Below are 115,343 nucleotides of genomic sequence, written 5' to 3' on the forward strand. Positions count from 1 at the left end.
TCGGATCTTGAGTTCGAAGTAGCTGCTGATGATTACTACGTAATGGTTTCACATCGTAATCATTTAGCAATTCTTTCTGCCAATACAGTAGCATTATCATCTACGGTTACTGCCTTAGATTTTAGTGCATCCACTACGGTAACGCAAGGAGGAGGAAACGCTGTAGTGGACTTAGGTACTGGAGTATTTGCAATGTTAGGTGGTGATTTTGATGAAAATGGTCAGATACAAAATTCGGATGTCAATGCAGTAGTGCTATTGCTTGGAGGGTCTGGATATTCCTTAGCGGATATGGATATGAATGGTCAAATTCAAAATACAGATATCAACAATGTAATGAATGCCAACCTTGGAAAAGGAGAGCAATTTTAGATACGTAACATAAATAATGGATTAGAAAATTTGAATCAGTCAAAGTATCTTCCTGAGGTAGATATGTAGAAGGCATTTCATTTTCTAATCCATTATTTGCTTTAAAGAGAATCACAAACTTCGCTGTAATGTAAATACAATCCCCTCAAATAGTAAATGTCTTTTTATTGCTTGTACCAATACCCTTTTTTAGCTTCAGTAAAAAGGCTTTCCCCCAAACAATAAACCTATGAAGAAAATAGCTTTACTTATCATGTTATTGAGCTGTACGATGGTGATGGCTCAATTCAATTCTGAAGCGCCTTGGATGAAGCAAATACTACAAAAGAAAAGCTCAGGAAAACCTACGTTTGCTGATGTACAACAGGCCTTCGAAACCTATTGGAAAACCAACGATAAAGATGCTAAAGGAAGTGGTTATAAACCATTTAAACGATGGGAGCAATTATGGAGAAGAAGAGTAAAATCTGACGGAAGTCTTCCCACAGGGAAGGAAATTTGGGAAGCCTGGGAAGCAAAAAAACTTTTTAGTAGTAACAAAAGTAAGGCGTCTGTTAGAGGTGCTTTGATGACAGATTTGAGTAATTGGCAACCTATTGGTCCTAATAATCATGTACAAGCCAATGCGCAACCTGCTGGACAAGGACGCCTAAATGCTGTAACCATAGATCCAAATAACCCTAATATCTGGTATGTAGGCTCACCTAATGGAGGACTTTGGAAATCAACAAACGATGGAGGTAATTGGAGTCCTATGACTGATGAATTACCTAGAGTAGGGGTTTCGGCAATTGCAGTTGATTATAACAATTCGAATATTATTTATATTGCTACAGGAGATGATGATGCTGATCAAACACCTACGATTGGAGTGATGAAATCAACAGATGGAGGTGTGACTTGGAATCCAACAGGATTAAATGTAAATACTCTCGGAAATGTTACCCAATTAAGCGAATTGTTTATAGACCCTAATAACTCCAATAAGTTAGTATGTGCTTCTAATCAAGGAGTTTTTACTTCTTCAGATGCGGGAGTTACCTGGTCTCAAACACTTAATGGTAATAATATTAGAGATTTGCGCCTAAAACCAGGAGATGCTAGCGTTATCTATTGTGTAAGTCCTACAGCTTTTTACCGCTCTGCAGATGGAGGTGTAAACTTTACACAAGTCACCAGCGGTGTTCCTACCAATGTTCGCAGAATGGTGATTGATGTTACACCAGCAGATTCAAATTATGTATATATTTTTAGTTCGGATGCCAATAATGAGAGATGGCATGGTATTTATCGTTCAACCGATAGTGGACAAACGTTCTCTACAAGGGAAGAGGGAGCTGGCAGTTTGATTGGTAACAGTCAGGTCTGGTACAATTTCGCAATGGGTGTTTCGGATACCAATCCAAATGAACTTTATACAGGGGTGATGGATGTTTGGAAATCTACTAATGGAGGCCAATCATGGGACAAATTAAACCGCTGGGATCAGTTAACGGAAGCCTATACACATGCGGATATTCATGGAATTCGAGTTGTAGGAGGCAAGGTATTTGTAGTTTCGGATGGAGGAATCTATTCCAGTTCAGATGGAGGAACAAACTTTACCCCACACTACCAAGATTTACAAATCGGTGAGTTTTTTAATGTAGCTGTGGCTCAAGGTAATCCAGGAAATATTGCAGGAGGATTACAAGATAATGGTGGTTTTGGAGTAGGTGTTAATGGAGAATACAGAGCCTATCATCCAGGAGATGGAGTAAATGCACTAATTACTCCTACCGATGATAATATGTATTATGGTCTTATACAAAACGGTGATATTTTATATGTTTCTAATCGTGGAGACGGTCAGTTGGCTCGTGTATATCGACCATCCAATGCAGGAGCTGGAGTTTGGGTGCCACCTTTATCTGCCGATGCTAATGGAGATGTATTTGCTGCTTGGAGTAATTTATTCAAACTAAACCGAACCAATTATTCATGGGAGCTCGTAGGTTCTTTAGGGGGATATACAGATGTTATGGAAATTGCACCTTCAGACCCTAACCGGATAGTATCCTCCAGTCATCAAAGTTTACGAGTGAGTAAGGATGGTGGTCAGACTATTGATTTTACGATCAATGCTGTTGGGAATGCTATTGCAGGGATCGCTATTCATCCTACAAATCCAGATGTGATGTGGATTACTACGGATGGTAATGGCCCTAATAAAGGAATTCATAAGACTACAGATGGAGGACGCACGTGGACAGATATTACGTATAATTTTCCAGTGGCAACAGAATACCCTGAAGAAATAGTACACCAGCCAGAACATTCTTTGAATCCTATATATGTGTCTACTGATTTAGGAGTATACCGATTGGATGATAGCAGTAACACTTGGGAACCCTTTATGAAAGGATTACCGAATACCAAAATAGAAGATTTAGAAATCAATATCGAAGACCAAACATTAACTGCCGGAACTTATGGACGAGGGATATGGCGTACTTCTATTCCTGTAGAATTGCTGCAAGAAGATGTTCGTTTGGCTAAAATTGTAAGTCCTCAAACTTCTGACTCGAATTGTGGAAGTATCAACCCTCAAATTAATGTTCGAAATAACGGAATCAATACGCTAAACGCTATTGATATTACATATACAGTGGATGGTGGTACTCCGGATGGAATGACTTGGACAGGTACGTTGCTTTCTAATCAGGAAATAGCAATTGATCTTCCAGAAATAAAATTGCCCTCAGGAACATATCAGTTAACGGTAAATGTCAATTCTGCCAACGATGAAAATGCAGCGAACAATCAACGCTCACAAACATTTACGATCAATGATACAGGAGTGTTAAATACGATAAATACTTTTGAAACGGCTTCAGATAATTTAATCGTTCAAGGAGGTGTTTGGCAGCGAGGAGTTCCTTCAGGAAATCGATTAAATGCTAGCAGTAGTGGTACTAGGGCCTATGGAACCAATTTATCAGGAAACTATCCTCTCAGCGCAAATGCATTTTTGGTAACTAATTGCTTTGATTTTACAACCATTCAAAATCCAGTGTTAAAATTTCAAATGGCATTTGATTTAGAAACCAATTATGATTGGGGAAATGTAGAATATACAATCAATGGAGGACAAACCTGGAATACTTTAGGTCGGAAAACAAGTCAACCGAATTGGTATAATAGTGATTTGGACGGAAGTAATTTCAATGGAGATTGTTATGGATGTCCAGGAGCACAATGGACCGGTCGAAATACTACACTTAGGCAGTATGCGTATGATTTTACTGCTAATGCGGCAAATGGAGAAACGGACCTGACAACTGCAAAACATATTTCTTTTCGATTTAGATTGTATGCTGATAGCTATTTAAATTGGGAAGGAATGGTGATCGATGATTTGGTGATAGAAGGTGTAGATATTACTTCCAGAATACGACCTGTTGTATTTTTAGAAGGAGCATCAATGAATCCTTTGAATGGAGAAGAGCATTTGATGCGAGATGATCTGAGAGTTGCAGGAATTATACCCAATACCTCTCCTTATGCAGATGGTTTGATTATACCTTCATCCATGCTTACTACTACTGGGCCTGATGCTATTGTAGATTGGGTTTGGTTAGAGTTTAGAGATGCCGCTAATCAAGCAACTATTGTAGCGAGTCGTTCTGCCTTGTTGCAACGTGATGGAGACATTGTAGAGGTTGACGGTAACCAGGACTTAAAACTAGATTTGGTGGCTGGAAACTATTATTTAGCTATAACCCATAGAAATCATTTAGGAATTATTTCAGAATCACCATACTCCTTAACATCAACTGCGACAACAGTCAATTTAAGTATAGATACTTCAACCATTACAGGAGGTGCTAATGCCGTAGTATTACTAAATAATGGAAAATATGCTATGATAGCTGGTGATTATGACAAAAATGGGCAAATACAAAATTCTGATATCAATCAGGTAATACAACTATTAGGTAATAGTGGATATCACAAGGCAGATATGGATATGAATGGCCAGATACAAAATACCGATGTAAATAATCTGATGAATCCTAATCTGGGAAAAGGAGAACAATAGACGACCATCTTTAAAATAAAAATAGGGTAAAGGAGAAGATGCCTGTATTACCTACATAAGGAAAACAAAAAGTAATTCTATAATGAACAAAAATACCCTTTTCGTCATATTGCTGCTTTGTAGCATGTTAGGCTTTTCACAATCTTTTAACTATCAAGCTGTTGTAAGAAATAGTACAGGAGAGCCTATCGTAAATCAATCGATTGGTGTTCAGGTACAGATTTTAGAAGGAGCTGCACCTGATACCGTAGTGTATACTGAAACTCATACGGTAACTTCCTCTGCTCAAGGAGTGATTTCATTACCTGTTGGAACGGGAACAACTTCAGATACTTTTAATACTGTTAATTGGAGTCAGCAAAACCAATGGATTGGTATTGCTGTTGATATTACGGGAGGTACTACATATACCAGTTTAGGAACTAGTAAATTACAGCAAGTACCTTATGCATTATATGCAGCTAGTTCAGGAAACCAAGTGTTTTCTAATACAGCGAATGTAACGAGTAATGCATCTGGTACAATTGCTACTGATGATTTCGTTTTTGGAGGAACCCAGTTAAATAATGATGCAACAACAAATGATGATGATAGTCGTTTTTTCTTTGATAAAAGTAAAGCGGCGTTTAGAGCAGGAATTACAATTGATGATATACAAGATGGAGGCATAGGAAATCAATGGGATGACGCAAATGTAGGTTTTGGTTCTGTAGCTATGGGGCTTTCTCCAGTAGCAACTACTGAGGGAGCGGTATCTATAGGAAGATTTAACCAAGTAACAGGAGAGACTGGGTTTGCCATGGGAAATGGTAATAATGTTGCTGGGGATTATGCAGGTTCTTTGGGAGTGGAAAACAAATCAAATGCATTATTTTCTATTGTTTTAGGAGCCAATAATGAAGCTAATAGTTATGGGCAGACTACGATAGGGTATTACAATGCAATTGCCAATGGAAACCTTACAACACCTATCGCTGCGGATAGACTTTTTGTGGTTGGTAATGGAACATTTTCAAATAAGAGTAATGCTTTAGTCATGCTCAAAAATGGAAATACGACTTTAAACGGATCCTTAACGATTGATGGTGACAATCAAGGTTCAGGAACCTCCTATACCTTACCTGCTCAAGATGGAGCAGCCAATCAGGTAATGACTACAGATGGTACTGGAAATGTCTCTTGGGCAGCAGTGGGTGAAGCCTTCTCAACAACTTCAAATGTTACCAGCAATATTGTAGGAGATATTGCTACCGATGACTTTGTATTCGGGAGTACACAATTAGCAAATGATACTAATACAAATGATGATAATAGGAGAATGTTTTTTGACAAAAGTAAAGGAGCTTTTAGAGTTGGTTCTACACTAAGTACAGAATGGGACGATATCAATGTAGGTGATTTATCTGTAGCGATTGGGCAACAAGGAATAGCTAGTGGTGCTTCTTCTGTTGCTATCGGACCATTCGCAAATGCTTTGGCTTTGGAATCTACAGCTATCGGTTTTAGTTCTTCTGCAAATGGTAGAATGTCTGTGGCTATTGGTCGTAGTACTATTGCAGAATCTAGGGAACAAATTACATTAGGAGCTTCTAATACAATCGTTACAGGAAATGAAAGCGATTGGGTAGCTACAGATCGTCTCTTTGTTATTGGTAATGGTAATAGTCTTGCTGGAACACGTAGTGATGCTTTAACAATATTGAAAAATGGGAATACAACTTTAAATGGTTCATTAACTATCGATGGAGACAATCAGGGAACAGGAACATCTTATACCTTACCTGCACAAGATGGAACAGCCAATCAGGTAATGACTACAGATGGAGCTGGAAATGTTAGTTGGATAGACTATGGGTTGGAAGCGGTTTCAAGTCCTACATTTAGTTCAGGATGGGAAAACTATAGTGTTGCACACGGTACTGGTTTTGAAGATGCCAGGTATTATGTGGATAATGGTCGTGTGTATTTAGGAGGTTTAATACGTAAAACCTCTGGAATTAATGCCGGAGAAATTATGTTGACCTTACCTTTAGGATATAGACCCTTGAAACAACGAATTTTTACAGTTTCTACGGAGGCAGGAATTGTGAGAATAGATGTAGCAGCTAATGGAACCGTTATTTATAATGCGCCTGCTTATAACGGTGGACAAAATTGGGTATCTCTTGACGGAATTTCCTTTAGAATAGATTAGAAAATAGAGGCCTTTAAAAAGAATTAATTCATACCCCTATGAATGTTTATAAAAGCCATCCTGGATCCATTGGGATGGTTTTTTTATAAAGAGTAAAAAAATAAATAGGGTATATCCAGACTTAGCTGTACTCTTAATAACGAATAAAAGTTTATCAAAATAATGTATAAATGAAATGCGCCATAACAATGAGGTGATATCACCAAAATTAGTATTGGCGAATTCTATTTGACATTTATAGAAAAATAAAATATATACAAATGAAAAAAACTACCCCTTTTTTAATCCTACTATTTTTTAGCCTACTAGGGTATTCGCAATCTTTTAATTATCAAGCAGTGGTGAGAGATGCTGCAGGAGATCCTATTGTAAATCAATCCATTGGAGTACAAGTACAAATCTTTGAAGGTGTGGCGCCGGATAATTTGGTGTATACCGAAACACATACAATTACCTCTAGTGCACAAGGAGTCATTTCTTTGGCTGTGGGTACCGGAACTACTGCTAATACGTTTAATACTATAAACTGGAGTCAGCAAAACCAATGGATTGGTATTGCTGTAGACGTAACTGGTGGAACTACGTATGTAAATTTAGGAACTACTAAACTACAACAAGTACCCTATGCTTTATATGCGGCAAACTCAGGAGATAAAACATTTGAGACTACGAATAATGTAACTAGTAATGCTTCTGGAGATATTGCTACCGATGATTTTGTATTTGGTAGTACCCAATTAGCGGATGATACCAATACAATGGATGATAATATTAGAATGTTTTTTGATAAGAGTAAAGGAGCTTTTAGAGCTGGATTTGCAGAAAACACCGAGTGGGATGATGCTAATGTTGGACCTCGATCTGTAGCTTTTGGAAATCAAAATACGGTAAGTGCTTTTCAATCGTTTGCTATGGGAGCACAAAACAATATTACTGGTCCTACTTCTGCAACCTTTGGTACTAACAATACCATTACGGGTATTGGAACTTTTAGCACAGGTGAGCGATTAACTGCTGAGGCAAGAAGCCAAGTCACTATTGGATATTTAAATACAGCTCAAGCTGGAAATGCATTAATAAAAGTCCCTACGGATCGTTTGTTCGTAATTGGTAATGGGTTTGATGAAACTAGTAGAAGTGATGCCTTGGTAATGCTAAAAAATGGAAATACAACCTTAAATGGTCAATTGACGATTGATGGTGATAACCAAGGTAGTGGTAATGCTTATACTTTACCGGCACAAGATGGAGCYGCTAATCAAATCATGAGTACAGATGGTTCAGGAAATGTATCTTGGATCAATCAACCTGTAATTCCTACTGCTGGATTTTCTACAACTGCAAATGTGACAAGTAATAGTAATGGAACGATTGCAACAGATGATTTTGTTTTTGGTAGTTCACAATTGGATGATATTGAAAACAACGCAGCTGATAATGTTAGAATGTATTTTGATAAAAGTAAAGGGGCATTTAGAGCAGGTAGTGCTGTAGCTTCCGATGGATTTACAGGCGATTGGAATACCGGAAATACAGGGTCATTTTCTGTAGCAATGGGACGAGGAAATTTAGTTCAAGGTATAGCAGCAACATCTTTCGGTACGTATAACAATGCGGGAGGAGAAAATGCTTTCGCTACAGGTTTTAACAATTTAGCATCTCGTCCTTCTACGGTTGCATTAGGAGCAAATAATAGTGTTTCTGGATTTTATGCAGTGGGTATTGGTCGAGGAACGCAGTCTACAAGTTATGGACAACATACTGTAGGATTATTTAGTGAATATGTAGATGGGAGTGATTCTGGATATGTAGCTACGGATCCTTTGTTTATTATCGGAAATGGGCCAAGTGATGGTGTGAGAAGTAATGCTTTAGTGATGCGTAAAAACGGAAACACACAATTAAACGGATCTTTAACGATTGATGGAGATAATGCAGGTGCTGGAGCAGCATATACTTTACCAGCACAAGATGGTACTGCCAATCAAATCATGAGTACGGATGGTTCAGGAAATGTGTCTTGGATTAATAATAGTGTGGCTAGTACCGGATTAGAACAGATAACAGAAGGTAGTAATACAGGATGGAGATTGGCAGGGAGAGATCCAGCGTTTTATGGCAATATTGGAGATAATGCAGTGGATTTAAGTATTTCAGAATTTGCAAGTACAGATAGTGGTGCCACTGGAACCTATGCTGTAGCAATAGGACAAAGAGTAGTGGCTTCAGCTGGCAATTCTATTGCAATAGGAGATGCCGTTCAAGCGACCAATAACTATGCAACTGCAATAGGATATGGTAATATAGCTTCAGGATATCGATCTTTTGCGGCTGGAGAAAGTAATACAGCTTCAGCAAGCAGCTCAACGGCACTTGGGTATAGCTCAACAGCCTCTGGACGAGCATCTATGGCATTGGGAAGAGGAACTACTGCTTCAGGAGTATATGCTACCACAACTGGTTTCTTTACCAATGCAGAAGCACAAAATTCTTTTGCTTTAGGACGTTTTAATGTGGGTGGTGGAACTGCAGATTCTTGGGTAACGACAGATCCATTATTTGAAATAGGAAACGGAAGCTCTTCAACAAGTAAATCAAATGCTTTAACGATCTTAAAAAATGGAAATGCTCAGTTAAATGGATCTTTAACGATTGATGGAGATAATGCAGGTTCTGGTGCGGCATATACCTTGCCAGCACAAGATGGAACTGCGAATCAAGTGATGAGTACGGATGGAGCAGGAAATGTTTCCTGGACAGCTTTTAGCCCAAATGATCCGGATGCAGATCCTACCAATGAAATTGAATTACCAGCAGGAGGAAGTAACGGACAAATCTTGCGTACCAATGGTAGCGGTGGCTATTCATGGGTGAATGATGCGGTAAACGATGCTGATAACGATCCTACAAATGAGATCGAACTACCCGCTGGAGGAACAAACGGACAAGTATTGATTAGTGATGGTTCTGGAGGATCTCAATGGACTTCTAATGTTTCTGCCGCTACCGTAACAACACCAGCATTAACAATTACAGGATTACCTGCTTTTGCTGCTGACTTAGATGGAACTAAAGTGCTATCAGGTGCAGGAAGTTTCAATAATTTATCTGGTTGGAGAACCAGTGATGCATCCTTACCAAAAAATTTATTTGATAATGGAAATCACTTTAATGAGACTACAGGAGAATTTACAGCACCAGTGGACGGATTTTATCAGTTTAATGCGCAAGTGCGATTTGATGGTGTGAGTACAGGATATATTCGTTTATTATTTGGTGTTAATGGTACTACAAGTTTAAACAATGGTTTACATGCTATTGAAGAAGCAGAAGGAGCTGCTGAAGGAATTGATTACCATACATTGAATGTAAGTGGGGTTATGAAGTTGAATGCTAATGATAAAGTAACGGTTATCATATATACAAGTTCTGATACTTCTTGGTCTATTAATGATGAAAGTGGATTTAATGGATACTTAATTAGTAGATTTTAAATAGTCGATACATTTAGTTAGCTTTTATATATTTTATTCTGAAGAAAAGTAGCTTGGAAACAAGCTACTTTTTTGTTTTAGGATATTTTTCTGAATAGCACGTATCATCAAAACTAATCTTTGGGAAGTTCGATTTTTATTTTGGTAATATTCTTCAAATCAATGGTAATGATAATACCAGAATCTCCATAACAGATTAAATGTTCCTCTTTTATTTCTGCCTTACAAATCGGATTTGAAAATGTAAAAAAGATAGCCCAATTCAAGATTCCTGATAGGGAAGTGGATGCAATAAATCCTTCATTACCCATACCTCCATCTCCAAAAACAAATTTTTGATTTTGATATTCAAACGCTCCATGAAAAATATCGCATTCAACCCAGATATCATCATTATATTTTTCAAGACTTTCTAAGGTAGTATCACATGTTGGAGACCAATAGCGTTTCGTTTCACCATTATTCGGGTTATAAGTACTGTAGGCATTTGCTATGATAATATCTCCTTCTCCCATAATGATGGCATCATATCCTGGCAAATATCCTTGTTTCCATTTTTCTTGTATTTTCGGGTGCATGGTATATTCTAATTCGTTGAAGTCTATTCGTTCTGTTTCTTTCAAAAAAGCTTCTGGTAAACCTTCTAAAAACTGTTTGAGTTCGGCCACTTTTTCAATTACAAAATTATCATTGTTTAACTTGTTAAGTTYAATTTTTTCTGTTTCCATAGGTGCTAATCCTTCATTAAAAGAACTGCACAACTGATATTTAAAATGGATAACTTCCTTGCCAATTTCAATACTAATCAGAGCTGTTAAAAAATGAGGTTTTATCGTACTATTAGACCATTGGTAATCATCAAAGTCTAATTCTAGTCGCCATTGTCTATTTGCTCCCCAAGCTGCATATTCAAAATAATGTTCAATAGGCAGTGGATGATGAAATTCATTTTCTTCTAAAATTTGTTCGTATGCAGGAGTAATAGCTTCTTTAATTAAAGGAAGTTGTTCTCGTATTAAGGAGTTGATTTCCTGATAAAACAAACTTTCTTTTACAAATGCTAATGCTGCCATGGTATATAGGTTTAATATCCTTGATGAGGTTTATAAAAGATAGTTTCCTTCATATCATATACACCTATATAATACTGAAGGACTTCATCGAAAGTGGCTAATTCGATTGGATCATTAAATCTAGGGAGAATCATAAAAGAGTGGTTTGTCAGATATACATGCTCACCATCAAATGTATGTGCTATCAACATACTATCTAGTATGGCATCTTTCTGCTGGCTGTTTTTCCATTCCCATAGATCAATATCGTTTATAAAATTATTCTCAAAAAAATCTTTATCAGGAGATATTACATTCAGGTATTCTACTTTTTCAGAAAGAACTCCATATCCATACTCTTTAATGAATTGTACATAAGATGTTGATACTTCAAAATCCATCACATTGCTTATGTTATCAATGTCTATGTTTATTTTTTCTCCTATAATCTCCAAATTCATAGTATATTCTAGTATTTAAATTGTTTTAGTCCAGCTTTTATATACCCAATCATTATCCCTTAAAAGCTGATGTTCTTCGCAATCAAAAGTTTCCTGAACTGAAAAAATATCACCTCGATCCATAGCCTCTTTTGTCCAGATGTTAAACAAATCTGTTTTGTCATGTAATGATATTAATTGTTCTTTTATCTTTTTAAAACAGTAGATACCACCAAACATACCATTGCCGTAAGGACTATAATTCGAATATTTACAACTTAAACAAGTATTGATATAAATATGTTCTGGTAATTGGTTCTGTAAGGCTATTAAGGCGTCTTCCATCCATTCTAACTTCTTTTCTACAGTAAATTTCCCAAATGATGTGTGTAATGTCAAACTATTCAATTCATGGTCTAGTCCGTCTATGGTAGTATCATCACCAACTACAATATATGCTTCTAGATTTTCCTCAAATAGTTCTTTTGAGCTAGTGTTGTAGAGTTTTATGGGCATAGAAATCAAGAATGAACAATTGGTGAGATCTCCGGAACCATCTGCAAACATCTGATAATCGAATTTTTCATGATCAATTTTATCAGCAGTTAATTGATCAAAATCAGGTCCATCAAAATTGATATCTCTTATGGTGGTTATCAATTCACTACCATCGGATTTTATAACGATCTGTTCTGTTCCTCTTTTATCTTGGTATGTAGTTTTGTAATGTCTCATAACTGTTATTTTTCAATCATAAAAGGAAAACCGATATCTTCTATGGTATGAGGTGTGTCTGCTGAAACAGCTTTACACTGAAATTCGAACGTAGCTTCCTCAATACCATCTTGTAATGTAAAACCTCCTAAAATAGTAATAGCATAGATGCCATTTGCTATTCGTATTTTTTGTCTAACTCCTAATTCGGTAGCTTCTTTTAAGCGATGTACACCACCATCTTTTGTCCAATTCTTTAAATAGGGTACTGTTACTACACAAATTTCATTATGAATAACTTCAAGGATGTATCCTGTTTTTTCGAATACTAACGAACTTGTATCTTTTGTAAATATAGAAGGTTCATTATCGATATTAAAAAAGATAGTATACGGTTGATTTATAATACCACCCATCGGAATCATAACTCCTTTTTGAACTGCTACTTCAGCACTTTCATTCGTAGTAAATTCGTTCATAAGATCGTCACCCAAATGATGCTCATGTTTAAAACGTACTAAATTGGCGGGATCTGTAAGAAAAAAATAGTCCCAAGTATCATTTAAACATTCCGTAAATTTTATCATAGTGCATCTTTAATTAAAACTCGGGTGTTATTTTACTATTTTTTCAAATGCGGTCAACATTTCCATAATATCCTTAAGAGTTTCCTTTCGTTCTTCGTCCAAACACATTTCAAATAGAACGTATGTATTAGGGTTGTTATAAATAGTTTGTAAGGCAGTGTAAATTGGTTTTACTTCTTCTATTTTGAATTCGGTCTGTATGGTTGTCGTTCCATAAGCTTTGGTTAGATCCACCAATCCGTTTGATTTGCCTTCAATAATTATAGCTGATAACCCGATAATTAGATCTTCGAAATGAATATACTGCTCGTACTTTGAATTGGTGAACATTACGTTATTATCTGTTCGATCTTCGAGTAAACTTGGTGTATCGATATATTTTTTAAGATCTGTATTCTTATAAATCAAATCTAAAGTTAGGATATCATCTTTGGATATCTGTTCTACTAACTCTAAAAAATCGCCTCCAAAGTCAGAACCAAAGGCGGTATCTTTCCATTTTTCAATCATATCTAATCGTTCTTTATTATGTGGGTTTTATTTATATCCATAAATGGTAAAAACATCTTTTTCTTGCTCAAAAGGGATATTCAATTTATGCAGCAATTGGTTTAATTCTTCTGTTTGATCTAAAATTTTTGGTGATACCAAACGACCTTGAAATATTTGATAGGTTGCTCTTATTTCTAACCATTCAATGGTGAAAAAAATAGGTAATCCTTCTTCCCAAAAACTAGACCAGTCACCTTGATACTTTGGAGGACTAGGAAAATCATTAAATGTAAACTTTGCCTTATCCCACTGAATTAGTTTTTCGTTATACGCAGGCGGAAAAGGTAACGTTGCTATATCTTGTTGTAATGCTAACCATTTGGTGTCATTCATTACAGAAGATAGGTTTTTACTAGCTACGATTGTTGCTACTTGTTCCTTTAGTTTTATAATATCTTTGTCGTTCGATGTGAAATACTTGTATTTTTCGAATACGGACATATGCAATACATCCTTGGATATGTATAAATTATGTTGATCTTGATTTATCATAGTTTTCTTTTACTAATCGATCAATATTCTTCCTTTATTGATGCTATTTCTTGGGAGTATTAATGTTCAAGGTTTGGTTATTGTTTTTACCTAATTCGGAGCAAAATTGTTTGGATCAATATCATTAAAAGCATCTTTTATCATTATGGTATATTGAAATTTATCATCAATATATAAGGTTTTTATATACTTCTCTACTGTAGGACGATTACTGGTTGAAGTGTCTGTTTTATGTAAATTATGTATTATATATAGATAATTATTATAGTCTGTAGTTTTATTTGTTAATAAGAACTTTTGATCATTAGTTATTTGTAATTGATAGTAAATTTTATTTATAGAATTTATCATAGACAATTCATTAAGTAATTTGATAGGTAAACTTGGTCTTGTTTGGTTATAGTAATTTAGATCTAAGAAGATGTCATTTTCACTATCTCCTGTCAATGAATCTAAAATTAAGGATCTATTCATTTCTAGAAATTCAAGAATTTCTACATATTTATTTAACTGTACTGAAGCCTTTATACTATTGTATTCTGTTAAAAGAATTTCTTTTCTTTTTTCCTCTGAGGCTGGTTTGGCGGGAAAAATGAAAATATAACTAATAATGCTGGCAACAATAACAGTTGAAGCCACTAATACGATTAAACAACCTTTTTTCATATACTACAGTTTCATATCTTGAGAGTATCTTTTCTTTCTCCAATCCCTATACTACCGCTGACTCCAATGATCAATACCTTTTTATTTTTAGGGTTTACAACTATATTCATTTCATCTTCGTACATAAATGGAATCCAGTATTTATATAAAGTCTTCCAACTTATTTCTGCTGCAGTATATCTTCCCCAAAAAAAGTAGATAATATCATGCTCTTCCCAATCAAGTCTATGTTTTACATGTTTTTCAAAAGCTGAATACTCATTTTGGTTCCAACTAGTTCCCCAATTCCATTCTTGTGCAAAAGACTTGACATTTGTAATGTTCCAATTTTCATCAGATTTTACCATCATTAAATGACGATGTTTTTCAGAAACATATGTATTCCACAGTTGCTTAGCATAGTTTTCAGATAGCGGTTTTATTTTATTTGGAATGGTATCATCTGTATTAAAGAACCGCTGTGAGCATTCTATAAAAAACTCTTTGATATAAAACCATTCACTAAAGTTGATATATTTTTTGTTTTTTTCGATTTCAATTAATTGAGCTTGCTGATCATTCCACTTTTCTATTGCGGATTCTACAGTTCCATGCGTTATAAGCAGTTGTTTTGCCTCGCTTAAACCAATATGAAGTGCATCTCGAATATGTTTTATTTTTTCTATACTCATACAATCTTTAATTGACTATTCTTGATAATCTAGTATTTCATAACTCACATTTTCAGACTCCATATATGTTCTTATATCTTCCAGGTTTTTCCAGATAAAACCTCCTTCATGCCTACAAATGTAAATTCCATCACTTTCAAAAGCGATACTAATATTGGGCATCTTTCCTGTGTTGCCAGGCTTTCTGAAATCCCAATACAGCTTATTGTCAAATTCATATTTTTTATCAAATATGTTGTTCTGTTCTAATAGTTGTTGGACTTCAGAAATTTGTTTCTGATGCAACTTTGCTATTATTTTATATTCGAACCCCATGAATTAATCTCCTAAAGCTTTTAGTGTTATTCCTTTATCCGAAAAATGTGCAATCTTCCTTCTAAACTCCTGAATGACTTTGGTCTTTTCTTTATCCATATTTGATTCAGTAGTAAGGTTAGTATCTATCATTTGAATGATCATTTTTAGATGTGTTACTTTTAATTGTGTATCTCCATATGGATCTATAAAAATTCCAGTTTGCTGCGTAAACTCTATAAATATAGATTCTAAGTAGGCATATTCAGTATCATTTACTCCAAATAGATATTCATTCGTATCTAATCTATGAAAATCCAATGCCATACCTATCGAGTAAAGACATTTCGAATTCCATCAAAAATTTTCCAACAGGTATCTTTGTCCAAACCTTTTGGGTGTTCCACTTTCCAATGTCCCATACTTGCTCTTAAGGTATTATACATACTGAATAATTGATATACCAATTCTTTTGAAATGGTTTTTTTATCCGCATAATAGTATTCTATAGCTTGTAGGGCTTCTATGAATTTTTCAATTCGTTTTTCTTCTACATCAGCACTCATTCTGAATAAGGTGTCTAATCCGTTTTGCGAATTATATTCTTTATGGATTAATTTTTTAGCTTCTTCTGCTGTCATGATTACTGATTTTTATTTTGATATTCTGTAATAGAAATATTTTGACAAATAATTTCTACTTGATTGTTGCTGTCTAATACTTTGTATTTTTCATTATCAAACTGAATTTCTATATCGGCATTGTCCCAATCAAAATAGCCATTCATTGTAATAGGTTCATGCATAGAAATTACCAAATAGGGGATATCATCTATGTATCGATTTTCACTAATTTTTAATTGTAGTTTTCTATGGTTTACTGTCAAATTAAATAATCTTGCTTCTTTGCCTTTCCATTTATCCAGTAAAGAAGTAGCATGTCTCAATATTGGATGCGCTTGTAATGATGGAGTTATCTGTTTTGTACTAATCATTTTTTGATCAATTTATATAGAAGTATGCTAGTTATGAGTAACCCAATAATGGATAGCAACCCGTAAACTTCTTTTGCTTGTTCATGATATACGATACCTTCTTCTGAAAAATAAGTGCCGTTTGCATCGTATGGAAGCTTAGCTTTTTCGATATACATCCAAATGCAGAACGCTGTAATACATCCTATGATGCATATGAATATGTAACCTATAGTCTTTTTATTCATTTTTATCTGATTTGAAATTCATTCATCCAACAAGCGATCGCTTCATTCAGCTTTATATAATCAGTATCATATTGTACTGCCATTGGTAACAACCCTAATTCTTTGACTTTATCTGTTTTATAATGGTCTTCTAATTCAATTTTTTTATACTCAAGATACCCTACTAGGCATTTTAATTGCCCATTAGTAAATAAAGAAAATCGCTCTTTGTGAAATCTTCTATATTCGATATCCGTAGTTTCTTTACAAATGGTTGTAAAGGATAGTAAAAAATCATCTATATCTGGTGTGTCGCTCATTGATATAATCTCTTGATTCATCAAATCATCTTCTTCATTTTTGTAAACACCTAATGCTAATAATAGATATTTTGGGATATGAAATCGCAATCCTTTGGCATCAAAAAAAGATAAAGAGCTACTACATTCATATAGGCTTTTTATCGAGATAGTATTCCAATCTGATAGTTCATCTTTAGCTCTCAACGTTTGGCATTCCATAGCACTTAATCGATCATCATGACCTTGTGCTTCCCAGAGACCAATACCATCTTCGAGCTTTACATTCTTAAAAGCATGTTTTATTTTATGTATTAGTTCATTTTTTTTAACCATACTACTAATTGCTGAGATCTTAAAAACTGATTTGACCTAACTATTCATATTTTACAGCTATCTTATTTTCTCCCCATCTTTTGTTTCGTTCAATAGAAATTAGTTTTCCCTTACTATCATACCGATAGCTTTCTAAGATTTTTTCATTCAATGTTTCTTGTATCAAATTACCAGTATCATCATAAGTAAAGCCTAGATCTTGATCAGAGTAACTAGATCGATGATTAATTTCAATCTTTTTAATTCTATTGTTGGTATTATAATCATAGGTTAGATAGGTATGTTTGCGCTCTTTATCACTCCATTTTTTTACTTCACTTACTTTATGGATTTGATTATGTTCGTTGTACTCTAAAATGATTTTACTCCGCTTACTTTGTATAATTTCTGATAGTAATCCTTTGTCGTTATACTGATATGCTAGCACTTTGGTTTTATTATAAGCTTTATTAGAGTTGATCTTCTGGATAATACACTTTACTAACTTATGCTCATTATATTCATATGTAGAGATCCGATACACTTTTTTAGTACCATAGTTTCGATTCTTTTTTTCAATTAATTGTCCGTTATCGTTGTATACATATACAGTATCATCTGTTTCTATTAAGAACCCATGTTTGTTGTATTTATAGAGATTTTTGTCTCCAAAATGATACTCATCTTCATTGGCAATATCATTAGGGCATACTTCTTTATATCCTGTTTTCAACCCTAATTCATTGTAGTAAACGTTCAAGGAACAAAGTACGATTCCGGCATCTACATATCTTTGCGTATATAAATAAGTAGGGAAGGTCTCTGCCGAAATTTCAATTCTTCCAATAATCTCACCACTATAGATAATTTCTTCTACTTCTTTGGGTAGTCCATAAGGTGTAGACTTTTTATTTTGTAGGCTAATGATTTTCCGTAATGCTCCCTGATGATTGTAAAAGTAAATAGAGTCGTTTTGCTTTTTTATAGCAATACTATCGTTTTCAAAACGTACAATATCATTTTGAGCTGTACTATTAATAGCGAGCAATAGCACAAGAATCAAACTTATTTTATGTAATACATTTCTTGTCATAATGATATCAGGGTTTATACATCTGTACCGTTTTGAATTCTTTTTGATCATCAAGGATTAATTCTAGGCCCATAAAATCCCATATTCCTGTAGAATTTACTTTGTGATCCTTTGGAAATAATGCATAATAATATTCTTTACTAAAGTCATTGTATCCTATTTCATCATCGATCTTAAACTCTAGTTGTAGTTCTTTTTTTAATCGATCTACCGAAATAGTACCACTTCTTCCCATAGCGTTGATCACTTTTTGATAATTAGTGATGGTCAATTCTCTATCCTGAACTACTTTAGCATGAGCATTCAAGTCTAGATAAAACCAACCAGCCAAGAGTCCCAATAGTATGGTTGAAATTCCGAATATGATCGTAAGTAGTTTAAACTTCATTATTTTCTTTTTTGCTAGTTAACCAATCTGTTATTTTTTGAAATTCTATAGAGGAAAGTTGCGTACCATACACTTCTCTTATGGTTTCTCCGGCTTGTACTTTTTGATACTGARTGGCAAACTGATGATCTGTTGAATTATAGTAAATATATACCATTGGCAAACGGCATCTTTCGTCATAATTTTTACCTAATGAAAGCCCTAACGCATAATGCGATTGACTTGGGTAATACATATTCCAAAACCCTAAGGTTTTAAACGTATATATCAGATCTAATAAAGGTTGAAGCTTTTTATTTTCAACTTTAATCCATAGCGAACACCATTTTACCATGGTTTCCCATTGTACTAATTGATCTTCGGATTTCATTCCGTTGATGATCTCTTTATAGCGTTCTCTGATATTCATAATTACTTTTGTTTTTGCTTTCTCCAGCGATATGGATTTTCGGCTACCAAGCTAAATGATGTCAAATGAAAATCATTAGTATCTAAATCTTCTATATCATCTACATTATCAAAAGTCAATTCTATACCACTATCTAATCGTAACAATACTCCCAGTACATCTGTTTTCTTTTTAAAGTCAATATTGTGACGATTTAGTTCGCTAATCATATACATAAGATTTAGTTTATCGATATCTTCAAAAACCCATTTGTTAAGTTGTATTTGATGACTACTTTCTAATTTACCTTCATACCAATGGTCAGAAAATATGAGATACAATTCTTTGTTTTTAAAATGTAGCTCGATACCTCCATACGTCCAAATGTTTACTTTTTCCGTTAGGAAGTCTAAGTCATAATCATCGGGATCTGGAAAATTATGGATAATCCATTCTTTGGTTTGTCCTAATTGTAAACAATCGAATTTTCCAGTTTTAAAAAACTCTAACAGATCTATGTCTATGGGTGTTGGTAATTGCATGTTTCTTAAAGCATCAGTATTATTCTTTTGTACTAAGTTAACAATAGGATAGGTATAGATGAAATAGTCAATCCATATTCGCTGAGTATGAATTGATATCTGCAGATTGAGATCCTATTATAATTCAGGATAATGATTCTGCTGAATTAAAAAATAGTAGGTAATCTATTTCTAAAAAAGTAGCATTCACTGTGCATACTAATGGTAACTTTCAGCTGATGTTGTTTTTTCGCAGTATTCAGCAGGTACTGTTCTATACTTAGGATTGCCGAGATCATTTTTCTCCCCATACCATATACCTAAATGGTCAATAGGGATATTATTTTCACCTTCAATAGCAACAATTACTCCAATATCGTTTCCTACTTTGACAAAATCACCTTTATGTAATTGCTTCATTTGTTTTTTGATTTAGTGTTTTCTGGAAAAATAGTATTTACTATTAGTCTTACTTATAATTAAAAATATTGATCTTCCCATACCCGAAAAGGAATATAAGGTAACCCATAAAAAATAGCTATTTCTGGTTTTTTTAGTTGTAATAGGTATTCTTTTTTTTCCAAACCGTTACCTGCTAAATTGACTTCTTTTAAATCAGGGAGTGTGTTTAATATACTTATATCTGAAATTTTATTGCTATATAAATTAAGCTGTTCTAATTTTTTAAGGTCTTTTAAGCCCTCTATATTTTCTATGCTACCATTTTCTGAAAGGTCCAATACTTTTAGGTTTGTCAGCTTTTCGAGATTTTGTAAATGAGTCATATTGCAACAACTTAAGTCAAGCTTTTCAAGATTAGGTATACCGTCAAAAAATGCTGTGTCTGCTACATTTAAATCACATTGTACTACTAAAACTTTGRGTGTATTTAGTTTGCCTAAATTGATTTTAGAAATTCCGCTAATCTTTACATTCTCCACATTAGGAAATTGCTCTAAAGTAATAATCTCAGTGTCATCTGATCCTTCTAGCACTAATGTTTTTAAAGATTTTATAGGACCCACTTGATTGATGTGCGTATCTTCATCTAATCGTAAATACGTTAGATTATGCAAGATGTCTAATCTCGTATTTTTTAAATTACCGTAAAGCGTAAAGTTTTTTAATTGTTGGAGATGTTCTATACCTTTAAATTCAATAGAAAAATAACACCAAAATTCTAATGTCTCTAAGTTTGTTAATGCGCTAATATCTAGTGTTATAGTATCTTTGGGTTCAGGTTCAATATCTATGAATAATCGTAATCTTTTAAGGGTTTTAAATGCTAGAATATTTTTTGCTTGTTCAATAGAGGTTACTGTGATATCTAAAGATTCTAATGCTGTGAATTCTTTGATACATGAAATGTTTTTCACTTCATCTTCATCTATCTTTAGTTTTTTTAGTTGATGTTTTAAGGGTAAAAGTTTTTTTAAATCAATCAATCCTTTTTCATGTGGATTCGTGAAAAATGTTATTGTTTCTAATCCCGTAAACGCTTTTAAATGTTCCGACTCTTTTAATTCTGATTGATTAAAATACAGTTCATTTATTTGAGGTGCTATGGGTATAAAATTACCAATGTTAACAGTACTATATTCGAAATCCAATTTTTCGAGCTTGGTAAAGTGTTGTAAAAACACCATATTATTAGGTACGTATTGCTGAAATTCTAGACTCTTGATATAATGTGCTACCGATGCTAAATTTTGTAAGTTAACTTTTGCTTTTGTACGAGATCTTTCCTCACCAATTGTACAATAATTTATAGTAAATGTGTTTGAGTTATCTTGGGAAAGTTGTTGGTCTTTTATCATAGTCCCAGCATCGATATCTAAACGCTCTAGCTTAGAAAATTGAGATATATTTTTAATTGAATTAATGGTACAATTATTTAAACCAATATGTTGTACATTTTCTGATATGGGTAAAAATAAATCTATGATATCAAAGGTCATATTGCTTAGTATAATCCTGATAAAATTTCGATCTGGTTTTGACGTATGAATGATATCATGTTCCGATTGTTCAATAGTTACTCCAGTTAATCGTAAATCGTATAGCTTTGGAAAAAGATTGATTTCATAAAAATTACGGATGATACAATTCGTTATAAAAATATGATCAATCTTTTTTGCCATGGGTTGTAGTACAGCAAGATGATCAATAGTCATATTTTTAATGTTAATATGTTTCAAATTACCATCGTAATCATGAATGCAACTCCTGTTATGGTATAGTTGCTCTTTATTTTCAATGGTAACATTATCTAAAGTAAACTCATATAACAACTCGAATTTGATGAGGTCACTAATATCCTTAATCGTACAATTGACAAAGGTTAACCTAGATACTTCTTTTACTAAAGGCAAAAAGAGATCCAGATTTTCAATGCTTATATTGTGAATGGTTAACGTAGTTATCCTCTTAGCATGTTCAAAATATTCGTAGGTATTGGTTTGCTCTTTATTATAATCATGCTTTTCAAATATTATGCCGAGTGCTTCTTCTATGTTTTTAAGTTTTTCCATACTATTCTTCCTCATTATTATATTCATTAAATATTAATTGATGAAATCCGTTAATTTTATTTTTCTCATCTTCAGATATGTATCCAATTTTACGGTTAATATCCCGGTTTTTTTAAGGAATATATTTACAACTCAAAATCTTGATCTTCCCATATCCAAAAAGGAACTTCTGGAAGTCCATAAAAAATTGCTGTTTCTGGTTTATCTAATTGCTTTAAAACTTTTGGTCTTTCTATGATATTCCCTGCTAGATTTACTTCCTTTAGCTTTGGTAATGTATTCAAAATACTTATTTCAGATATTTCATTTTCATATAGATTTAACCGTTCTAAACTTTTTAAATTAGCTAACCCATCAATATTTTGAATCCTATTTTCAGAAAGGTTTAGCATTTTTAAATTTGTAAGCTTATCCAATCCATTAATTGCTGTCATACAGTTATTTTCTAAACACAATTTTTCTAGATTAGGAAGATGATCTAAAAAATCTATCTCTTTAGGGAATGTACTGGAAATATCTAATACTCTTAAATTGGGTAAATGTCCTAATGTGATTTTGTTTGTTCCTTTTATGGAAAGCTCTCTTAGGTTAGGGAATTGTTCTAAAGATAAAATTTCATAATCTTCTGTTACATCAATTTCTAATTTTGTTAGTGTATCTATTGCTGGTAAATCACTTATATTTATTGCTTTATTGATCTTTAAATATCGAAGCTTTTTAATTTTATGGATCCCTTTTGCACTGCAATAATCTTTTAGACTAAGTACTTCTAAATTTTGAAGGTTTTTGAGCCCTTTTAGTGTTACTGAATTATCGTTTTCTATATAGAGTTCTTCTATGTTCTTAAGAGCTTCTACATTAAATGTTTGCACTTTTTTTGCTCGAATGTTGATCGATAACTTTTTTAAACTGGGTAATGAAAAAACACGTTGAGCTACCTTTTTTGAAGCATGTAGTATAAAAACGGATTCTAGTGCCGTAAACTGCTGAATACAAGCTAAATTTTTAATACGATTATCAGAAAACTCCCAGAAATCAAATTTCTTTAATTGATTTTTTAATGGAAGTAGTGTTTTAAAATCTTTGAAACTTTGCTTTTGGGTATTTGCATCAATTTTTAATACTTCCAGATTCTTAAAATGTTGTATTTGAGATCTATTTATAATTGTTGATTCTGAAAAATCTAAAGAAACAATTTGTGTTGCTATGGTTAAAAAGTCTTTTAACTTAGCAGAAACGCGATCAAATTTTAATGCATGTAATGATTTGAAATTTAGAAGATATTCATGGTTTGAAATACAATCGTTTTTAAAAGTAATAGATTCTATATGGTTTGCTAAAGCAGCTAGCTTTTCAATATTAAATTCTATTTCTTTTGAATCATTTTCTTCATCATTTTCTGAAATAATACATTCTTTGATCTTAAAAGATGCTATGCTATCATTTACTAATGCTATATCTTTTATTTTCGTGAAAGCATCGATTTCAAATTCCTGTAAGCTGGTAAATTCAACTAACTTTCTGATACTACCAATAGTACAATGGTTGAGGGTAATGCCGTGTACATCTTTTGCGATAGGAAGAAAGAAATCGATATCTTCAAATTCCATTTTGTTTAACCACAACCAAGTAAAGTTTCTGTCAGCTTTAGGCTTGTAGATGACATCTTCTTTAGATTGTTTAATATTCACATTGGTTAAGCGAAGATCATATAGTTTAGGAAATAGATTGACCTCGTAGAAATTATGAAGTGTGCAATTGGTAATAAATACATGATCTAATTGATGCGCTAATGGAAAAAACATACTTAAGTGTTTTATTTCCATGTTTAACAGGTTTACTTGCCGTAAATAACCATCAAAATTTTCATGATCAGTATGAGGGTATAATTTATGTAGATCTGTAATTGTAACGTTATCTAATGTAAGATTGCACAATCCTTTAAAAGAATACATCGCCACTATATTATGAACCGTACAATTGATCAGTTTAATGGTATGTAAATGTTCTGATAGAGGGAACAATACATCAATATTTTCAATAACAATTTCTTGTATTACCAGTTCACGTATGGTTTGATCTTTTTGCCAAACCCTATAGGTATGCATTTGATCTTCCTTTTTGTAATCATACTTTTCTAAGGTAATCCCTAATTGTTCTTCTATATATTGTACTGTGTTGTTCATTTGCTATTCGAATTGAGATATTGAATTCTCTTTTAGTATTCTAAGTCATCAGACACTAATTCAGCTTTTACATTACTACAAATTACAGTGCCATGTAATCCTTCTATACTATCAATTTCAACTTCAATATCATCATGATGATTGCGAAAATCGAGTTGGAGTATGATGTTATTTTGATTATAATCCGTTAGTTGGTTTTCTTTTATACCGCATAATGTTAGTTTCATTTTCTTGTTTACATGAATGAGCTCAATTACTAAGATGATATCCTTATTTTGTTCTTGAAAAGCTATTATTTTATCATAATGACAGGCGGGAAATATTTTTGTTATTTTAATTACTTCTAAAGCTCCTTCAATAGAAGTTAAAGGAGAAAAAAGCAACTGAGCTTTGATACTGCCTACTATTGATTTTTCATACTGTACACTCATATAGACTTCTAACACATTCTTTTTTATAGATTTTAGAGTAATGATAAAAGATTGCTTTTGAGAATCCTTTACCATAAGTAAATCATAGTTGTTATAATTCAAAACCTCTTCAGATTCATACGTTAAGTGAAATGCGTCTTGTACTTTAATACAATCTAAAATCCTTATGTCGCTTTCTTTTGTCAATTGCTTTTTCGTTTAAAAATGGAGCTATATATCCCGCTAGAATTAATAGGATAGATTGTGATCTTATTCTTCTTCTTGCAATTCGCTTAACATTAATTGGAATGCGGTATCTATTCGTTTTTTTTCTTCTTCGTTATAAGCGTCTAAACTCATAGTTAATTCTCTAGCCTTATCTAAAGGAATATTCTGATTTGTTTGTACAAAAGCTATGCATCCCAAAAAGGAAACTCCTTTGTTTTTTAGTTCTGAAACTTTTTCAGAAAGAGATTTTACATCCTTATATCTGTATGCAGCGGCTTCTTTTTTTATGTCTTCTATTTTCATTTTTATTATTAATTTAATCACTATTAGACCAAGTCAACACTCCCTTTAAGGGATAATTATCAAATCCACTTATTAACCCAAAATCTTTGTCATCATTAATTTTTATGTGTATCCAAGCTTCATGAGATTCTTTTAACCGTTCCACATCTATTTCTATTAATTGATCTAATCCTGATTTACTAAGTATCTCGTTCATATTTTGGACATCTTCTAAATCAATACCATTTATAGCGCCACTACCTTTATATTTTTTACCTTTAAAATAATCAGATAATTGAATTTCTGGACTTAAGAATTCTTTGGTTTCTTCAAGATAATCATTGGCTAAAGGCAAAAAAACACCTTCAACTTTTGATTGTAAACAGGTTGTTCCACCTGTTTGATTTGCAATAAGAATTCCTGTGGGATATTCTATGATGATCCCTAATCCCACACTATCCCATATTTCTATTTGTGGTTTTTTCATATTACCATTTACATCATAATTAAATTTCATTCTTTTATTACAAAAGTATTTTCAATCCCCATAGCGTATTTAATAGCTTTTCCAGTTACCACAAACTTAGTTTTATCCTTGCTAGTTTTTACCAAGGCTAACGCAATTCCTGATTTATAACCTTCTACACAAGTTAATACCATATGCTCCTTATTACCAGGAATTTCGGCAAGCATATATTCATAAAAATCACTTTCTTTATCGCTTACATTGACTCCATAGTGTCTAAAACGAGTTCCTCGCCAAAACTCTTGAGTATCCGCAATATCCTTTAATGGTATTAATTTCATTGTTTGTTCTTAATGGTATTCCAATTTACTTTCAAATCGTCATTAATAACTTCTATTATTTTTCCAAAACCTATTCGATGCTTTCCTTCGTAGAATGTAAAGCATACGTTTTTGCACAACTTTCCTTTAAATACTTCTTTATTTACAATAGAAATCTTGGTCATCACCTCTTTTTCTCCTGGCTGAACAGTGTTTTGATTTATATAGGTCTGCTGACCGGTAGTGATATGATCTGGATATTCATTGAATTTTATATGAGGTCGATAGCCTGATGTTACTGCACTTTTTCTGCCACCTTCATCGGAATGGAAAAACCTTAATTCTGCAATGAAATCAGTAGTAGAAAAAACAGTCGTATCTTTTATTCTAAAAGAAATATGTTTGAGATCAAAGATCTGAAAGTCATGTATAATCCAATCTTTATGTTCAATTCTCCAATTATATGCATCTAGTTTCTCTGTGATACCATCCAATACTTCTCCAACAACAAAATTATTTACCAGTTCCTCAAATTCGGTTAGAATACTGAGTAATTCAGTATCAAAAGAATGAGAAAGTATAATTCCTTGTATAAGGTTATCCGTACGGTTTTGTACTTTGATTTCTGCCTTCTGTTGTTTCGCTATATCTTGGATGATTAACTTCATTTCTTACAAAATCTTGATGCATATGATTTTAATTTTTCTTGCATGTCTTCATGTAATATTTCTATACTAAAGTTCTTTGTTCCTTCTAATTTGATCATCGTTTTATCTATAGTTTCATCACAGGTATAGATATAGGCTTCATAATATTCGTCAGACAATTGTTCGTTTACAAACATTTCTACTTTAAATGTAACCTTACCACTATCTGGATTGGATACTATTTGGTGTTCAGAATAGGTCATTGCGCAACCAGAACCACAAGAAATAACAAAGGAATTGTTGGTTTTTTTAGAAGATATTAAAGTAATGTTCTGATCATTATAAGAAAACGTATCGGTATATGTATTTTCTTTTACACTTCCTCTTCTTGTATTGATGCCTGTAAATTGATAATCTATCTTTATGATTTGCTCTGTTATATCTGTAGTTATGTAAATCTCATCAAATGTTGTTTGTATGGTCGCTGTGTTGGGAATTGTTGGACAGCTTTGCAATTTTTTTAATGCTAAGGTGTCTTTTGAAAACCATGTCCTCAAAAATCCAAGATGTTTCTCTGAGCATTGATATCCTAATTTTAATTTGCTTAATACTACACAAGAAAGATTACTTCTATCTTTATTTGCTTTCCCGTCCCATTCGCATTCATTTCCGATAAAGGTTGTAATATAACCCAAAGCGGCTCTTTCTTGTGCTGTTATCTTTTCTAGATATTCATTGTTTAAAGCAATGGTATTGATATCTGTTTCTAGTTCTTCATCATACAATGTTTCTCTCCATAAAACTTTTATTTTTTGATTGCTGGATTGTTCAGCATTGATTTTTTTGAATGAGATCAAAAATGGTTTTGTATAGGTGATTTTGGGATCTCCTGCTTCTTCCATGATTTTTAATTCCCAATTGATTTCTAATGTATCTCCTGTAGCAAGTTGAGAAATACCATCAATATTGTAGGATATGTCAATCGTATCCTTATTCTTCTTTGCTAAAAAGTGCCAGTAATCATAATTATCATCAAAGCTTATAAAACTAATGGTGTCCGTATAACTTTTTCCTAATTCAAGATGTTCGTTAGGTCTAAGTTTGCTTGATAAGAGCGTAAGCTTATCTTCTTTTTTTTCTGGTTGTTCATTTGTCAAGCTATCATTTTTTGTTTGTTCTTTTGTTAACTCTGTATTAGAGGCGTTTTTTTCAGAAGTTTCAGAACTGTCTTTGCAGGCATTCAAACAAATGCATAAAGCAATGATGGTAAAAAGTATTTGTAATTTTATTTTCATGTTTCTTTATTTATATCCATAGATTTTTAATCCAGCTTCTGATGTTTCATATTCGAATTGTTTCCCTTCTTGAAGCATTTGTTCTAGTTGTTCAAGTTTTTGAAAGTCATTTTTTAGTGAAATTAATATCCATTCAATTTCTTTTAATTCAAAAACACCCCAATATTCTTCTATATATTTTTCATTAATCAAATTATTAGAGTTAGGTATCGAGAACGCTCTAGTTTTAGCATCTAAAAGTAATTTTATGGTAGATTCAAATGGGAGATTTAAATCCGTCAATATTGAGAACAGGGCTTTCCATTTTGTGGTGTTCATAAAGCTTGCCTTTCGAGCAATTTCTATTTCTAATTTTTGTTGGTGTTTTTCTGCTTTCGATATTTTAGTCATTTAAAAACTTCTGATTTTTGAAATAGTACATTCTTAATTTAATTTTATATGTCCCTTAAAATACCCAGGCATAGTGTGCAAGCCTAGCGCTCTTGCATTCCTATAAATAAATACGGTTTCGCTAATCCAATAAAACTCATTAAAATAACAGGTTTCATAATCCCAGTAAAAGTCAGCTAGGTAGACAAACTCTCCATTTATCTTTTTCTGAAAAAAGTAGTTTATACATTCTTGTCCATCATAAGATCCATTTAAACGATAGTTTTTTCGAGGGGAGTGATGAATATATTCAGGGTTTCCTGCGGTTATATATGTTTCTCCTGTTTTAATTGAAAAAGACATATCGCTAGAATGTCCTGCATCTAAAACCAAAATTCCATATTCGGGGTAATAACAGGCGGCGTTTCTGAAATAGAAATCTTCACTATAATTCTTATACATAACCAACTTTTGTCCATTATCTATAGTTATACTTTTTATCTGATCTTCTCTTTTGTCCTCTTCTTTTTCGAATTGTGTTACCCATTCGACACGATTTTTTAATAGCACCTTAACCGAATCTAAGTCATTGATTTTTATTGGTTTTTCTGTTTCTTTTAAAACTTTTTTCTTTAAATCATTATACTGCGCTTCATTTATTGTAGAGATACTAATGGCGTTTTTATTTTTGAATGCTTGTAAATACCCATCAAAGACATATCCTTCTTTTTCATAGGTATCAGTTTCTTTAAATATGATATACGGATAGTTACTGTACTTTATCTTAACCCATTTTCCAGTTATTTCTACACCATTATCGATAATGGTCATTTCTTTATCCGTATCTGCTATTTTCTCTACTGTAACTCCATATGGAATCTTGGCTACTTTTTTTGCGGATAATTTATTGCTGGAACGAACATTTAATCCACTTTTTGCATTTACGAAATAATCGTTTTGTGCGTTTCCAATTGCACAAATTAATATGCATATGGCACTAGTAAATACTCTTATAAATATCATGTTATCTAATTGCATATTATTCTTTATAAAATGAGCTCAATAGATCGAACATTTCTTTTCTGGTTGGGTCTTTCGGAAACTTTTTATCTAAGATTTTATTGAAGAATATTTTATAATCAGAAACTAGTTCTTCAAAATCTTTTGCTGTTAATTGATCAAAATCTTCTACACTATCTGGAAATGCTCTTGATAAAATTTGGTCATAAATATCTTCTTCTGGCATATGTTTTTGCCAATCGTCTCCTGTGTTTTCCCAAATACTAACCAGCCCTAATAATCGTAATGGATCGCCTCCAGCAAACTGTCTTGAGCCTTTAATAGCCCAAAAATCAAAATTCTCTTCATCAGCGTGTGGAAGTACAAATATTTTATAGCCTTTTGATTTTATAATGCTTAATGCCAAATTGTATGTGTTCATGGCATCTGCTATTCTGCAACCTTTTTCCATTATTCAGTTATTTAGCATTGTTTATTATTAGCATTCTACTTCACCGGTTTTTAGATTGATTGTTTTTGCTTTTGCGTAGGATACCTCCATATTTTCAAGATCCCAAGTCACATCTATGCTAAAAAGCAATACTGAACAATTTTTGTTATCACTACTTTTTCCGATGATATTGCCTTTGGCATCTTTTAAAACAGCAATAACTTCAGAACTTGTACCTCCATCACCTGGCATTGTTGGTGAAAAGAAGTTACCTTCTTGTTCTATAGTTAATTGATACTTACCATCCGGACTATAGTATGTTCTAAATTCTTTTGATGCGCGAAACTCGTTGTATAGCAACCATGATATAATGAGCACTATGAGTATCAAAAAAAATAGAATGCGTTTATTTTTTTTCATAATACTCAAAGGATTTTTTTAGGTTGTATTTTTCTGTAATCTCTTTTTCCCATGTAAGATATTCATTTTTAAAATCGTTAAAATCACTTGGAATTCCATTCAACCAATACATATGACCATGAAGACAATGCATTGCCCAATGATATTCTAATTCATGTCCTAAAAGTTCTACCTCATTCCAAGATTGAGGAGCTTCGTTTAAAAAAGAAGTACCTAATTTTTGCTGAGCTTCGGCATACGTAACTTTTCCATATTGTACCATAATATGCTTAATCAATTCACAAAATGAATAGTGATTAAAAATTATAATCTCTTCCTCATCTTCAAATTGTATGTTATCCTTTAGCTGTAGGGATTTCATATTGTTGTTATTTCCTTAAAAACATATTCAACTTCATTTCCATTTAGATGTGTGATGATTCCTATGACTTTTGAGTCTCGCAGTTCTAATTGTAATTGTTCTGCGTACGTACCTTCTACTTCCTTGGTAATAAAATCTACTTCAATAGTATTATTGGATACGAGCTTCCAATCATACATTCCAATTTTATGAGTTGATGATTTATTACAAGATGATATTTCCTTTTCAGATATATGTATTTGTTTTTCATCAAATACCAACATTAGATAAATTTCGCTACCAGCACAAGGATTATCATCTGGAGTTTCCTCGTATATGGTATCAACTTTTGATATTAATTTTTTATGTAAGTGGTTTGTCATTTTCTGCGAATATGAAAGGGAAAAATACAGACTTAATAGCATCGTTAAAAAGATGTTTTTATATAAGAAAATAGTATGAGATATATTCATTTTTCTAATTGATATCATTTTAATACAATTCAATTTCCCAATCCTCAAAAGGAGGTTCTACTTTGAAATTAGCATCGCAATAGGATCGTATATAATCGACAGCTCGCTTTTCGGCATATTTTGCGTTAAGCACATTACCATTAATATCTAGTTCTATAACATTAGCAAATATGGCAAATGCTTGTTCTATAGCACTTGGTTCTTCTCCATACAATTTGAGGTAATCAACATCTTTCAATTGATAATGTGTGCCGCTTGCCATAAAATAAGCAAAGGTTCGTAAAGCTCCACTAAAGGATTGACTTAACTTCATTGTTTAATTTCTTTATAGATTTTTCCATCAAATTTTAGGATCACATCTTTCTGAGAAAGAATAGAATCTACAGGATTACATTCTCMGTTTTCATCTTCTGTAAAAATGCGTTTGGTATGGATGTTTTTTACTTTAATATCAAACCATTTATTATTTATAGCATTACTTACTGTTAATTTATTTTCTTCAATATTAATTTCGGCATGGCATGTATTGACATTTACTTCTCCAGTACTTTCATAAATGATATAGTCATCGACTATTTTTTTGATGTCAAATTGATCCCTCATGTAGAGTGATAATGCAGATTTATTGTAAGGATTTGGTTGTGATAGTGTTCGATGTGTTAGGATAACTCCAAAAGCATTTTTTGAGTGAGATAACCTATAATTGGTAGTATCTATAGAAATATCTTCAATAAATATAGCATCAGAAAACCAGCCATTTGTTTTTGAACTTTCGAAGAACTCATGAGTGATCTTACTAGTGTTTGTATTTACAATAGCAATATGACTATTCAATTCATACACTTCATCATTATCTTCATGTTGACCCGCAAGTTCTCCAAGAAGTATAATAGCTTCGTTGGAGTTAGGCAAGAGCTTTATATCTTCGACACTAATTCTAGACTTATCTAAACTCAATTGCTCAATCACATAAGCAATAAGATTTGGAGCGTTTGATGGTTGCTCAGTAATTTCTTGTGGAATTATTTTTATTTTACCGTTTTGAGTTATTTCAAAAACTTCGATGGTTTCTTTCCTTTCGTCCATCCAATCTATATAAGTAATAGTAATTGTATTATTTTCGATTTTTGAATTTCTCTGAAAAGCTCCTTCAGCAATTTCATCATAAGCTATTACTTTAGCATCTATGATGTTTCCATCCATATCATAATTAATAAGCTGCGATTCCATTTCATTCTCTCCTTTAAAAATGGCAATTACAGCAGAGTAAAATTCTTTTGAAAACTCTAATTTGTAGGAAGGAGTCGCTTTATAGTTATATCCATCTTTATAGAAATTGGGATATAATTCTTCTAATTTTAGAAGGGCTACTTCTTCTTTAGTATAGGTTTTAAAATCATCTGCATAACTATCAAAGTTTGTGCTGTCAACCAATGGTGTTTTTCTCAACGATAAACTTTTAATGATTACATCAAAATTAGCATCCGTTTGAATATCCTGAATAGTATCTATTGTAGTTTTTTCACTTAACGTGTCCAGAGATTCATCCTCGATGTTTTTCTTTTCTTCTGGACTCCCTACACAACCAAATACCAGAAATAATATCAAAATGTAAGTTATCTCCTTATTGATGTATGGTTTTAGGATACGATATCTTAAAAATATAGATACGCTTATCAATCCATTTAGAAATAAGATCAATTGTATTTTCATTTAATGCTTCTTTCTTTATTTATATTTTCTCCTAAGTTTTCCTTTATAGTTTTTTGTAAAAGGTTTTTATACAGATACCAAAGCTTCTATTTTATCAACTATTTCTTGTCTGTTTTTGTTTTCAAAAGATAATTCTGGTAGTAAACTTTCTGGTACTTTTTCTGTTTTTTTCTTTTTAGCATTATACTTTTCAACGAGATGATATACTTCTAAAATATACTTGCCGTTTAAGTCTCCTTTAGGATACCAGCTTAGCTCTATGTTTTTATTTTTTTGAGTGTTGGATATGGATAATAATGTTGAACTGGAAAACTCGAATAAGCGATTTTCTTCATTAATATCTTGCTCATAAAATAAGTTCCAATTCACTTTCCATCCAGCCGGTATTCTTAGAGGTTGTAATTTCATTTCCATATTCTTTATTCCCAAACGCGCATCGAAGGTCCGCAATAACCGGTTGCGATATCTAAAATATCATCAGCGCCATCCTGTATTATTTGATTATCTGGATTTTCCGTTTTTAATTTATTCAGTAGTGCTACAACCTTGTCTTGTGTTCCACCGGTATTTTTATAATCCAACAAAATGGTACGCATCTCCTTTGTAAAACCATTTCCTTGTTGTATGTGTGTTACTATTATATTTTCTAATTGTTGGATCTCCATTTGTTAAATTACATCGATTACTTTTTCTAATATATAATGTGCTCCTGCTACAATCGCAGCAATGAAAAAGAGAAATCCCAATCTTAATAATATAGATGCACTCTTGTTTTGTAATTTTTTTCTTAAATAAAAAACATCTAACAGAATGAAAAAGAATGCTATGACAACTCCAACGGCTAACCCTACATAAAATAATCCTAGGTTATAAAATATATATAGGATATATCCTAATCCTTCCTTTGTAATTCTAAAAGGTCCTACAAGAATTCGCATATAACAAATACCTAACACTATGGAGATCATTGTCCAAAAAATGTACATTAATATTTGTTTTACAATCTTCATATATGTTATTTTCTTATTTGTTGGCTTAGTTTATCTGTAATCGTTTATAGGCTTTTCCTATTTCTTTATGATTTGATATAAGTTAGGTTATTGTCTTACTGACAATGGTTTGTAGTTCTTCAAAAACCTTTTTTTGAGAAGGAGCAAGAAGGGTTTCTTTTATTTTTCCTGTTAGTACTTCGATAATATCTCTTCGGGCTTTTACACTTTTTCCAAAATATGCATGCATCATTTTGTTTGGTATAATATAGTTAATTTTAACTTCATTGGTATTCATCGGATAGAGTTTAATCGCATGCATGGAACTTTTTTTTAACACAATGCATTGCGCCATTTGTCCGTTGGTATCTCTTCGTACTTCCCATGTGTCATATTCTTTGGTGCATGTAAAAGTGGATTTTGTTTTTAAAATCTTATATAATGCATCTAAAGAATTGTATTCGTTTTTAATTGTAATTATTTTTTCCATTTTGAGTTTATTTATTTACTTTTTTTGAATTAACCGTTACCAGTTTGTAGATCTTTATTTGACAATAATTTTTTTGACGATTGTTACCTCTTTCAAATCTAGATTTAGAAAATAAATCCCTGATTTTAATCCCTGCACATCTAGAGTCCGTTTATCTGTCTCAGTTACTTTTTGACCAAAAGCATTATAAAGATTAATGGTTTTAATCTCATCGGTATAATCGATGTTTATATAAGAACTACTTGGGTTTGGATATATATTGAGGTTGTTGTCAATAACATAACTTGGTGTGGATAGGGTATTGCAGGCTGGTAGATTGTCCACAAATGTTGATGCAGGATCTACGCCTGTCCAATTCGCTACACTATAGTTAGCATTGTCTACCAGTATACAAACTAAATTTGGATTGTAATTAGAGTTATAATATGTGAAATTAGTATTGTTACCATTTTGAACATTTAAACTAGTTAGTTGGCTGGTATAACACCCTAATTTTACCAAAGCTGTATTTTGACTTACATCTAAACTAGTTATAGGGTTAACCTCACAAAATAATTCTTGTAAGGCGATATTTTGGCTTACATTAATAGAAGTAAGTAAGTTTCCATGACAATTAAGTTTAGTCAGTACAGTATTCTGAGTAACATTAATTGAGGTCAATTGATTGTTCCAACATACAACTTCGTTTAATACTAGATTTTGCGAGAAATCTAGATTGGTTAAAACATTATTTGTGCATGAAATATATTCTAATGCAGCATTCTGACTTAAATTTATAGTTGCTATTTGATTATTATCAAAATATAAATATTCCAAAGCAGGATTCTGACTCACATTAAGGTTTGTTAATAGGTTCGAACCACAGCCAAGAATTCGTAGTAAGGTGTTTTGACTTGTATCGATAGTGGTTAATTGATTGAAGCGAACAAAAAGAATCTCTAATAATGGATGCTCCCAAGGATTAAAACTTGTAAGCTGATTTGAGGTAACATTAATATACCAGAGTAATGAATTGTTTCTATTCAAAATTAGATTTGCTATCTGGTTATGTTCGGCTCTCAAAAAAGTTAAAGCTGTGTTTTGTTCCAGATTTAAGGTTGTTAGACTATTACTGTAACAACTTAACTCAGATAGGTTAACAAATGCTTCGATACCTGTTAAACTAGCTATATTTAATGAAGGACAGTTAATATGACCTGTGAATGCTGTAGCTTCGGATACTTGTATCTCTGTGTCTCCATTTGTGTTTATAGATGCATTACCTACTAGATATGCTTTAAAATTAGCATCAGGAATGTTTACATTTTGTGCGAATACTTCAAAAATGAAGAAGTAACATAGTATAAGGAAAGTAATTTTTTTCATAATTGTATATTTAAGTATTGAATGTTGTTTTTAATAATCCATTTCGATTAGGTTTCCATGCAAATCGTAATTAAATCTAAAGTTGGTATCTCCATTTTCAGGTTTTAGATTTACATGGTATTCTGCTTTGGAAGTGTCACCATTTTTTGGAAATTTTATGAAGGCGATATTTAGTAGAGGGTTTTTAATATCCTTTTCATCTTGTAATTGGATACTTGATTTTTCAACTAATTCTCCGAGTTTTACCAGGTTGATTTTGTCGTTTAGCTGAAACATAAATTCTGCTGCTTTACGTCCTTGTGGAACTTCTAAAGAGATTTCAGAATTTTGTTTCCAAGTAGCCTGTATTAAATTCCATTGCCCCATTTTTAAGGATTCTGGTGCTTCGGTAACTGTAACACCTACAATGTTTCCTATAGCTATGTTATGAGTGATTGATAATTCTGTGAAATACGCATTGCTTCCAAATTTGTCTTTCACTTCTTTTTCTATAGCAGAAAACCCTTTTTTATCGGAAGTATATTCATCTCCAAATGATCCGCAAGAGATAATTGTTGTTAATATGGAAAGGATAATAGCAGCTTTGTATATAACTTTCATAGTAGTGTTTTTTTAGGTTAACACTGCTAAAAGTATTGTGCATAGAGGTAGTAAAAAATAGCGAATCTATTTTCGCTATTTCAGAATCCATAAGTGTGGATTCTTATAAAAAATACGTAAATGAGATATACTAACGCTTATTCCAGCTTAAAAACAACTCTAGAAACTTTTCTTTCTTTCGAGTAGATACGGGTATCTTTTTACCGTTTTTTAGATAAATAACACCTGATTTATCATATTTATCAATACAATTTAAATTAACTATGAAAGATTGATGAGGTCTGGTGAAATGAGTTTGTAGAAGACGTTCTTCAAATTCTTTGATGGTTTTAGAGACCACATATTTTTTATTGTCATTACAATAGAAAGTGGTGTACCCTTTATCAGATTCACAAAACAGAAGCTCTTCTAAATTGATTACCTGAAAGCTGTCATGTAAGGAGAGTATAATTTTGGAGTACTCATTTTTTAAAGCGTCTTTCGCAATTTTTAATTGTTCTTTTTGGGCATTGATAGGCAGTTTAGTGACTTTTTCTAGTGCTATTTCTAATTCTTCTATATCAACAGGTTTGAGAAGATAATCTACAGCGCCAAATTTTAAGGCTTGCAAAGCGTGCTCTTCAAAGGCAGTAATAAAAATAACTTTAAAGGATAAGTTTTCAGTTTGCGTTAAGAAATCAAATCCGGTTCCATCTGTAAGATTAATATCTAAAAAAATAAGTTCTGGTTTACAGGCATTTGCTACTACCACAGCATCTTTTACAGATTCGCACTCGCCAATCACTTCGACTGGAGTTTCGATAAGTTGCAAAAGGTTTAATAATCCTTTTCTTATAAATTCTTTGTCTTCTACAATCAGTGCTTTCATTAATCTAAGATAGTTTTATAGGGTATGACCAAAGTAACCACAGTTCCCTGTTCATTAAATTTTTTTCGATCTTCTACTGTAACAGAACCTCGTTTTTTGAAATCTTTGGAAAGCATCTTCAATCGTTCAGAGGTTATAGCAGTGGATACCGAATTTTTGTGTTGATTTGTACTTGGTTCTTTTGCATCGATTCCAATACCATTATCTAAAATCTTACAAATCAGATCCTCATCTTTATACCATATTTCTACTTCAATGATTCGTTTTTCAGGTTGATTTTCAAAAGCATGTTCGATCGCATTTTCTACAAATGGTTGAATCAACATTGGTGGAATTTGAAATTCCGAAGTATCAATTGTTTCTTCCACATGTATACTGTATTGGTATAAGGAATTTTCAAGATTTTGAAGTGCCAAATAGTTTTCTACAGCTTTTAATTCTTCTGAAAGAGAGACTGTTTTTTCTCTGGAATTTTCTAAAATAAGTCTCATTAATTTGGAAAATTTAGACAAATAAGAAATGGATTTTTTCTCTTCTTTGTCCAAAATCATTCCTTGTAGTACCGATAATGAATTAAAAATAAAATGAGGAGTCATTTGCGACCGTAATAACTTTTGCTCAATTAAAATATTTTGATTTTTAGCATTTACATGTCTTAATTTCAAATAGAAAATAATACTTCCTAAGACTATAGATATCAATAAAATGATAATAATTGCAATAAAAGAATTACGTTGTGATTTCTCTAAATCATTGGTGGTGGTTTGTACAGTTTGTGTAAGTTTTAGTTCTCTTTTTTCAGCCGATTCTAATTCATCTTTATATTTGTATTCATACTCTACTTCTGCCATTTTCTGAATATTGTCTCTATTAAAAAGACTATCATTTAGCACTTGCAATTGCTGATTACTAATAAATGCTTTTTCGTGTTCTTTTAATTCATTATTGATTTTAGATAATAATTCATAAGCATCTCGTTGATGTATTAAAAACTTATATTTTTTTGATAATTGAGCTCCTTTTTCAGCATTATATAATGCTAGCTTATATTTTTTCATATAGTAATATGCCACAGACATACTAATATAAGACCCAACTAAGTCGTATTTCCTTTGGCTTATGGTAGCTATTTTATTTGCTTCTTGAAAGTTCTCTAAAGCTTTAGGGTATTTTTTAAGGCCTAGATAAGCTTGACCTAAACCATTATGACTAATGGCTAACTGTTCATTATCTTCAATAGTTCTACTGAATTCAATTACTTCTATAAAATAGGGGATGGCATTCTCATATTCTCCCTGATCAGCATAAATGCCAGCCATATTACTTTTAATAGCATAACTACTCCTAGGGTTTTGACTAGTTTGTTTTATAGCTAAAGCTTGATTGTAAAAACTCAAGGCTTTATCATAGAGTTCCTGTTGCCTATAAATATTTCCAATATTATTGAATGATTGAAAAATACTGCTATAATCTTTATTTTTTTTAGCAATTTCTAGTGCCTTGTTTTGATACTCCAAAGCCAATGGATAATTACCTTGATCCTGATGTATAATGGCGATAGAATTTAAACAGGTAATGATACCGTATTGATTCTTGGTATTGGTATATAATTGTAGTGCTTCTTGAAAATTAGCAAGCGCCTCTTTGCTTTTTCCTGTGCTTGAATAAATACTGCCAATATTACTAAGGTAATAGGCCATGTTCTTTTTCTCACCGAGTTTTTGATCTATGTCCATGGCTTTTTCAAAATACTCTAAAGCTGGTGGTAGATTACCTTTGTAATTATTGAGAACGCCCATTGCATTATAACAACCTGCTAATCCACTTAAATCATCGATTGATGTATATAGTTCTATAGCTTTTTCATAATTCTTAATAGATATCCCATAATTACCTTGTTCCATATAGGTAATTCCTTTCATATAAAAACTACGAGCTTTTCCTTTTGTAGATTGTATTTCGTCCGCTAGTTTAGCTGCTAATTCAGCATATTCTAAGGACTTAGATGGGTTGTTACGGTAGTTATAATAGGCTAGATTGTTAAGAATTCTAACACGAATTGTATCTTTTTGAGTATGTACCTTTAATTCATTTTTTAGACTATCAATAACCCTATTCTGTGCTTGCATACCTTTAGAAAAAGGTAAAAACAGAACCCATAAAAAGATAACCTTATAAAAAGAATGCATAAATTATATAATCCAAGTTTTAAATATCTGCGGAAATAAAAATAAGTAAAACTTTAAATACAGATTACCTAAACACCTTGAATTTATGAGTAATAAAAAATAATTGAATGGAGCGAACTCATTTTTTTAATCTATCAAGCAAAGATCAACGTCATATATGAAGTACTTGATAATGCATGTTGAGAGCCGTTCTTCTTTAAAACCAAAGGCTTATTTATTGCTTATTTTTTTCTTAATCTCCTTGTATTTTTTCTGTAGTCTTTCATAATGGACTCCCAATGCTTGATCTTTCTTGGAGGCAAGAAGCGTATCTAATGCTTTTGTATAAGCTACATTAAAACTTTCCTCCTTACTTGTTTTGATATGCGGAATAACACCGATTCCTTCCCAGTCCGTTTTTGTAACAGGATGAATGTTGCGTTCTACAGGTACTTGTATCATAAAATTATCATCCATCTCTAAGAAATTAATTCCATGTGCTGCGCCAGGTGTTGTTTGACCTACTATTATAGCTTTGTTAAAGTGTTTCATGCAGTATGCAAATCCTTCAGCGCGAGAAAAACTCTTCTCACCTACAAGAATATAAATTGGTTTATTGAGATAACGATTTCCATTGACGTTCTCATAGGTATATCTGTTTTCTGTCAAATCTTTAGACCTATCATAACTTGTATTCCAGAGCGTTGATTTTTCATCAAAGAAATAACTACCTATATAACTATCTGATCTATATCCTCCTCCATTGTCTCTTAGATCGATAATTAAGGCATCGGTATTTGCAACAAATCGCATAGAAGCATCAATAGTTGGTTGCACCCATTCTAAAAAATGAAAGAAATTAAGTTTTATATATCCAATGTTTCCATCTAATATTTCTACTTTTTCAAAACCAAAATTTTCTTTTTGTGCGTACCATAAATCCAAATCAATTTCTTCTTCTTGGCTTTCCGTTTCGTCATTGTTTTCAGTTATTTGTTGCCTTTTACGTGATTCTCTTCTGGATTTTATAAGTTCTGGTCTATATTGAATTACAAAATGTTTATCCTTAGAGATGGCTACTAGATCATTTGTTAAAACGCCTGCAAACGCTTTATAATCTTTAATAGCATCATATTTACCAGAAGCGTCTAGGCTATCAATTGAATTATTTATGAGTTTGGCTTTATCTACAAAAACGTAATTAGAATCGATTAAAACTTTTATTCTTTGAATAACTTTATATTTTTCATTTTTCGATACCGCTTGAGTATATGTTAAAAAAGGATATAAAATAAATAATAAGAGTGCTATTTTCTTTAATCGAGACATTGTTTTTTGATTTTTTAATTTGTTGCAAAGAAAACTCTTTTACAGAATGTTATCTGTTGATTGTTCATTGTCAAATGTCCTAAGTTATAGTATCGGACAATTTTTTAAGACTCATTTGTAATCATAATTTGTGATAGTAAAAAAAATCAAGAATTTATATAGTATTTTCTTTTGAACAAACTTTAAGATACGCTAAAAGTAGATTCCCTAACGATCAATTCTGTTTTAATTTCGATGGTTTTCTTTACCAGAATATCTGAGTCATTCTCATTTTCAATTTCTTTAATCAGATATTTTGTTGCGGTTTTTCCAATAGTATTTCCAGGTTGATTAACGGTGGTAAGATTGGGTTTGATAATAGTAGCATTTCTAGAATTGCTAAATCCTACTACAGCGATATCCTCAGGAATTTTGATGTTAAATTTATTTAAGGTTTGAATAACACCAATGGCCGCACTATCAGTTATGGCAAAAATAGCATCGGGTCTTTTTTGAATGCTCAATAAAATATTAGCCATTCTTTTTCCTTGTTGCAAAGAGATATCATCAACACTTATAATGATTTTTTCATCAATTTCTATTTGATGTTCTTTTAATGCTCTTATATATCCAGCATATCTCTTTTCCGAGGTATATGAAAATTCTCTTTCCTTAATAATGGCAATTCTTTTTTTTCCTATGTTAATCAGATGTTCCACTGCATTAAAAGCTGCTTCTTCATCATTGATAGTAATCTGTGTACAAGGAATTTTGTCAGATACTTTATCAAATAAGATGAGAGGAAGTGTATCTATGATAGGTAGAATATTACCTATGTCACGAGTCATTTTGGTCAAAGAAGCTAATATTCCATCCACACCAAACTGTATCATGGTATGGAACATTTCATTTTGTTTATTAACATCATCATTGGATTCTGATATAATCACTCGATATCCTTGTATCGAAGCTTGTTCCAAAATGCCACGAACAATAGTAGCTGTGAAATAATGGGTAATATTAGGAACAATGACTCCAATAATATTGGATTTATGTTTCCTAAATCCTTTTGCAAAAATATTAGGGATATAGTTTTTGGATTGTGCTAACTGCTTCACTTTTGTTTTGGTCTCTTCACTTATATCTGGGTGATCATTGAGTGCTCTCGAAACAGTAGAAATGGAGAGATTTAATGCCTGTGCTAGCATTTTCATGGTGGTAATCTCTTTTTTCATAGTAAAGGTTTAATGAAATTAAATTGCAAACGTTTGCGAAAACGTTTGCATACAAAAATGATAATTTTTTAGCTTTTTTTATGTGATTATAGCAATAAATTTGAATAATACTTCATATAAACATATTAATAATGAAAAAAGCTATCACTGTATTATTATGTGTATTCAACGCATTAATAGTATTCTCGCAAACAGAAATTTCAGGGACTGTTACAGATAACGCAGGTGTACCCCTATTAGGAGCTAACATCACTATTCTCGATAGTAATTCAGGAGCCGTATCAGATTTTGATGGAAAGTTCAGCTTTTCAACAAATCTTACTGGTCTAAAGCAACTACAAGTTTCTTTTTTAGGATTTAAAACGCACACCGAATCCATTGAGCTCAATGGAACACCAATTACGCTTCAAATTACCTTACAAGAAGGTAATACTTTGGATGAAGTAGTTCTTACAGCATCCTCCACTTTTAGATCTCAAAAACAAGCGCCTTTATCTATTAGTTCCAAGGGAATCGAAGAAATCACAAAGTTGTCAGCGAATAGCCAGGCAGATATTTTAAGAGATGTTCCGGGTATTACTGCAGAAGGTGGTGGTGGAGAAACAGCAACTAACTTATTCGTAAGAGGGCTTCCTTCTGGAGGTCAGTATGTATTCAATCCATTACAATATGATGGAATGCCATTGGTCAGTACATTTGGTCTGAATTCTTCTGCGCACGATGTATATGCCAGGCCTGATATTGGCTTTAAAGGAGTAGAGTTTGTACGTGGTGGAGCCGCTGTACTATACGGAGCTGGATCTGTTGCAGGGATTATAAACTATACCAGTAAAACTGGGGATACGAATGATGAAACTTTGATTAATGTCGAATATGGAAATAGAGGACGATTGAAAACTGACTTTTATACAGGAGGTAGATTAGGAGGAGAAGATTCGAATACGTACTACGCTTTTACAGGTTTTGTAAGAAAAGATAATGGTCCTATAGAAACTGGCTTGGATACCAGAGGAGTTCAGTTTAGAGCGAATATCAAAAAGAAATTTGATAATGGTTCTTTTACAGTGCATGGACAATTTATCAATGATAGAGCACAATTCTTCTTACCATTACCACTTCAAGGAGGATCCAGAGAGCGTATAAGAGGTAATGATGGGGATGAAGTAGAACAACTACTATCAGGTGAATTAGCAAATACATCTTTTTTAACACCTGGCGGCGTATATCAAAGTCCAATTGATGATGGTGTTTTTACAAGAGGAGGATATCTTTTAGCAGATTTTAATTATAATCTTACTGATAATTTGAAATTTAAAGCAAAAGCCAAGTACGCGAATTATCAGCACAATTTTGCATTGTACGTAGGAGGGAACGGTAATTTTGGAAACCCTATAACCTTAAATAATTATGTAGCAGAAGTAGCACCTGGAAATACGGCTTTTAATGCTACTTATCAAGGAGGATCTGGAGAGCAGATTAGCGGGACTGATTTGGTAGTGGAGAATTTGCATGTGGATCGTTTACGACCGATGACCGATTATTCTGGAGAAGCAAACTTAATACTAAAGTCAGGAGATGGGAACCATACATTCACCTTAGGTACATTTTTAGGAAGAACAGAGGCAGAAGATGTAAACTTTCAATATAGAGTGCTTTCGGAGTTTAATAACAATCCACGATTGGTGAATTTAAGTTATACGGATGCTGGAGGAGGCAATGTAATCTATTCTGAAGGTGGTTTGTATAATAGAATAGGAATGACGGCCAATAACTTTCTAACCCAAAGTAGAACTGCATTTTACTTTACAGATGAAATGGTATTTGATAAATGGCGTTTTGATGTTGGTCTTCGTATTGAGAATACTCAAGGTACTTTTAGAAGAGGAGGACTAGAAGAAACTCAGGTATATGATAATCCTGAGCTAACGGCAGATTTGCAAAATGTAAGTTTTGCAGATGGTAGCTTTACCACTGGAGAGATTGATGATACAGCTTGGGCTATTTCCTTAGCTGGATTATACGAATTGACAGAGTCTACGAATTTATATGCCAATTTTTCTAGAGGATTTTTCTTTCCGCAACAAAGAGGTTTTGCGCCAACACCAGGTATTAGAGATACCAACTACGAGGCAGAAACCATTATTCAGGGAGAATTAGGAGCTAAGTTTGGAACAGCAGCATTTTCAGGTTCTGTAGCAGGTTATTTTGTAAACCTTAGTGATCGTATCCGAATAGATCAGGCAATATCAGGAGGACAATTAGTAGATCAAGCCAGAAGTGAACAAACCACTAGAACTTTTGGATTAGAAGCCACAGGACAATATCGATTGATGGATGATCTTACCATTAATGCTACACTTACCTATCAGAATCATGAGATTACTAAAAATGAAACAACAGACTTAGTAAATAATACAACATCAACCATTAATGAAGGAAATGAAATTGGTAGACAACCTAACTTTTTAGGAAGCCTTGGAGTGAATTATGATAATTCAAAGATTGATGGGAACTTTACCTTAAATCATACAGGAGCTAAATTTACTGATGATTCTAATAATGTAGAATTAGATGCTATTTCTATTGTGAGGATCGGTGGAGGATATACCTTTGAAACGCAAAATACAAACTCTATAAGATTAGGACTTTCTATATTTAATTTATTTGATAGCGACGGACTTACAGAAGGTAATCCTAGAGCAGGAATTGCCGGGCAATCTGCTGATGGAGAGTTTTTCTTCGGAAGACCCATTCTACCACGTAGATTTTTCTTAACCGCTACCTATAGTTTTTAAACCATTTAATGAATTTATGTAAACTAAAACATCACTTGTAGCTAACTGCAAGTGATGCACTTTTATTAATCGATAAGAATTGTTATGACACCATTAGAAAAACAGGCAATAGACGTTTTGAACGAAAACTGGAAAGGGAATTTTAGCATACCATGCGAGAACTTATATCCTTTTCAGTGGTTTTGGGATTCTGGTTTAATTGCTATTGGCTTTGCTCATTTTGATATGCCCAAAGCAGAAAAAGAAATTTCAACATTACTAGATGCACAATGGGATAATGGATTTATTCCGCACATTGTTTTTCATAGTGAAACGGATTCCTATTTTCCCGGAGCCGATTTTCATCATTCTAGTTTACATCCACAAGCTTCTAAAAAATATAAAACTACTGGAATGACACAACCGCCAGTAACAGGCTTTGTGCTCGAAGAATTATATAGAATCAGTTCTGACAAAGAAGCTACACTTAATTTTATAAAAACAGTTATTGATAAAGTGTATTTTAATCATGAATATTTTTACAATAACAGAGATCCCAAGAATGAAGGACTAATTTACATATATCATAATTGGGAATCAGGAACCGATAATTCTCCAATATGGGATGACATCTGGAAAACGATGAATCCTCCAGAGTATACTTTTGAAAGACGCGATACGACTCATGTTGATGCTTCGCAGAGACCTTCAAAAAGAGAGTATGATCACTATTTATACATTATAGAAATTGCAAAAGAACATAACTATAATGATCAAAAAATAGCAGAGTTATCCCCATTTTTGGTACAAGATCCACTATTCAATGCTTTATTAATTAAATCTAATGAGTCATTAATCAAGCTATATCATCTTATAGAGGATAATGAGGGTAAAATTAAACAATTGCATAACTGGCAAAGCAAGGCAATACATGCATTTAATACTAAATTGTTTGATGAAGAAGTTGGCGCTTATATACACTATGATTTGAGAAATGAAAAACCTCTTAGATACCTGTCATCATCATCATTTTCTCCCTTATTTGCAGGTATTCCTAATCAACAAAGAGCTGCTGCTATGATCAAATTAATGCTGGATAAATTTGGTGGTGATCATCAATATTTATGCGCATCTTTTGATCCAACTAGTGATCGATTTAACCCCAAAAAGTACTGGCGAGGTCCTGTATGGATTAATTTAAATTGGATATTGTATCGAGGTGTGTCTGAATATGAATATGATGATATTGCAGAACGTATCAAAAAGGATACTCTGGAAATCATAGAGAAAAACGGGTTTTATGAATACTTTGATTCTAGGAAGGAAATCCATGAAAAAGAAAATGCAGGGTATGGAGGTAATAATTTTTCTTGGAGTGCAGCATTGTTTATCGATTTAATGCATTCCTAAACATGACCAGAATTTAAAAATAAGAAGATGTTAGATTTTTCAAAAGACTATATTCTGGAAAATGATACAGTAAGACTATCTCCATTACGAAAGGAGCATATAAAGGAGCTTTCTGTTCAATCTAATGATTCTTTCATCTGGAATTATTTGATAGAAGAAGGCAAAAGTTTCCTGCAGTTGCAGAAATATATTTATCATGCACTAGACAATCGGAAAGCAGCCAAAGAATATCCCTTTGTAGTATATGATAAAACCAAAAAAGCTTTTGCTGGAACAACTAGATTATATGATTATTCTGAACAGTTGAAAGTGATAAAATTAGGACATACATGGTATGGTAAAGATTTTCGAGGGACAATGGTAAATAAGAATAGTAAGTATTTATTATTAGAATTTATTTTTGAAAATCTAAATCTAGAACGGGTTGGATTTGGTGTTCACGAAGAAAACAAAATCAGTATTGCAGCACTGCAAAGTTTAGGTTGTACAAGAGAAGGGGTTTTACGAAATTTTATTCCCTCATTGGATGGAGAAGGAAGAACTGATATTGTATTATTCAGTATTTTGAAAAGTGAATGGCTAACTTTTATAAAAACCGAATTACGTAATAAATTACACATAAAAGCATAAACTTATGAATTATATAGATTACATAATTATAGTGGTTTATTTACTGGCTTTCTTAGGAATTGGGTACTTTTTCAAAGAAAATAAGAATTCCAAGGATTATTTTTTAGGAGGTCAGTCTATGAGTTGGTTTCCCCTTAGTTTATCTACTATGGCTACACAGTTATCCGCTATCAGTTTTATTTCGGCACCAGCATTTGTCGGTCTAAAAGAAGGAGGTGGATTACAATGGTTAACCTATGAATTTGGTGTCCCTTTAGCAATGGCTTTTTTGTTGATTGCTATCATCCCTTCCTTGTATAATTCCGGTATTGTAAGTGTTTATGAGTTTTTGGAAAAACGTTTTGATGCTTCATCAAGACTTTTGATAAGTTTTGTGTTTCAAATAAGTCGTTCTGTTGCAACCGGTGTTATGGTATATACCATGGCACTGATTTTACAAGCTACCACAGGAATTGAATTTTGGATTTCTGTATTATTGATAGGCATCATTACAATGATATATTCATTTCAAGGTGGAATGAAAGCTGTAATTTGGGGAGATGTTATACAGATGTGTATTTTGTTTTTCGGGATAATTGTCTGTCTAGTGTATGGATTGAGTGAATTAGGAGGTTTCGAAAATTTCTTAACTCATGTAGATAAGGATAGACTAACTGCAGTTGACTTTTCAAAATGGGGGTTTAATAATGCTGATAAAAATGACGAATTTGGATTTTGGCCAATGGTAATTGGAGGGATCTTTTTATATGCTTCGTATTATGGAACGGATCAAACTCAATCTCAACGCTTACTATCCGCTAAAGGTATGCCTACTATTAAAAGATTATTACTTGCGAATGGATTACTTCGGTTCCCAGTTACACTTACCTATTGCATTATGGGATTAGTTCTTGGAACTTTATTAATTCAAGATGTGAGTTTCCAAGAATTGATGGATGTTGTTTATCAGGATAATATCAATAGTTTAGAAGGTAAAAGAGCAGATTTAATGGTACCTGTGTTTATCATAAAATACCTTCCTAATGGAATTATAGGGATTTTAATTGTAGCCATTATGTCAGCAGCCATGTCTTCCTTAAGTTCTACCGTAAATTCATTATCTGCAGTAACTTTAGAGGATTTTATAAAGAGATTTAAACCCAATATGCCTGATAAGAAATATGTTACTTATTCCAGATTGCTCTCTGTTTTCTGGGGGTTGGTATGCTTGTTTTTTGCATTTTTTGCAGGGAACATTGAAGGTACCGTGATCGAGGTGATTAATAAAATTAGTTCCATATTTTATGGGCCAATTTTGGCTGCATTTATATTAGCAATTCTTACGAAGAAGACACATGCGATTGGAGCTAATATTGGTATTGTAGCGGGTGTTGTTTTTAATATGTTTCTTTGGTTGTATGTGCCTGAAGTATTTTGGTTTTGGTGGAATGCAATAGGTTGTATAGTTACTATAGTAGTAGGATACACCTTAAGCTTGATCATAAATGGAACGCAAAAAGAAGGACTAAAAGTGGTTTTCTATAAACAAGGGAAACGAGAAGTTATTATACTTTTAGGATATTTTGTGATCATATGTCTTTTAGCACTATCTATGGTGAATATATTAAGTTAACTCGTCTGATGTGAAAATAGTTTTAGCTCCAGATAAATTTAAAAACTCTTTAACGGCAATGGAATTTTGCCTAGCAGTTGAAAGTGGGATCAAACAACTAAGGTCTGATATAGAAATTGTAAAATTACCATTAGCTGATGGTGGAGACGGTACTATTGAGGTTGTGAACTATTATCTTAAAGGTCAAAAGATAATAGTAGAGGTGAACAACCCTTTTTTTAAACCTGTAAAGGCTTGCTATTTATATTCAGAATCTACCCGAACTGCATTTATCGAGATGGCTGAAGCATCAGGTATGAAATTATTGAAGGAAGAAGAGTTTGATTGTAAAAATGCGACCACTTATGGCACTGGAGAAATGATTTTGGATGCTATGAATAAAGGAGTAAATAAGATTATTTTGGGATTAGGAGGTAGTGCTACAAATGATTGTGGTATTGGTATGGCGTCTGCTCTTGGATACCGTTTTTTGGATAAAAATCATATGCCAATTAAACCTATTGGTGCTAATTTATCTAAAATAATATCTATCAATAGAGATGAGGTAGTTCCTAAATTGAGTCAAGTGCAATTCCAAATCGCTTGTGATGTAACAAATCCATTATATGGAAAAGAAGGTGCTGCTCATACCTATGCTGCCCAAAAAGGAGCTACTGCACAAGATATTAAGATGCTTGATAAAGGATTACAAGATTTTTCAGCTATCATACAAACTACTTTTGGTATGGATCCACAAATCATAAAAGGAGCAGGTGCTGCTGGAGGAATGGGTATTGGATCAAAAATTTTTCTGAATGGAACCTTAGAACCTGGAATTGAGTTAATAAAATCGCTTGCCCACTTTGATGAAAAAGTAAAAAATGCAGATTGGATAATTTCTGGAGAAGGGAAGTTAGATGACCAAACACTATTAGGTAAAACAATTCTAGGAGTTACCAAGGTAGCAAAAGCAAATAATATGAAAGTAGCAGTGTTTTGTGGTATGATTGAGCTAACAGAAAATGCAATTGATGATTTCAATATTTTGTACGCTGACGAAGTCATAAAGTATGCTCTTAATACAAAGGATGCTATGGATAATGCAGGGAGCTATATAAAAGAAATGGTAGAAGCATTTGTCAGGAAATTTTTAAGTACTTAAGATTGGCCCCTTTAATTTATTTTTTTTTGAATTCAGATTTTTCTAATAAAAAGGTGTAAATACTTTCCTTATTTTCTTCCGAAAAGAAAAAACTCATATTTCTATTCTATATTTGTTGTATACAAAAGATAGATTACCATCATAGTTTGGTAAAGCTTGACATCTAACTAAAGATGGTTGTAGTAACAAATCTCAATTATAATGACTCATAACATCAACACTCATTTTCTTCTATTATTTCTATTCTTAACTACCTTTTTAAACGCTCAGGAAAAAGCAGTTCCTGTATTTAAGGATGGCGAAGCACAAATTGTAGAAGCTTTTAATAATCCTGGAAAGTGGATTCGTCATGATCTATGGGTGCCAACAGAATTTGATACCGATGGAGATGGAGCTTTAGATAGAATGCATGTATCAGTAACACGCCCATATCAAACCGAAAAAGAAGGATTAAAATTACCAGTTATTTATGTTTCTAGTCCTTATTTTGCAGGTGTTGCTGCAAATGCTGATGGATTGTTTTGGGACGTACATCATGAGATTGGAGCACAACCAAAACCAAGAACACATGTAGAGGTGATACGTAGAGGAAAAAGGCCGATTATTTCCAATTCACATATTTACAAATGGGTTCCAAGAGGGTATATTGTAGTACATTCTTCCTCTCCAGGAACAGGTTTATCGCAAGGAGCTCCTACAGTAGGAGGTGATAACGAATCCTTAGCACCGAAAGCGGTGATTGATTGGTTGTGCGGTCGTATTGATGGGTTTTCAGAACCAGAAGGAGGAGAGAAGGTGAAGGCATATTGGTCTACCGGAAAAGTTGGAATGACCGGAACTTCGTATAATGGAACTATTCCTTTAGCTGCTGCTACGACAGGAGTAAAAGGGCTAGAAGCAATTATTCCTATCGCTCCAAATACTTCGTATTATCACTATTACAGATCTAACGGTTTAGTACGTTCTCCAGGTGGATATCTAGGAGAAGATATCGATGTATTATATGATTTTATTCATAGTGGAGACGAGTCTAAGCGTCCGTATAATAATAAGATAGTGCGAGATACAGAGATGAAAAATGGAATGGATAGAATCACTGGAGATTATAACGATTTCTGGGCAGGCCGAGATTATCTAAATGATATAAAACCTATGAAAGCAGCATTATTGATGTCCCATGGATTTAATGATTGGAATGTAATGCCAGAACATAGTTATAGAATCTATAAGAAAGCAAAAGAAATGGGGATTCCTTCTCAGATCTATTACCATCAAAATGGACATGGTGGTCCACCGCCAATGACCATGATGAACAGATGGTTTACTCGATATTTACACGGAGTAGAAAATGATGTTGAAAATGATGCACGCGCTTGGATTGTTAGAGAAAATGATCCACAAGAAGAACCCACTTCGTATAAAGAATATCCAAATCCTGATGCTACAGATGTCACTCTTTTTGCAAATAAAGGAGGACAAGAAGTAGGTGCGTTAGTTAACAATAAACTAAGTAAGCAGGGAAAAGAAAAATTAATAGATGACTATACCTTCTCTGGAGATTCTTTGGCAGCATTACCATCATCTAATCACCGTTTGTTGTATACAACACCTATACTAAAAGAAGATATTCATATATCTGGAATTCCTAAAGTAACCATAAAATTGGCAAGTAGTAAACCTGCTGCTAATCTTTCTGTTTGGTTGGTTTCTTTACCTTGGAAAAAGAAAACAAGGAAGATTACCAATAATATTATTACTCGTGGTTGGGCGGATCCACAAAATTATAAGTCCTTAACAGACAGTGAACCTCTAAAACCAGGTGCATTCTATGAAATGTCTTTCGAATTACAACCAGATGATCAAATCATTAAAAAGGGACAACAAATTGGACTGATGATTTTTTCAAGTGATAGTCAGTTCACTTTGTTACCAGAACCCGGAACAGAACTTACTATTGATTTAGATGAAACATCGATTACTATTCCTATTGTTGGAGGTGTAAAAGCATTTGAAAAAGCTACGAAATAAGAACAAATATTAAACTGAACTCTTTATACATATCAAGAGTTCAGTTTTTTTGTTGTCTATGGTTTGGTCTATTAATATTTAATCATCAGAGGGAATTATAATTTTTTGATAAAGGAATCTTATCTACATATTAAATAATTCTCTATTTACTAACTACGTCTTTTTTTATCCCTAACGCGTCATAAAATTATTTTTATTAGGATTTACATTTGCAAAACTTATTTAGATCAAATAAAAATAAAATGCTACTCGATACTCAAACAAACCTAACTGTTGATCAAAAAGTTGATCATTTTTTTGATATCCAATCAAAATACACCTACGAAAACTATATTCATAAAGCTTTACAATATGTAATGTCTTTTTTAGATAGAGATCATTTTTATCCTGGAGAAATATGTGATTTTCAGGAGAAAAAACACCTGTTATCCTCTGATACTAATGAAACACTTTCTATTACCGAAGCATTAGAAGAAATCAAGGAGCTGTATTTAGATCATACGATTGCCTTTCATCATCCTAATTACGTGGCACATCTAAATTGTCCTGTTTTGCTTCCTGCTTTAGTAGGAGATTTGATAGCTTCTTCGGTTAATACGGCCATAGAAACTTGGGATCAGAGTATTTCTGCTACCTATATAGAACAGGAAATGATTCGATGGATTTGTGATAAAATGAATTTGCCTTCCACATCAGATGGAGTATTTACCAGTGGTGGTACACAGTCAAATTTTATGGCATTGCTGATTGCTAGGGATGATTATGCTTTTAAGCATTTTGGTCTGAACTTAAAAGAAAATGGTTGGTCTGATGAGGTATCTAAGTTTCGATTTTTTTGTTCTGATAAGGCGCATTTCAGTATTAAAAAGAATGCGGCATTGATGGGAATGGGATATGATGCTGTAATTCCAGTGAGTACTGATGAGAAGATGAAAATGAAGCCAGAGGCATTAGTGCAAGCGATAGAAAAAGAAAAGCAGTTAGGAAATATCCCAGTAGCGATTGTAGCAACAGCAGGAACTACTGATTTTGGGAGTTTTGACCCGATTGATATCATTGCTAAAATTGCGAAAGAATATGATATATGGTTTCATGTAGATGGGGCATATGGTGGTAGTTATGTGTTAACCGAAACGCATCGCCATCTTTTAAATGGAATAGAACAGGCAGATTCTGTGACTATCGACTTTCATAAAACCATGTTTCAGCCAGTTTGTTCCAGTGCGTTTTTAGTAAAAGATACTAGGTATTTTAAATATGTGTCTTACTATGCAGATTATCTAAATCCATTAGAGCATAGAGATTTAGAATGCCCAAATCTCATAGAAAAATCTATTCAAACAACCAGAAGATTTGATGCGCTGAAGCTCTGGTTTACGCTAAAGATGACAGGTGAGAAAAACATTGGAGCTTTTCTGGAAAAAGTACATTACCTGGCTCTTGATTTATATTACAGCATAAAAGATGACCCATATTTTGAGCTTGTACATAAACCAGAACTGAGCACATTAGTATTCAGATTTAGAGACCCTGAAATTGAATCAGATACTACGCTTGATACCATCAATCTGCATATCAAAAATACCTTATTTAAGTCTGGTCAAGCATCCGTAGCAAGTACCAAATTTGATAACAAAACCTATCTGAAGTTTACATTATTAAATCCTAAAAGTACCATTGATGATCTGTTATATATCATTAGAATGATTAAAGAAACTGGATTGAGTTACCTAAGAGAAAAATCATCATTAATTGAAAAGTAGTATGAAGAACGAAGAAAAGATATTTGATTTTATAGCCGTTGGAGTAGGCCCCATGAATTTAGGATTGGCTTGTTTAACGGATTCAATTGCCGAGTTGGATGGACTATTTCTGGATAAAAAGGAGCAATTTGATTGGCATCCTGGAATGATGCTTCAGGATACTACACTACAGATTCCTTTTATGGCTGATTTGGTAACCTTGGCTGACCCTACCAATCCTTTTAGTTTTTTAAATTATATCAAAGAACAAGGTAGAATTTACTCGTTTTATATTCGGGAAAATTTTCTCTTACTAAGAAATGAGTACAATCAATATTGTCAATGGGCGATAGGGAAATTATCGAATGTTCAGTTTTCAACAGAAGTATTGGAAATTGCGTATCATGAAAAAGAAAAGGATTATACTTTATTTTCTAAATGTGCGAAGACAAACAAACGAAAAATATATAAAACCAAAAGGCTTGTATTGGGTACGGGCACAAGTCCTTATATTCCAGGTTGCTGCAAAGCATTAAAAAATGGAGCTATTCATTCTAGTACTTTCCTTCCAAATAAGGAAAAATTACAGTCCAAAAAATCGATAACAGTTGTAGGGAGCGGGCAGAGTGCCGCAGAGATTTTTTATGATTTATTACAAGAAATTGATGATAAAGGCTATGAGCTCAACTGGATAACAAGATCTCCTAGGTTTTTCCCATTGGAGTATTCCAAATTAACTTTAGAGATGACTTCTCCGGAGTATGTAGATTATTTCTATAATTTATCAAGTATTAAGCGTAATCAGCTTATCAAAAATCAAAAACACTTGTATAAGGGAATCAATCAGGATCTAATTGCTGATATTTTTGATTTGATCTATACTAAAAGAGTGGTAGGTGGTAATATCAATATCAATCTACGTACTAATTCTGAATTAAAAAGTGCCGTTTATGACGATACATTAGACAAGTTTTATGTAGAAATTCATCAACACGAACAGAATAAATATTATCGTCATACTACAGAAGGTTTGGTATTGGCGACAGGATATCAGTATCAACAACCACAGTTTATAGATGGTATTAAGGATAGAATTCGATGGGATGAACAAGGTAAGTATGATGTACATCGAAACTATGCAATTGATCACGAAGGAAACGAAATCTTTGTGCAAAATGCGGAGTTACACACTCATGGTTTTGTAACTCCAGATTTAGGTATGGCTGCGTATCGTAACTCATATATCATTAAAGAACTTACAGGTACAGATTACTACCCAATTGAAAAGAGAATTGCCTTCCAACAATTTGAGGTTACTGAAGAAGAAGAAATTATCGCAGAAACATCCGTACTATAGAAAAGGATATTTAAATGAGAAACTTTTTAATCATAATGACCTTGGTGGCTGTAGTAAGTGATTATTTACTACATCCGTTTTATCCACAGTTTTTTGAAGCTCGGTTTGGTGTTACGAATCCAGAGCTGGTAGGATATTATTTTGCTGCGATTTGTTTTATGGTGATGATCTCATTTCCGTTCTGGGCATATGTTTCTAAAAGAGTAGCAGAGCTTCATATTCTAGTATATACACAATGTATTGCCGGAATTTTAGCACTCTGTTGTTATGCAACTGATTCTTACGTCAATTTCTGGATCATCTCATTGACAATGGTGTTGTTTAAAGGAAGCTATTTATTAGTCTATCCGTATATCCTTAAAATTATTTCTAAAAAAGAGCATCCTACTACCATTGGAATTTTATCAGTTGTCGTACACCTTGGTGGTATATTAGGAGCAGTTATTGGTGGTGCTACAGTAGATTTTATAGATGCTAGTTATATATTTTTAATCATGGCACTTGGAGATTTTATCCAAATGGGAATGAGTGCTTTTCTATTAAAAAGTAAAAAATATGATACTACTAAAGTTTCTGAACCGGGAAATACTAAAACAGAAGCTAAAAAAAAGGTGATCCCAAATGGATTTATTCTAAAAATAGGAATCACTACGATGATTCTTTACTTCAGCGATTTTTTGATAAGACCATTTTTTGTAACCTATTGGGAAAGCATATCCTCACATAATTCCAAACTTATTTCGGGAATGATGTATGCAATTCCTGGATTTGTTGCACTAATTGCTCTGTGGATTAATACAAAAAGAAAACAATCTGATAGTCAGTTTGGAGTAATAATTCCAATACTAGTATTAGGGATTCTAGGACTGTTGCTACAAGGAATCCCTGATACGACTACCGTAATTATAGGAAGGATCATTTATGGTTGGGCCATATTTCAAGGAGTAGTAAAATTCGATGTATTGCTTTTCGAGTTAAGCACGCCGAATTCTTATGCCATGGACTACAGTAAAGTTCACTTTTTTCAAAACTTAGGAGTATTACTGTCTTCTTTTTCTGTTGGTCTATTAGTGGAATATAATGGACTACAAATTCCATTTATAGTAGCGCTTGGTGGATTTGTGATCACCTTATTATTGTACTATTTCATCTTTAAAATAGGTATAAAACGTACTTCTGAATTGTTCCTAAAATCATGAGAAATTCTAGATGGAAAAATTAGAGAAAAATATTCAGCATTCATATCATAGTATCTACTCAAAATTCTTTTCAAATTTTGGGACTATTGATATAAGACTTTTTCGATTATCCGAAGATTCAGAAATCTTGCATGAATGGGTGAATATGGACTATGCATTCTTTTGGGGGATGCAAGGATGTAGTTTGCAGCAGTTACGACAGGAATATGCTCAGTTGATGGAGCCGGAACATTATGATGTATTTGTTGGTGTTTTTGAGGGAAAACCAGTTTTTGTATTAGAACGATATAATCCAAAAGAAGATATCATACATACCTTATATCCATCACAAAATGGAGACTGCGGGATTCACATTATTGTGGCTCCGCCGCATGTTAAGATTCCAAATTTTACCTGGTATTTATTTACTGCTATTATGGAGTTTGTTTTTAAAGATACCAGCATAAACAGAATAGTAGTAGAACCAGATATCCGGAATAAAAAGATGTTTGCCTTATGCCAGCGCATAGGTTTTCAGTTAGATAAAATTATTGAACTCCCAAACAAAACTGCGCAACTCGCATTTTTAACTAGGGAATCATTTGAAAAAATGAAATCAATTTCAAAAATAAATAAGAGAAGTGCTATGAATACATTAGACAATGCCGTTTCGCCCCAACAATCTATAGCTCACTTACAACCAGAGGTATGGAGTAAAGTGAATACTCTTTTTGTAATGAAAGCAATTACAGAATTTAGCCATGAACTTCTGATACAAGCTGTAGTTTTAGAAAAGTTAGAAAATGGCTGGAATAGTTATATATTAAAAACAGATAATCCTACCATACAATATCAATTTAATGCAAAACCACTCGCATTAAATCATTTATGGATATGTCCAGAGTCCATCAAAAAATATGATGAGAGCGAATCTGTTAGTATCGATGGTATTCTATTTATTAAAGAACTTAGAAAACAGTTGGGTATAAAAGATACCCAAATGCCCATATATCTAGAAGAAATAATTAGTACGCTGTATGGAAGTGCATTTAAATTTTTAAAAGGAAATCCAACTTCAGAGGAGCTTGCCACCTCAGATTTTCAAACTATCGAACAGTCTATGACAGAGGGACATCCTGGTTTTGTCGCTAATAATGGACGTATTGGATTCGATAGTAGTGATTATAGGTCGTATGCTCCTGAAGCTGGAAACTCTTTTTCATTACTTTGGTTAGCAGGCCATAAGAGCAGAGCGGTGTATGCTGCCATAGATGCATTACCCTACGAAACTCTGATACAACAAGAGTTAGATGCTGATACTATACAAGTATTTAAAGAAACTATAGAAAATAGAGGCTTTGATCCAGATGAATATTTCTTTATACCGATGCATCCTTGGCAGTGGTTTAATAAGTTAGCCAATATATTTTCGCCAGAGATTGCAACGGGAAATTTGATTTGTTTAGGATATGGTCCAGATCAATATCTAGCACAGCAATCCATTAGAACTTTATTTAATAATACCAATCCCAAAAAATTCTATACTAAAACAGCACTTTCTATTTTAAATATGGGGTTCATGAGAGGACTTCCTCTATATTATTTGGGTACAGCTCCTAAAATGGCAGTTTGGTTAGAAGATGTATTATATAATGATCCATATATACAGGAAACAGGCTTTAGAATGCTAAGTGAAATCGCTTCCGTAAGTTATGTAAACCCTTATTTCGAAGAGTTTGGACCTCACAATGATTACAATAAAATGTTAGCATCGCTTTGGCGAGAAAGTCCAGCAGCAAATATTACAGAAAAGCAACAAGCCATGACCATGGCAGCTTTCCTGCATATCGATCATGTAGGAGAAGCGTTACTACCAAAGATTATTCAAAAATCCGGATTATCCATTGGAACTTGGCTCGAAAAGTATCTGAAAGCATATCTGAGTCCATTACTGCATTGCTTTTATCATTTCGATTTAGTGTTTATGCCACATGGCGAGAATATCATCATGGTTTTAGAAGATCATATTCCTGTAAAAGCATTTTTAAAAGATATTACCGAAGAGGCCTGCATTTTAAGTCCGGACGTAATACTACCAGATCATCTAAAACGTATGTATGCCCCAGTACCAGAAGATGTAAAACTGTTATCTGTTTTTACAGATATATTTGATGGTTTTTTCAGGTTTATGTCTCAAATTTTGGAAGCACATGCTGATTTTAAAGAAACAGAATTTTGGAAAGTTGTTGCTCAGGTTATTCAGGAATATCAAGATCGTTATCCGGAAAAAGAAGCTAAGTTTCAGCAATATGATTTGTTTGCTCCAGAGTTTCACCTATCCTGTTTGAATAGATTACAATTAAACAATCATAAACAGATGATTGATTTAGATGATCCCGTTGCCTTACTTCAGTTCGCTGGTAAGTTAGAAAATCCAATTGCAGCCTATAGAAAAGATATAGTACATGTTATCTCGTAATTCACTTCATATTATGGAAAATATAGGAGCCATTCAAAATATCGTGTTCTCTAGAACTATAGAGAATTTCGGAACCATACATCTACGTCATTTAGATTTTGATAGTGATATCTATACAATTCATCAATGGGTTACGAATCCTTATGCCAAGTATTGGGGAATGCTGGATAGCACATTGACTGAAGTTCAGTCTGAATATGAAACACTGGTTTCCAGAAAAGATTATGATGTGTTTATAGGTGTCTTTAATGGAGTCCCCATTTTTTTGATGGAAAAATACAAAGCATCTACCGATAGAATTGCAGAACACTATGCAGTTAGAGATACGGATTACGGGATGCATATTTTGGTTGCTCCTTCAGAAGAAAAGATTACAGGATTTACCTGGAATGTTTTTAGTACGGTACTTGAATATTTTTTTGAATTACCTGAAGTAGAAAGAGTAGTTGTAGAACCGGATGTTAGAAATGAAAAGATTCATAGGCTCAACAAAAAAGCAGGGTTTGTTTATCAAGAAGAAATAGAGCTGCCAGAAAAAACCGCAGCACTTGCTTTTTGTGAAATAGAAGATTACAAAATAGCAAAGAAAGCATTGCAAGAAAAGACTACACCAATGACCAACTTACATACCAACCTTTTAAGAACTTCAGATACTCATCTGAATCCGATCACTTGGGCCAGAGTAAATAGAGCTTTAGTAGCCAAAGCCATTAGCGAATTTGCTCACGAATTGCTTTTAAAACCAGAACAACTTACTAGTCATAGTGAGCGTAACACCTATATATTAAAAACTGATAATCCTTCTATTACCTATGAATTTAAAGCCAAAATATATGCATTGGATCATTGGGATGTTGATGAGCAATCTATCATAAAGAAAATTGATAATAAACCAACGCCTATCGATGCATTAAAGTTTGTAGTAGACTTTGTATATACTTTGGAAATACCAAAACACTTACTACCTGTATACCTAGAAGAAATCTCTAGTACGCTTTCCAGTGCAGCTTACAAAGAAGCGAATAGTACATTTTCTTCTAAAGAGTTAGTAAACTCTTCTTTTCAGATGATTGAGCATGCAATGACAGAAGGACATCCTTGTTTCGTAGCCAATAATGGTAGAATAGGTTTTGATCATCAGGATTATCTGCAATATGCACCAGAAAGTGATAAACCATTTAAAATATATTGGCTAGCTGGTCATAAAAGTAAAACCACTTTTACTTCTGTGCACAAGTATGATTATAACTCCTTAATGCGTAAAGAAATTGGAGTACAATTAATAGCAAAATTTAATACCAAATTAGAGTCTTTAGGATTAGATACAAGCTCTTATATTTTTATTCCAGTTCATCCATGGCAATGGAATAATAAGATACTTCAAGTATTTGCCGCCGATATAGCGAATCAAAATTTAGTGTTTTTGGGTGAAGGAGATGACTATTTTTCTGCACAACAATCTATCAGAACACTTTACAATAAAAGTAACCCTGAAAAGATGTATACCAAAACAGCATTGTCTATTCTAAACATGGGCTTTATGCGAGGTCTTTCTCCTCACTATATGCAGAGTACACCACATATCACTAAATGGATTACAGAATTATTAGAGAAAGATGTTTATCTGAAGCGGCAAGGATTCACAATGCTTGGTGAAGTAGCGACTGTAGGTTTTCAGAACACCTATTATGAAGTATTAGGCAAGACAAATGCCCATAATAAAATGTTATCTGCTTTGTGGAGAGAAAGTCCGCAGAGTAAAATAAAAAAGAGTCAAGATCTAATGACGATGGCGGCATTGCTGCATGTTGATACCAACGGCAAGTCATTACTAGTAGAACTGATTAGAGCCTCTTTTTGTGGTGTCGGGATGTGGATTCGTAGGTATTTAGATGCGTATTTAATTCCTTTGCTACATTGTTTTTATAAATACGGATTTGTTTTTATGCCTCATGGCGAAAATATCATTATGGTATTAGAAAACCATATTCCTGTAAAGATTTTGATGAAAGATATCACGGAAGAAGTGATTGTTTTTAATCCAGAATTAGAATTACCAAATAAGGTGAAACGGTTATATACGGAGACTTCTGATAAGATGAAAGTACTTAGCATTTTTACAGATGTATTTGATTGCTTTTTTAGATTTATGGGCCCCATTTTGGAGAAAGATCTTCCTTTTTCAGAATATGAATTTTGGAGAGAAGTTGCATTGTGTATTCATTCATATCAACAAGAACATCCAGAATTACAGTCTCAATTTGATACTTATGATTTGTTTGTACCAGAATTTGATAGATGTTGCTTGAATAGATTACAGCTTAAAAACACCCAACAAATGCTAAACCTGTCAGATCCCATGGCAAGCTTAATCCTAGAAGGAACGTTACAAAATCCTATAGCTAAGTTTAAAGATTTAGATCAATTAAAGAAAAGAGAGGCAATTTCTATTATATAAATCATCATTATTATATCTCAAGTTTTAGCGCATAAAAAGAACATGGAAAAACAAAGCTCAATAATAAAAAGATCTCCGAAAAATAATAGAATTTTAGCTATAGATTTTGGAAGAGGATTCAGTGTAATTGCAATGATTATGGTACATACTTTATGGATTCATGCTCAGCAAAATGTTCAGTCCGATACTTTTTTAGGACATTTTATTCATTTTGTTGGAAGAGGAACACCAGTTTTTCTAATCACAATGGGAGTATCTTTTATGATCTCTAGAAATCAGAGTATTCAAAGTGCTATAAAACGAGGAATATTAATTCTTGGAGTAGCTTATTTAATGAATTTTCTAAAGTTTTTGACACCAATACTTGTTGGTCTTATGCCAGACAGTTTTATAACTGCCTATGGATGGGAAAGTCCTCTAAATATAGAAAAATATATGTACCTCTTACTAACAGGTGATATTTTACAATTAGCTGGAATATCATTAGTAATATTGGGATTTGTACGCGCGTATGTAAAAAATAAATTTTTGATTTTGGGATTGGCTATTGTAATAGCTTTTTTATCGGTAGAATTAAGAGATTTTCAATCTGGAACAGTAGGATTAAGCTATATTACTCAACTGTTATGGAGTAATGGATATTGGGTGTATTTTTCGGTATTTCCTTGGATTTCATTTATACTATTGGGAATGTTTTTTGGACAATGGTATATAGAAATGGACTATGATCAGGATAAGTTATTTAAGAGAATGTTTATTGGCGGTATCATATGCATACTAGTTGGAGCCCCTTTAGTGTTTATGGCTGAAGAGTATCATTTCAATGATTTTTTCCATTTAGGACCAGGAGGAGTTATTTACCTTGCAGGATGGAATTTTGCGGTATTATCTATATTCCATTGGTTACTTACTAAAACCAAAAATAATTCGGTATATAGGACCTTTTATTATTGTAGTAAGAATGTAACCTCGTTATATGTGATTCAATGGGTCTTAATTTGTTGGGGGATGATATTTTTTGGTTTTCAAAGTATGAGTGAATTAGAAACAATAGTATTAATGCCATTGTTTATGGGGTTAACATTTATGGTTCACTTTGTTTTCATGAGATTGAAAAAAGGATTTAGATCTAATAGAGATACTTTTAAAAGAAAAATATCTATAGAAAGTCAATGATGTCAATAAAATTAGAATATGTAATAATGATTAGTCTAAATTATCTTCTGAAGATAATTTTGTTCTATATTTTTTTGGTGTCATACCTTCTATTTTCTTGAAAGCAGCTGTAAAATGCGTTGAGTTTTTGTACCCTACCAATTCTGAGATTTCGTAGATCGGTTTTTTGCTATGTAGTAGCAACTCTCTGGCTTTATCCATTCTTAATTTGGTGGTATATTCAAAAATGGTTTTACCGAATAACTGTTTAAATTCTTTTTTAAGGATGAAATCATTCAGACCAATTTGCCTAGATAATTCATGAATGGAATATTGTTTCGATAGATCCGAATTGATCATATGCTGTACACCGTATAATTTTTTAATAATATGATCTGTTGAGGTAATATGATGGGTTTTAGAAGGTTTTGTTGTGTCTTCTAGTTTTAAAGAAACAAGCTCAAGAACTTTGGACTCTAGAAATAATCGTTTTAATAATCCATTTCTTTTGTCCATAAGGATTTCAGTAAGTATATCTTGAGTTCTTGTACATAGAGGTTTTAAAAAACTATCTTTTAATTTTAAGAGAGAATAGTTTTCCAGAATATTATATTCTTCATCCAATCGATGTCGTTTTATAAACTCCATACTCATTCTGATCTTAATTTCTTTCAGTCTTTTTCTTTTATGATAAGAAATACTACCTTGTATGGTCTGTAGATATAATAAATAACACTCCTGACTTTCATAAATTAGATCTTTTGTGACACCATGAATTTTAATGATTTGTTCACCTTCAATAAGAAATGACATTTCAAGAAAGTCTTTTGGGATAGATCCTTCTAGTGTAAGATCTTTTTCAAACAATACGTCAAAAATCATAATAGATAAACCTTCAAACTGGTGTATTTGGAAATAACCGATTCCATATCGCTTTTGAAATTGAAATTTTTTGGATTGAATTCCGCAGCGTTCATAAGAACTTACCAACTCAGAAACAGCATATAGCGTATCTATCTTTTTCGTTTTATTTAGCACAACATTCTGCGATGTTTTTTCGCGTCTTTTTTTATCCATAATGCGTCATTTTTCTCTTCCCTTAGATACTAATTTTGCATTTTAAATTTATTTAGACTAATTATAAATAGTTGTTGTTTAGGTCGCAAAAATAGATAAAAAATTGTTACAGTCAGTGGTTATTTTAAAAAGAAAAATTAGTGTCTTTTTAATGCTTTTGGTTACCCTTTATTGTCATAGTCAAGCATTATTAAATGGTGTAGTGGTGGATGAAAAGTCTCATCCAATACCAGAAGCTTCTATTCATATTTTAGAACTTAATAATAGGGGAACTAGTAGTGATTTTAATGGAGAATTTTCACTCTCAGTTCCTGAAGGATCTTACACCTTACAAGCTAGTTTTGTAGGGTTTCAAACACAATTTTTACAAATTAGTGTAGTAGCTTCTCAGCAACAAAGAATACGTATTGTTCTAAAAGAAAACATTGAAGAGTTAAATGATGTTATTGTGAAAGCAAAGACAGAAGCTCAAAAGACAAAAGAAAAAGCTTTTGAAGTAGAAGTAATTGAGATAAAAGAGCTTAAAAACACGAGTGCAGATATTAATGCAATTTTAACTACAATTCCAGGTGTGAATGTACGACAGCGTGGTGGTTTAGGTTCGGCATTCGATTTTTCGTTAAATGGATTGTCAGGGAAACAGGTAAAATTCTTTATCGATGGAATTCCTCTTGAAAACTTTGGGAGTTCTTTATCACTAAATAACTTTTCTGCTACTTTAATAGAAAGAGCAGAAATTTATAAAGGCGTTGTGCCTATTTATTTAGGAGCAGATGCTTTAGGAGGCGCTGTCAATATTATAACAAATATAAGAAAAAAGGATTTTCTTGATGTATCCTATGATGTAGGCTCTTTCAATACACATAGAGCAACAGTGAATGCACAGCATTATAGTAAAAAAGGATGGATGTTTCAGCTTTCCTCCTTTTACAACTACTCAGATAATAATTATACCATAGATGATATTGAAGTAAGAGACGAATTAGGAAATGATACTGGAATTCGACTTGATGATGTAGAACGATTTCATGATGCGTATAATTCTCAAATGATTGCTGTTAAAACAGGAATATTGGAAAAATCATTTGCAGATCGACTAGTTCTTGGCGTAACTGCTTCGGCAAATGAAAATGAAATTCAGCATCCAATTGATCCACAAAACCCATTTGGAGAAGTTTTTTCAGAGAATGATATTATTTCAGGATCTATTGAATTTGAAAAGAACAATCTCCTTAGAGATAAACTAAAACTAAAAATTTATGGATCTATYACCAGAAATAGTGAGAAAGTAGTAGATACATCGTCTAGAAAATATGATTGGTTTGGGAATTTCATTGAACGTGGTGACCAGACCTTAGGAGAATTTGAAGCTAGTAAAACGCTGTTTGAATTTAAAGATAATCTTCATTTAGTAAACGCTTTGGCAACCTATGATTTGAATGATTCTCATTCGATAAGTATAAATTATACTAAGAATTATATCCGTAGAAGAGGAGAAGATGAAGCTCAAGCGGGAAGAATAGCATTTCAAGACCCTCATATTGTCAATAAGAACGTCATAGGGCTTTCTTATGATTTCAATATACTAGATAATAGATGGAAAACAGCCATTTTTTCTAAGGGATATTTGCTAAACTCTGAAGGTATTGTTGAGGACCTATTCACCAATGTTGAGGAAGATCGTTTTATCAAATTTGAAAATACTTTTGAAGAATTGGGATACGGTTTAGCAACTACTTTTAAGATTGTACCCGATTTTCAGCTAAAAGGTTCTTTTGAACGAACTTTTCGAATTCCTGAAGGTTACGAGGTTTTTGGAGATGGTTTTTTACTGAAATCAAATCCTACACTATTACCAGAAGAAAGTTACAATGCCAATCTAGGTGCTATTTTTAATACAGAAATAAATAAACTAAAGCTCCAAGTAGATAGTAACATCTTTTTTAGAGATGCTAAGAATTTTATTGCTATCCGATCTGAAGGTATTTTTTCTAGATATTACAATACTGCGGATGCTAGAAGCACAGGAGTTGAAGGAGAAATTAGAATGCTGTATAATAATACCTTCTTTTTAGATATTAATGCAACTTACCAAAACATCATAGATCAAAACGCCGGAGAAAATGCAGGAGTAGATTTTTTAAGAAATCAACGGATAGCTAATATTCCTTATCTATTTGGAAATGCTCGAATAGGAGGTAGATTCAAAAATGTATTTACTACAAAAGATCAATTAAATATCTCATGGAGTACCTATTATGTACATGATTATCCGCTTACCTCTTTTGTAGAAGGAAATCCTGAGGACAGAGATATCATTCCCGAACAATTGTCACATAATTTAGAGTTGGGATATTCTTTCAAAGATGGTAGGTATAACCTATCAATGTTAACACGAAATATAACAGATGCTAAGATCTATGACAATTTCGAGATTCAGCAACCTGGAAGAGCCTTTTATGTAAAACTTAGATACTATATATCAAACTAAAATAATTTTTAAACATCAAAATCATATATAATGAAAACAATAAAATGGATACAAAACGCAATGCTAGTGATAGCAATTGCTATGACTGCTACTTCTTGTAGTAGTGATGATAATGGAGGTACGATTACTGATCCCGATCCGGATCCAGTATCTGTATCAAAATATGTAGTGGGATTTGAAGCATTTCCTGTAGGTGATGCAAGTCCTGTAGATTATATTTTAGAATTACCTTCTTTAGAATCCTTAACTACTGGAGAAATTTCTGTAGAAGGACAAGGAGTTCCTTTAAAAGGTTGGAGATTTTTTCACGGAGCAGGAAATACTGTTTTTACAGCTGGATATTCTGATGATGATACATGTATAGCATATCAGCTTGATGAAAATGGAGCATTAGTAGAAAAAGCAAATTTTGCTTTTCAGTCAACACTAGATAATTATGCTGCCATTGATGATAATACTTTAATTGCTGTAGAACTTACGTATGGTGGACTTTCAGATAAACGTTTTCATATAGTGAATGCAGAGACAGGACTTTTAGAAGAAATAAAAGAGCACCCAATAGATATTGATATGGGTAATGGTACTGCAGAAAATCCTGGATCTATTCCTTGGGTTACAGGTATGGTACTTAGAGATGGAAAATTATTTGTTTCGTACCATAAATGGTTGGCAGATGGATCATTCGTAACTCCAGATGTAGATCGTGCTTATGTAGCGGTATATAGTTATCCAGCTTTCGAATTAGAAAAGATAATCGAAGATGATAGGACGAGTCCAATTGGTGTCAATGGTCATAGTACAGGAATCGAGCAAACAGAAAATGGAGATATATATTCTTTTTCAACTTCTGCATTAAGTGCTGGTTTTACAGCAGCTTCAAAACCTTCTGGTATTTTAAGAATTAAAAATGGAGAAACAGAATTCGATTCCGATTATTTCTTTAACGTAGAAGAAGCTGTTAATGGAGGAAAGATATTCTGGATGGATTATATCGGTAATGGGAAAGCCATTGCAAGAATTATTCTAGATGATACTAACGGAGCCGGAGAATGGGGAGCATTTTTTAAGAAAGATGTTTTCAAAATGGTAGTTATTGATTTGGTAAATCAGATGGTTACTGATGTAGCTGGAGTGCCAACACATGGTCATCGTTATACTTCTCCAATGTTCGTAGAAGATGGGAAAGCTTATATCAGTAGCTCTACGGATACAGAGACATATGTATATATCGTAGATCCAGAAACAGCTACAGCTACACAAGGAGCAAAAGTTTTAGGTCTTGGACTTAAAGGAATATTTAAAATAAGTAACTAATTAACTCAACTGTGATTCGTACTGGGTACTAAAAAATGTATGTGCATTAATGCTAAGCAACTATCCGAATAATAGTGTTTTAAGTTTTCGATAGATTGTCTTTGAAAGTAACTATGTTTTGTTTGCAAACCTTTTTAAAAACCCCAATAAATAGTTACGTTTTTTTAGCTACCCGGTATGATTTCATCAATCTATAAATGACTAATAAGAAGAAAAATAACAGACGCAAGAGAATATTAAAAATCCATAAAATACTTGGACTAACAACAGGTTTGGTACTTTTTGTCGTTTCTATTACGGGTTGTTTATGGGTATTTAAAGAGGAAATAGAAAGCTTTTATGACGATTATAAATATGTAGCTATCCAGAATCAGGATTTTTTGATAGCATCTGATATCAAAAAAAGAGCGGAAGAAATCATACCCGATAGAACTATTCATGGAGTAATATATGGCCAACCAGATGAAGCAATAGAGGTGGTGTTTTACGAATCAGAACCGGAAATATTTTATCAGAGTGTGTATCTTAATCCATATTCTGGAGAATTTATAAAAAGAGTGGATAATGATGCAGGTTTTTTTGGCTTTGTCTTAAAAGGTCACTTACGGTTATGGTTACCAGATGAGATCGGCTCTAGAGTGGTATCCTATTCCGTTTTATTATTTCTAGTAATTATTATCAGTGGACTTATCCTTTGGTGGCCAAGAAACAAGAAAAATTGGCGACAAAGATTACGATTTGATTGGAATAAAAATACTAGATGGAAGCGTAAGAATTTTGATCTGCATACAGTCGTAGGCTTTTATGTGTCCTCCTTTGGATTGATACTGGCATTTACTGGATGTGTCATGGCATTTAATTGGTTTTATTTCATTGCTTATAAGGCTTCGGGAGGTTCTAATGATCCAAGGTTTGTGATCCCAGAAAGTGAGCAAGTCATGGCATCAACCGTAGGATCTAACTACCTATATGATCTATTGATTCCTATCTTGAAAAAAAAGTACGAAGATGCTCATAGTTTTGAACTACATTATCCAGAAAATGACACCACTTCTGTTTTGGTTGAGGTAAGTAATTCCAAAGGATTGTATTACAATATGGATTATCTATTCTTTGATCAGTATACGCTTAAAGAAATGGAAACTTCAAGTATTTATGGAAAATATAAAAATACCAGTTTTGCTGATAAGGTAATTCGTATGAATTATGACATTCATATTGGAGCAATTGGGGGACTAGCAGGTAAAATCATTGCGTTTTTGTCCAGTTTACTTTGTGCCTCTTTACCAGTAACCGGAGTATTATTATGGTATGGTAGAAAACATAAAAAGAAAAAGAAGCCTAAAAGAACATTAGTAATCGCTTCTCGAATTTGAAATATTAATATGAAAAGTATGAAGTTATAGAAGATCTGCCTAATATTTAAATTCATTTCAAAAGCAAGAAACAAAAGCCACGTCATTGACGTGGCTTTTGCTATTTAGAAATCGTTAAAAGGTTTACTATAAATTATCGATTTGTAACTAATATATAGTTTTTAAATGGGGAAAATTACCCTTCAATACGTACTAGTACGTAATCTTTACGCGCTAGTTCTTATTTCAAAAAAAACACCTTCAATCTAAATTGCACCAGAATTTAAAACTACAATGTTATGGGGGCAATTAGTACTATTTATCAATTCATTCATCGATACTTTTTTTTCGATTATGTAACAACTCTGGATATAGAGTTCTTTCACATTCATGTAGAACAAAACAAAAGGCACACAGCTAAAAATCGGTGGCACTAAGAAGACTTTTTAGAGGATTTCAAAGCCATTGTTTTATATCATAAATACACATTAACTAAAATTAAAACCAAAATGAAAAATCTTAAAACTTTAATTAACAAGAACAAGAAAAATGCAAGAAATTCAATACTCGGATTATCCTTGCTAGGAGCTTTAACAACAAATCAAACAACTTTTGCGCAAACAGTTTCAAATGATAAATACATTATGGAATATGGAACTAGTGATGGACATGGAGAGTATGTTAGAAATCTAAGACACGAATCAGGAGGTTCGTGGGGAATTTCTTTCGCTACAGGAAATAATCCTAAAATGATGTTGAGTTATGCTGGAAACCTTGGATTGGGTATGACCGCTTCTACCGTTGACCAACCAGGTGCTGATAAATCTTTAACGGTACAAGGATTAAATTCTTCGCAAATATTATCCACTTCATTTACAGGTATAGTACAAGGAGGGTTATTTGCCAATGGGTTGAATCTTACAAATAGTACAAATGCACCAAGTTATGTGGGTACGAAGACCAATCACAATTTTGCCATAGCAACTAATAATGTACAAAGGATGTTGATTAATACAGCTGGTGATATCGGTGTTGGTACACAAACACCATCGAGCTTCTCTTATGGACCTAACTTTCATATTAATGGTGCGAGAAGGTCACGATTATTATTAGAAAGTGAACGATATGGTATGAAGGCACAAGTTTATATAAATTCATATTATTCAAATAATGATATAGGATATTATCTGGGAACGATTACAGATCATAAAACATTTTTACAGGCAAATAGTAAAACAGCTCTAACAGCTAAATATAATAGTACTAATGACAATGCGTTAGTCGGTATTGGTACTACAAACCCTGAAGAGATGTTGCATATTAATGGAAACATAAGAGGAAACCAAAATGGAGCGATCCGTATTCAAACAAATTATGGATATACAGATATTGGATCTAAAAATGCAAATTGGTCTCATTTTAATACCGATAGGGATAGATTTTATTTTAATAAACCTCTATATGTTGATACAGGGTTCATTTCTTCCTATAACTCCGATGTGATTTTGGCAACTGGTAATGATGGAACTAATACACCTACCACAAGAATGACGATTGCCAAAGCTACCGGTAATGTGGGGATTGGTATTGATCCCCATGCAACTTCTAAGGTTTATGTTGATGGAGCAGTGAGAGCAACAAGTTTTGTTTCTTCTGCAGCTAGTTTTCCTGACTATGTATTTGAAGAGGATTATACTATTATGCCTTTAGAAACTTTGGAAACTTATGTAAACCAGCATAAGCATTTACCTAATATGCCATCAGAAAAAGAAGTAGTAGATAATGGCTTAAATATACCATTAGTAGTAGATAGATCCGTGGAAAATATAGAAACCATCTACTTGCATTTAATCGAAATGCAGAAAGGGATGAAACAGCTAGAAAATAAAGTAAAAGTACTTGAGGAAGAGAACAAAAAGTTAAAAACAGCTCTTCATAATTAATAACTAACCTTTTAAAAAGTAGAAAACATGAGACTACAACATATAAGGTCACAGCTATTAATTTTATGTGGAGTATTGATACCTTCATTAAGTATAGCTCAGGATTTGGTGAGCCTTAATACGTCAGATTTGCCATTTGGTTCAAGTATTAAAGGATTATATCACCTTCAGGAAGATAATGCAACAGGTGGATTTGTTTATGAAAACGGAACTATATTGGAGCTAACCAATAATCAATCTGGTATTGACTATGAGTCATCCACATTTTATTTTTGGATTGTAGAAAATATCGAGCAAAATTATTTTCAGATTTATAGTACTACACAGGATAATAGAGTACTTTCCATAGAACAGAATGGAACTGTCAGTTGGGAAACGTATTCTCAAAATACAGAACCAGACGTGAAAACGAAGCTTCAGTTTAGAATGTATGCAGATGGAACTATGAGAGCAGAAGATTCTGAATCTGTCGCTAGAGGATATATCACCACAGATTATCAACCAAATGTTACAGCTATTGATAATAGTGATTGCCAATGTAATTTTTTAAAGATAGATGATGTATCAAGATTTTATGTAACACCTTCAGGTAAGGGATTTTCGGATTACCGCGCAATTGTATTTGAAAAATCAAACACTTCGAATACTAATGGTTCCATTACGGAAATCACAAATGCAGATGGTAGTAGCTATACTCATATTGTACAAAGTAACGCGAATAATACAGCAAATGCATATACATTCGTCTCCTCCAAATTTCAGGTAAGTAATTTTGGAACTAAGGATTTTCAAATAAGTATTTCTTCAGGTACTGAAGGAGAGATAGGTTTCCTAGAATATATACGTCACGATTTTGAAAAAAATGTATTTCAAGGAGCGCGACCAAGATTGGGAATAAAAGTAGTAAATGACGAAATTTCATTACTATATCTTGATGGAGATCAGGATTTACCATTTGGAAAGGAATTGGAAAGAGAGTTGCCTACCAATATTCAGGTTGGAATTCCATTTACACTCGGTTTTAAAGATCAATATACGATGATAGCTAGTCAAAATGGAGTTGACTACGAATTACAAATTGAAGTGCCTGCAGAATATTTTCTAAATCAGTCAATCACAAGAAGCGCAAGAGTTTTGGCTAGAATGCGTTCTGGAGATGTAAAGATTGCTTACACTCTAGAAGATGGGCTAATCGCATTAAATGATGCTAAAGGTACAGATAACGGAACTGGGTATGTATCAACTGATCCTTTTATGCCATACAATGATACTGGTGTGTTAGTAAATACATTTGATTGGCAGGAATCAAAGTGGTCCGTTCGATATAGAGGTATTGGTGGTACATTAGAAGAAACAGTTTTTAGTCCATATAATTCTGATGAATTACAAGAATTTCATGCTATTAATAATCAGTATGATCTAACAGGCAATTTTATTGGAGGTGCTGACAACGAATATATCGAAGGATGGGAGCTCATCAAAGCTAATTTGGGATATTCAGCAGATGGGCAACCTCACGATCCAGCACCTTACTATCCATATGTGATCATGTATGATAAAATGGCTAGTAAACTTAGGGTTTTTGTATACACATCCAATTTTGGAGAATCAAATCAATTAACAGTAGAATTGACCGCTGGAGGAGGGATTCCCAATAATGGAAATAACTATGCTCCAAAACTTTGGGGAGGATTGCAACAGTTTAAGTCCTATGATGCCATCGCTTCTAGCAACTATCAGCAGGTCGTACCTTTTTACTCTTCAGAAGGAAGATCTTGGTACTATACTGATTTTGTGATGGAATATGATCCTTGCTTAGTATTTTTTGAATCATTTCTTAGGTTATCAGTGATCAAAACTACACAAGGGAGCCTAACCATGGTTGGTAGATCGCAAGGAGGAACGGTAACTAGTGGTACGGATGAATATGATGATTGGAAAAATCAACGGGAGGATTTCTTATTAGGAGCTATGCAAAGTGATGCAGCTACCTTGCAGCAAGGTCTTGGTGATATTACATTTAATCAATTTGAAGAATATGATCTTTTAGAATTTTCTGAAAAATTAAATGGTGTATTAGTAGGTAAAGAGATTGCAGATTGGGAAAAAGAAAAAGCGCGATTAGAGTGGGAAGGAACAGATCAGATCGCAGATGCAACCATTGCAGAAGGAAGCTTATTGATTGCCGAAGGAGGATATAAAGTTTTGGAAGGTGGCGCAGGAGTTTTTGGAGCAACACCGATTGCAGGATCGGCTAAAATGGCACAAGGAGCTACCACTATTGGTCGTGGAGCAGCAAAAGTTGTTGCAGGTGATGGAAAAGCTAAAATGGCGAGTGCTAAAAAACTGTATTATGAAAGTATTAAAGATAAGGTAAAGCATAGCGATCAGGATATTCAGATTCCTGTTCCTGAACCAAGACCACAAATAGTATTTGGAGAATTAGCGTTACAAGGCACACTTACCATATCTACAAACTTGACAACTGAAAATTATATTGCAACACCAGGAGGGTTAAATTCTGGAAATGCTCCTGAATGGTGGACTAGTGGAACTAGAGGTTCTGAACCTCTATATAATCTTCCATTAGGACAGTTTGTAATGCTCGAAAAACCAGAATTTGCAGTGGGAGTTTCTAAAGGAGCTTACGATCAGTATCAAGCCTGGTTGAAGATTAAAGAGAAACCCTATTTTGCTCATAATGATAGAGTACGAGGAAAAGTTGACGATATCATTACAGTTGCCGTTAGTGTAGAAACTTTTAACGAAGACGGCTATGCAGTGTATAGTGCAACTAGCGAATCCTATACTACTTTGTTTGGACAAGGTTATGACAATGTTCTTGAAGGAGAACATAATATAAGTGATCTTATCAAATGGTCTCAGATTAAAGAAAATATTAGTGGATTAAGTGATACATCGGATGAAGCTATTCAGGCGAAATTAGATGATTGGATAAGAGTTTCTTATGAAATTTGGTCGATTACACCTTCAAATATTCAATCAAGAAATTTAAAAAGAGTTTTTGGGAACAGCGATCTATATACTACTGGTACTACTTCTTTCGATTTTGTAAGTTCTTCCAATGCGTATTACAGTGATGTACTTGAGGATGCTAGGTCATTAGCCGATAATTTAGGAACCTATGATTTTGTAAATAATACTGAATGGGGAACAGATTATCATATATATCATTCGGATTATGAAGAAGGTTCAGGTAGTTTTTACCAAAAAATGGATACCTATTGTAATCAGTTAAACTCTAATGTTGTAGGAAGAGAGCAAACTAAAACAAAAGAGCCAGAAGTATCAGAAAAACCAATAATAGAGAACAATATAGGTCTAAAGGTATATCCTAATCCGGTAAAAGATATCGCTAATTTCTTAGTAACAAGTCCTGTTGCGGGTCAGGTAAGAATCACCCTATTTGATATCTCTGGAAATTTATTAATTGAAACTACGGATATGATGGATGGAGTGCGAAATTTAGAAGGAAAAATAAACGTTGGAAACTTAAGTTCTGGGATCTATGTATTAAGAATAGTACTCCCTAATAATGAAGTAATAACTAAAAAGGTGGTAAAATAGATTCATAATTGACTGAAATGTAATTACAGTAGATTTTTTCCAACTTATAAGGCCGTTCAAAAAAGTAGAACGGCCTTGCTTTGAAGATGTATTTAATAAATGAAACTATTGTTGAAAAGATATTTTCACAAAACGAAATATTACAATTCTAAGATAACATTCTTATGATTTAATGTCCATTTAGTTAATGTGTTGGTTTCTTTCCCTAATTCTAATTTAGAAATAATATTACTACGATGTTTTTCTATAGTCCTTTTTGAAACGAATAAAGAATCCGCTATTTCTATGGTAGAAATTTGTTGTGCTATGAGTTTTAGAATGGTAGTTTCAGAAGGTGTTAAAAACTGTAATTTTTTTAATTCTTCAGATGCGTTTTGAAGTGATGAGCTATCTATTGCCTTGCTAAAATAGCTGTTTCCTTGAAGTATCTCACGGATACATTTTTCAATTTCAAAAAAAGAATCTTCTTTCAACAAATATCCATCTATTCCAAGTTTTTTGGCTTGTGTAATGTATTTTGTTTCCTTAAGGAAAGAAAGTATAATAAACTTAGTACTAACTTTTTTTTCAGAAGCAGTTTTAATAACTTCAAAACCATTAAGTAATGGCATGTCAATATCTAACAATGCTAAAGTCGGTTCTAAAGTAAGGATTTGTTCTAATGCTTGCATACCATTGGCAGCTTTTCCAGTAACCTGATAATTATGAATTGTTAATTCATCATATAACCCTTTTAACAGCATAGGGTGGTCATCCGCGATGACTATTGAAATGTCTTTTTTGGATATCATGATTGTACTATTTTGGAATGATAAGTTGTAGTGTAGTTCCTCTATTAGGTGTGCTTTCTATATCTAAGAAAGAATGTATGATTTTCGCTCTTTCTGTTAATGTTTTCATTCCAATACTAGTGGCTTGCTTTATTTTTTTTGAAAGCTCAAACCCTTTCCCATTATCTTTTACAATAGCCTTGATAGAATGATCATTTTTTTCAATAACAACAGATACCGCTTTTGCATTAGCGTGTTTTACTACATTGTTTAGGGTTTCCTGAATAATCCTAAATAAATGTATGGAAGTTTCTTTATCTATGATCTCATCAATATTAGCGATATCATTTGTAAAGAAAATATTAGTGTGTGCATCTACTTCGTTAATCATAGATTCGATAGCTGCCGTGATTCCAAGTTTTTCAATATTGGCAGGATATAACCCTCTAGATATACTTCGTAATTCTTCTAAGGTATTTTTTGTTAGGCTTTCTATATCTGGGATTTCTAGTTGTTTCGTTTTTTTATTTAAGAGCATAAGTTTCTGTCCAACGCTATCATGTAGTTCTCTTGCTAATCGGGTTTTTTCTTCCTCTTGTCCTTTAATTAATTCATGAGCGAATAACTCTTGAAGTGCTTGTCTTTTTTTCAAAAACTTATAAGAACGTATAAAGTATACAGCTAGAAATAATGATAATAAACCCAAACCGCCAAATAACATCCATTGTGTTTTTACTTTGTTTTTGGTATCAAGAAGTACTATCTCTGATTGCTGAGATTGAATTTTAGCATCTCGTTTTTTGGTTTCATATAGAGTTTGATAGTAGGTTAATGATTTTATATTCTGAATTTTATAAATACTGTCTCTAATTCTGGAATACACTTTAAAATGTTCATAAGACTTTTCAGAATTTTCTATGTTATCATATGCTGTAGCTAACAAATTATGAGTATCCATGCTGTTCCCAAAATCATTTCTTGCATCTAATTTTAGCAAAGTTTTTCCATAATCTATAACCCTATTATTGTTTCCTAAGACTAGGTGATAGTTAGCAAGTGCTTCCAAGTAATGAAAATTATCCAAACCTCCATCTTTAGGGCGGTAGGGATGCTCTTGTATTAAATGTAATATTCTAGTAGCATCAGCCGTATTATTATTGAAAGAATATGCTTGTAGTAAAGATATTAAGATTCTCATTTGGTAACTTTTGTAATTACCTAATTCAGCATTTTTTAATGCCTTATTCAAATTTTGAATCCGACTTTTATAATCATTTGTTTTTCGATTATCTATTGCAATATTATAATATGTAGATTGTAATATTCTGTAATCCTTTCTGGGCGTAGCAAGTTTAATTAACTCTTCACGTACTTGTTGAGCTTCTTTAAAAAAACCTATCCGACTATATAAATTTGCTCTAGAATTAAAAGTGGTCAATAAATTGGTAGTATCCTTTAATTTTTCAAAAATAGTCTCCGCTTCTACCAAAATTAAACCAGCTTCGGCGAATTGTCCACCATCAGCATATGCGTCAGAGGTATATATTTTAGACTTACCTAAGAGTATAGAATCTTTGGCTTCTAAAGCATACGCTCCAGCACTTTGATAGAAAGATATAGATTCCTTGGTTTTTCCAGAAAAAAAGTAGCCATCTGCTCCGTTTAGATATAGTTGCGCAAGAATGTCAGGACGATTTATTACAGGTCTTTTTTTTATAAAATCATCAAATACTCGAACGGCTTCATTGGGCTTTCCTGCACGATTTGCCAAATAAAATATTCTATCTGCAATATGGCTAGATGCAATAGTAACAGAATCTAATTGGAAAGCATAACTAATAGTTTGTTTAACAACAGAATCATAATTAAATTCTTTTTTGTACCGAATAGCCGTTGTTAGACTATCCATCCATTTTAATTTTTCACTACGGTCTGATTGCTTAATTTTTTGGGTAAGGTTGTTGATTAATTCTTGAGTATCTGTTTCTTGACTATAAATGGAAATACATAAAAGAAACGAGAAAATAGGTGTTAAGAGTTTCATTTGTGCGGTTTTTACAAATGTACACCTAATAAAAGAGTAAGAAAATGCGTAAAACTACCTTAATTTAGTACAGAAATTGAAGGTATATTTAAAAACTACTAAATAGAATCTACATGAGGAAATTGTTGGTCATATTCAGCTTTTAAACTGATCATTTTTTCAAAAAATTTTGCATTTTCTTTATGTGTGCGGTTATTTCTGAAATGAACAAATTTTCCTTGTGCATGAATGCTAATACCATTGGTTTTGTATAGGTAAAATTGATAATAAGGAATAACCCAAGTATAATTTTGTAATCCTTTAGTAATAGCAATTAAAATTCCATAGGGACGTAATTCAATACTTCCATAATTAATATCAGAAACAGAGTTTAGAATCTTTCTCAAATTTGGACTTACATCATCGATGATCATACGTTTTGATCCTATACCACCTAATTTTATTGACCTGAGAAGGGAAAATGGTTTTCCTACCAGATCATTAATCATTACTTTATTCTTTTTATTTCTATAGGTGGTTTCTAATAACATTTGTAATTATTCCTTATTTTTTTTATGAAAATTTAGGCGGTAGGGACTCCTTTAAGACGTTTTTCAATCTTTTTCTTTTTAACAGTCAAAAGCTTCATAATATCCATGAGATTAGCATCTTTTGTCTTTTTATAGATTTCATTGATTGATAGAATAAGTGTTTTAGCTTCTCTAGAAGCTTTAACTCTATCACTGGTAGTCATATTACTCATCTTCCTGCGTTCAAACTCCAACGCTTTTTCTATTAGTTCCATAATTTTCTTTTAAAGATAAAAAATGTTTAAATTATTTTATTAATTGTTAAACAAAATTAACGCTTGTTTATGTTGGAATTTATGTTTGTTATAGGGTTTTAGATTATCATAATTTTAGAGTAGCGTAGGTAATACCCTTAAATTTTCATAAATAATAGGTAGTATTTCAAGAATGATTTAAATTACAAGCTTAACCCAATTTTGTAAGTATAATAAGATGAAAGTGCCGAGTAATATTGGTTTGGTTTTATCGGGAGGAGGTTTCAGAGGATTTGCTCATATTGGAGCAATCAAAGCGATTGAGGAGTTTGGGATATTTCCTAATTTTATTTCAGGAACAAGTGCTGGAGCAATCGTGGGAGCCTTGTACTCCGCAGGGAATTCTGTTTCTCAGATAAAAGATTTTTTTGATAATACACCTGTATTTAAGTTGAATCGATTTACCAGAAAAAAACCTGGTTTTTTAGATTCTGAGAAATATTATGATGATTTGATCAATTACTTTAAAGATAATTCTTTTGAGAATTTAGAAAGAAAACTTTTTGTTAGCGCTACAGATTTGGTAGAAGGTAAGGTAACTGTTTTTAGTACTGGAGAGTTAATCAAACCTATCTTAGCATCAGCAGCTTTTCCTGGAGTTTTTTCTCCTGTTATGATTAATGATTGTTTATATTCAGATGGTGGTATTTTGGATAATTTCCCGATAGCACCAATCCTGAATAAGTGTGACATGATTATCGGTATTGATGTTTCTCCAATTAGAAAACCAAAGATTACAGATTTTAAACATGCGCATAATGTAATGCAAAGAGCTTATTACCTAAGGGCAATGCCCAATTCTGAAACTAAGTTTGGTAAATGTGATATTATGATACAACCCAAGAAGATTAGTAATCATGGAGTGTTTAGCACCAGTAATTTAGATCAAGTTTTTGAAATTGGGTATCTGGAAGCGAAAAAACAAATAGAAACATATTTCGAAAATCAAAAATTATACTAATTGAAGTGATTGAAGATCTAAAAAAAAATTATAACCATCTTTTTGAGAATGCTCTCTTAGAAGAGATACATGGTGTTTCTATAGTAAAAGAAATTCCTGAAGGAATGGAACTTATAAGATCTGGTAGCTATATCAAAGCTATGCCGTTAATTATTCATGGAGCTATCAAAATATTAAGAGAGGATACAGAAGGAGATGAATTATTGCTGTATTTTTTAGAAAAAGGTGACACTTGTGCGATGACTTTATCCTGTTGCATTGGTCACCATAAAAGTGAGGTCAAAGCTATTGCTGAGATGGATTCTAAATTGATTATGATACCAGTAGAAAAAATGGAAGAATGGACAACTAAATATAAATCCTGGCGAAATTTTGTTTTTGAAAGTTATCATAAAAGATTAATGGAAGCTATAGAAACCATTGATAGTATTGCATTTCTTAAGATGGATGATCGTTTACTGAAATATTTGAATGACAAAACTAAAATTAGTGGTCTAAAAATTATCAATACTACACACCAACAAATAGCATATGATCTTCATTCTTCTAGAGTAGTAATATCTAGATTGTTAAAGAAAATGGAGAATAAAGGTCTCATAAAATTAAATCGAAATAGCATTGAAATTGTGAATATCTAAAACCGTGTAACTTTTGTTACTGAATAAAAGGTAGTAGATTGTTATCATGGCAAAAACAAATGATCCGTATGAATAGCTTTAAAATAAAAGTGTTTTGTATAATAGTATTGCTATATGCTTCAGTCTCTTGTGCGCAACATAATTCAAATCCTAACCAAGATGTAATAACTGCGTCGAACTTTGAAAAAATTGAAGTTATAGATGTATCCGTTATCAAAAGAGAAGTGCTAGGTAAAGATGTTCAATTTATCGATATTCGAACTCCAAAAGAATATCAAGAAGGTTTTATCGATGATGCTGTAAATATTAGTTACGCAAATAAAGAAACGTTTACATCAAAGTTTGAAAAACTGAATAAACAAAGACCGATATATATCTATTGCTATTCAGGTTGGAGAAGTCACCGTGCAGCTAAGTTATTGGTTTCATTAGGATTTAATAAAGTGTACGATTTCAAAGGAGGATACAAGGCATGGACTGAAAGTACAAAATGATCATCTTGACTTGTAAATAAAGTAATTCTTACCTTAGTGAAAAACAATAGATTGATTTCAGAAGCAATAGATAGTTATTTTCCTAGATTGGCAACAATGCCAGCACTAAAAGCGGATCTTGTTAAAATCAGTCAAATTCATCGATTCGAAGCAGGAACAGTCATATTAAGACAAGGAGCTTATATTAAAGTAATACCTTTATTGATCTCTGGTTTGGCTAAAGTGTTTAAAGAAGAACCAGAAGAAGGCAATGAAGTGTTGCTTTACTATATCAAGCCAGGAGAAAGCTGTGTCATGTCTGTTACTACTTTGATTAGAAATCAAACTAGCCAAGTAAAAGCAGTCATTGAAGAAGATTCTGAAGTAGTGATTATCCCAGCAGAACAGGCATTAGCTATTGCTAAGAAATATCCAAAATGGAATGAATTTATATATGATCTGTTTAATTTAAAATTCGAAGAATTATTACATGTCATTGAAATATTAACTTTTTCCAAAAAGGATAAGCGATTGTTAGAATACCTGAGAACTGAAGCCAAACTAAAGGAGCGTAAGGTACTAAATACTACGCACCAACAAATTGCTTATGATCTAGGATCTTCAAGAGAGGTAATCTCTAGATTGCTTAAAAAATTAGAGCAAGAAGGCTATATTCATTTAAGACAAGGCGCCATAGAAATCACTGATAAAATCTAACTAGCAGGATTTTTTTGTAATACAAGAGTAGTCATAGACCGTAAATCATGAACATTAGTTGATTTTAAAGGTTCTAAGAAAGATAAAGAATGTTTTATCATAAGTTCTGATAAAAGATCTCTGGTTAGTAAAAACCGATGAGATTCATCTCCCAAAGTATATACTCCATCATGGATAGAATTTATTTTATCTTCTATTCCAATATTTGAAGTCATACGAATAAAAATTGTTCCAAAAGGTTTAAGTACTCTGATAAGTTCGGAAAACATGGCTTTAAAATGTGATGTATTTGAAGCAAAATGTAAAACAGCGCTACAGATAATGTGATCAAAGTAGTTAGCATCAAATTTTAATGTATCCAAAGAACAAACGTTCATTTTGTTACCCCATTTTGGATATAGGTCTTTCACGTATTCAATGGACTCCGTTTCTTTATCTACACCATATAGATCAAACCCATTATTGTAAAACCAGTGTAAGTTCCTACCACTTCCACATCCTGCATCCAAAATCTTGTCTGTTTCAGTATATCGCTCTTTTAGTATTTGATCCAATAGATAAATATCAATATTTCCTAGTAGGGTTTGTAATTTTTGAACAGCCATTATAAATGATTTGAGTTGTAACAATTGTTACAGCTTTTATGTTTTCTCTTCAATAAGTTTGTAATGTAAATATGAATAAAAAAATAGAAAACATAACTATAACAAGAAAATAGATGAAGTTATCTAAAGGAGGAAAGCTTTTACTGGTTTGCGTTATATGTATAAGCATTATTACAGTGGTGGTACTTCTGATGGATTTTTTTAACCTTAATTAAAATACAATACTATGAAAAAGAATATGGGAAACACAGATCGAATCATAAGATTCGTTGTAGCAATAGCGATAGCAATGCTATATTATTCTGGGATTATTCAAGGTACATTAGCGTATGTTTTACTTGCGTTAGGAGGTATATTTGTGATCACCAGTTTTGTGAGTTTTTGCCCTTTATATTCGCTAGTGGGACTAAACACTTGTAAAATCAAGAACTAAGCTTAACGTTCTGATTATTTACTGGAGATCTGACTTTTTCAAGAAAGTTGGATCTTCTTTTAATTGTAAACTATATATCTTAATTGCATTATAGTTATTGGCTTTTTACATGAAAAAATATGGTAAATTAGAGATTGATTAAAAAATAGGAAACTTTCGGCCATGAAATTGAGTAACAAAGATTTTATATATGTTTTTATTCAGTTTGGTTTATTTATAGGGTATCTATGGAATCCAAAGTTTATTGCTTTTAAGCTGCCTTCTATTGTAATTGATTTGGGATTATGGCTTTTTATTGTCGGGATATGTACACTCTTATTAGCCTTGATTCAACTTCGGGAAAATTTATCTCCTTTTCCCACTCCCAAAAAAGACGCAAAACTTATAAAAACAGGACTCTATAAATTTATTAGACATCCAATTTATACAGGAATATTATTAATTGCTTTTGGTTATGCTTTTTATACACACTCTATTTTTAAATTTTTTATAACTATTGGTTTGTATATACTCTTTTATTTTAAGTCAAAATATGAAGAAAAAAGGTTGATCAATTTTTTTTCAGAGTATATTGATTACCAAAATACTACAGGTAGATTTTCACCTAATTTTTATAAGCTCTTTTCCAAAAAATAATCTATTGTAACATTAGTTACTGACTTTTCTTCTTTAAAGTAGGTTGTTTGTAAGAAAATAAAAATAATATGAATTGGATACAAGAACCTTGGCCTTGGTTTGTCGCAGGACCATTAATTGCATTCGTAATGATTTTATTGCTAATGTTTGATAAAAAAATGGGAATGTCATCTAATCTTAGAACATTATGTACGATATGTGGAGCAGGGAAGGCATCTAGTTTTTTTAAGTTTAATTGGAAAGAACAACGCTGGAATCTTATCGTAGCTTCTGGGATGATATTAGGAGGATTTATTGGAGCAAATCTGCTTTCAGAAAATCAAACGGTTAATCTAGCCCCAATACTTGTTGAAGATTTAAAAGAAATGGGTTTTGATAATGCTGGTGAAGCTTACTTACCCAGTAAATTGTTTTCTAATTCAGTTTTCAATGATGCCAAAACATTAATGATACTTGTGCTAGGGGGCTTATTAGTTGGTTTCGGAGCTAGATATGCTGGTGGATGCACTTCGGGTCATGCAATTTCTGGATTGAGCGATTTACAGTTGCCTTCACTTATTGCAGTCATTGGATTTTTTATAGGAGGTTTACTAATGGTGCATTTTATATTCCCATTTGTATTTTAGTTATGAGAACATTGATATATTTAGTTATTGGAGTTTTGTTTGGAATTGTTCTCTTCAAATCGGAGGCAGCTTCTTGGTTTAGGATTTACGAAATGTTTCAGTTTGGATCTTTTCATATGTATGGAATTATAGGATCTGCGGTACTAATTGGAAGCATTTTTATTCGGTTTGCTAAAAAAGGAAAGATTAAGTCCTTTTCGGGTAATACAATTCGTATCACCTCTAAAGAAAAAGGTTTTTATAGATATCTTTTAGGTGGTATTATTTTCGGTTTGGGTTGGGCGCTTGCTGGAGCATGTCCTGGTCCTTTGTTCGTTTTGGCAGGAGCTGGATATATACCTATTCTTATTGTAATTCTAGCTTCAATAGTTGGTACCTTTTTATATGGGATTTTAAAAGAGAAATTACCACATTAAATTATAAAAGCCTAGTTGAAAAAGTGTTGATATCAGCTTATGAATGTGTAGGTTTGTTTTATAACTAAAAAAGGCCGAATTATGATATTGAGTTCAAAAATTCAGCCCTTGTATATGATATCAATCAGATCACTCTGTTTGATAGGTGTATCGTTTATTTCCGGTAATAATATTTCCTTCATAATCGTAAAATTGTGTTATGTAATTTACGAATCGATTGTACTGTGGAGTAGCACTATTTCGTGATCGATTCCTTATATTTTGTAATGTTCTCATGATGATTAGATTTTGATTGATGATTAGATAATAGCCTTACCTATAACGCCTTTTAGCATTCCAGATATTTCCTTTTGTACTCTTTAATTTGTTTGTGATTTGATTGTTGTCTAAAGTTCTCATGATGATTATTTTTTTTGATTGATGAATAATTTGATTGATTATCTGTAGCGTCTTTTAGCATTCCAGATATTTCCTTTTGTACTTTTTAATTTGTTTGTAATTTGATTGTTGTCTAAAGTTCTCATGATGATTATTTTTTTTGATTGATGAATAATTTGATTGATTATCTGTAGCGTCTTTTAGCATTCCAGATATTTCCTTTTGTACTTTTTAATTTGTTTGTAATTTGATTGTTGTCTAAAGTTCTCATGATGATTATTTTTTTGATTGATGAATAATTTGATTGATTATCTGTAGCGTCTTTTAGTATTCCAGATATTTCCTTTTGTATTTTTTAATTTGTTTGTGATTTGATTGCTGTCTAAAGTTCTCATAATTGATATAGTTTTAAATTGTTATATACTTACTAGACAACAAAACTTCAATTTTGTTACAGTACTATGTATAAAAAGGTACTATTTTAACATTTTTTAACCAAAATACTGGGGTTTTGAGAAGTTTTTTAGGAATAAATTAGAAAATATGCTGAAGTAAACTAGTGTAATTGTACTATAGATTAATGATATTTAGGAAAAGTATCATTAGTAAAAAATAAATTGAGTATATTTTATTTTAAATCTGTTATCCAGCGAATTCCTTCTCTAGTTAATCGATAATCTTTAAGCGTCTTCACTTTGGTTTTCATCCAATAAGAATCTTGATGGTAAGATCCCTTAAAAACAACTATATTATTATCAATCTTTTCATAGGATAGTTTATATGCGTTGTCAATGGAATCATTAAATTTATGGAAATGGATGGTTTGTTTAACTGTATCAGCTTCAAATGAATAATAAAATTTCTTTTTATCTACAGAAGTAATTGTTAAAGATTCTGGTCTATAAGAACTTCCATTAATCGAAATATTTTTCCATCTACTTTTATTAGATTCCTGAATAGTATCTCCATTTATCACAAGAATTTCAATTTCATGATATCCTGTTAGGGATGGAAATCTATTAACGGTTTGTGATTCTATCCTTTTTGAAAAGTTGATAGTACTTGAAATGATGAAATACAAAATAATAGCACTCTTAATTGAATACCCTATTTTCTTATTTTTTTTAAATAAAGGTTGATCCAAAAAAGGTTTAGTTGGTTTATTAAGGATAAAGAAATTGATAATTCTTTTAAAATCATCACTCAATAATAATATGGTCATTATTAAAAGATGAATTGCGAACATTTTAACCCTTACGTCGTATCCAACATCAATTAAAACTACATTCGCCATTGCAATAAATACTATAGTAGATCCGATAAACGTAAACCTTCTAAATAATAATAAAATGCCACCAATTACTTCAACCCATCCGGTGCTCATTGTATAAAATTTGGAGTAACTCATAAAAGTCCATAGGTATCTCATACCATTATAGTCACCGATAGTACTTTCCAATCTATTAAGATCCATCTCGCCAAATTGTAACATAAATACTTTAGCTAGTCCATAAAGAATTAACGTTAATCCGACATGATATCTTAAAATAGTTCTAGTAAGTATTTTTATTTTAGAATCATAGGCTAATTTTAATTTGCTATCAATAAGAATCCAAATTATTGTCCCGATAATAGAAAGAGTGATGATGAGCAAAAATCTACTATAATCATACTTTGAGTCAAATCCATTTAGGAGGTTATCTTTGTCAAATTCCCAGCCTAAAAAAAGTTGACCAAACCAAATAGTAAGATCCTTCCAAAACGAAATGTCAGAGGTATTTAATTCTACAATGTATTCAAATCCATAAGGGTATATGTAGAGTACTAAATAAAGAAATATAATTCTTAGATAAATTTTGTTAGACAAGCTCCAGTGAGTGTTTTCAATTGATGACATTTGTTTTGATTGATATGAGTTACAATAATACGATTTTATCATATATTTTATGCTTGACTATTTTATTAGAAAAATGATTACTTAGTGATGTGTTAGACACGTTAATAATTACTTAAATCATAAAGAACTATGATATAAACCTTATTACTTTCGTTTTGTCATTTTGTATTTTTAATTTTAAAACAACCAAGTTTGTGAAATGAAAGATAATTTTAGTAATATAATTAATTCAGCCACTCCAGTGCTGATAGATTTTTATGCAGATTGGTGTGGCCCTTGTAAGATGTTAGCACCAATTTTGAAGGAAGTAAAAGATGAATTAGGAGATACAGTTAAGATTATAAAAATTGATGTTGATAAAAATCAGTCCTTAGCATCAAGATATCAAGTAAGAGGAGTACCGACTATGTTACTCTTTAAAGAAGGAAAACAACTCTGGAGACAATCAGGAGTATTACAAAAACAAGATATAATCTCAACAATAAATTCTTATACATAAATATGATAAAGCATTATGATATTACGGTAAAGGGTAAAGTACAAGGAGTTTGGTATCGTAAAAGCACTTTAGAGAAAGCCCAGCAGTTAGGAATCAACGGAATTGTAAAAAATTTACCTAACGGTAATGTTTATATTGAGGCTGAAGGACAGCAAGATCAATTGCAACTATTTTTAAAGTGGTGTGCAAAGGGACCTGAGTATGCAGTAGTGGATGAAGTTAGTAAAACTGAAACAGAGATTTTAGCATATGAAGATTTCCAGATACGATATTAAAACATGGTGCTTTAGATGTTCTTCACTGTAACATTTGTTACTGAAAGCGTCATTCTGTTTTTCTACTTTTAAACTTTTAAAATAGCAATCATATAAAAAGTGTAGGAAACCAATCATTTACCCGACATAATCATTAAGGTAAGAGGTTCTCTTTAGTAAATTTGTTTTATGGATACGTATGTTAGTGTATTTATTGATGCTTTCAAGAATAGTCTTCAATGGACTTGGAACTCCATTATTTTTGAGGTTCCTTGGTATATCAACTATTTCTGGGGATTAATAGCTATTTCTTTAGTCGTATGGGGTTTGGAATTACTATTTCCTTGGAGAAAAGAACAAGCTATTTTCAGAAAGGATTTCTGGTTGGATGGATTTTATATGTTCTTTAATTTTTTTGTGTTCTCCATAGTAATAAGTGGTTTTTATGAATTGCTGAGTTTATTTTTTAGTGATTTAGGGATATCCAATCAGAGCTTAACAGTTATAAATATTTCGAACTTACCAAAATGGATTCAGCTACTTGTCTTTTTTGTTATACTTGACTTTGTACAATGGTTTACTCATGTATTACTCCATAAGTTTTCTTTCTTTTGGAGGTTTCATAGGATACATCATTCGGTTAAAGAAATGGGATTTGCTGCACATCTTAGATACCATTGGATGGAAAATATTTTGTATAAACCACTTAAAACAATTGGAGTAATGGTTTTAGGAGGGTTTGAACCAGAACAGGCATATATTGTTCATTTTATGGCTATCGCAATAGGACATTTCAATCACTCAAATATCAAAATCACTTGGGGACCTCTTAAATATATTTTAAATAACCCTGTGATGCATTTGTATCATCATGCGTATGAGCTGCCCAAAGGTTCTTTTGGTGTGAATTTTGGTATTAGTTTAAGTCTATGGGATTATATTTTTAAAACTAATTACATTCCAGAAGATAGCGGAACCATAGAAATAGGTTTTCCCGGCGACGAAAAAGTACCTAAAAGTTTTTTAGGGCAGTTGTTATTTGGTTTTAAAAGTTTTAGAAAGTAAGGTTTCTATAGGTTTTAACTAGAATAGTTCATTTTGAAACATAGGTAATGAAAGAAAAAGTAAAGAAAAAAGCGTCTTCAAATACGGTATATGGATTAGGGATCATTGGAGCTCTAATATATTATATAAGCCACGCCACAAGCTTATGGATGGGGTTATTAGGTATAGTAAAAGCTATATTTTGGCCTGCTTTTCTTGTATACGAACTGTTGAAGTTTTTAGAAGCTTCATAAATAAAAGGGCTATTCTTTGCGGTACTTTTAATTAATTATAACTTTGACAAATTTTTGATAATTATTTCCAGGAAAAATGAGAATTGAACAAATGTATACAGGTTGCCTTGCACAAGGCGCATATTATATAGAAAGTAACGGAGAAGTTGCTATAATTGATCCACTGAGAGAAATAAAACCTTATATAGAAAAATCCCAAGAAGATAATGCGGAGATAAAATATATATTCGAGACCCATTTTCATGCTGATTTTGTAAGTGGACATATTACATTATCAAAAGAATCCAATGCGCCAATTGTATATGGACCACAAGCACATACTTCCTTTGACGCGATTATTGCAGAAGATGGACAAGAATTTAAAATTGGAGATGTTACAATCGTGGCATTGCATACTCCAGGACATACTTTAGAAAGTACTACGTATTTGCTCAAAGATCCGCAAGGAAAAGATCACGCTATTTTTAGTGGTGATACCTTGTTTTTAGGTGATGTAGGAAGACCAGATCTTGCACAGAAAGCTGCAAATATGACTCAGGAACAGTTGGCAGAGATGTTATACGATAGTTTACGAACTAAAATAATGCCACTTGCAGATGATGTAATTGTATATCCTGCTCATGGAGCTGGTTCAGCTTGCGGGAAAAATATGAGCAAAGAAACGGTTGGAACTTTAGGAGCTCAGAAAGAAACTAATTATGCGTTGAGGTCAGATATGACCAAAGAGGAGTTTGTAAAAGAAGTAACTGATGGCTTGCTACCTCCACCATCATATTTTCCGCTAAATGTTAAAATGAACAAAGAAGGGTATGATGATATTCAAGAGGTTTTAAATCGTGGTACACAAGAATTGGATCCGGATACATTTGAACAAATTGCAAATGATACTGGAGCTGTGATTTTGGATGTAAGACATCAAAATGATTATGTAAAAGGTCATATTCCACGTTCCATTTTTATTGGTTTAGATGGAGGTTTTGCTCCTTGGGTAGGAGCTTTAATAGGAGATGTGAAACAATCTATATTATTGGTTACTCCAGAAGGTAGAGAAGAAGAAACAGTTACTAGGTTATCCCGAGTAGGTTTTGATCATACTTTAGGTTGTTTAAAAGGAGGTTTTGATACCTGGAAACAAGCTGGAAAAGAAATCGATCAATTAGAATCAATTTCTGCAGAAACCTTTAAAAACAGGCTTACAGAAAATACGGCGGTTTATGATGTGAGAAAAGAATCAGAGTTTTCTTCTGGTCATATAGAAGGAGCACATAATACTCCTTTAAGTATGATTAATAATCATTTGTCGGAATTTTCTAAAGAAGATACTACCTTTTTTGTGCATTGTGCTGGTGGTTATCGCTCTGTAATTGCTGCATCCATTTTAAAAAGTAGAGGTATCCATAATTTGGTAGATATAGCAGGTGGATTTAAATCAATTCAAGAAGTAGATATTAAAACAACTAAATAATAAGTTTTAGATGAGTATTACCTAAATATTTCCAGCGTATTTTTAATACTATTGGTTAAGGTTTAGCGTTTTAGTTATTGATTTAACAGAGTTTTTATTTCAAAACCATTATTATTGTAACTTAATAAACCTACTTTTAGCTTTTTGAATCTTTATTTTTTATACATTATTTCCCTTCAGGAACAGCCTGAACCTGGGATTCCGAAATATTTGGCAGTGCTTTTGGCTGTCACGCTTATCTCTACATGCCTATATTACATATCAAAGTATTTAGAAACTGTTTACGCAAATAAATACAAGAAACCTTTCTTTGTTCATTTCTATTTGTCATCTAAAAGATTACCAAAACATCTTGTCCCTTTTTTAGCTACAAACTCCTTATATACTAAACTAGACAAAAAGAAAAAAAAGTATTTTGAACACCGTGTAGTTCGATTTTTAGAAACTACAAAATTTGTGGGTAGAGATGGACTTGTTGTAGATGATGATAAACGAATGCAGATAACACTTTTAGTGATTCAAATGACTTTTGGTATGCGGAATTATCTTTTAGAATACGTAGAAACGATCATTCTATATCCCTCTACTTACTACTCTATACTGAATAAAACCGAAAATAAAGGAGAATTCAATCCTAGATCAAAGGCATTAGTATTATCATGGGAGCACTTTAATCATGGAAATTTAGATAGTGATGATGGAGTAAATTTAGGTATACACGAAATTACACATGCTATCCATTATTGTTCTTTAAAATGTAATAATATTAGTTCAGAGATATTTCATGATACTTTTCTGGAATTAGAGAACCATTTGTCTTCAGTTACTTTGAGAAATAAAATTATCGATAGCAAATTATTAAGAGAATATGCTTTTACAGATAAATTTGAATTTATAGCTGTTTTAGTGGAAGTGTTCATGGAATCACCAGATAAACTAAAGAGTCAATTTCCAGATATTTATGGATATGTAAGCAGGATGCTAAATTTCAGATATTTTGAAGCGCAAGCATAACTTTATCATATGCTCTTTTCTGAAAAAATAAAAAATTAGGGTAACATTTTGCTTTGTAATGACACTTATATTTAACGATAAAAAGTATCTTTAATTAGTTTTTAAATTTAAAAAAATAAAAAATGGAAGAATTTCAGCAAGTAGCTCCTGTCGTAAGTTCACTTACAGATGAAAAGAGAGTAGCTTTTTACAAGAAAACATATACACATCTAGCGATGGCAGTATTACTATTTGTAATTGTAGAATGGGTGTTTTTTCAGATAGAACCTATAGTGAATTTTGCATTTTCTATGACGCAAGGATGGAGATGGCTAGTAATGTTAGGTGGGTTTATGTTGGCTACTAATTATGCAGAAAGAATGGCACATAAAACACATGATCTTAATAAACAGTATTTAGGCCTTGTTTTATATGTGGTAGCAGAAGCGTTTATTTTTATTCCTTTAATAGGAATAGCAATGATGATTGCAGAGAATGGAGGAGCAAATATATTGAATCAAGCGGCTATTTTAACTTTAGCATTATTTACTGGCTTATCTGGTGTTGTATTATTGACTAAAAAAGACTTTTCTTTTCTGAGGTCAATGTTAACCATTGGATTTTTTATTGCACTCGGTTTAATTGTAGCAGGAATGTTATTTGGCTTTAACCTTGGTTTATGGTTTAGTGTTGGAATGGTGGTTTTAGCATCCGGATCAATTTTGTACCAAACTTCTAATATGGTGCATAAATATTCAGAAGATCAGTATGTAGGAGCTTCGTTAGGATTATTTGCTTCGTTAATGTTGTTATTCTGGTATATTCTAAGCATCTTATCAAATGACTAAAAGTATCTGTACTTTTTGATTAAGTACGTAATAAAATATCAAATAAAAAGGCAAGTTCTAAAACTTGCCTTTTTATTTGATAAAAGGAGATCTTTACTGAATTGTTAACTTTTCCGTAAACGTTTTTTTATCTACTACCACATGAATTATGTAATTAGCTTTAGGCAACTTTGATATATCCAATATAATATCATCATTAGGGATAAATTTTTTCTCAAGCATATTACGACCAGCTAGATCCATTATTTTAATGGAAACAGATTCTTGAATAGTAGGAAGGTTATTAATTGCTAGTCTTACACTATTTTTTGAAGGATTTGGATATAAAACTACATTGGGGTTAGAATTGCTTAGCTTTTTTTTAGGAGGTTTGTTAAGAAGAGGTTTTCCTTCTTCAATAGTATAAAAACGGTTTACTCTTAGATTAGAAAATGTATCTATAGTTCCCGATGGCCAGTAAACTTTTAACTCAATGATTCTACCGGATTTTCCTAATCCAAAATGAGCTCTTAAGCTATTATGTCCCATAAAAGTATTGGAAGCAGAGATTTCTCTTTTTTGCGTTACTAATTTGCCTTTAATTCTTGCTGTTAATTCCAATCTTGCTCCTAATCCTGCTTTGTTAGATGTATCACCAATAAGTTTGAAGTTAGCGAAATGATTTTTAATCGTCAGATCGTTTCTAAAAAGTGCTTTTATACTACCTCCAACAATGAATACATCTAAATCACCATCATTATCATAATCACCAACTGTCGCTCCTGTAGAGCTTCCTGAAGTTATTGTGTTAATTAGGTTCACGTCTTTTTCAGTAAATGTACCATCTCCATTGTTAATAAAGTATCCGCTACCTGTTGTGCTCGAAGCGGTGATGATGGCATCCAAATCTCCATCATTATCAAAATCTCCCCAAGTATTGGTTAAATTACTGGTATTTGCTATGGTGAAAGGTGTATTGGTTTTTACATAATTTCCGTTCTCATTTTTATAAAATTTATTTTCAACTCCTGAGTAGTTTGTAAGACATATGTCAAGATCTCCATCATTATCATAATCAATGGCGTTATAACATTGTCCATCTTGTAACTCTTCAGCAAATGAAAGATCGGTTGATGTTAGTTTTTCGAAGCCTTCGCTTCCGGTTTCAACTTGTAAGTTTTTAAATATAAAATCTGCAGCAATCCCAGTTGGACCCGCAGCAGGTCCACTGGCAATAAATAGGTCAACATCTCCATCTTCATCATAATCTGTCCAATTAGAAACCGTATAAGGAGCTAATTCAGTAAGAAACTCATAATCTTCTATTACTTCTGTAAACGTGCCGTCACTGTTTCCTCTATATAACCGATTAGGGAAATGGTTATTTGCACCAAGAAACATATCGGCAAAGGTGAGAATGAAATCGAGATGACTATCATTGTTATAATCGCACCATTGGACACTCCAGGTTGCAGAATTGATATTGTTTAATATAGAGTTAACTTCTGTAAACTGACCAGTTCCATCATTAGCATAGATCCTAGTTTGTAGGGTAGAAGGAGCAGAAAATCTGGAATAAATAAGGTCTAAGTCACCATCATTTTCATAATCTCCCCAACTGCAACCCACTAATGCGGTTGCTGTGGGAATCACATTACCACCTGATGCAATTTCAAAATTCCCATTTCCAAGGTTTCTGTATATAGTTCCTCCATAAAATAGATCCAACTTATTATCATTATTAATATCTGTCCAAGAAGTTCCAAAATATGTTCCTCCAATAGTTGGTTCTGAGACAATTGGATTATTGGTATCGGTTATCAAAGTAAAGTTTTGCGTGAAAGCAAAATGGGTAATACAACAACAAGCAAGTAACAATAAAGTTCTCATGTGAAAAAGTTTTAAGATTTATAAGAACTAAATTCTATAAAACGAATAATGAAAGGGTTTAGAATTATAATTCTTTACTTAATTCACTTATTTTATACTTTTCATGTTTCCTTTTATACTCTGAAGGGGTACAATGATATTTGTTTTTAAACGCATTATTGAATGTGGCTTTGTTATTAAAACCTACGTCAAAATAAATGGTTTTAATGCTCGAAGAGGTATCTTGAAGTAATAATTTTTCAGCTTCTTCTAATCTATATTCATTGATAAATTGATTGAAATTTTTATGAGCTTTTTCATTAATTATCTTTGAAAGTGTATGACTAGAAAAACCAACTTCATCTGCTAATTGAACTAATCTTAGATTATTATTTAAATACGATTTTTTAGTAGATAAGTGGGTTAGAAGTTTTTGGTAGAATTCATCCTTTGTTCCATCCGTAAACTCCTGTAAACTCGTTTCTGTAAGAAATAGATTAGCCAATAACTCTCCATTAAAAATCGAAGGTTCTTTGTATACCATATATCCAATAGCATAGATGCCTAAAGACATGGAAAAGGAGATTGCATAATCCCAATGAGGACTAAAGAAAGAAAATTTGACTAAAATATAATAACTCGTATACGCTATTGCAAAAAGAGAAAATAGATGTAATAGGAAATTTGACCACTTTTCTCTTGTCTTGGCATATTGAGATTCTTTTTCACTTTGATGCAAAGTCATAAAATCTTTTATAACGATTATATAGATAGTAAAAGATAAAACCCGTAACCAAGGATAATTTATAGCTTCTAAGAAATAAAATAAAGGTTCGGTATAGGTGTTTTGCATATCCCTAAAACCTGATGATTTTATATAGTACAATGAATTCATTAAAAAGCATAATAATGCAGGTGCAAAATGATACCATTTTACTTTGAACGTTTTACTATAAAATCTTGTAATATAACTATACAACAAAGGACCAAAAGCCAAATACCAACTGGTATCATAAAAATAAAGATAGGGGTATACAGTTCCATAGTTTGTCCAGAATAAGACATAATATAGTAGTATTAAAGAAAAGCCAAATAGTAATAAAATAATAGGTAGATTATTAGCTCTACTAGTTTTGCGAGTCCACAGAATACAACTAAGAAATATCCCGAAAGAACTTACCAATAAAAAGATAGAAGTCCATGTATCAAAAGATGGAATAGTATTTTGTTGCATCTCTAACGCTTTTTTCTGTATTTACATACACCATTAGTAGATTAAAAATACAATTTAATGAGTAGTTTCTAACGAAAAGACATAGAATTAAGTAGTTTTAGAGATGATATCTTTAATGATTGTTTTTGCATGTATTCTGGAATTCTCAATAAACCAGATGTGCGTATCCATTCCCCCACAAATAACTCCAGCTAAATAAATTCCTTCAACATTAGATTCCATAGTCTTGTCATCATATTTTGGATATTTTTTTTCATCATTCGAAAGTTGTATTCCTATTCTTTCTAAAAAGTCAAAATTAGGTTTGTATCCTGTTAATGCAAGGACATAGTCATTTTCTATAGAAATTTCTTCTTTAGGAGTTTTTATGGTCAGTTTATCAGGATGTATTTCTTTTACAGTAGCATCATAATAGGCTTTTATACTTCCTTCTGCGATTCGATTCTCAATATCAGGACGCACCCAATATTTTACTCGTTTTCCAATTTCAGCAGATCTAACAATCATAGTTACATCTGCTCCTTTTCTATAGCATTCTAATGCAGCATCTACCGCCGAATTACTAGCTCCAACAACGGCTATTTTTTGTTTGGCAAAAAAATGAGGGTCTTTGTAGTAGTGAGATACTTTTGATAATTCTTCACCAGGAACATCAATAGTATTTGGAATATCATAAAACCCAGTCGCTACGATAATATGATTAGCTGTATATGTGTCTTTTTCTGTCTCAATAGAAAAGAGATCTCCTTCTTTTTGTACCGAAGATACCTGTTCAAATAAATGAATATTTAGATCATTAGAAGTAACAATTCTACGATAATATTCTAAAGCTTCATTTCTTTTCGGTTTTGCTTCATTGCTAATAAACGGAATATTATCAATTTCTAATTTCTCAGAAGAAGAAAAGAATTGCATATTCACAGGATAATTAAAAAGAGAGTTTACAATAGGACCTTTTTCAATAATTAGATAATCAACTCCATTTTTTTGAGCTTCCAGACCACAAGCAATACCAATAGGTCCACCACCAATTATAATAAGATCAATATGTGTCATTAAGCAATAATCTCTTTTAAGCCTTTTATAGTAGCAGTAGGGTTTTCGCTTTTAAAAACGTAACTACCTGCCACTAAAACATCTGCACCAGCTTCTATAAGTGCTTTGGCATTTTTATCAGTAACTCCACCATCAATTTCAATCATAGTCTTCGCATTATTGCGATCTATAATTTCCTTTAATTGTTTTACTTTCTTATATGTGTTTTCAATAAAAGATTGACCACCAAACCCTGGATTAACACTCATGATGCACACCAAATCAATATCATTAATTGTATCCTCAAGTAGACTTACATTGGTATGTGGATTAATAGCAACTCCAGCTTGCATACCTTCAGCTTTTATGGCTTGTAATGTTCTGTGCAAATGGGTACACGCTTCATAGTGAACGGTTAGAATATTGCTACCTAAATCTGCAAACGTTTTTATATACCTATCTGGATCAATAATCATTAGGTGCACATCAATTGTTTTTGTAGCGTGTTTAACAATATCTCTTAATACAGGCATACCGAATGAGATATTTGGTACAAAAACTCCATCCATAATGTCTATATGAAACCAATCGGCATCACTATTGTTAATCATTTCAACATCACGTTGTAAATTAGCAAAATCAGCAGCTAATACGGAAGGGGCAATTAATTTTGAAGCCATAAATAGTAAAATTTGCTGCAAAAATACTATTTAAGTTTTGAAATTGGGGTTAAGAAAGCTGCATAAATTTGTTTGTTAAGTAGGATACGCTGTTAAAAGTTTCTGGATTATGGTTTCTTTCTTTTTCCAGAAAGCCTTCTAATTCTGAATGTTTCGACTTTCTGTTAATTGTTAGAAAATCAGAATTGTATTTTGTAAAGGAAGGTTCTTCCATTTCATGATCAAATATTTTTATAATGTCGTAATGTCTGGGATCGATCAGTATTTTGCGAAACAGTTCTTTGATGAGTGCTTTTTCACCTTCAAGAATTTGGAAAAAATTACCATCAGAATACATCAAAATTCCTGTAATATTTAGATTGTCATTTGTGGTCTTAACAAATTCGAACAATTCACTAATTTTTGGAAGAGTTAATGAACGATTTGCTGTACTGACATAGCTTATAGTTTGCCACATAATTGGATCTTTCTTGGTTCTAATGTAATTTTAAGTTAAGGGAAAATTCCCTAAATAATTAAACATTAACTTTTATTTAGTATTTTAGAATTGATTCAAGTGATTGCGATTATTTTCTTTAATAAAGTTTCATAAACTTATTGGCTATATAAGAAATATTTTTAAAGTTTTCTGGATTATGATTTTTTTCAGATTCTAAAAAACTTTGTAACTCAGAATAATTTTTTTCTTTATTAATAACAGTGTAAGAACTCTGAAAAGTTTTAAAAGAAGGAATATCGATAGGTTTGTCAAATATTTTAATGAGATTAAAATGTCGTATGTCTTTTTCTATTTTTTTATATAGGTTTTTAATTGTTTTTGTTTCTCCTTCAATAATTTGAAAAAAGTTTTGTTCAGAATGCATTAAAATTCCTGTAATACCCAGTTCTTCATTTTTGAGTTTTGTAATAGTAAGTAATTCATTTACATCCCGATCAGAAAGGTTAATAGAAGTACTTACGTAAGATATTGTGTGGTATAAAGAGTCCTTCATATAACATAAAGTTATAGATTTAGGGGGGAATTTTTTAGTTAATGTATGTTTTAATGTGATATTTTAACAGTTGTTTATCCAGCAAAGAATTTTACTTCTACCGAATAATACCCTTAGGAAAGTTTCATAAATTTATTCGCCATATAAGAAATACTCTTATAGTTATCTGGATTATAAGATTTTTCCTCATTTAGAAAATTTTGGAGTTCATCATGACTATTAGATTCACCTAAAACTTTAAAATTAGAGTGATATTTTGAAAAACAAGGATTAACGATGGCTCTGTCAAAAATTTTTATAATATTGTAATGTCTGGAGTCTTGACTTATTTTATCAAATAAATCAATAATAAGTGCTTTCTTACCTTCCAATACTTGAAAGAAATTACCTTCGGAATGCATTAATATTCCAGTGATTTTGAGCTCATTGTTTTTTACCTTAACAAATTCAAATAACTCTTCCATATCTTCATTTGTGAGTGAAGAATCTGCCGTACTTACATAACTGATGGTTTGCCACATGATTGCCCTTGTATATACCTTTAAAGATACTATTTTTTTAGGGTAAAAGGGGATTTATTCTTTTATAAACATCATAATGAAATTGTTAATTGTGGTTTAGCAGTAATACGTGTAGTGACTTATATTCATAAATGAAAAAACCTCCGGTAATCAGCCGGAGGTCATTCATCAATCAAAAAACGAACAGTTATGTTATAAACTGTTTGTAACCGCAATTTAGGAAATTAAAAGTTATCCTAAATAAGTTTTTAATATTTTACTACGAGATGTATGTTTTAATCTACGAATAGCTTTTTCTTTAATTTGTCTTACACGTTCTCTTGTAAGGTCAAAAGTCTCACCAATTTCTTCTAATGTCATTGGATGTTGATCTCCAAGACCAAAATATAATCGGATTACATCCGCTTCTCTTGGTGTTAATGTTTCTAACGCACGTTCGATTTCTGTACGAAGAGATTCATGCAATAGAGATCTATCAGGATTTGGAGATTCTCCAGAGTTCAAGACATCATATAAATTAGAATCTTCACCTTCCACTAATGGAGCATCCATACTTACATGACGACCAGAGTTTTTCATCGACTCTTTTACATCATTAATAGTCATATCCAATTCTTTAGCTATCTCCTCAGCACTTGGCGGTCTTTCATGAGACTGTTCTAAGAATGCATATGTTTTGTTAATCTTGTTTATAGAACCAATTTTATTAAGTGGTAAACGTACAATACGAGATTGCTCAGCTAGAGCTTGTAATATCGACTGACGAATCCACCAAACCGCATATGAGATAAACTTAAAACCTCTAGTTTCATCAAAACGCTTAGCTGCTTTAATTAAACCTAGATTTCCTTCATTAATCAAATCCGGTAGCGTAAGTCCTTGATTCTGATACTGCTTAGCAACAGATACAACGAATCTTAAGTTTGCTTTTGTTAATTTTTCAAGGGCTCTCTCATCTCCAGCTTTTATTCGCTGAGCTAATTCCACCTCTTCATCAGCAGTAATAAGATCTACTTTTCCTATTTCCTGCAAATACTTATCCAGCGATGCAGTTTCACGATTCGTTACCTGCTTCGTAATTTTAAGTTGTCTCATCTATAGTTTCCTTGAAATTTAATATTGTGAATATTTAGGGCTTCTCTTTTCTTAATTATACGTAAGGTGTTATCAAAATGTTACAAAAAAGTAAAATATTTTTTTATCCTTTTTATTTTTCACCTCTTTTTATCGAATTATTTAGTCGTAAAATGCAATGTTTATTTACATATTTATTCGAATTCTAATACATTTTTTGCAATAATTAAAGATCGCAATGCTTCAATCTTTTTTTGCATTTTGTTAAAAAATAAATTTCTTTCTTTCTCACCAGCAGTACTTAATAGTTTGGAACCGTCCATTTGTATTTTTAAAAATTCTTCAGCTTGATCACAAGTAATTACATCATTGGTTCTGTAATACGAAAGAATTGTGAATGGAACATAAAGTGACCTTTCAGTTGGAGTTTTTACCAAAACACGGTTATTCATAAGAAGCAGCTCATTATAATAAAATTTAAAATTATCTCGTTGTTCGATTATTTTTTTAGAAATCTTAGTAAGTAATAATTGAAGGTCATCACATATTTGAAGTGCGTCTTTTGAAGTAAGTGAATCAGATTCGAAGTAAAAATGTATTTGTTTTAAGGTACTATTGATCGTGGTAATATCCCAAATTTCTATAGAGTTAAGGTCATTGTACATATTTCCTAAGCGTTTTGCTGCTTCTAGTAGGGATAATGATGGATTAAAACCAGTGAATTTAATCTCACTTAGATCAGAATCCATAATCTTTAACCACACATACATTTTGAACTTTGAAAGTAAATTATCATCAGAAGTATAAAATATAGGCAAATCTTTTGCTGAATATATCATTTCTACGTCAGGGTTATTGATAAGAGGAGATAATGATTTATACGAATTTTCATAATATGCCAGTAAACTTTTCATATCCTGAACGGGTGCTGTTTTTTTTACAGCCACAATATGTTCGTCTTCACTAGAAAATAATTGATCTATAGAAAGGCTAAAATATTTTGCAAGTGTCACACCTTCTTCCAACGATAGTTTACTCTTTTTACTTATTCTTCTATGTGCGGCGTCATAACTTATATCTAAGGCCGTAGCAACTTCATCAATAAGTGATGTTTTCGAACTGATTTGTTTTTTAATAAGTTCCAGAAGATTTTCTTGTATCATTATGAGGTTATTTGTGATTGATGATATTTTGAAGGTGGGAAATTAGAGCAGAAAAATAATTTAATTTTGTGATTTTCACAAAAAAATAAATTTCAGTTTGTGGTTTTTATGTTTTTCACAAAGCACAAAATAGCTTTCGATATTTGTGATTTTTGCAAAAAAATAAATTTCTTTTCGCATTTATCACTTTTTGTCTTGTAGTTATCACAATAATTTTGACTTGTGAAATTTTAAAAACAAGAAAAATGAAAAGAAAAGTAGTTGTAATCTTATTGATATTAATTTCAATATCAGTTTTTAGTCAAGAGAAGAAAAAAAATAGTAAAGTTCAAAATACGAAATCCTTAAGTTTTTCGCCAATTCATTCTCGTATTACGAATGTTAATGGACTTGTAGTAGGTTTAGGACATTATGAAAATAAAAAAATCGATTATCAGAAAATTAATGGAGTTAATATCGATGTACTTCATCCAGCTCCTTTACTTATTATGACGGCTGGTTTGGAAATTCCAATACGGTTATTACCTGTAGGATTGACTTTTGATGGTTTTACAGATATTCATGTTATAGATAGAAATTTTGATATAGAAAAAACTCAATTATCTATGAATGGGTTAAATCTTAGTGTAGGAGGGTTTTATGATCGAACTGATTTTAATGGATTAAATATTTCTCTATTTAATATAGTTAAGAAGATGAATGGGATTTCTGTAGCTCCTTTGGTTAATGGCTCTACAAATTTTAATGGGATTCAGCTTTCGGCTGTTGCAAATATTTCTGCAGAAGGTACTGGTGTTCAGGCTGGAATTTCAAATGTAGCTGGAAAGTTTAAAGGAATTCAAATAGGCTTATTTAATAAAACTGCAGATCAGCGAGGTTTACAAATAGGTCTTTGGAATAGAAATGAAAGACGCTCATTCCCCTTTATTAACTGGCAATTTTCTAAAAAGAAAGAGAAATCTAAAACTTCATAATTATGAATATCACTAGCAACTTAAGTATCGAAGGGGATTACGGATTCGAAGCTTTTTATGTACTTACTGGAAACTTGGTTGGTCTTATTCCAGTAAAAGACAAATTATATACTAGAATTAAATTGTTGGATAAAGAAACATTGAAGATTAGTTTAATGAAATCTGAAACACAAAAGGTCACTAGATATATTAAAGGATCGCTAAAAGATGGGATTTTTAGTGTGTCCTCTACTAATAAAGCCACTTCCATATTATCATTTATTAAACATTGGCGCACGCAAAAAATAAATGTACACTCTAGAAAAGAACAATTATTAGTGTTTTTATCTAAAACGGGAAGTGTTCAATTAGGCGTTTTTAAGGATATTACTTTCAGGAAAAAGAAGTAAAGTGGCAGAATAATCTCAAAAAGATAGTCTTAGTTTTTAACGTATAAATTCTTCACATTATACGAATGTTGGAGTGTTAGAATAGATGATTTCTAATAGATCCAATAGCCATTGGTATGTCAAATTTTTAAAGAAATAATTATGCAAAAAATAAAATTTTCTAAAGATGAAGGTTCGGAATTTTATAAAGAATTGACACGTAAGATCCAGGAATATTTTGAATCTAATAATATTCAAAAATACGGAAATAATAAAATGGTTTTTAAAATCATCCTGTACTTTATGTTAGTAATTGTGTCATATGCTTTCATGGTAACCTCTTCAGATATTACGAACTTTTACTTGTTTTATGTAGGTTTAGGAATATCGGTATTGCTAACAGCATTTAATGTATCTCATGATGCAGCGCATGGAGTTGCTGTAAAAAGTAAATTTTGGAATAAGATCTTATTTCAACTTAGTTTTAATTTACAAGGGAATAATGCATACGTATGGGGTGAAAATCACAATGAATCTCATCATTTATATACGAATATTGAAGGAAGTGATATTGACGTATTAAACAATCCCCTAGTCAGAATGACAACAGGCCAAAAGAGATGTTGGTATCATAAATTTCAATATCTATACGTTCCGGTTTTGTATTTGTTTTATTCACTTAACTGGTTTTTGTTTAGAGAGTTTTTAATGATCTTTAATCGCTCTAGTAGAACAATTAAGATAACCATTCCAACATGGGAAATTGTAAAGCTATTATTTTTTAAAGTATTCTATATAGGTTACATGATTGTTATTCCTAGTATGTTATTACCATTTAGCTGGGAACATATTATAATCGCCTTTGTCGTCAATCATTTTTTAATTTCTATAATATTTACGGCTGTTTTAGGAGTTTCTCATTTATCAGATTTTGTAGAACATCCAGAAGCTGATATAGAAGGCAATTTATCCATGAGTTGGCCGAAGTTGCAAATGTGTACTTCCATAGATTATAACGTAGATAGTACTTTTTTGAATTGGGTTTTAGGAGGTTTTAATGCTCATGCATTACATCATTTATTACCTAATATATGCCATGTGCATTATATAAAGTTAGCTCCAATATTTAGGGAATTAGCTAATAAATATCATATTCCTTATATGGAGATGACGTATACCAAAGCTCTGAAATCACATTTTAGATTTCTAAAGAAAATGGGAACTCAAGAAATGCCAAAACCTTTACAATATGAGATCTAAACATATATATAATAAGTATCATGTAGAGCTTTTTGGTTCTATTCAGGAAGAGATTTATAAAAAAATAGATTTTTGTAATCGTCGATTTTATAAAAAGATTTTCGTAAAAGGATGTATCTATTTTTTCTTAACTGCTATTTCTTATAGCATACTTTATCAAATAGATGATCAACGTTTATTGATACCGGCGTATATTGTATACGGGTTAATTTCTATGCTATTCGCGTTTAACTTTGCTCATGACTTTTCTCATAATACTATTTTTAAGAAGAAAGAGCTAAACCATAAATGCTTTATAGCACTATACACTATGGTTGGAGCACATGCAGAAGCTTGGAAAGATAGACATGTGACCTCTCATCATCACGCTCCTAATGTTGAAGGGTATGATACCGATTTGGAAATCACAAACTTAATTAGAGTAGTTCCTGGTTCAAAAAGGAAATGGTATCATCGTTTTCAATATATATATGCTCCATTTTTATATACTACGTATTCTTTGTTTTGGGTATTCATCAAAGATTTTAAAGTGTTTTTTAATCAACAAAATAGAAAAAACAAGCATTCTTTGAGATATGTAACCTCTTTCTGGTGCCAAAAGATGGTTTATTGTAGTTATTTGATGGTATTGCCAATAATATTTATTGACTTAGAATGGTATTGGATAGTTGTGTCGTTCCTAAGTATGCATTTGGTACAATCGTTATTTTTACTATTTACTTTTTTTATGACACACCATATAGACGGTCTAGCATATCCTCAAAAAGATATTTCTGGATATATAAAAACATCTTGGTTTATGAATCAGATTCAAAGTTCAAATGATTTTTATCCCTTTAGTAAATTGGCAAATTTTGTTTTTGGAGGATTCAATAATCATATAGCGCATCATCTTTTTCCAAATATTCATCATGTATATTATCCAGAACTGAATAAGATTCTTTACACGATTTTGAAGAGTCACCAGATCATTCCGAATCAAACATCTTATTTCGGTGGAGTAGTGGCGCATTTATCGCATTTGAAAACTTTAGGAACAGAACAATAAATTATATCAATCATTAGTAAGAATAAAACACCTTCATTTTTTGAAGGTGTTTTTACATTAAGTCTCTTAATTGTGATTATCACAAGAATTAATGCATTTTTTGATACTAGGTACTATTGAATACTCTTAATATTTTGACCGTTTAAGTCTATTTCGATACTATCTCCATACATTCAGCGTGTCAAAATGAAGTGTTCATCCTTGAATTTTAAAACTACTTCCCTTTACATACGACATAGATCCACATAAAAGAGACGTATTTCCTCTAAGTCATATTGTAACTATACACATCATCTTATTTGGTATTCATGAACATATGATCCTTGCTTTGTGAATATCACAAGAACAAAAAAATATACTCGCGATTTCGACAACTATAGTAATTAGATAGCAAGTATGTTTGAATCACTAAACAATTTTAAAACAATTTGACATGATGAAAAAATGTATTAAAGTGGGAATTCTTTTAATCATACTTCAATCCTTGATTAGTTGCTCAGCCACTAGACCCTTTAAATCCTTTACTAATGGTAGTCATGGATCGGTAAATTCATACACCGCAAAACCGATATATAATGGGGAGAACACTTCTGAAATTTATGCCTCCGGAACTTTAGATATAGCAAGACAAGAACAATTTAGACAAGATGACGATGACAGAAAAACCGTAGCATCTCTAGATGTATATAAATCTTTTTCACGAAAGTGGCTGAATTTCTTTTATGGAGCTAATGCTGCTTATGGAACATTTACCTTTAAAGATGAGGAATTAGATTTAAACTCAGGTCAAGCCATTATAACTTTGGACGAAAAGCTAGATTTTTATAATGTAGGACTAAAAGCGGGAGTTAATTTTAAGGTATCAACTTCTAAATTCGAATTTAGACCTGTTGGGTTAAAAGTTATGTACACCTATGAGTTTGGTCCCTATCAGGATAAATTAGATGAAATTGACAATATAATGTTACAGGATTATAATGTACTTAATAAGAAATCTTTTTTCACCATTCTTGAAGAAAGTGAAGTGTTGTATAAGATTAACACGAATAATTCGGTCGGCTTAGGCGTATTTGCTGGATTAAACACAATTAGAGATACGGGTGCATCAATTATTGGAGGCATGGCAAGTTATCGATATAAAAGGGTCATATTTAGTTATCTATTTCAATCAACATTTATTGATACAGAAGAGGTTGAAGGCCAAGATAGAAGTATAGGAATAAATTCTCATAAAATTGGAATTGCCTTTCAACTTTTTTAAGGAAATAAGGGCTGCCTTGTAAACTTGCAAGCGAAAAGCCTCTTCGTATTTTTCCAAATTGTAATTATCACAAGCACAAAAAATCATACACGCGATTTTGACAACTATAATTAACATATGCCCCGTATGTTTGAATCACACTAAACAATTTTAAAACAATTTGACATGATGAACAGATTAGTCACACTCTGTACGATTCTTTTATTAACTATGAATTATACACTTGGTCAAGAAAACCTTAATGAAGAATATAAATTAAAAGTTAAATCTATAACTGCTGGTTTTGGAGTGTATACTTCAGATCTGAGAGATAGTGAAGACTCTTTTAGGTTTGATCAGGCTGGATCTACATTCTCAGCGGGACTATCATTAGTTTATAAAAAACATCTTTTTTCACTTGATATAGATCTTGGATTAGATGTGCTAGATCTTTTTGGTAATGACGACGGTGAAAATGCTAGCTTCAATAGTTATGACATTTTGTATGGTCGAGAGTTTTCTATTTTTAAATGGTTACGAATAGAAGCGCATACCGGTTTGGGGTTATATCTCTATAAAGATAGATTGGTTGCAGATAATAGGTACGATACAAAAGCAGTAATTGGAATTCCTGTTGATATTCGATTCATGATTGATTCTTCCAGAGGATTTTCATTTGGGATAAATCCGGAGCTAAACTTCAATGAAATCAATACTACTTATATAGGGAATATTGTGTTTCAATACAGATTTAATTAACCTCTATTACCTTTTGGCTTTGCGATGATCGCAAGAGCAATATTTTATACTCGCGATTTTGACAATTATAGTAATTAGATAGCTACTATGTTTGAATCACTAAACAATAAATTTTAATATAATGAAGAAGTTAATCAGTATAACAATTTTATTTCTATGCATATCAAAATATGGTTATAATCAGGATTTAGACACAAATAAAAAACCAAGAAATGAAAAAAAGCCTATTGCATTTACTAATGGACTAAGTACAATTGCTAGTGATGAGAGTAATGAATTAGATATCTATGCAGGTATTATGTTTGAACGGAAGAATGGATGGGGATATGGTTTTGATTTTACAAGATCTGCCTATACGCCAGAAAGTACAAAAGGAATTCCTCCAATCGAAGAAATTGAAAATTTTGAAGGAACCGAATTACCAGAAGGAATTGAAAAAAGATTTCCTTATAGTGGTGAAAGAGATAATAGGTTGTATACTTTTTCTCCTAATGTATTCAAGTCTTTTGCTCTTAATAAAAAGAGATCACTAAAAATATTAACATTGATCGGCCCCTCTATTATCTACAGCGAAGATTATGAATATAGGGCAGAGTATTCTCCAGCTTCTTCATGTGGTTTCGGAGGCCCTTGTTTTCCAGGTTCTTTTGGACCTTCATTAGATTATAAGAGAGTTCAAGAGAGTAGGAAAGTAATTTTGGGTGGTTTTTCTAAAATATCATTGAGATATACATTTAATAGTGTAGTTGGTTTAGAACTTTCTACCTATGGAAATGTAAACAATGTAAAAAGTGTGTATGGGTTTCAGTTTGGAGTAGTGTTAGGAAGACTTTTTTAATACGAATGGTTTTCTAAAATTATCATAGAAATAAAATTTCATACTTACGACTTTGAAAATCATAGTAAATAGATAGTGAGTATGTATGATGAATAAACAGTGTAAAACAAAAAAATACAATGAAAAAACAAGTAAAATTAATATTCTATTGGCAGTGGTTTGGCATAAAACTAAGAGATATTGTACGCCAAGTTTTTGACAAAGAATCTGAACAGACGAATTCTATTTTAGGTAATTTCCAATCTGTATTGGGATATAAGCTATTGGTGTTTATTCTTTTTAGTTTGTTATCAAACACAGTCGCTTCACAAACCGAGGAAATTATTAATCCCAAAGGGAAATGGTTTTTTGGGGCTGAAACAGGATTAAATATTATTACTTCTTATGATTTAGGAGAATCTAATACATCTCTGCAAGGTGGAGTTTTAGTGGAGTATTATTTTGCTAAACATTGGAGTTTGTCAGGAAGACTGAAATATTTTAAGACTGGTTTGTCATTTTTTGAAGAGGGTAATGGGGGTTCTATATTTGGTATTCCTTCTTCATCTGGTGTATTTAATGGTGAAACCTTTTCAATTCCAATTAACATTAAATGGGAATTTAGGATTTATAAAAATTTTAGTGGAAATATTAAACTCGGCTATGCTTATAATTTTGAAACTAAAAGTGAGTATTTGAATTATACCAGTAATTTAAGAACAGACTATTCAAAGCATTATGGAAGTGTAAATCCAGGTGTAGGATTTAATTATTTCGTAAATAAAAAAATGTCAGTTTATATTGATTTCGAAAGTTTTTTTGGTCCGAAAAGGGGGAAGACACCGAGTTTGCTTTCTGATGGTTCAAAATACTTGAATAATTTATTACTTAATGTTGGGGTGAAATATACTTTTAAAACCGATGATTAATTTTGGGTAATTTTTCTAGAATATCATTAAGATATACATTTAATAGTGTCGTTGATTTAGAACTTTCAACCTATGGAAATGTAAATGGGGTTAAGAATGTTTATGGATTTCAATTTGATGTAGTGTTAGGGGACTTTGTTAGCCAAATGAAAACCGCCTTAAATGTTTATAATTTAAGGCGGTTTGTTTTATGGTTATGGTATCTCTATTGAATCATAAAACGACCATATACTCCTTGAATTTTAGCAATGTAAGTACCGCTGCTAAAATTACTAGTATCGATCTGACCACTAATACTATTAAATTCTTTTTGAACGATTTTTCTGCCCCTAAGATCGTATACTTCTACTAAACCAATGTTTGTTTTAGCTGTGATTTGAATTGGTTGATTTTGGGCAGGAACAGGATATAATAAAATACCTTTACTTGCTAGAGAGTTTTCATCAATTCCTAATGTAGACTCGCACTCTGGATTACCATATATATTTACTTCCACAATACTGGCGAAACCTGATCCAGTACTAGTACCATTCGAGGTGAATTTGAGATACCTTCCCATTACGTTGTTAAGTAAAAATAATTGTTCCGTACTTTCCGCTCCACTTTCGATAGCGCTATCTTGACCAGTTAATACAGTAGTAAATGGCCCATTTTCTTCATTTGCTACTGCAATATCGAAATTGATCGTTCTTTCATTAGCTTTTAAGACATGAATTCCTATTTGACTAAGAGTTCGTATACAGGATACATCAAATGTGATAGAGACCTCTGGTTCTGTATTTGCGTCTCCTGTCCAATATTCTGATGCAGTTACATTATTATCCCAAGCAAATTGAGGTCCAACGTTTGGTTTTCCTTGTTCAGTTCCTACAGCAGTTGCATCAACAATTGTAATTTCATCAGTAAATAGATTAGACTGTATAATAGTTACTGTAGTGGTTAAATCATTTCCTCCTGCAACCTCATTAATAGTTATGGAGGCTGTTCGTTGCGAAGCGCTACTATTTTCTGTATAGTTTGCTGTTATTATCGCAGAATTGCTTCCAGAAGAAGTATCAACGGTTAACCATGGTGAATTTTCGCTAATGTTCCAATCAACATTAGCGTTGATTTCAAAGGAAACATTACCACCACCTCTGGTAACGTTTATGGTTGTTGGGTTAACAGTCAATCTAGGAGTGTCAATACTAGTTCCTCCAAAACCAATAGTCACACCTACATCTGAAGTAGTATGTGGAAGTCGAGAACCTCCTGAATTGAATTCTTCTGCACCTGCGTCAAGATTTCCGGAACGATTTCCCCCTAAAATGTCAGTGGTTACGAAGGGATAATTTCCAACAGCGGCATCGATAGCAGGACTATTAGAACCTAATTCATAATATAAAGGACCGTTCTCCAGAAGTCCATTGGTAACAACTAGGTTATTATTACTTCCAGTGTTAAGATCCCAAGATCCACTTTGAGTAATATTTCCTTGATAGATGGAAGTTCCAATCGGAGTTGTTTGTTCGTCAACAGCGCTTTCCGCAGTATTGATCATAATGTTATTGGCAATTACCAGGTTTTCTGGTGCTAAACTTAAATTTCCTCCAACATTGGTTCCTATTCTAAAACCATAATCACAGTTTACAAAAGTATTATTTACTATAGTTGCATCGATAACTTGATAGTATCCATTGAGAGCTGTATTAGGTCTGCCGTTACTCACATTAATTGCCCCAGCTGTACTTGTATTACTACCATCTGGTTTTTCAGAATTTACTCCTTCTATATAATTGTTGTATACTTTATGGCCTTCTCCAATAACACGAATACCACCCGAAAAAAGATTGTTCTCGGCAAAAAAGAAATTATTATATACTTCGCAATCATCTCCGTGTCTTAATGTTAGTGTACCCTGATAATCTCTAAAAGTATTGTTGTAATACTTGTTTTCACCGCTTTTGTTAGAAATGATTTCTACTTCACCAGACCAATTATAGAATAAATTGTCATAAACTTCTGTATTAGATGGATGCAATGAAGTACTACTATTTCCTATTCGAATAGCATCTTGATCATTATCTTGATTAACTTCTCTTATAGGAGTACGATCAGCAAAATAATTATGATGAATTTTTGTGAAATCTGGTTCTGCAAATTCTGTGGAAGTAGCATTTCTATTATCGTTAATAATACTTCCAATACCATGTTTTCCAATAAATGAGCTATAGCTTATTTCATTATGTTGTCCGTATACAATAATCCATTTAAAAGTTAACGTTTCTTGTGAAACTGTTCCGTTATACCGATCTACCTTGATATTTGTTACTGTACAATGGTCACATTCATTGTTATTACTATCTCTGAATTCTATTATAGGTTCTATAGAACTTCCACTAGTGCTTAAGTTAGATGGATTTTGAAAAACTACACCTTCAAAAATGATATAAGAACCGCCCATACTCACTCTAGAGTTGCCTTCAAAGAATACTGCACCTGGAGTTTGTGCTTTGATAGTAATTGGATTTGTTGCAGTACCATTCTTATTAATGTTTATGACGGTATTTGTCCAAGTTCCATTGGCTAAGGTAATGGTTGATCCTGCCGATGCGTTCGTGATGGCATTTTGTAATTCAGAATTGCTAGAAACTGTTTGTGCAAATATTGGAGTATTTGCAATAGTCAGTAATGCACAAATGATGATTGTGTACTTTAAAATGTTGATGTTCATGATTTAGGGTCTTCTGTTAAATTGGTTAACCAATTTGGTCAACCAAACAAATATACTATTCATTTCTTTAAAACCAAAAAACGCTTCCAAAATTGTTGAAAGCGTTTTTCTTATAAATCATAAAGAATTATTGTGATTAATTCTCTTTTTTGTCATTATTTCTAGGTTTTCTATCACCTTTTGGCCTATCTCCTTTTGGTCTATCACCTTCTTTTCTTGGTGGTCTAGGTAATAAAGCTTTTCTGGAAACTTTTTCCTTGCGAGTTCTGGAATCAATACCAAAGTATTTCACATCCATGATATCTCCCATATTTACCACATCACTTACATTTTCAGTGCGTTCCCATGCTAATTCAGAAACGTGAAGTAATACTTCATTTCCTGGAGCTTCCGTATACTCTACAACTGCACCGAAGTCTAACATTTTTACGACTTTTACTTCGTATACACTTCCAACTTGTGGTTTAAATGTGATAGAATCGATTTTTGCTAATACAGCATCGATTCCTTCCTGATCTGTACCTAGGATTTCTACATTACCTTCTTCGGTAACAGGATCTTCATTAATTACAATTGTAGTATTTGTTTCTTTTTGTAATTCTTGAATTACTTTTCCTCCAGGACCAATAAGGGCTCCGATATATTCTCCAGGTATAGTTCTGGTAACCATTTTTGGAGCATGTCCTTTCACATCTGCATTCGGAGTTGCGATAGTATCGGTTAATTTTTCAAGGATATGTAAACGACCATCACGAGCTTGTTTCAATGCATTTACTAAAATCTCATAACTTAATCCTTTGATTTTAATATCCATCTGACATGCAGTGATACCATCAGCAGTACCAGTTACTTTAAAATCCATATCTCCTAAATGATCTTCATCACCTAAAATATCAGACAATACAGCATAGTTTCCTGAATCTGCATCCGAAATTAGTCCCATGGCTATTCCTGAAACTGGCTTTTTAAGTTGAACTCCAGCATCCATTAATGCCATAGTACCTGAACATACAGTTGCCATAGAAGAAGAACCATTAGATTCTAAAATTTCTGAAACTACACGCACTGTATATGGACAATCATCAGGAATCATTCCTTTAAGTGCTCGTTGTGCTAAATTACCATGTCCAACTTCTCTTCTAGAAGTTCCACGAATAGGTCTCGCTTCTCCAGTTGAGAAAGGAGGGAAGTTATAATGAAGATAAAATGTTTCTTCTCCTTCGTAAGAAGGCATATCTATTTGATTCGCTTCTCTGGAAGTACCTAAAGTTACAGTTGCTAATGCCTGTGTTTCTCCTCTTGTGAAGATTGAAGATCCATGTGTTGATGGCAAGTAATCTACTTCACACCAAATCGGTCGAATTTCTGTAGTTTTTCTTCCGTCTAGTCTTAGTCCTTCGTTTAGTGTCAAATCACGAACCGCTGCTTTTTCAGCTTTTCCATAATATTTAGATACAAGATCTCCAATATCTTCTAATTCTTCTTCCGAAAAAGTAGCTAATATTTCTTCTTTGATTTCTGCAAATGCAGCACCTCTTTCTTTTTTAGAGGAACCTTGTTTTGCCACAGCATATACTTTGTCATATGCCATTTCGTGAATTTTTTGAGCTAGTTCTTCATCATTTCTCTCAGGCTCATATTCTCTTACTTCTTTCTTTCCGAACGCTTCCGCTAATTTTCTCTGTGCTACACACTGAACTTTAATTGCTTCATGAGCGAACTTGATAGCTTCCGTCATTTCCTCTTCAGAGATTTCATCCATTTCTCCTTCAACCATCATAACAGAATCTTCTGAGGCACCAATTACCATATCGATATCAGATTCGTCTAATTGAGCTCTTGTAGGGTTTATGATAAATTCACCATTAATTCTTCCTACTCTAACTTCTGAAATCGGACATTCAAATGGGAAATCAGATAATTGTATTGCTGCAGAAGCTGCTAACGCTGCCATTGCATCTGGCATTACATTTTCATCATGAGACATTAATTGGATCATTACCTGAGTCTCTGAGTGATAGTCTTTTGGGAAAAGAGGACGCAATACACGATCTACTAATCTCATTGTTAATACCTCTCCATCACTTGGTCTTGCCTCTCTCTTAAAAAATCCACCAGGATACCTACCAGCTGCCGCAAATTTTTCTCTATAGTCTACTGTTAAAGGTAAAAAATCTACGTCTGCTGCTTTGTAGTTTGAAACTACTGTACACAATAACATACATTTTCCTGATTGAACAACTACAGAACCGTGTGCCTGTTTCGCTAATTTTCCGGTCTCTAGGCTTATTTCTCTTCCATCTCCTAGATCAATGACCTCTCTATACACTTTTGGAATCATATTCTTTTTTAGATTCTAACCTTGATATACTGGCTATGTATACACCTATAGTATATCACGGTTTTATTAAACATTGGTTTCCGTCTTACTCGGACGGACAAGGTTGTGTTGTTGTAGTTGTTGTGCGACCAATGAAAAACTAAGGCATTCATTTTAACCTTCTTTAGGTCAAAATGTTTTATTTAATTTAATCAAAAAGGAAATAAGTATAACTAAAAAGAGAGGCATACAGCCTCTCTTTCTTGATTATTTTCTTAATCCTAATTCTTTAACGATTGCACGATATCTCATGATATCTTTCTTTTTAAGATAGTCTAAAAGATCTCGACGCTTACCCACTAACTTCACTAATGAACGCTCAGTGTTAAAATCTTTACGATTCTTTTTTAAGTGCTCAGTTAAATGTGTAATTCTGTGTGTAAACAATGCAATCTGTCCTTCAGCAGAACCAGTATCGTTTTTCCCTTTACCGTGTTTTGCGAAGATTTCTTCTTTAGTTTCTTTTGTTAAATACATTCCAATATTATTTAAATGATTTTTATGTATATCTAGCATTCTGCTATTAGCGTGCAAATATAATACTTTTTATATAAGAAATACTTTTTGTAAAAAAAAAGATGGTGAATTAAACCTTTTCTAAAGTGGTAAGTCTTAAAGAAGTAACATTAAAAATTAAGATAATGAAGAACAACATTTTAAAATTTGGTTTTATTGCATTCTTTTCGGTGGTTTTAGTGGGGTGTAATAATGAAGAAGTAGCAGATCAATTATCATTGGATGCTATAGATAGTGAAGAAGCGGCTTTAACCGCTGATATTGATGATGGTTCTGAAGTGATAAGTGATCTTACTTTACAAGGTTTTGAAGATGAAGAAGGCTTGTCAAAAAGTAATGGACGTTTTTTGCCGGACTGTGCAACGGTAACTATTGTATTAACAGATACTACTAAAAATGTAACAATTGATTTTGGTACCGAAGGATGCGAAGTTAGAAGCGGACATATTATAAAAGGAAAAATTTTGATGTCTTATGAACTTGATGTAGAAGCAATGTCTCTTGTAATTAATTATAGTTTAGAAGATTTCTTTATAGATGATAATCAATTTGAAGGGTCAAGAACTATTACTAGATTAAAGTCTAATCAAAATGGTAATCCTGAGTATTCAATGGAGTTGAATCTTACGGTTACTTTTGCTGATGGTACGCAAGCATCAAGAACGGGTAGTAAAACACGTGAATGGATTGAAGGTGCTTTTAATGGTAATTGGGGAGATAATGTGTTTTTGATTAATGGAGCATGGCAAACGAATTTTGCAAATGGAAATATGCATAGTACGACAATCACTACTCCTTTAAGGAGAGAGGCAAGTTGCAGATTTTTAGTGAGTGGCGTTGTTGAATTAGTAAGGACTAACTATAGTGGTACGTTAGATTATGGAGATGGATCTTGTGATAATCAGGCATTATTTACTAATTCTGAAGGTGAAGAAAGAGAAATTTTATTGTAATTATAAGGTATAATAAAAAAGCGTCCTCAAGAAAGGACGCTTTTTTTATTTGTAGTAATCTTAATCTAGTTGGATGACAAAGGTCGATTAAGAATTAGATCAAGATATAGATTTATTTTTTCTTTTAGGTTTTGTCTAGGACTAATAAAGTCTAGGAAACCATGTTCTTTTAAAAACTCAGCCGTTTGGAAACCTTCAGGAAGTTCTTTTCCTGTAGTATCTCGAACAACTCTTGGTCCAGCAAATCCAATTAAAGCTCCCGGTTCTGCAATGTTTATATCTCCAAGCATTGCAAAAGAAGCAGTTGTTCCTCCAGTTGTAGGATCTGTGCATAAAGATATATAAGGGATTCCTGCATCAGCTAATTGTGCTAACTTTGCAGACGTTTTTGCTAATTGCATTAATGATAGTGCAGCTTCCATCATACGAGCTCCACCAGATTTGGAGATGATCATAAATGGTATTTTATTTTTTAAAGCATGGTCAGCTGCTCTGGCTATTTTTTCTCCAACGACGCTTCCCATAGAACCACCTATAAATGAAAAATCCATACAAGCAATTACAATATCATTACCATTTGATTTTCCAACGGCAGTCCTAACCGCATCTTTTAGATTCGTTTTTTCCTGTGCGTCCTTTAGACGTTCAGTATATTTCTTTTTGTCTTCGAATTTAAGAGGATCTTTTGAGGTAAGATTTTTATCCAATTCTTTAAACTTATTATCGTCAAAAAGGATTTCAAAATATTCTTTACTACCTATTCTTACGTGATACCCATCTTCTGGACTTACATAAAAGTTTTTTTCTAGTTGCTCTGCATCGACTATTTTTCCTGTAGGCGATTTATACCAAAGTCCTTTTGGAACATCTTTTTTGTCCTCGGTAGCAGTTTGTATACCTTTTTGAGTTCTCTTAAACCAAGCCATAAATTATTTATATTAAAAAAGCTGAAACTCTTTAGTATGTTTAGAGTTTCAGCTTGGTTGTCTATCTTATTATAATGTATCTACATTATTTAAATCTTCAAAAGCCTTTTTAAGACGGTCCTTAAAAGTAATTTCTCCTTCTCTTAACCACTTTCTTGGATCGTAATATTTTTTATTAGGCTCATCAGCTCCTTCAGGATTTCCTATTTGAGTTTTGAGATAATCAATTTTTCCTGTCATATAATCTCTAATCCCTTCGTTAAAAGCAAACTGAAGATCTGTGTCAATATTCATTTTGATCACTCCATATCCAATAGCCTCTCTGATTTCTTCTAAGGTAGAACCGCTTCCTCCATGAAATACGAAGTCAATGTGGTTATGTTCTACACCATATTTTTCAGAAATAAATTCCTGAGAGTTTTTAAGAATTTTTGGAGTTAATTTTACATTTCCAGGTTTGTACACACCATGAACATTACCGAAAGCAGCAGCTACTGTAAATTTATCACTTACTTTGCTTAGTTCTTCATAAGCATAAGCAACTTCTTCAGGCTGTGTATATAATTTAGAATCATCTACATCACTATTATCTACACCATCTTCTTCTCCTCCAGTAATACCTAATTCTATTTCCAGAGTCATTCCCATTTTACTCATTCGAGCAAGATATTCTTTACAAATTTCGATGTTTTCCTCTATTGGTTCTTCAGATAGATCAATCATATGAGAACTGTATAGAGGTTTTCCTGTCTCTTTATAAAAAGCTTCACCTGCTTCTAATAATCCGTCTATCCAAGGAAGTAATTTTTTTGCACAGTGGTCAGTGTGCAAAATTACAGGCACTCCATAAGCTTCAGCCATTAGATGTACGTGTCTAGCTCCTGCAGTAGCACCCGCAATCGCAGCTTTTTGATCCTCATTAGAAAGTCCTTTTCCTGCATTAAACTGTGCTCCTCCATTTGAGAATTGAATAATTACCGGAGAATTTAATTCTGCTGCAGTTTCTAATACTGCATTGATAGAATTGGATCCAATTACATTTACCGCTGGTAAGGCGAAAGCTTTTTCTTTGGCATAATTAAAGATAGCCTGTACTTCGTCTCCTGTTGCAACTCCTGGTTTGATGTTGTGACTCATAATTTACTTTTAGTTAATAAGCCTACAAAAATAATAAAATAATACTGAATGAATTTTAAATTTAAAGGTGAAAAATAAGGATTATTGTTAAAAAGGATAATTAATCCCTACATTATAAACTCCTTCAGAAAAGTTATAACCTTTAAACCACCTTTGATCGTCTAAACGAGCAGGATTGAACGTCTTGAAACCGAGATCTAATCTAACTACGAAGAAATCAAAATCATATCGAAGTCCTAATCCACTTCCTACGGCAATTTCCTGAATATCATCTAGTCTAGAAAAAACGGCGTCTTCTTCTTCT

Annotated in this window: 112 protein-coding genes and 1 pseudogene (1 of these 113 running past the window's edge); 45 read left to right on the forward strand and 68 right to left on the reverse strand. The window is 32.4% G+C overall.

The features are described from left to right. The 4 genes and pseudogenes from GBO31_RS01360 to GBO31_RS01375 form a co-directional block, all read left to right on the forward strand. Nucleotides 1–372 (forward strand): annotated as a pseudogene (locus tag GBO31_RS01360) (hypothetical protein); the annotation flags it as partial. A 229-nt stretch (nt 373–601) separates the two neighbouring features. Next, nucleotides 602–4,453, forward strand: a complete 3,852-nt coding sequence (locus tag GBO31_RS01365; protein ID WP_219006514.1) for a WD40/YVTN/BNR-like repeat-containing protein — start codon at nt 602–604, stop codon at nt 4,451–4,453. 82 nt (nt 4,454–4,535) lie between these two features. Next, entirely contained in the window at nt 4,536–6,647 is a 2,112-nt protein-coding gene (locus tag GBO31_RS01370) for a hypothetical protein (protein ID WP_219006515.1), read from the forward strand. A 260-nt stretch (nt 6,648–6,907) separates the two neighbouring features. Beyond that, nucleotides 6,908–10,141 carry a C1q-like domain-containing protein gene (locus GBO31_RS01375; protein ID WP_219006516.1) on the forward strand — a complete coding sequence of 1,078 codons (3,234 nt, stop codon included), beginning with the start codon at nt 6,908–6,910 and terminating at the stop codon, nt 10,139–10,141. Nucleotides 10,142–10,254: 113 nt separating this feature from the next. On the opposite strand, the gene GBO31_RS01380 is transcribed toward GBO31_RS01375, so the two are convergent. The 45 genes from GBO31_RS01380 to GBO31_RS01600 form a co-directional block, all read right to left on the reverse strand. Next, a complete protein-coding gene (locus tag GBO31_RS01380) occupies nt 10,255–11,214 on the reverse strand; it encodes a hypothetical protein (protein WP_219006517.1) in 960 nt (319 codons plus the stop codon). Between the two features lie 11 nt (nt 11,215–11,225). Then, nucleotides 11,226–11,654 carry a hypothetical protein gene (locus GBO31_RS01385; protein WP_219006518.1) on the reverse strand — a complete coding sequence of 143 codons (429 nt, stop codon included), beginning with the start codon at nt 11,652–11,654 and terminating at the stop codon, nt 11,226–11,228. A gap of 15 nt (nt 11,655–11,669) precedes the next feature. Next, nucleotides 11,670–12,368 (reverse strand): DUF6304 family protein, encoded by a 699-nt coding sequence (locus tag GBO31_RS01390; protein WP_219006519.1) that lies wholly within the window; start codon nt 12,366–12,368, stop codon nt 11,670–11,672. Nucleotides 12,369–12,373: 5 nt separating this feature from the next. Beyond that, complete coding sequence (locus GBO31_RS01395) at nt 12,374–12,934, reverse strand: hypothetical protein (RefSeq protein ID WP_219006520.1); 561 nt, start codon at nt 12,932–12,934, stop codon at nt 12,374–12,376. Nucleotides 12,935–12,961: 27 nt separating this feature from the next. After that, complete coding sequence (locus GBO31_RS01400; protein WP_219006521.1) at nt 12,962–13,444, reverse strand: imm68 putative immunity domain-containing protein; 483 nt, start codon at nt 13,442–13,444, stop codon at nt 12,962–12,964. Nucleotides 13,445–13,471: 27 nt separating this feature from the next. Continuing rightward, complete coding sequence (locus tag GBO31_RS01405) at nt 13,472–13,978, reverse strand: DUF6678 family protein (protein WP_219006522.1); 507 nt, start codon at nt 13,976–13,978, stop codon at nt 13,472–13,474. A gap of 90 nt (nt 13,979–14,068) precedes the next feature. Further along, complete coding sequence (locus GBO31_RS01410) at nt 14,069–14,644, reverse strand: hypothetical protein (protein WP_219006523.1); 576 nt, start codon at nt 14,642–14,644, stop codon at nt 14,069–14,071. Between the two features lie 11 nt (nt 14,645–14,655). Continuing rightward, entirely contained in the window at nt 14,656–15,315 is a 660-nt protein-coding gene (locus GBO31_RS01415) for a DUF2947 family protein (protein ID WP_219006524.1), read from the reverse strand. A gap of 15 nt (nt 15,316–15,330) precedes the next feature. After that, nucleotides 15,331–15,630, reverse strand: a complete 300-nt coding sequence (locus GBO31_RS01420; protein ID WP_219006525.1) for a hypothetical protein — start codon at nt 15,628–15,630, stop codon at nt 15,331–15,333. A 3-nt stretch (nt 15,631–15,633) separates the two neighbouring features. Then, nucleotides 15,634–15,936 carry a hypothetical protein gene (locus GBO31_RS01425; protein WP_219006526.1) on the reverse strand — a complete coding sequence of 101 codons (303 nt, stop codon included), beginning with the start codon at nt 15,934–15,936 and terminating at the stop codon, nt 15,634–15,636. A 2-nt stretch (nt 15,937–15,938) separates the two neighbouring features. After that, nucleotides 15,939–16,250, reverse strand: a complete 312-nt coding sequence (locus tag GBO31_RS01430) for a hypothetical protein (RefSeq protein ID WP_219006527.1) — start codon at nt 16,248–16,250, stop codon at nt 15,939–15,941. Between the two features lie 2 nt (nt 16,251–16,252). Then, nucleotides 16,253–16,603, reverse strand: coding sequence for a hypothetical protein (locus tag GBO31_RS01435; protein WP_219006528.1), 351 nt, complete (start codon nt 16,601–16,603; stop codon nt 16,253–16,255). After that, nucleotides 16,600–16,830 (reverse strand): hypothetical protein, encoded by a 231-nt coding sequence (locus tag GBO31_RS01440; protein WP_219006529.1) that lies wholly within the window; start codon nt 16,828–16,830, stop codon nt 16,600–16,602. Before GBO31_RS01440 ends, GBO31_RS01435 begins: the two co-directional genes overlap by 4 nt. Before the next feature lie 2 nt (nt 16,831–16,832). Continuing rightward, a complete protein-coding gene (locus GBO31_RS01445) occupies nt 16,833–17,444 on the reverse strand; it encodes a DUF6714 family protein (protein ID WP_219006530.1) in 612 nt (203 codons plus the stop codon). A 40-nt stretch (nt 17,445–17,484) separates the two neighbouring features. Then, nucleotides 17,485–18,516, reverse strand: a complete 1,032-nt coding sequence (locus tag GBO31_RS01450) for an RHS repeat domain-containing protein (protein WP_219006531.1) — start codon at nt 18,514–18,516, stop codon at nt 17,485–17,487. A gap of 7 nt (nt 18,517–18,523) precedes the next feature. Continuing rightward, nucleotides 18,524–18,904, reverse strand: a complete 381-nt coding sequence (locus tag GBO31_RS01455) for a hypothetical protein (protein WP_219006532.1) — start codon at nt 18,902–18,904, stop codon at nt 18,524–18,526. Further along, nucleotides 18,894–19,313 carry a hypothetical protein gene (locus GBO31_RS01460; RefSeq protein ID WP_219006533.1) on the reverse strand — a complete coding sequence of 140 codons (420 nt, stop codon included), beginning with the start codon at nt 19,311–19,313 and terminating at the stop codon, nt 18,894–18,896. The genes GBO31_RS01455 and GBO31_RS01460 overlap by 11 nt, the downstream gene beginning before the upstream one ends. A 2-nt stretch (nt 19,314–19,315) precedes the next feature. Next, on the reverse strand, nt 19,316–19,834 hold the full coding sequence (locus tag GBO31_RS01465) for a hypothetical protein (RefSeq protein WP_219006534.1): 519 nt from the start codon (nt 19,832–19,834) through the stop codon (nt 19,316–19,318). Between the two features lie 198 nt (nt 19,835–20,032). Next, entirely contained in the window at nt 20,033–20,233 is a 201-nt protein-coding gene (locus GBO31_RS01470; protein WP_219006535.1) for a hypothetical protein, read from the reverse strand. Between the two features lie 59 nt (nt 20,234–20,292). Then, a complete protein-coding gene (locus GBO31_RS01475; protein ID WP_219006536.1) occupies nt 20,293–22,359 on the reverse strand; it encodes a leucine-rich repeat domain-containing protein in 2,067 nt (688 codons plus the stop codon). Between the two features lie 110 nt (nt 22,360–22,469). Next, a complete protein-coding gene (locus GBO31_RS01480) occupies nt 22,470–24,530 on the reverse strand; it encodes a leucine-rich repeat domain-containing protein (protein WP_219006537.1) in 2,061 nt (686 codons plus the stop codon). Between the two features lie 32 nt (nt 24,531–24,562). Next, on the reverse strand, nt 24,563–25,147 hold the full coding sequence (locus GBO31_RS01485) for an Imm50 family immunity protein (RefSeq protein WP_219006538.1): 585 nt from the start codon (nt 25,145–25,147) through the stop codon (nt 24,563–24,565). 63 nt (nt 25,148–25,210) lie between these two features. Further along, nucleotides 25,211–25,471 (reverse strand): hypothetical protein, encoded by a 261-nt coding sequence (locus GBO31_RS01490; protein ID WP_219006539.1) that lies wholly within the window; start codon nt 25,469–25,471, stop codon nt 25,211–25,213. 13 nt (nt 25,472–25,484) lie between these two features. Continuing rightward, on the reverse strand, nt 25,485–25,967 hold the full coding sequence (locus GBO31_RS01495) for a DUF6210 family protein (protein WP_219006540.1): 483 nt from the start codon (nt 25,965–25,967) through the stop codon (nt 25,485–25,487). Continuing rightward, on the reverse strand, nt 25,964–26,257 hold the full coding sequence (locus GBO31_RS01500; RefSeq protein WP_219006541.1) for a hypothetical protein: 294 nt from the start codon (nt 26,255–26,257) through the stop codon (nt 25,964–25,966). The genes GBO31_RS01495 and GBO31_RS01500 overlap by 4 nt, the downstream gene beginning before the upstream one ends. Then, the gene (locus GBO31_RS01505; RefSeq protein WP_219006542.1) at nt 26,254–26,904 is read right to left on the reverse strand and encodes a hypothetical protein; all 651 of its coding nucleotides are present in this window, start codon (nt 26,902–26,904) and stop codon (nt 26,254–26,256) included. Before GBO31_RS01505 ends, GBO31_RS01500 begins: the two co-directional genes overlap by 4 nt. Beyond that, on the reverse strand, nt 26,901–28,178 hold the full coding sequence (locus GBO31_RS01510) for a hypothetical protein (RefSeq protein WP_219006543.1): 1,278 nt from the start codon (nt 28,176–28,178) through the stop codon (nt 26,901–26,903). The genes GBO31_RS01505 and GBO31_RS01510 overlap by 4 nt, the downstream gene beginning before the upstream one ends. A 6-nt stretch (nt 28,179–28,184) precedes the next feature. After that, nucleotides 28,185–28,568, reverse strand: coding sequence for a DUF6678 family protein (locus GBO31_RS01515; RefSeq protein WP_219006544.1), 384 nt, complete (start codon nt 28,566–28,568; stop codon nt 28,185–28,187). 33 nt (nt 28,569–28,601) lie between these two features. Then, nucleotides 28,602–29,585: an SH3 domain-containing protein gene (locus tag GBO31_RS01520; protein ID WP_219006545.1), complete on the reverse strand. Its 984-nt coding sequence runs from the start codon at nt 29,583–29,585 to the stop codon at nt 28,602–28,604. A gap of 1 nt (nt 29,586) precedes the next feature. Continuing rightward, nucleotides 29,587–30,018 carry a hypothetical protein gene (locus GBO31_RS01525; RefSeq protein ID WP_219006546.1) on the reverse strand — a complete coding sequence of 144 codons (432 nt, stop codon included), beginning with the start codon at nt 30,016–30,018 and terminating at the stop codon, nt 29,587–29,589. A gap of 27 nt (nt 30,019–30,045) precedes the next feature. After that, nucleotides 30,046–30,417: a hypothetical protein gene (locus GBO31_RS01530; protein WP_219006547.1), complete on the reverse strand. Its 372-nt coding sequence runs from the start codon at nt 30,415–30,417 to the stop codon at nt 30,046–30,048. After that, nucleotides 30,404–30,778, reverse strand: coding sequence for a hypothetical protein (locus GBO31_RS01535; protein WP_219006548.1), 375 nt, complete (start codon nt 30,776–30,778; stop codon nt 30,404–30,406). Before GBO31_RS01535 ends, GBO31_RS01530 begins: the two co-directional genes overlap by 14 nt. After that, nucleotides 30,775–31,140, reverse strand: coding sequence for a hypothetical protein (locus GBO31_RS01540; protein WP_219006549.1), 366 nt, complete (start codon nt 31,138–31,140; stop codon nt 30,775–30,777). Before GBO31_RS01540 ends, GBO31_RS01535 begins: the two co-directional genes overlap by 4 nt. Before the next feature lie 109 nt (nt 31,141–31,249). Further along, nucleotides 31,250–31,543 (reverse strand): DUF7677 family protein, encoded by a 294-nt coding sequence (locus tag GBO31_RS01545; protein ID WP_219006550.1) that lies wholly within the window; start codon nt 31,541–31,543, stop codon nt 31,250–31,252. Further along, nucleotides 31,540–32,943, reverse strand: coding sequence for a hypothetical protein (locus tag GBO31_RS01550; protein WP_219006551.1), 1,404 nt, complete (start codon nt 32,941–32,943; stop codon nt 31,540–31,542). Before GBO31_RS01550 ends, GBO31_RS01545 begins: the two co-directional genes overlap by 4 nt. A 66-nt stretch (nt 32,944–33,009) precedes the next feature. Next, nucleotides 33,010–33,351 (reverse strand): hypothetical protein, encoded by a 342-nt coding sequence (locus GBO31_RS01555; protein ID WP_219006552.1) that lies wholly within the window; start codon nt 33,349–33,351, stop codon nt 33,010–33,012. Nucleotides 33,352–33,362: 11 nt separating this feature from the next. Further along, a complete protein-coding gene (locus GBO31_RS01560; RefSeq protein WP_219006553.1) occupies nt 33,363–33,608 on the reverse strand; it encodes a hypothetical protein in 246 nt (81 codons plus the stop codon). Nucleotides 33,609–33,611: 3 nt separating this feature from the next. After that, nucleotides 33,612–33,929 carry a hypothetical protein gene (locus GBO31_RS01565; protein ID WP_219006554.1) on the reverse strand — a complete coding sequence of 106 codons (318 nt, stop codon included), beginning with the start codon at nt 33,927–33,929 and terminating at the stop codon, nt 33,612–33,614. Between the two features lie 106 nt (nt 33,930–34,035). Continuing rightward, nucleotides 34,036–34,422 carry a hypothetical protein gene (locus GBO31_RS01570; RefSeq protein WP_219006555.1) on the reverse strand — a complete coding sequence of 129 codons (387 nt, stop codon included), beginning with the start codon at nt 34,420–34,422 and terminating at the stop codon, nt 34,036–34,038. 54 nt (nt 34,423–34,476) lie between these two features. Beyond that, nucleotides 34,477–35,787 (reverse strand): T9SS type A sorting domain-containing protein, encoded by a 1,311-nt coding sequence (locus GBO31_RS01575; protein ID WP_219006556.1) that lies wholly within the window; start codon nt 35,785–35,787, stop codon nt 34,477–34,479. Between the two features lie 30 nt (nt 35,788–35,817). Next, a complete protein-coding gene (locus GBO31_RS01580) occupies nt 35,818–36,387 on the reverse strand; it encodes a hypothetical protein (RefSeq protein WP_219006557.1) in 570 nt (189 codons plus the stop codon). Between the two features lie 130 nt (nt 36,388–36,517). Beyond that, nucleotides 36,518–37,255: a LytR/AlgR family response regulator transcription factor gene (locus tag GBO31_RS01585; protein ID WP_219006558.1), complete on the reverse strand. Its 738-nt coding sequence runs from the start codon at nt 37,253–37,255 to the stop codon at nt 36,518–36,520. After that, entirely contained in the window at nt 37,255–39,384 is a 2,130-nt protein-coding gene (locus GBO31_RS01590) for a tetratricopeptide repeat protein (protein WP_219006559.1), read from the reverse strand. The genes GBO31_RS01585 and GBO31_RS01590 overlap by 1 nt, the downstream gene beginning before the upstream one ends. Nucleotides 39,385–39,654: 270 nt before the next feature. Next, a complete protein-coding gene (locus GBO31_RS01595; protein ID WP_219006560.1) occupies nt 39,655–40,752 on the reverse strand; it encodes a S41 family peptidase in 1,098 nt (365 codons plus the stop codon). Between the two features lie 182 nt (nt 40,753–40,934). Beyond that, entirely contained in the window at nt 40,935–41,966 is a 1,032-nt protein-coding gene (locus GBO31_RS01600; RefSeq protein WP_219006561.1) for a LacI family DNA-binding transcriptional regulator, read from the reverse strand. Between the two features lie 131 nt (nt 41,967–42,097). Between GBO31_RS01600 and GBO31_RS01605 the strand changes: the two genes are divergently transcribed. The 12 genes from GBO31_RS01605 to GBO31_RS01660 all read left to right on the forward strand — a co-directional run bounded on the left by GBO31_RS01605 (nt 42,098) and on the right by GBO31_RS01660 (nt 61,951). Continuing rightward, nucleotides 42,098–44,761 (forward strand): TonB-dependent receptor, encoded by a 2,664-nt coding sequence (locus GBO31_RS01605; RefSeq protein WP_219006562.1) that lies wholly within the window; start codon nt 42,098–42,100, stop codon nt 44,759–44,761. Nucleotides 44,762–44,845: 84 nt separating this feature from the next. Beyond that, a complete protein-coding gene (locus tag GBO31_RS01610) occupies nt 44,846–46,150 on the forward strand; it encodes an MGH1-like glycoside hydrolase domain-containing protein (RefSeq protein ID WP_219006563.1) in 1,305 nt (434 codons plus the stop codon). Nucleotides 46,151–46,177: 27 nt separating this feature from the next. Beyond that, nucleotides 46,178–46,780, forward strand: coding sequence for a GNAT family N-acetyltransferase (locus tag GBO31_RS01615; RefSeq protein WP_219006564.1), 603 nt, complete (start codon nt 46,178–46,180; stop codon nt 46,778–46,780). A gap of 4 nt (nt 46,781–46,784) precedes the next feature. Next, the gene (locus tag GBO31_RS01620) at nt 46,785–48,392 is read left to right on the forward strand and encodes a sodium:solute symporter (RefSeq protein WP_219006565.1); all 1,608 of its coding nucleotides are present in this window, start codon (nt 46,785–46,787) and stop codon (nt 48,390–48,392) included. Between the two features lie 10 nt (nt 48,393–48,402). Then, a complete protein-coding gene (locus tag GBO31_RS01625) occupies nt 48,403–49,533 on the forward strand; it encodes a glycerate kinase (protein ID WP_219006566.1) in 1,131 nt (376 codons plus the stop codon). Nucleotides 49,534–49,734: 201 nt separating this feature from the next. Further along, nucleotides 49,735–51,561, forward strand: a complete 1,827-nt coding sequence (locus GBO31_RS01630; RefSeq protein WP_219006567.1) for a Xaa-Pro dipeptidyl-peptidase — start codon at nt 49,735–49,737, stop codon at nt 51,559–51,561. A gap of 242 nt (nt 51,562–51,803) precedes the next feature. Then, nucleotides 51,804–53,324, forward strand: coding sequence for a pyridoxal phosphate-dependent decarboxylase family protein (locus GBO31_RS01635; protein ID WP_219006568.1), 1,521 nt, complete (start codon nt 51,804–51,806; stop codon nt 53,322–53,324). A 1-nt stretch (nt 53,325) separates the two neighbouring features. After that, the gene (locus tag GBO31_RS01640; RefSeq protein ID WP_219006569.1) at nt 53,326–54,660 is read left to right on the forward strand and encodes a lysine N(6)-hydroxylase/L-ornithine N(5)-oxygenase family protein; all 1,335 of its coding nucleotides are present in this window, start codon (nt 53,326–53,328) and stop codon (nt 54,658–54,660) included. 14 nt (nt 54,661–54,674) lie between these two features. Beyond that, on the forward strand, nt 54,675–55,859 hold the full coding sequence (locus GBO31_RS01645; protein ID WP_246615740.1) for an MFS transporter: 1,185 nt from the start codon (nt 54,675–54,677) through the stop codon (nt 55,857–55,859). 10 nt (nt 55,860–55,869) lie between these two features. Continuing rightward, nucleotides 55,870–58,317 (forward strand): GNAT family N-acetyltransferase, encoded by a 2,448-nt coding sequence (locus tag GBO31_RS01650; RefSeq protein ID WP_246615741.1) that lies wholly within the window; start codon nt 55,870–55,872, stop codon nt 58,315–58,317. Beyond that, on the forward strand, nt 58,304–60,775 hold the full coding sequence (locus tag GBO31_RS01655; protein ID WP_246615742.1) for a GNAT family N-acetyltransferase: 2,472 nt from the start codon (nt 58,304–58,306) through the stop codon (nt 60,773–60,775). Before GBO31_RS01650 ends, GBO31_RS01655 begins: the two co-directional genes overlap by 14 nt. 42 nt (nt 60,776–60,817) lie before the next feature. Beyond that, nucleotides 60,818–61,951, forward strand: a complete 1,134-nt coding sequence (locus GBO31_RS01660; RefSeq protein WP_219006570.1) for a heparan-alpha-glucosaminide N-acetyltransferase domain-containing protein — start codon at nt 60,818–60,820, stop codon at nt 61,949–61,951. Nucleotides 61,952–61,981: 30 nt separating this feature from the next. Here GBO31_RS01660 and GBO31_RS01665 read toward each other — a convergent pair whose 3' ends face one another. After that, nucleotides 61,982–63,007, reverse strand: coding sequence for a helix-turn-helix transcriptional regulator (locus tag GBO31_RS01665; RefSeq protein WP_246615743.1), 1,026 nt, complete (start codon nt 63,005–63,007; stop codon nt 61,982–61,984). 151 nt (nt 63,008–63,158) lie between these two features. On the opposite strand from GBO31_RS01665, the gene GBO31_RS01670 reads away from it, so the two are divergent. The 5 genes from GBO31_RS01670 (at nt 63,159) to GBO31_RS01690 (ending at nt 73,698) form a co-directional block, all read left to right on the forward strand. Then, nucleotides 63,159–65,498 carry a TonB-dependent receptor gene (locus tag GBO31_RS01670; protein WP_219006571.1) on the forward strand — a complete coding sequence of 780 codons (2,340 nt, stop codon included), beginning with the start codon at nt 63,159–63,161 and terminating at the stop codon, nt 65,496–65,498. Nucleotides 65,499–65,528: 30 nt separating this feature from the next. Beyond that, nucleotides 65,529–66,812, forward strand: a complete 1,284-nt coding sequence (locus GBO31_RS01675) for a DUF4374 domain-containing protein (RefSeq protein ID WP_219006572.1) — start codon at nt 65,529–65,531, stop codon at nt 66,810–66,812. Between the two features lie 197 nt (nt 66,813–67,009). Then, entirely contained in the window at nt 67,010–68,188 is a 1,179-nt protein-coding gene (locus GBO31_RS01680) for a PepSY-associated TM helix domain-containing protein (RefSeq protein WP_219006573.1), read from the forward strand. 488 nt (nt 68,189–68,676) lie between these two features. Further along, entirely contained in the window at nt 68,677–70,110 is a 1,434-nt protein-coding gene (locus GBO31_RS01685) for a hypothetical protein (protein WP_219006574.1), read from the forward strand. Nucleotides 70,111–70,137: 27 nt separating this feature from the next. Next, on the forward strand, nt 70,138–73,698 hold the full coding sequence (locus tag GBO31_RS01690; protein ID WP_219006575.1) for a T9SS type A sorting domain-containing protein: 3,561 nt from the start codon (nt 70,138–70,140) through the stop codon (nt 73,696–73,698). Nucleotides 73,699–73,838: 140 nt separating this feature from the next. Here GBO31_RS01690 and GBO31_RS01695 read toward each other — a convergent pair whose 3' ends face one another. The 4 genes from GBO31_RS01695 to GBO31_RS01710 all read right to left on the reverse strand — a co-directional run bounded on the left by GBO31_RS01695 (nt 73,839) and on the right by GBO31_RS01710 (nt 77,296). Next, complete coding sequence (locus GBO31_RS01695; protein ID WP_219006576.1) at nt 73,839–74,489, reverse strand: response regulator; 651 nt, start codon at nt 74,487–74,489, stop codon at nt 73,839–73,841. Nucleotides 74,490–74,496: 7 nt separating this feature from the next. Further along, a complete protein-coding gene (locus GBO31_RS01700; RefSeq protein WP_219006577.1) occupies nt 74,497–76,512 on the reverse strand; it encodes a tetratricopeptide repeat-containing sensor histidine kinase in 2,016 nt (671 codons plus the stop codon). A gap of 98 nt (nt 76,513–76,610) precedes the next feature. Beyond that, entirely contained in the window at nt 76,611–77,042 is a 432-nt protein-coding gene (locus tag GBO31_RS01705) for a hypothetical protein (protein ID WP_219006578.1), read from the reverse strand. A gap of 32 nt (nt 77,043–77,074) precedes the next feature. Beyond that, complete coding sequence (locus tag GBO31_RS01710) at nt 77,075–77,296, reverse strand: hypothetical protein (protein ID WP_219006579.1); 222 nt, start codon at nt 77,294–77,296, stop codon at nt 77,075–77,077. 217 nt (nt 77,297–77,513) lie between these two features. On the opposite strand from GBO31_RS01710, the gene GBO31_RS01715 reads away from it, so the two are divergent. From GBO31_RS01715 to GBO31_RS01730, 4 genes are all read left to right on the forward strand, one after another. Further along, nucleotides 77,514–78,296 (forward strand): patatin-like phospholipase family protein, encoded by a 783-nt coding sequence (locus GBO31_RS01715; protein WP_219006580.1) that lies wholly within the window; start codon nt 77,514–77,516, stop codon nt 78,294–78,296. Between the two features lie 5 nt (nt 78,297–78,301). Then, nucleotides 78,302–78,934, forward strand: a complete 633-nt coding sequence (locus GBO31_RS01720; protein ID WP_219006581.1) for a Crp/Fnr family transcriptional regulator — start codon at nt 78,302–78,304, stop codon at nt 78,932–78,934. Between the two features lie 68 nt (nt 78,935–79,002). Further along, nucleotides 79,003–79,428, forward strand: a complete 426-nt coding sequence (locus GBO31_RS01725) for a rhodanese-like domain-containing protein (protein WP_219006582.1) — start codon at nt 79,003–79,005, stop codon at nt 79,426–79,428. A 36-nt stretch (nt 79,429–79,464) separates the two neighbouring features. Continuing rightward, nucleotides 79,465–80,124 carry a Crp/Fnr family transcriptional regulator gene (locus GBO31_RS01730; RefSeq protein WP_343211283.1) on the forward strand — a complete coding sequence of 220 codons (660 nt, stop codon included), beginning with the start codon at nt 79,465–79,467 and terminating at the stop codon, nt 80,122–80,124. Here the strand turns inward: GBO31_RS01730 and GBO31_RS01735 are convergent. Next, nucleotides 80,121–80,729, reverse strand: a complete 609-nt coding sequence (locus GBO31_RS01735; RefSeq protein ID WP_219006583.1) for a class I SAM-dependent methyltransferase — start codon at nt 80,727–80,729, stop codon at nt 80,121–80,123. The two genes, GBO31_RS01730 and GBO31_RS01735, sit on opposite strands and share 4 nt — an antisense overlap. 226 nt (nt 80,730–80,955) lie before the next feature. On the opposite strand from GBO31_RS01735, the gene GBO31_RS01740 reads away from it, so the two are divergent. The 4 genes from GBO31_RS01740 to GBO31_RS01755 all read left to right on the forward strand — a co-directional run bounded on the left by GBO31_RS01740 (nt 80,956) and on the right by GBO31_RS01755 (nt 82,840). Further along, nucleotides 80,956–81,162 carry a YgaP family membrane protein gene (locus GBO31_RS01740; protein WP_219006584.1) on the forward strand — a complete coding sequence of 69 codons (207 nt, stop codon included), beginning with the start codon at nt 80,956–80,958 and terminating at the stop codon, nt 81,160–81,162. A 162-nt stretch (nt 81,163–81,324) separates the two neighbouring features. After that, nucleotides 81,325–81,798 carry a methyltransferase family protein gene (locus GBO31_RS01745; protein WP_246615744.1) on the forward strand — a complete coding sequence of 158 codons (474 nt, stop codon included), beginning with the start codon at nt 81,325–81,327 and terminating at the stop codon, nt 81,796–81,798. Between the two features lie 68 nt (nt 81,799–81,866). Next, complete coding sequence (locus GBO31_RS01750; RefSeq protein WP_219006585.1) at nt 81,867–82,424, forward strand: YeeE/YedE family protein; 558 nt, start codon at nt 81,867–81,869, stop codon at nt 82,422–82,424. A gap of 2 nt (nt 82,425–82,426) precedes the next feature. Then, nucleotides 82,427–82,840 (forward strand): DUF6691 family protein, encoded by a 414-nt coding sequence (locus tag GBO31_RS01755; protein WP_219006586.1) that lies wholly within the window; start codon nt 82,427–82,429, stop codon nt 82,838–82,840. A gap of 129 nt (nt 82,841–82,969) precedes the next feature. Here the strand turns inward: GBO31_RS01755 and GBO31_RS01760 are convergent, their stop codons facing one another. Then, nucleotides 82,970–83,116 (reverse strand): hypothetical protein, encoded by a 147-nt coding sequence (locus GBO31_RS01760; protein WP_219006587.1) that lies wholly within the window; start codon nt 83,114–83,116, stop codon nt 82,970–82,972. Nucleotides 83,117–83,846: 730 nt separating this feature from the next. After that, nucleotides 83,847–85,115, reverse strand: coding sequence for a DoxX family protein (locus tag GBO31_RS01765; RefSeq protein WP_219006588.1), 1,269 nt, complete (start codon nt 85,113–85,115; stop codon nt 83,847–83,849). A 199-nt stretch (nt 85,116–85,314) separates the two neighbouring features. On the opposite strand from GBO31_RS01765, the gene trxA reads away from it, so the two are divergent. The 7 genes from trxA (at nt 85,315) to GBO31_RS01800 (ending at nt 90,472) form a co-directional block, all read left to right on the forward strand. Then, nucleotides 85,315–85,614 carry a thioredoxin gene (gene trxA, locus GBO31_RS01770; protein ID WP_219006589.1) on the forward strand — a complete coding sequence of 100 codons (300 nt, stop codon included), beginning with the start codon at nt 85,315–85,317 and terminating at the stop codon, nt 85,612–85,614. A gap of 2 nt (nt 85,615–85,616) precedes the next feature. Continuing rightward, nucleotides 85,617–85,889: an acylphosphatase gene (locus GBO31_RS01775; protein WP_219006590.1), complete on the forward strand. Its 273-nt coding sequence runs from the start codon at nt 85,617–85,619 to the stop codon at nt 85,887–85,889. Nucleotides 85,890–86,057: 168 nt separating this feature from the next. Next, nucleotides 86,058–86,933: a sterol desaturase family protein gene (locus tag GBO31_RS01780; RefSeq protein WP_219006591.1), complete on the forward strand. Its 876-nt coding sequence runs from the start codon at nt 86,058–86,060 to the stop codon at nt 86,931–86,933. A 47-nt stretch (nt 86,934–86,980) separates the two neighbouring features. Continuing rightward, entirely contained in the window at nt 86,981–87,166 is a 186-nt protein-coding gene (locus tag GBO31_RS01785; RefSeq protein WP_219006592.1) for a hypothetical protein, read from the forward strand. Between the two features lie 76 nt (nt 87,167–87,242). Beyond that, nucleotides 87,243–88,631 (forward strand): MBL fold metallo-hydrolase, encoded by a 1,389-nt coding sequence (locus GBO31_RS01790; protein WP_219006593.1) that lies wholly within the window; start codon nt 87,243–87,245, stop codon nt 88,629–88,631. 144 nt (nt 88,632–88,775) lie between these two features. Then, nucleotides 88,776–89,645: a zinc-dependent peptidase gene (locus tag GBO31_RS01795; RefSeq protein ID WP_219006594.1), complete on the forward strand. Its 870-nt coding sequence runs from the start codon at nt 88,776–88,778 to the stop codon at nt 89,643–89,645. Between the two features lie 122 nt (nt 89,646–89,767). Beyond that, a complete protein-coding gene (locus tag GBO31_RS01800) occupies nt 89,768–90,472 on the forward strand; it encodes a Bax inhibitor-1/YccA family protein (RefSeq protein ID WP_219006595.1) in 705 nt (234 codons plus the stop codon). A 93-nt stretch (nt 90,473–90,565) separates the two neighbouring features. Here GBO31_RS01800 and GBO31_RS01805 read toward each other — a convergent pair whose 3' ends face one another. From GBO31_RS01805 to GBO31_RS01845, 9 genes are all read right to left on the reverse strand, one after another. Continuing rightward, nucleotides 90,566–92,341 (reverse strand): FG-GAP-like repeat-containing protein, encoded by a 1,776-nt coding sequence (locus tag GBO31_RS01805; RefSeq protein WP_219006596.1) that lies wholly within the window; start codon nt 92,339–92,341, stop codon nt 90,566–90,568. 64 nt (nt 92,342–92,405) lie between these two features. Continuing rightward, entirely contained in the window at nt 92,406–93,554 is a 1,149-nt protein-coding gene (locus tag GBO31_RS01810; RefSeq protein ID WP_219006597.1) for an AraC family transcriptional regulator, read from the reverse strand. Between the two features lie 87 nt (nt 93,555–93,641). Beyond that, nucleotides 93,642–94,610 (reverse strand): YpdA family putative bacillithiol disulfide reductase, encoded by a 969-nt coding sequence (locus tag GBO31_RS01815; RefSeq protein ID WP_219006598.1) that lies wholly within the window; start codon nt 94,608–94,610, stop codon nt 93,642–93,644. Further along, a complete protein-coding gene (gene rpe, locus GBO31_RS01820; RefSeq protein ID WP_219006599.1) occupies nt 94,610–95,269 on the reverse strand; it encodes a ribulose-phosphate 3-epimerase in 660 nt (219 codons plus the stop codon). Before rpe ends, GBO31_RS01815 begins: the two co-directional genes overlap by 1 nt. Nucleotides 95,270–95,318: 49 nt before the next feature. Then, a complete protein-coding gene (locus GBO31_RS01825; protein ID WP_219006600.1) occupies nt 95,319–95,726 on the reverse strand; it encodes a BLUF domain-containing protein in 408 nt (135 codons plus the stop codon). Between the two features lie 118 nt (nt 95,727–95,844). Further along, nucleotides 95,845–96,261 (reverse strand): BLUF domain-containing protein, encoded by a 417-nt coding sequence (locus tag GBO31_RS01830; protein WP_219006601.1) that lies wholly within the window; start codon nt 96,259–96,261, stop codon nt 95,845–95,847. Nucleotides 96,262–96,374: 113 nt separating this feature from the next. Then, nucleotides 96,375–96,782: a BLUF domain-containing protein gene (locus tag GBO31_RS01835; RefSeq protein ID WP_219006602.1), complete on the reverse strand. Its 408-nt coding sequence runs from the start codon at nt 96,780–96,782 to the stop codon at nt 96,375–96,377. A 231-nt stretch (nt 96,783–97,013) separates the two neighbouring features. After that, on the reverse strand, nt 97,014–97,877 hold the full coding sequence (locus tag GBO31_RS01840) for a sigma-70 family RNA polymerase sigma factor (RefSeq protein ID WP_027395748.1): 864 nt from the start codon (nt 97,875–97,877) through the stop codon (nt 97,014–97,016). A 173-nt stretch (nt 97,878–98,050) separates the two neighbouring features. After that, a complete protein-coding gene (locus GBO31_RS01845) occupies nt 98,051–99,019 on the reverse strand; it encodes a hypothetical protein (protein WP_219006603.1) in 969 nt (322 codons plus the stop codon). Between the two features lie 245 nt (nt 99,020–99,264). Between GBO31_RS01845 and GBO31_RS01850 the strand changes: the two genes are divergently transcribed. The 8 genes from GBO31_RS01850 (at nt 99,265) to GBO31_RS01885 (ending at nt 106,414) form a co-directional block, all read left to right on the forward strand. After that, nucleotides 99,265–99,993: an LA_2272 family surface repeat-containing protein gene (locus tag GBO31_RS01850; protein ID WP_219006604.1), complete on the forward strand. Its 729-nt coding sequence runs from the start codon at nt 99,265–99,267 to the stop codon at nt 99,991–99,993. A 2-nt stretch (nt 99,994–99,995) separates the two neighbouring features. Then, nucleotides 99,996–100,382, forward strand: a complete 387-nt coding sequence (locus GBO31_RS01855; RefSeq protein WP_219006605.1) for a hypothetical protein — start codon at nt 99,996–99,998, stop codon at nt 100,380–100,382. A 141-nt stretch (nt 100,383–100,523) separates the two neighbouring features. Next, nucleotides 100,524–101,621 carry a fatty acid desaturase family protein gene (locus tag GBO31_RS01860; RefSeq protein WP_219006606.1) on the forward strand — a complete coding sequence of 366 codons (1,098 nt, stop codon included), beginning with the start codon at nt 100,524–100,526 and terminating at the stop codon, nt 101,619–101,621. After that, complete coding sequence (locus tag GBO31_RS01865) at nt 101,611–102,669, forward strand: fatty acid desaturase family protein (RefSeq protein ID WP_219006607.1); 1,059 nt, start codon at nt 101,611–101,613, stop codon at nt 102,667–102,669. The genes GBO31_RS01860 and GBO31_RS01865 overlap by 11 nt, the downstream gene beginning before the upstream one ends. 433 nt (nt 102,670–103,102) lie before the next feature. Next, complete coding sequence (locus tag GBO31_RS01870) at nt 103,103–103,930, forward strand: hypothetical protein (protein ID WP_219006608.1); 828 nt, start codon at nt 103,103–103,105, stop codon at nt 103,928–103,930. A gap of 165 nt (nt 103,931–104,095) precedes the next feature. Then, nucleotides 104,096–104,668, forward strand: coding sequence for a hypothetical protein (locus GBO31_RS01875; protein WP_219006609.1), 573 nt, complete (start codon nt 104,096–104,098; stop codon nt 104,666–104,668). Nucleotides 104,669–104,789: 121 nt separating this feature from the next. Further along, nucleotides 104,790–105,506 carry a hypothetical protein gene (locus GBO31_RS01880; RefSeq protein ID WP_219006610.1) on the forward strand — a complete coding sequence of 239 codons (717 nt, stop codon included), beginning with the start codon at nt 104,790–104,792 and terminating at the stop codon, nt 105,504–105,506. Between the two features lie 119 nt (nt 105,507–105,625). Next, complete coding sequence (locus GBO31_RS01885) at nt 105,626–106,414, forward strand: outer membrane beta-barrel protein (protein WP_219006611.1); 789 nt, start codon at nt 105,626–105,628, stop codon at nt 106,412–106,414. 205 nt (nt 106,415–106,619) lie between these two features. Here the strand turns inward: GBO31_RS01885 and GBO31_RS01890 are convergent, their stop codons facing one another. The 3 genes from GBO31_RS01890 to rpsO all read right to left on the reverse strand — a co-directional run bounded on the left by GBO31_RS01890 (nt 106,620) and on the right by rpsO (nt 111,984). After that, on the reverse strand, nt 106,620–109,127 hold the full coding sequence (locus tag GBO31_RS01890; RefSeq protein WP_219006612.1) for a chondroitinase-B domain-containing protein: 2,508 nt from the start codon (nt 109,125–109,127) through the stop codon (nt 106,620–106,622). A 136-nt stretch (nt 109,128–109,263) separates the two neighbouring features. After that, entirely contained in the window at nt 109,264–111,468 is a 2,205-nt protein-coding gene (locus tag GBO31_RS01895) for a polyribonucleotide nucleotidyltransferase (protein ID WP_219006613.1), read from the reverse strand. Between the two features lie 246 nt (nt 111,469–111,714). Continuing rightward, complete coding sequence (gene rpsO, locus GBO31_RS01900; protein ID WP_219006669.1) at nt 111,715–111,984, reverse strand: 30S ribosomal protein S15; 270 nt, start codon at nt 111,982–111,984, stop codon at nt 111,715–111,717. A gap of 164 nt (nt 111,985–112,148) precedes the next feature. On the opposite strand from rpsO, the gene GBO31_RS01905 reads away from it, so the two are divergent. After that, nucleotides 112,149–112,976, forward strand: a complete 828-nt coding sequence (locus tag GBO31_RS01905; protein ID WP_219006614.1) for a hypothetical protein — start codon at nt 112,149–112,151, stop codon at nt 112,974–112,976. Between the two features lie 65 nt (nt 112,977–113,041). Here the strand turns inward: GBO31_RS01905 and accD are convergent, their stop codons facing one another. From accD to GBO31_RS01920, 3 genes are all read right to left on the reverse strand, one after another. Continuing rightward, nucleotides 113,042–113,902 carry an acetyl-CoA carboxylase, carboxyltransferase subunit beta gene (gene accD, locus GBO31_RS01910; RefSeq protein WP_219006615.1) on the reverse strand — a complete coding sequence of 287 codons (861 nt, stop codon included), beginning with the start codon at nt 113,900–113,902 and terminating at the stop codon, nt 113,042–113,044. A gap of 69 nt (nt 113,903–113,971) precedes the next feature. After that, nucleotides 113,972–115,039 carry a class II fructose-bisphosphate aldolase gene (gene fbaA / locus GBO31_RS01915; protein WP_219006616.1) on the reverse strand — a complete coding sequence of 356 codons (1,068 nt, stop codon included), beginning with the start codon at nt 115,037–115,039 and terminating at the stop codon, nt 113,972–113,974. A gap of 87 nt (nt 115,040–115,126) precedes the next feature. Continuing rightward, a protein-coding gene (locus GBO31_RS01920) for a BamA/TamA family outer membrane protein (RefSeq protein WP_219006617.1) crosses the window boundary here: on the reverse strand, nt 115,127–115,343 show its final stretch. It continues 2,348 nt past the right edge of the window; 217 of the gene's 2,565 nt are visible here — the last part of the coding sequence; the start codon falls outside the window, past its right edge; the stop codon is at nt 115,127–115,129.

The sequence above is a fragment of the Aquimarina litoralis genome (genome assembly GCF_019295435.1).
Taxonomy (GTDB): Bacteria; Bacteroidota; Bacteroidia; order Flavobacteriales; family Flavobacteriaceae; genus Aquimarina; species Aquimarina litoralis_A.

What these genes read in the sequence shown, in the direction of transcription:
- GBO31_RS01365 (WP_219006514.1), top strand. Translation starts at nt 602, where the DNA reads ATGAAGAAAATAGCTTTACTTATCATGTTATTGAGCTGTACGATGGTG.
- GBO31_RS01370 (WP_219006515.1), top strand. Translation starts at nt 4,536, where the DNA reads ATGAACAAAAATACCCTTTTCGTCATATTGCTGCTTTGTAGCATGTTA.
- GBO31_RS01385 (WP_219006518.1), bottom strand. Translation starts at nt 11,654, where the DNA reads ATGAATTTGGAGATTATAGGAGAAAAAATAAACATAGACATTGATAAC.
- GBO31_RS01390 (WP_219006519.1), bottom strand. Translation starts at nt 12,368, where the DNA reads ATGAGACATTACAAAACTACATACCAAGATAAAAGAGGAACAGAACAG.
- GBO31_RS01395 (WP_219006520.1), bottom strand. Translation starts at nt 12,934, where the DNA reads ATGATAAAATTTACGGAATGTTTAAATGATACTTGGGACTATTTTTTT.
- GBO31_RS01400 (WP_219006521.1), bottom strand. Translation starts at nt 13,444, where the DNA reads ATGATTGAAAAATGGAAAGATACCGCCTTTGGTTCTGACTTTGGAGGC.
- GBO31_RS01405 (WP_219006522.1), bottom strand. Translation starts at nt 13,978, where the DNA reads ATGATAAATCAAGATCAACATAATTTATACATATCCAAGGATGTATTG.
- GBO31_RS01410 (WP_219006523.1), bottom strand. Translation starts at nt 14,644, where the DNA reads ATGAAAAAAGGTTGTTTAATCGTATTAGTGGCTTCAACTGTTATTGTT.
- GBO31_RS01415 (WP_219006524.1), bottom strand. Translation starts at nt 15,315, where the DNA reads ATGAGTATAGAAAAAATAAAACATATTCGAGATGCACTTCATATTGGT.
- GBO31_RS01420 (WP_219006525.1), bottom strand. Translation starts at nt 15,630, where the DNA reads ATGGGGTTCGAATATAAAATAATAGCAAAGTTGCATCAGAAACAAATT.
- GBO31_RS01425 (WP_219006526.1), bottom strand. Translation starts at nt 15,936, where the DNA reads ATGGCATTGGATTTTCATAGATTAGATACGAATGAATATCTATTTGGA.
- GBO31_RS01430 (WP_219006527.1), bottom strand. Translation starts at nt 16,250, where the DNA reads ATGACAGCAGAAGAAGCTAAAAAATTAATCCATAAAGAATATAATTCG.
- GBO31_RS01435 (WP_219006528.1), bottom strand. Translation starts at nt 16,603, where the DNA reads ATGATTAGTACAAAACAGATAACTCCATCATTACAAGCGCATCCAATA.
- GBO31_RS01440 (WP_219006529.1), bottom strand. Translation starts at nt 16,830, where the DNA reads ATGAATAAAAAGACTATAGGTTACATATTCATATGCATCATAGGATGT.
- GBO31_RS01445 (WP_219006530.1), bottom strand. Translation starts at nt 17,444, where the DNA reads ATGGTTAAAAAAAATGAACTAATACATAAAATAAAACATGCTTTTAAG.
- GBO31_RS01450 (WP_219006531.1), bottom strand. Translation starts at nt 18,516, where the DNA reads ATGACAAGAAATGTATTACATAAAATAAGTTTGATTCTTGTGCTATTG.
- GBO31_RS01455 (WP_219006532.1), bottom strand. Translation starts at nt 18,904, where the DNA reads ATGAAGTTTAAACTACTTACGATCATATTCGGAATTTCAACCATACTA.
- GBO31_RS01465 (WP_219006534.1), bottom strand. Translation starts at nt 19,834, where the DNA reads ATGCAATTACCAACACCCATAGACATAGATCTGTTAGAGTTTTTTAAA.
- GBO31_RS01470 (WP_219006535.1), bottom strand. Translation starts at nt 20,233, where the DNA reads ATGAAGCAATTACATAAAGGTGATTTTGTCAAAGTAGGAAACGATATT.
- GBO31_RS01480 (WP_219006537.1), bottom strand. Translation starts at nt 24,530, where the DNA reads ATGAACAACACAGTACAATATATAGAAGAACAATTAGGGATTACCTTA.
- GBO31_RS01490 (WP_219006539.1), bottom strand. Translation starts at nt 25,471, where the DNA reads ATGAAAATAGAAGACATAAAAAAAGAAGCCGCTGCATACAGATATAAG.
- GBO31_RS01495 (WP_219006540.1), bottom strand. Translation starts at nt 25,967, where the DNA reads ATGAAATTTAATTATGATGTAAATGGTAATATGAAAAAACCACAAATA.
- GBO31_RS01500 (WP_219006541.1), bottom strand. Translation starts at nt 26,257, where the DNA reads ATGAAATTAATACCATTAAAGGATATTGCGGATACTCAAGAGTTTTGG.
- GBO31_RS01505 (WP_219006542.1), bottom strand. Translation starts at nt 26,904, where the DNA reads ATGAAGTTAATCATCCAAGATATAGCGAAACAACAGAAGGCAGAAATC.
- GBO31_RS01510 (WP_219006543.1), bottom strand. Translation starts at nt 28,178, where the DNA reads ATGAAAATAAAATTACAAATACTTTTTACCATCATTGCTTTATGCATT.
- GBO31_RS01515 (WP_219006544.1), bottom strand. Translation starts at nt 28,568, where the DNA reads ATGACTAAAATATCGAAAGCAGAAAAACACCAACAAAAATTAGAAATA.
- GBO31_RS01520 (WP_219006545.1), bottom strand. Translation starts at nt 29,585, where the DNA reads ATGCAATTAGATAACATGATATTTATAAGAGTATTTACTAGTGCCATA.
- GBO31_RS01525 (WP_219006546.1), bottom strand. Translation starts at nt 30,018, where the DNA reads ATGGAAAAAGGTTGCAGAATAGCAGATGCCATGAACACATACAATTTG.
- GBO31_RS01530 (WP_219006547.1), bottom strand. Translation starts at nt 30,417, where the DNA reads ATGAAAAAAAATAAACGCATTCTATTTTTTTTGATACTCATAGTGCTC.
- GBO31_RS01535 (WP_219006548.1), bottom strand. Translation starts at nt 30,778, where the DNA reads ATGAAATCCCTACAGCTAAAGGATAACATACAATTTGAAGATGAGGAA.
- GBO31_RS01540 (WP_219006549.1), bottom strand. Translation starts at nt 31,140, where the DNA reads ATGACAAACCACTTACATAAAAAATTAATATCAAAAGTTGATACCATA.
- GBO31_RS01545 (WP_219006550.1), bottom strand. Translation starts at nt 31,543, where the DNA reads ATGAAGTTAAGTCAATCCTTTAGTGGAGCTTTACGAACCTTTGCTTAT.
- GBO31_RS01555 (WP_219006552.1), bottom strand. Translation starts at nt 33,351, where the DNA reads ATGAAATTACAACCTCTAAGAATACCGGCTGGATGGAAAGTGAATTGG.
- GBO31_RS01560 (WP_219006553.1), bottom strand. Translation starts at nt 33,608, where the DNA reads ATGGAGATCCAACAATTAGAAAATATAATAGTAACACACATACAACAA.
- GBO31_RS01565 (WP_219006554.1), bottom strand. Translation starts at nt 33,929, where the DNA reads ATGTACATTTTTTGGACAATGATCTCCATAGTGTTAGGTATTTGTTAT.
- GBO31_RS01570 (WP_219006555.1), bottom strand. Translation starts at nt 34,422, where the DNA reads ATGGAAAAAATAATTACAATTAAAAACGAATACAATTCTTTAGATGCA.
- GBO31_RS01575 (WP_219006556.1), bottom strand. Translation starts at nt 35,787, where the DNA reads ATGAAAAAAATTACTTTCCTTATACTATGTTACTTCTTCATTTTTGAA.
- GBO31_RS01580 (WP_219006557.1), bottom strand. Translation starts at nt 36,387, where the DNA reads ATGAAAGTTATATACAAAGCTGCTATTATCCTTTCCATATTAACAACA.
- GBO31_RS01585 (WP_219006558.1), bottom strand. Translation starts at nt 37,255, where the DNA reads ATGAAAGCACTGATTGTAGAAGACAAAGAATTTATAAGAAAAGGATTA.
- GBO31_RS01590 (WP_219006559.1), bottom strand. Translation starts at nt 39,384, where the DNA reads ATGCAAGCACAGAATAGGGTTATTGATAGTCTAAAAAATGAATTAAAG.
- GBO31_RS01595 (WP_219006560.1), bottom strand. Translation starts at nt 40,752, where the DNA reads ATGTCTCGATTAAAGAAAATAGCACTCTTATTATTTATTTTATATCCT.
- GBO31_RS01600 (WP_219006561.1), bottom strand. Translation starts at nt 41,966, where the DNA reads ATGAAAAAAGAGATTACCACCATGAAAATGCTAGCACAGGCATTAAAT.
- GBO31_RS01605 (WP_219006562.1), top strand. Translation starts at nt 42,098, where the DNA reads ATGAAAAAAGCTATCACTGTATTATTATGTGTATTCAACGCATTAATA.
- GBO31_RS01610 (WP_219006563.1), top strand. Translation starts at nt 44,846, where the DNA reads ATGACACCATTAGAAAAACAGGCAATAGACGTTTTGAACGAAAACTGG.
- GBO31_RS01615 (WP_219006564.1), top strand. Translation starts at nt 46,178, where the DNA reads ATGTTAGATTTTTCAAAAGACTATATTCTGGAAAATGATACAGTAAGA.
- GBO31_RS01620 (WP_219006565.1), top strand. Translation starts at nt 46,785, where the DNA reads ATGAATTATATAGATTACATAATTATAGTGGTTTATTTACTGGCTTTC.
- GBO31_RS01630 (WP_219006567.1), top strand. Translation starts at nt 49,735, where the DNA reads ATGACTCATAACATCAACACTCATTTTCTTCTATTATTTCTATTCTTA.
- GBO31_RS01635 (WP_219006568.1), top strand. Translation starts at nt 51,804, where the DNA reads ATGCTACTCGATACTCAAACAAACCTAACTGTTGATCAAAAAGTTGAT.
- GBO31_RS01640 (WP_219006569.1), top strand. Translation starts at nt 53,326, where the DNA reads ATGAAGAACGAAGAAAAGATATTTGATTTTATAGCCGTTGGAGTAGGC.
- GBO31_RS01645 (WP_246615740.1), top strand. Translation starts at nt 54,675, where the DNA reads ATGAGAAACTTTTTAATCATAATGACCTTGGTGGCTGTAGTAAGTGAT.
- GBO31_RS01650 (WP_246615741.1), top strand. Translation starts at nt 55,870, where the DNA reads ATGGAAAAATTAGAGAAAAATATTCAGCATTCATATCATAGTATCTAC.
- GBO31_RS01655 (WP_246615742.1), top strand. Translation starts at nt 58,304, where the DNA reads ATGTTATCTCGTAATTCACTTCATATTATGGAAAATATAGGAGCCATT.
- GBO31_RS01660 (WP_219006570.1), top strand. Translation starts at nt 60,818, where the DNA reads ATGGAAAAACAAAGCTCAATAATAAAAAGATCTCCGAAAAATAATAGA.
- GBO31_RS01665 (WP_246615743.1), bottom strand. Translation starts at nt 63,007, where the DNA reads ATGGATAAAAAAAGACGCGAAAAAACATCGCAGAATGTTGTGCTAAAT.
- GBO31_RS01675 (WP_219006572.1), top strand. Translation starts at nt 65,529, where the DNA reads ATGAAAACAATAAAATGGATACAAAACGCAATGCTAGTGATAGCAATT.
- GBO31_RS01680 (WP_219006573.1), top strand. Translation starts at nt 67,010, where the DNA reads ATGACTAATAAGAAGAAAAATAACAGACGCAAGAGAATATTAAAAATC.
- GBO31_RS01685 (WP_219006574.1), top strand. Translation starts at nt 68,677, where the DNA reads ATGAAAAATCTTAAAACTTTAATTAACAAGAACAAGAAAAATGCAAGA.
- GBO31_RS01690 (WP_219006575.1), top strand. Translation starts at nt 70,138, where the DNA reads ATGAGACTACAACATATAAGGTCACAGCTATTAATTTTATGTGGAGTA.
- GBO31_RS01695 (WP_219006576.1), bottom strand. Translation starts at nt 74,489, where the DNA reads ATGATATCCAAAAAAGACATTTCAATAGTCATCGCGGATGACCACCCT.
- GBO31_RS01700 (WP_219006577.1), bottom strand. Translation starts at nt 76,512, where the DNA reads ATGAAACTCTTAACACCTATTTTCTCGTTTCTTTTATGTATTTCCATT.
- GBO31_RS01705 (WP_219006578.1), bottom strand. Translation starts at nt 77,042, where the DNA reads ATGTTATTAGAAACCACCTATAGAAATAAAAAGAATAAAGTAATGATT.
- GBO31_RS01710 (WP_219006579.1), bottom strand. Translation starts at nt 77,296, where the DNA reads ATGGAACTAATAGAAAAAGCGTTGGAGTTTGAACGCAGGAAGATGAGT.
- GBO31_RS01715 (WP_219006580.1), top strand. Translation starts at nt 77,514, where the DNA reads ATGAAAGTGCCGAGTAATATTGGTTTGGTTTTATCGGGAGGAGGTTTC.
- GBO31_RS01725 (WP_219006582.1), top strand. Translation starts at nt 79,003, where the DNA reads ATGAATAGCTTTAAAATAAAAGTGTTTTGTATAATAGTATTGCTATAT.
- GBO31_RS01735 (WP_219006583.1), bottom strand. Translation starts at nt 80,729, where the DNA reads ATGGCTGTTCAAAAATTACAAACCCTACTAGGAAATATTGATATTTAT.
- GBO31_RS01740 (WP_219006584.1), top strand. Translation starts at nt 80,956, where the DNA reads ATGAAAAAGAATATGGGAAACACAGATCGAATCATAAGATTCGTTGTA.
- GBO31_RS01745 (WP_246615744.1), top strand. Translation starts at nt 81,325, where the DNA reads ATGAAATTGAGTAACAAAGATTTTATATATGTTTTTATTCAGTTTGGT.
- GBO31_RS01750 (WP_219006585.1), top strand. Translation starts at nt 81,867, where the DNA reads ATGAATTGGATACAAGAACCTTGGCCTTGGTTTGTCGCAGGACCATTA.
- GBO31_RS01755 (WP_219006586.1), top strand. Translation starts at nt 82,427, where the DNA reads ATGAGAACATTGATATATTTAGTTATTGGAGTTTTGTTTGGAATTGTT.
- GBO31_RS01760 (WP_219006587.1), bottom strand. Translation starts at nt 83,116, where the DNA reads ATGAGAACATTACAAAATATAAGGAATCGATCACGAAATAGTGCTACT.
- GBO31_RS01765 (WP_219006588.1), bottom strand. Translation starts at nt 85,115, where the DNA reads ATGTCATCAATTGAAAACACTCACTGGAGCTTGTCTAACAAAATTTAT.
- trxA (WP_219006589.1), top strand. Translation starts at nt 85,315, where the DNA reads ATGAAAGATAATTTTAGTAATATAATTAATTCAGCCACTCCAGTGCTG.
- GBO31_RS01775 (WP_219006590.1), top strand. Translation starts at nt 85,617, where the DNA reads ATGATAAAGCATTATGATATTACGGTAAAGGGTAAAGTACAAGGAGTT.
- GBO31_RS01780 (WP_219006591.1), top strand. Translation starts at nt 86,058, where the DNA reads ATGGATACGTATGTTAGTGTATTTATTGATGCTTTCAAGAATAGTCTT.
- GBO31_RS01785 (WP_219006592.1), top strand. Translation starts at nt 86,981, where the DNA reads ATGAAAGAAAAAGTAAAGAAAAAAGCGTCTTCAAATACGGTATATGGA.
- GBO31_RS01790 (WP_219006593.1), top strand. Translation starts at nt 87,243, where the DNA reads ATGAGAATTGAACAAATGTATACAGGTTGCCTTGCACAAGGCGCATAT.
- GBO31_RS01800 (WP_219006595.1), top strand. Translation starts at nt 89,768, where the DNA reads ATGGAAGAATTTCAGCAAGTAGCTCCTGTCGTAAGTTCACTTACAGAT.
- GBO31_RS01805 (WP_219006596.1), bottom strand. Translation starts at nt 92,341, where the DNA reads ATGAGAACTTTATTGTTACTTGCTTGTTGTTGTATTACCCATTTTGCT.
- GBO31_RS01810 (WP_219006597.1), bottom strand. Translation starts at nt 93,554, where the DNA reads ATGCAACAAAATACTATTCCATCTTTTGATACATGGACTTCTATCTTT.
- GBO31_RS01815 (WP_219006598.1), bottom strand. Translation starts at nt 94,610, where the DNA reads ATGACACATATTGATCTTATTATAATTGGTGGTGGACCTATTGGTATT.
- rpe (WP_219006599.1), bottom strand. Translation starts at nt 95,269, where the DNA reads ATGGCTTCAAAATTAATTGCCCCTTCCGTATTAGCTGCTGATTTTGCT.
- GBO31_RS01825 (WP_219006600.1), bottom strand. Translation starts at nt 95,726, where the DNA reads ATGTGGCAAACTATAAGCTATGTCAGTACAGCAAATCGTTCATTAACT.
- GBO31_RS01830 (WP_219006601.1), bottom strand. Translation starts at nt 96,261, where the DNA reads ATGAAGGACTCTTTATACCACACAATATCTTACGTAAGTACTTCTATT.
- GBO31_RS01835 (WP_219006602.1), bottom strand. Translation starts at nt 96,782, where the DNA reads ATGTGGCAAACCATCAGTTATGTAAGTACGGCAGATTCTTCACTCACA.
- GBO31_RS01840 (WP_027395748.1), bottom strand. Translation starts at nt 97,877, where the DNA reads ATGAGACAACTTAAAATTACGAAGCAGGTAACGAATCGTGAAACTGCA.
- GBO31_RS01845 (WP_219006603.1), bottom strand. Translation starts at nt 99,019, where the DNA reads ATGATACAAGAAAATCTTCTGGAACTTATTAAAAAACAAATCAGTTCG.
- GBO31_RS01850 (WP_219006604.1), top strand. Translation starts at nt 99,265, where the DNA reads ATGAAAAGAAAAGTAGTTGTAATCTTATTGATATTAATTTCAATATCA.
- GBO31_RS01855 (WP_219006605.1), top strand. Translation starts at nt 99,996, where the DNA reads ATGAATATCACTAGCAACTTAAGTATCGAAGGGGATTACGGATTCGAA.
- GBO31_RS01860 (WP_219006606.1), top strand. Translation starts at nt 100,524, where the DNA reads ATGCAAAAAATAAAATTTTCTAAAGATGAAGGTTCGGAATTTTATAAA.
- GBO31_RS01865 (WP_219006607.1), top strand. Translation starts at nt 101,611, where the DNA reads ATGAGATCTAAACATATATATAATAAGTATCATGTAGAGCTTTTTGGT.
- GBO31_RS01870 (WP_219006608.1), top strand. Translation starts at nt 103,103, where the DNA reads ATGATGAAAAAATGTATTAAAGTGGGAATTCTTTTAATCATACTTCAA.
- GBO31_RS01875 (WP_219006609.1), top strand. Translation starts at nt 104,096, where the DNA reads ATGATGAACAGATTAGTCACACTCTGTACGATTCTTTTATTAACTATG.
- GBO31_RS01880 (WP_219006610.1), top strand. Translation starts at nt 104,790, where the DNA reads ATGAAGAAGTTAATCAGTATAACAATTTTATTTCTATGCATATCAAAA.
- GBO31_RS01885 (WP_219006611.1), top strand. Translation starts at nt 105,626, where the DNA reads ATGAAAAAACAAGTAAAATTAATATTCTATTGGCAGTGGTTTGGCATA.
- GBO31_RS01890 (WP_219006612.1), bottom strand. Translation starts at nt 109,127, where the DNA reads ATGAACATCAACATTTTAAAGTACACAATCATCATTTGTGCATTACTG.
- GBO31_RS01895 (WP_219006613.1), bottom strand. Translation starts at nt 111,468, where the DNA reads ATGATTCCAAAAGTGTATAGAGAGGTCATTGATCTAGGAGATGGAAGA.
- rpsO (WP_219006669.1), bottom strand. Translation starts at nt 111,984, where the DNA reads ATGTATTTAACAAAAGAAACTAAAGAAGAAATCTTCGCAAAACACGGT.
- GBO31_RS01905 (WP_219006614.1), top strand. Translation starts at nt 112,149, where the DNA reads ATGAAGAACAACATTTTAAAATTTGGTTTTATTGCATTCTTTTCGGTG.
- accD (WP_219006615.1), bottom strand. Translation starts at nt 113,902, where the DNA reads ATGGCTTGGTTTAAGAGAACTCAAAAAGGTATACAAACTGCTACCGAG.
- fbaA (WP_219006616.1), bottom strand. Translation starts at nt 115,039, where the DNA reads ATGAGTCACAACATCAAACCAGGAGTTGCAACAGGAGACGAAGTACAG.